This window comes from Streptomyces sp. NPDC104226 (genome assembly GCF_055584085.1).
Map to the genome: position 1 here is coordinate 229,962 of NZ_JBVJMS010000009.1, position 115,343 is coordinate 345,304.

A 115,343-nucleotide genomic window follows, 5' to 3' on the forward strand; every position below is an offset into this window, starting at 1 on the left:
CGGCTGGACGCCGCCCGGGGCCCAGTACGCCGACTACACGCTGTGGCAGCGCACGGTCCTGGGCGACGCCGACGACGAGTCCAGCCTCGCGGCCCGGCAGCTCGGCTACTGGCGGGAGGCCCTGCAGGACCTGCCCGACCGGCTCGAACTGCCCACGGACCGGCCCCGGCCGGCGGTGGCGAGCCACCGCGGAGCGATGGTCGCCTTCGACCTGCCGGAGACCTTGCACCGGTCGCTCCACGAGCTGGCACGGGACAGCGGGACCAGCTTCTTCATGGTGCTCCAGGCCGGCCTGGCCGCCCTGCTCACCCGGCTGGGAGCAGGTGTCGACCTGCCGATCGGAACCCCGGTCGCCGGCCGCGGTGACGAGGCGCTCGACGACGCGGTGGGCTTCTTCGTCAACACGCTCGTGCTGCGCACCGACACCTCGGGCGACCCGACCTTCAGCGAACTCCTGGACCGGGTCCGCGCGACGGACCTGGCGGCCTTCTCCCACCAGGAACTGCCCTTCGAACACCTGGTGGACGCGCTCAAGCCGGACCGTTCGCTCTCGGTCCAGCCGCTCGTCCAGGTCATGCTCGCGCTGCAGAACGTGCCTGCGTACGACCTCGGCCTCCCCGGTATCGCGGTCACTCCGGAACCGGTGGAGCTGGAAGTCGCCAAGTTCGACCTGTCCTTCGGCATGGCCGAGCGCCAAGACGGAGCCGGTGCGCCCGCCGGCGCCAGTGGCTTCGTCGAGTTCAGCACGGACCTCTACGACCGTTCCAGCGTCGAGCGGCTCGCGGAACGCTGGATACGGGTCCTGGAGGCCATGGCGGCCGACCCCCTCGCCCGGCTGAGCCAGGCGCCCGTGCTCTCCCCAGCCGAGCAGGAGGAACTCCTGGGGTACGGGAACACCGGCACGCCGCCGGTCCCGCACGGCTGCGTGGGGGAGTTGTTCGAGCTCCAGGCCGCACGGACCCCCGGAGCCACGGCCGTCGTCTTCGAGGGCACCGAGCTCTCGTACGCCGAGGTCGAGGAGCGGGCCAACCGGATCGCCCACGCGCTGATCCGGCGCGGGGTGGGACCGGAGGCTCTCGTGGCCCTGGCCCTGCCCCGGAGCACCGATCTGGCCGTAGCCGTCCTCGGCGTGCTCAAGGCCGGTGCCGCCTACATGCTGATCGACCCGGAACACCCCGCGGACCGGATCGCATTCATGCTGTCCGACGCCGATCCGGCCGTGATCCTGACCACGCAGGAGGCCGCCGCTCTGCTCGCGCCGGCTCCCGCCCCACGGATGCTGGCACTGGACGCGCACGAGGTCTCGGCGGAGCTGGCCGAGGGCCCCGGTCACGCCCCGGCCCAGACCGACCGGGTGGCCCCACTGACGACGCGGAACACCGCCTACGCCATCTACACCTCGGGCTCCACCGGGCGTCCCAAGGCGGTCCTCGTACCGCACTCGGGGATCCCGAACCTCGTCCACGCCCTGAACGCCTCGGCGGACGTCGGTCCCGGCAGCAGGTTCCTCCAGTTCGCCTCGCTGAGTTTCGACGCCTCGGTCATGGAGCTGTTCATGCCGCTGCTGTCGGGCGGCGCGGTGGTCCTCGCACCGGCCGCCAGGCTGGCACCCGGACGACCGCTGGCGGAGCTGGCCCGAGAGGCCGGCATCACCCACGCGCTGCTGCCCCCGTCGGCGCTCGCGGTTCTGCCCGAGGACGCCTTCGGGCCGGGGACCACGATCTTCACCGGTGGCGAAGCCTGCCCGCCGGACGTCGTCCGTCGCTGGTCCCACCGGGTGCGCCTGCTCAACGCGTATGGGCCCACCGAGGCCACGGTCTGCGCCACGGTGAGCACCGCCCTGACCGAGGACGGCACCCCGCCGATCGGCCGGCCCCTGCCCAACGTGCGGGCGTACGTGCTCGACGAGCACCTGCGCCTGGTGCCCGTCGGGGTGACGGGGGAGCTCTACGTAGGCGGCGCAGGCCCCGCCCGCGGCTACCTGAACCGTCCCGGCCTGACGGCGGAGCGCTTCCTGCCCGATCCCTTCGGGGCGCCGGGAGCGCGCATGTACCGCACCGGCGACCTGGTCCGCTGGAGGCCGGACGGGCGGATGGACTACGTCGGCCGGGCTGACGGCCAGGTCAAGATCCGGGGCTTCCGCATCGAACTGGAGGAGGTGGCCGCCGCGCTGTCGGACCATCCCGACGTCGCGCGGGCGGTCGCCACGGTCCGTGAGGACCGGCCGGGCGACCGGCGCCTGGTGGCCTACGCGGAACTGGTGGACGGCGGTTCCGCGTCCGCTGCAGACCTCCGGAGCCACCTCGCGGGCCGCCTTCCGCACTACATGGTGCCCGCCGCGGTCGTCCTCCTCGACGCCTTCCCCCTGGCGTCCAGCGGCAAGATCGACCGAGGTGCCCTGCCCGCCCCCGACTACAGGGCGGAGGCAGCCGGGCAGGCGCCCCGGACACCGCTCGAAGAGAGCCTGTGCGAGCTGTTCGCAGAGGTGCTGGGAGTGCCCTCGGTCGGCGTGCACAACGGCTTCTTCGACCTCGGCGGCGACAGCATCATGTCCATCCAGCTCGTCGGGCGAGCCCGCAGGGCCGGTCTGGAGGTCACCCCGCGGGACGTGTTCCAGAACCCGACGGTCGCCGAACTGGCCTCCGTCGTACGGCCTCTGGAGTCCGCACCCGAGCGGGCCCCCGACGTCGGCACGGGGGAGGTCGGCCTGCTGCCCATCGTGCACTGGCTGCGCGAGCGGGGCGGCCCGGTCGACGGCTTCCATCAGTCGGTGGTGGTGAAGGTCCCCGCGGGCATCGACGAGGCACACCTCGGCCGTACCCTGCAGACCCTCATCGACCACCATGACGCCCTGCGCCTGCGGACGGACCGCTCGGGAGAGCGGTGGACGCTCGAAGTGCCGCCGCCGGGAACCGCGGACGCGCGGCGCTGCCTGACACGGGTCGACGTCGCGGGACTCTCCGACGAGGAGGTGCGAGCCACGCTGGCCGCCGAGAACGCGGCCGCCCAGCTCCGGCTGAGCCCCGAAGACGGCGTCATGGTCCAGGCCGTCTGGCTGGACGCCGGACCGGAGCGACCCGGACGGCTGCTGCTGATGGTCCACCACCTCGCGGTGGACGGGGTCTCCTGGCGCATCCTGCTGCCCGACCTGGCCACCGCCGGGCAGGACCGGGGGGCCGAACTGCCCCCGGTCACCACCACCCTGCGGACCTGGGCGCAGACCCTGCTCGACGAGGCCCGCGAGCCGCATCGGCTGGCGGAACTGCCCCTGTGGACCGAGGTGCTCGCCACTCCCGACCCCGAACTGGGTGAGCGCTCCCTGGACGCGCGGCGGGACACGCACGCCACGTCTCGCAGCCTCACCCGGGTGATGCCGGTGGCGAGCACCGAACCGCTGCTGACGACCCTGCCGTCGACCTTCCGGGGCACGGTCAACGACATCCTGCTTGCCGCCTTCACGCTCGCCGTCGCCGAATGGCGGCGCACCACCGGGCGCAGCGGGAACAGCGCGGTCCTGATCGACCTGGAGGATCACGGCCGGGAGCCCTTCACGGAGGGCCCGGACCTCTCCCGCACGGTCGGCTGGTTCACCAGCATGCACCCCGCGCGACTCGACCCCGGCGCCGTCGCCTGGAGCGAGGTACTCGCCGGCGGCCCCGCGGTGGGCGGCGCGGTCAAGCGGGTCAAGGAGCAACTGAGGGCCCTGCCCGACCGCGGCATCGGCTACGGACTGCTGCGTCACCTCAACCCCGGCACCGCCGGCCTGCCGGCCCTGGCAACGCGCCCGCAGATCGCCTTCAACTACCTGGGGCGCTTCAACGGGGCGGCGGACACCGACTGGGCGCCCGTGGCCGAGGACGGGGCGTTCGGCGGCGGTACGGACGCCGCCACCCCTGCGGCCCACGTCCTCGAACTCAACGCACTCACCCGGGACGACGGCCAAGGACCCCGCCTCATCTGCACCTGGTCGTGGCCCGACGGGCTGCTGACCGAGGCCGAGGTGCACGAACTCGCCGATCTCTGGGCCGCCGCACTCGACGGGCTCGTCGCCCACGGCACGGCCCCCGAAGCGGGCGGTCTGACCACATCGGACCTCTCCCTGGTCTCCCTCGACCAGACCAACATCGACCTGCTTGAAGCCGTATGGAGGAATAGGAAGTGAAGCGTTCCGGGCTGGCCGACATCCTGCCGCTGACGTCGTTGCAGGAAGGCATGTACTTCCACTCCTCGTACGACACGGATGCCCCCGACCTCTACAACACCCAGCTCGTCCTGGACCTCCAGGGCCCGCTGGACGCCCCCGCCCTGCGGGCCGGGGTGGAAGCCCTGCTGCGCCGGCACCCCAACCTGCGCGCGATGTTCTGGCACGAGGGCCTGGACCGCACCATGCAGGTCATCCCGCACGAGGTGGAGCTCCCCTGGCGGGAGACCGACCTCGGCGGGCGGTCCGAGAGTGAGCAGGACCGCGCATTCGAGGACCTGCTCACGCGGGACCGGGCGCAGCGGTTCGACCTCGGTGACGCCCCGCTGCTGCGCTGCACCCTGGTGCGGCTGGGGGCCGAGCGCCACCGCCTGGTCCTGACCAACCACCACATCCTGCTCGACGGCTGGTCCCTGCCGGTGCTGCTCGGCGAGCTGTTCCGGCTCTACGAGGGCGGCACCCTGCCGCGGGCGGTCCCGTACAAGAACTACCTGGCCTGGCTGGCGGGACGCGAACGCGAGCCCGCCCTCGCAGCCTGGCGCGTGGCGCTGGCCGGGCTCGAGGCGCCCACCCTGCTGGTCCCGGGCGGGCACGAGCGGGCCACCGCTATGCCCCACACGGTCGAACTGGAGCTGTCCGAAGAGCTCTCGTCGGAGCTGGAGGCCACCGCGCGCCGCCACGGCCTGACCCTGAACACCCTCATCCAGTCCGCTTGGGGCCTGCTCCTGGGCAGTCTCGCGGGCAGTCACGACGTGGTCTTCGGTACGACCGTCTCGGGAAGGCCGCCCGAGATCGACGGCGTCGAGTCGATGGTCGGCCTCTTCATCAACACCGTCCCGGTGCGCTTCTCCTACCGGCGCACCGACTCCCTGCTGGACGCCTGCCGCGCCCTCCAGGGCCGCCAGGCCCTGCTGATGGAGCACCAGCACATCGGGCTGGCCGACATCCAGCGACAGGCCGGCGCCGGGGACCTGTTCGACACGCTCCTGGTCTTCGAGAACTACCCCTTCGAACCGGACGCGCTGCCCGCCGCCGGCGGACTGCGGGTGACCCGGGCCAAGAGCTACGACGCCACTCACTACCCGCTCACCGTGGCGGCCATGCCCGGCCCGCGTCTGCGCTTCCGTCTGGACCACCGGCCCGATCTGCTCGACCGGGAGACCGTAACGGCGATCGGGGCCCGGCTGGAGCGACTGCTCGTCACCATGACGGAGAACCCGCTGACGCCGGTAGAAGAGGCCGCAGCGCTCACGCCGCTCCCGTCCCCGGCCACGGCGGCGGAACAGCCCGGCAGCGGCGCTTCCACGGCCCTGCCCGAGCGCGGTCTGACAGCACTGTTCGAGGCGCAGGCCCGGCGGACGCCCACCGCCGTCGCCCTGGTGTCCGGCGAGGTCCAGCTCATGTACACGGAGCTGAACGTCCTCGCCAACCGGCTGGCACGGCGCCTGGTCGCCCAGGGCGTCGGTCCGGAGAGCTGCGTCCTGCTGCTGGCGGACCGCTCGCCCGACCTCGTCGTGGCGATCCTGGCGATCCTCAAGGCCGGCGGCGCGTACGTTCCGCTGCACGCGGACTCGCCGAGCAGCCGGTGGCAGAGCGTGGCCGCCGAGACCGGAGCCCTGGTCGTCCTGGTGGACCGGGCCGGCCGGGGGCGGGAGTGCGGCCCCGGGATCAACGAGATCGTCATCGGCGACGCGGCGCACGAGGGGCCGTACGCGGATCTCGGACTGCCGTGCACCCCCGACCGGCTGGCGTACGTCATGTACACCTCCGGCTCCACCGGTGAGCCCAAGGGAGTGGCCGCCACGCACAGCGATGTGGTGAGCCTGGCCTACGACCGCGCCTGGGACGTCACCGGACCCGCCAGGACCCTGGTCTACGCACCGCACGCCTTCGATGCCTCCACGGCCGAGCTGTGGGTGCCGCTGCTCTTCGGCGGCCGGCTCGTGCTGGCCCCGGCGGGCGACCTCGACATCGACGCCCTGGCCCGCGTCGTCACCGACGAGCGCGTGGAACGCCTGTGGCTGACCGCCGGCCTCTTCGACCTGGCCGCCGAGCAGCGACCGCAGCTCTTCGCCGGTGTGCGGGAGGTCTGGACCGGCGGTGACGTCGTTCCCGCAGAGGCCGTCCGCCGGGTCCTCGAGCACTGCCCGGGCACCGCCGTGGTCAACGGCTACGGGCCGACCGAGACGACCACGTTCGCCACCCACCACCGGATGGTGGCCGGCGCCGCGCCCGCGGCGTCGGTCCCGATCGGCCGTCCGCTCGACAACCACCAGGTCCACGTCCTGGACGAGCGGCTGCGCCCCGTACCGCACGGAAGCGTCGGTGAACTGCACGTCGCGGGAGCGGGCCTGGCCCGGGGCTACCTGGGGCGGTCCGCGGCCACCTCCGAGCGGTTCGTCGCCAACCCCTTCGGGGTACCGGGCTCGCGGATGTACCGTACGGGCGACCTCGTTCGCTGGGGCTCGGCAGGGGCGCTGGAGTTCGTCGGCCGCGCAGACGATCAGGTCAAGATCCGCGGCTTCCGCATCGAGCCGGGCGAGGTCGGAGCCGTCCTCGGCCGCCACTCGGCCGTCGCCCGCGCCGCCGTCGTCGTCCGCGAGGACCGGCCCGGCGACAAGCGGCTCACCGCCTACGTCGTACCCGTCGAGGGAACGGCCGTCGACGCCGGGGAACTGCGCCGGCACGCGGCCGACGCCCTTCCCCCGTACATGGTCCCGGTGGCGTTCGTCCTCCTCGGCGAACTGCCGCTGACCCGCAACGGCAAGGTGGACCGGGCTGCCCTGCCACGGCCCGAGATCGAGCACGCCCCGGTCGGCCGACTGCACCGCACGCCCCGCGAGGAGGCGCTGTGCGCCCTCTTCACGGACGTGCTCGGCGTGCCGGAAGTCGGGGTCGGCGACAGCTTCTTCGACCTTGGCGGGGACAGCATCATGTCCATCCAGCTCGTCGGGCGGGCCCGCAAGGCCGGACTCGTCCTCAGCCCGCGGCAGGTGTTCGAGCTCAAGACCGTCGAGGCCCTGGCCGCCGCCGCCCGCAGCGTGGACGCGGCCCCGGACGCCGTCGCCGACGAGCCCGTCGGTGAACTGCGGCCCACGCCGGTCATGGAATGGCTGCGCGGGCTCGGCGGGCCGATCGACGGCTTCCACCAGTCGATGACCGTCCAGGTGCCCGCCGGGCTCGACGGAGAGCTGCTGCGCGACGCCCTGCAGGTCCTCCTCGACCGTCACGACGCGCTCCGCACGATCCTGCACCGCACCCCCGAGCGCTGGACGCTGGAGATCCCGCCGAAGGGTGCCGTCCGGGCCGCCGACTGCCTGCACCGTGTCGAGCTGGCCGCCGAAGGTGATGCCTGGCCCGGCCGCCACGCGGAGGCCGCCCGAGCCCGGCTCGCTCCTGAGGAAGGCAAGATCCTGCAGGCCGTCTGGTTCGACGCCGGCGCCGAGCGCCCGGGGCGCCTGCTGCTGGTCATCCACCACATCGCCGTGGACGGCGTGTCCTGGAGGATCCTGCTACCCGACCTGGCGGCGGCCGCGCAGGCCCTGGCGGCCGGCCGGCAGCCCGAGCCCGCCGACGGTGCCACGTCCGTCCGCCGCTGGTCGCAGCTGCTCCACGCACAGGCGCAGGCACCGATCCGGGAGGCGGAACTGCCCGTCTGGCGGCGTGTGCTGGCCGACCCCGAACCGCTGCTGACGGACCGGCCGGTCGACCCGGCCCGGGACCTCGCGCGCACCGTGCGCTACGTCCACCGCGAGCTGCCGGCCGACCTCACCGAGAGCCTTCTGACCAAGGTCCCCGCGGCCGTCAACGGCGGCGTCGACGACGTCCTGCTCACGGCCCTCGCGCTCGCGACCGCCGACTGGCGCCGCCGCCGGGGCGCCGGCGACGGCACCGCCGTGCTCGTCGACGTCGAGGGGCACGGGCGGGAGGAACTGGGCGAAGGCGTCGACCTCTCCCGGACCGTCGGCTGGTTCACCAGCATGCATCCGGTGCGCGTGGACCCCAAGGTGGCGAACTGGCGCACCAGTCCTTCCCTCGTCGAAGGCCTCAAGCGGGTCAAGGAGCAGCGCCGGGCCCTGCCAGACCACGGCATCGGCTACGGACTGCTGCGCTATCTCAACCCGCGGTCGGCGCAGGAGCTCAAGACGCCGGCCGCGCCGCAGATCGGCTTCAACTACCTGGGGCGCTTCTCGGCCCCGACCGCCGGCGACTGGGCCCCCGCTCCGGCCGAGGACCTGCTCGGCAGTGGCTCGGACGAGGACATGCCGGTGGCCCACGCGCTGGAAGTCGCCATGCTCACCCGCGACGAGGCGGACGGCCCCCGTCTCGACATCAGCCTCATGTGGCCCGCGGCCCTCCTCGAGGAGAGTGCCGTGGACGACCTGGCCGACACCCTTGTCGCCACGCTCCGGGCCCTGCCCGGGCGCGTCGACACCTACCGGGCGGGTGGCCACACCCCGTCCGACCTGCCTCTGGTCTCGCTGAGCCAGGCAGACATCGACGACCTCGACGATCTCGACTCCGAGTGGGAGCTTTAACGTGAAGCAGTCAGGGCTGAAGGACGTTCTCCCGCTGTCACCCATGCAGGAGGGCTTCCTCTTCCACGCCCTCTACGACGACCAGGCCGCGGACCTGTACCTCGTACAGTTCGCGTTCGAACTGCACGGACGGCTCGACGCGTCCACGCTGCGGGCCTCGGCCGAGGCGCTCCTGCGCCGGCACCCCAACCTGAGTGCCGGCTTCCGGATCACCGGCCGCGGCCAGGCCGTCCAGGTGATCCCCCGCCGGTGCGAGCTGCCGTGGGCCGAGGTCGACCTGCGCGACACGCCCGAGGACGCCCGCCCCGAGGCCCTCGCTGCCGTACGGGCGGCCGACCGGGCCCGCCGGTTCGACCTCGCCCGTCCGCCGCTGATGCGCTGCACCCTGGTCCGCCTCGACGAGGAGAAGTACAGCCTCGTCCTGAGCGTCCACCACATCCTCATCGACGGCTGGTCTGTGCCGCTGCTCATGGCCGACCTGCTGGCCCTGTACGGCAACGGCGGCGACGAGAGGGCCCTGCGCCCGGCAGCCCCCTACCGGGACTTCGTGAGCTGGCTGGCCGCGCGGGACCGGGACGGCGCCGAGACCGCCTGGCGCGAGGCCTTCAGCGGGCTCACGGGTCCGACGCTGGTCGCCCCGCAGGCCCGGGACGCGGTGCCCGTGGCCGCGGAGCGCGTCACGCTGGAGGTGCCCACGGCGCTCGCCTCCGCCCTGACGGCCATGACGCGGAGGAACGGCCTGACGCTGAACACGGTCTTCCAGGGGGCCTGGGGCCTCCTGATCGGCCGCATGACCGGCCGGGAGGACGTGGTCTTCGGAGCCACCGTCTCGGGCCGTCCGCCGGAGGTCCCCGACGTCGAGAGCATGGTCGGCCTCTTCGTCAACACTCTGCCGGTGCGCGTCGGTTTCAGCGCGCACGAGACGGTGCTGAGCGCGCTGTCCCGCCTCCAGGAGCGGCAGAGCGCCCTCATGGACCACCAGCACGTCGGGCTCGCGGAGATCCAGCAACTGGCGGGCCACGGGGAGCTCTTCGATACGCTCGTCGCCTTCGAGAGCTACCCCAGCGACCCCGACGCGCTACAGGCCGACACCGGCGGGGTGCGCATCGCGGGTGTGCAGACCCACGACGGGACCCACTACCCGCTCACCCTTCTCGTGGTCCCGGCCGAGAGCCTCCTCGTACGCCTGGACTTCCAGCCCCACCTCATCGACCGGGACACGGCGGAGCAACTCGCCCACCGTCTGCTGGAGATGCTGGAATGCATGGCCCACGATCCGCACCAGGCCATAGGCCGGGTCGGCCGGCCCGCTCCCCGGGAAGCCGCCACGGCGCCCGGCGGGGACGAGGACACGGCGCGCGAGACCGAGCCGGTCACCCTTCCCGCGATGTTCGAGACGCAGGCCGGGCTCACGTCGGAGGCGGTGGCCATCGCCGGCGGTGACACACGGATCGACTTCGACGAGCTGAACGTACGGGCCAACCGGCTCGCCCGCCTCCTCGTCCGGCGCGGCACCGGCCCGGAGGACGTCGTGGCCCTCGCCCTGCCGAAGACCGCCGACACCGTCGTGGCCCTGCTGGCCGTGCTGAAGGCGGGAGCCGCGTGCCTTCCCCTGGCGGCGGACACCCCGCAGGACCGGCTCGCCCGGATCCTCGCCGAGGCCCGGCCCGTCTGCGCCCTCGTCGACTCCACCACCACGCTCGCGCTCCCCGCGGAGCTGGCGACCGTGGCGCTGGACTCCCCGGAGAACGCCGCGGCGCTGCGCACCGGCCCGGAAACGGACCTCGCGGACGCCGATCGCCGCCGGCCGCTCCTGCCCTCGAACACCGCCTGCATCCTGCCCTCCGCCGACGGCTCCTGCGTCATGCTGACCCACGCCAACGTCGTGGACCTCGTACAGGACGCGCCCCGCCGGTCCGGCGTCGGCGTCCCCGACCTCGTCACCTCCGGCGTCTCGCCGCTGACGCTCTTCCCCGCGCTGATGAGCGGCGGAACGATCGAGGCCCGGCCCGGCCTGTCGGCACCGGAGCTCGGGGGGCGGCCGGAGGCCACCGGGGCCGCCCCGACCGCACGGCGCACCCCGAACATCCGGACGCACGTGCTGGACCACGCCCTCCAGCCGGTGCCGCCCGGCGCGGTGGGCGAGGTGTACCTGAGCGGAACCCGGCTCGCACGGGGCTACGCGCACCGGGCCGGTCTGACGGCCGAACGCTTCGTCTGCGCCCCCTTCGGAGCTCCCGGCGAGCGGATGTACCGGACCGGCGAGCTCGTTCGCCGCACGTCCGCGGGAGCCCTGGAGCCCGTACGCCGCTCCGTCGTGGGTCCGGCGGCCCGCCCCACGACGGACGCGGCGGACACGAAGGCGCCCGCATCACCGGATCCCGCCGTCCCCCGGGAGAGCCGCGCGCCTCGGACCCCCCAGGAGGAGGTCCTGTGCGGCCTGTTCGCCGAGGTCCTCGGCCTGCCGCGGGTCGGTGTCGACCAGGACTTCTTCGACCTCGGCGGCCACTCCCTGCTGGCCACCCGGCTCACCAGCCGCATCCGTTCCACCCTCGGCGTGGACCTCAACGTCCGGGCGCTGTTCGACGCACCGACGGTGGCGGCCCTCGCGCAGGTGCTCCGCACCGGCCGGTCGGCCGTCGACCCCCTCACGGCGTCGACGAGGCCCGAACGCGTACCGCTGTCCTTCGCCCAGCGCCGCCTGTGGTTCCTCAACCACTTCGACGGGGCCAACCCCGCCCTCAACATCGCGCCGGCCCTCAGGGTGTCCGGACACCTGGACCCGGAGGCGCTGGAACTGGCGCTCCTCGATGTCATGGAGCGCCACGAGAGCCTGCGCACGGTCTTCCCCGAGACGGCCGACGGACCCCATCAGGTCGTCCTGGGCCGTGAGGAGCTGCCCGGGCGCCTGCGCGTCACCGACGTCCCGGAAGCCGAACTGTCCCGGGCTCTCGCCGAGGCCGCACGGCACACCTTCGACCTTGCCACCGAGCCTCCGGTGCTGCCCACCCTCTTCCGGACCGGCCCGCAGGAGCACGTCCTGCTCTTCCTCCTGCACCACATCGCCGGCGACGGATGGTCCCTCGCGCCCCTCGCGCACGACCTCGCCGAGGCGTACTCCGCCCGGTGTGACGGCCACGCGCCGTCCTGGTCGCCCCTGCCGGTCCAGTACGCCGACTACGCCCTGTGGCAGCGCCGGACGCTCGGGGACGAGACGGACCCGGACAGCCAACTCGCCCGCCAACTGGACTTCTGGACCACGACCCTGGACGGCCTCCCGGAGAACCTGGACCTGCCCGCCGACCGGCCGCGCCCCGCCGTGGCGAGCTTCCGGGCGGATGCGGTGCCCTTCCGGCTCGATGCCGGACTCCACCAGAAGCTGTGGGACCTGGCGCGCAGCAACCGGGCCAGCCTCTTCATGGTGGTCCAGGCCGGTCTCGCGGCGCTGCTGACCCGGCTGGGGGCGGGTACGGACATCCCCGTCGGCAGCCCGATCGCCGGCCGGACCGACGACGCCCTGGACGATCTGGTGGGGCTCTTCGTCAACACGCTCGTCCTGCGTACGGACACCTCCGGCGACCCCGGCTTCCGTGAGCTGATCAAGCGGGTCCGGGCTGCCGACCTGGCCGCCTACGCGCACCAGGACCTGCCCTTCGAGCGGCTCGTGGAAGCGCTCAACCCGGCACGCACGTCCTCGTACCAGCCCCTCGTCCAGGTCATGCTGGCGTTCCAGAACAACACCCGGCCGGTCTTCCGACTGCCCGGTGCCGACGCCCGCCTGGAACCGGTCGACCTGGGACTCTCCCAGTTCGAGCTCTCGGTGCACCTCAGCGAGAACCGGACCGAGGAGGGCAAGGCCGCAGGCGTCGAGGGCTGGATCCAGTACAGCACCGACCTGTTCGACGAGGAGACCGCGCGGCGCATCGGCGAGCGTTTCGTGCGACTGCTCACCGCCGTCACGGACGAGCCGGACCTGCCCCTCAGCCAGGTCGAGGTGGTCGCCCCGGCCGAACGTCTGCAGATCCTGGGGGAGTGGAACGAAACCGGCGAGCCGGCGCCGGCCACCCGCCTGCACACGATCTTCGAACGGCACGTCGCCGCAACGCCCACCGCGACCGCTCTGGTGTGCGGCGAGGACGCGTACACCTACGCGGAACTGAACGCCGCCGCCAACCGCATGGCCCACCTGCTGCTCGCCCGGGGCGTGGGTCCGGAGCGGATCGTCGCCCTCGCGCTGCCCCGCTCCGCCGAGCTCATCGTGGCCGTACTGGCCGTGCTCAAGACCGGAGCGTCGTACCTGCCCGTCGACCCCGACTACCCGGACGACCGGATCGCCTTCATGCTGTCCGACGCCGCCCCCGCCCATGTCGTCGCGGACACCGGCATCGGACACGTGCCCCCGGCCGTGCTCGGGTTCCCGGGGCTGCTCGACCTCGCCGAGTGCCGTCAGGCCCTGGCCGGTTACCCGGCGCAGGACCCGGCCGTGGAGTCCGGGCCGGCCAGCCCGGCCTACGTGATCTACACCTCGGGCTCCACGGGCCGGCCGAAGGGGGTCCTCGTCACCCACTCGGGCATCGCCGCCTTCGCCGCCGCCGAGGTGGAACGGTTCCGCGTCGAGCCGGCGAGCCGGGTCCTCCAGCTCGCGTCGCCCAGTTTCGACGCGTCGGTCCTGGAGATCTGCATGGCCTTCGCCGCGGGGGCGACCCTCGTCGTGGCGCCGCACGGTCCGCTGGCGGGCCGCGAACTGGCCGAACTGCTGGCCGGACAGGCCGTCAGTCACGCGTTCATCTCCCCGGCCGCGCTGGCGAGCATGCCGGAGTACGAACTTCCCTCCCTCGCCACCCTCGTGGTCGGCGGCGACGCCTGCTCCCCGGCCCTCGTGGCGAGGTGGTCGCGGGGCCGCAGGATGATCAACGCCTACGGACCCACCGAGTCCACCGTGGCCGCCACGATGAGCGAGCCGTTGGACGGCGCCGGAGCGCCCCCGATCGGCCGCCCCGTTCCGGGCAGCCGCGTCTACGTCCTGGACTCCGCGCTCCAGCCGGTGCCCGCCAACGTGGTGGGCGAGCTGTACATCGCCGGCGCCGGTCTCGCCCGCGGCTACCTGCACCGCTCCGCACTGACCGCCGAACGCTTCGTCGCCGACCCCTTCGGCCCGGCCGGCTCCCGCATGTACCGCACGGGAGACATGGCGCGCTGGACGGCCGGCGGACAACTGGAGTTCGCCGGGCGCGCCGACCACCAGCTGAAGCTCAGGGGATTCCGCGTCGAGCCCGGCGAGATCGAAGCCGTGCTGGAGGAGGACTCGAGGGTGGCCCAGGCCGTGGTGGTCCTCCGCGAGGACCAGCCGGGCGACCAGCGTCTCGTGGCGTACGTGGCCCGCCGCTCCGCGTCGCAGGCGCTCGACCCGGCGGAACTGCGAGCCCGGGCGGCCGCGGGCCTTCCCGGCCACATGGTGCCTGCGGCGTTCGTCGTCCTGGACGTTCTCCCGTCGACCGCGAGCGGCAAACTCGACCGCAAGGCCCTTCCGGTCCCCGCCCCGCAGGAGCGCCCGGCCGGCCGCCAGGCCCGCACACCTCGCGAAGAGATCCTCTGCGCCCTGTTCGCCGAGGTCCTCGGCCGGGAGGGCGTCGGCGTCGACGACGACTTCTTCCTCCTGGGCGGGCACTCACTGCTCGCGACCCGTCTGATGGCACGGATCCGCGCGACCTTCGGCGTGGACCTCCCGATCCGGCTCCTCTTCGACGCCCCCACCGTCGCCGGACTGGTGGCGCGGCTGGACGAGGCGGAGGAAGCACCGCCCGCGCTGCGTCCCGTACGGCGCCCGGAGACCGTTCCGCTCTCCTTCGCGCAGCGCCGCATGTGGCTGCTGCACCGGATCGAAGGCCCCAGCCCCACCTACAACATCCCGCTGGTGCTACGGCTGTCCGGGGCGCTGGACCGCGAGGCCCTGGAAGCCGCCCTGCGCGGTGTGACCGAGAGGCACGAGAGCCTGCGCACCGTCTTCCCCGAGACCGACGGCGTCCCCTTCCAGCAGGTCCTGCACGTCTCCGACGCCTGGGACGGACTGCACACGGTGCACACGACCGCCGACGCCCTGCCGGGCCTGCTCGCGGAGGCGGTGTCCCACTCCTTCGACCTCGCCTCCGCCCCGCCAGTGCGGACCTGCCTGTTCGCGCTCGCGCCGGACGACCACGTCCTGACCGTCCTCATCCACCACATCGCCGGCGACGGGTCCTCGCTCGCGCCGCTCGCCCGCGACCTGGCCGAGGCCTACCGGGCCCGGACGGCCGGCGAGGCGCCGCTCTGGGATCCGCTCCCCGTGCAGTACGCGGACTACACGCTCTGGCAGGACGAGTTCCTCGGCGATGAGAGCGACCCCGGCAGCCGTGCCGCGCGGCAGCTCGCGTACTGGAGGGATGCGCTGGCAGGTGCTCCCGAAACTCTGCGGCTACCGTCGGCACGCCCCAGGCCCCCCGTGGCGAGCTACCGGGGCGACATGCTGGACCTGCGCCTGTCGCCCGAACTGCACGCGGGGCTGCTCGGGCTGGCCCGGGAGACCGGCACGAGCCTGTTCATGATCCTGCAGGCCGCACTCGCCGCACTGCTGACCCGGATGGGGGCAGGAACCGACATCCCGATCGGCACCCCCGTCGCCGGCCGGACCGACGAGGCGCTCCACTACCTGGTGGGGTTCTTCGCGAACACCCTGGTGCTGCGTACGGACACCTCGGGTGATCCCGGGTTCCTGGAGCTGCTGGAGCGGGTCCGCGACACGGATCTGGCTGCGCACGCACATCAGGACGTGCCCTTCGAGCGCCTCGTCGAATCGCTCAACCCGACCCGGTCGCAGGCCCATCAGCCGCTTTTCCAGGTGCTGTTGGTGCTGCAGAACATGGCCACCCCCGACTTCGAGCTCGCCGGCCTTGGTATGGCGGTAGAGCCCATGGGGACGCACACAGCCAAGTTCGACCTCTCCTTCTTCTTCCGGGAGCAGCTCTCCGCCGACGGAACCCTCGAAGGAGTTGCCGGATTCGTCGAGTTCGCCACGGACCTCTTCGACCGTGAGGACGTGGCCACGTTGGCCGTACGCCTGGAGCGGCTGCTGCTGGCGGCGGTGGCGGACCCGAAGCTGCCGATCGGACGGTACGAGGTACTGGTACCGGGCGAGCGCGAGGAACTCCTCACGGCCGGCACGGGCAGTGCCGCGCAGGCCCCGGCCGCCGGCCTGGCCGCGCTCTTCGAGCGACAAGTGTCGCTGACCCCCACGGCCGTGGCAGTGGAGGCCGACGGCACGACCCTGACGTACGCGGAGCTGAACGCACGGGCCAACCGCCTGGCCCACAGGCTCGTCGAGGCCGGGGTGACGGCGGAATCCCGGGTTGCCCTGCGCCTGGAGCGAACCCTGGACCTGATGGCGGCCGCGGTGGCGGTGGCCAAGGCGGGGGGCGCGTACGTGACCCTGGCCGGGGCTGCACCGACGCCCCGGTGGCAGGCCGTCCTCGCGGCGGCGCAGGCCCGGCTGGTCCTCACCGACCGGGCCGGGACCGACGCGGAGGGTACGGCGGGCACGCCGGAGCTGCTCATCGGCGGTGAGCCGGACGGCGGCCGTACGGACGACCTCGGGCTCGTGGTCGAGCCGGACCGGCTCGCCTGTCTGTGGTACGTGTCGGGGACGGCGGGGCCCCGGGGCATCGCCTTCACCCACCGCGACGTGGCGGGCCCCGTCACGGACGGGGGCCCGGGGACCGGCCGGGGCCGGACGGTCCTCCTCCCCGCACACGTGCAGGCGGGACCGACGGCGCACTGGTGGGCACCCCTGCTCTCCGGCGGACGGCTGACGCTGGCCCCCGCCGGTGACACGGCCGTCGATGCGCTGGTGGGCCTGCCGGCCGGCGACCCGGTCGAGCGGATGGTGATGTCGGCGGAGGAGTTCGAGCTCGTCGCGGAGCGGCGGCCCGGTCTGCTCGCGGACGTCCCGTACGTCCATGCGGGCGGCGACGTGCTCTCGGAGGAAGCCGTGGAGCGGGTCGCGGCTGCCTGCCCGGGGACGACGGTCGTCCACGGCTACGGCCTGGCCGAGGTCGCGGGCCCCGTCACGCACCACGCCCCGAACGGCGGGCCGGTGTCCGGCGACGGTCCGGTGTCCGGCCGTGCCGTGCCCATCGGCCGTCCGATCGCCGGCCGCCGGGTGCACGTGCTCGATGCGCGGCTGCGCCCCGTCCCGCGGGGCGTTCCCGGAGAGCTCTACGTGGCGGGCCCCGGGGTGGCCCGCGGCTATCACGGCTTGCCGGGCGAGACCGCCGAGCGCTTCGTGGCCGATCCCTCGGGCCCCCCGGGCGCGCGGATGCACCGCACCGGTGACCTGGTCCGCTGGGGGAGCGGGAACGTGCTCGAGTTCATCGGGCGTACGGACGACCGGACGCGCGTCCGGGGCCTGCGGGTCGAGCCCGCAGAGGTCGAATCGGTACTCGCCCGGATCCCGGGGGTCGCCGGTGCGGCAGCGGCCGTACGGAAGGACGCGGCCGGAGCCCGCCGTCTCGTCGGGTACGTGGTCCCGCAGGACGGCGCGGGCGGACGGGACGCTCTCGTGATCTCCGTCCGGGAAGCGGCGCGCGGTCTCCTGCCGGGGCACCTCGTGCCGGAGCTCCTCATGGTCGTGGACCGCCTTCCGGTCGACGGTGAAGGTGTCCTGGACCGGGCGGCGTTGCCGGTACCCGACTCCGGTGGCGGCCGGAGCGACGGCGCACCCCGCACGGCGCGGGAGCAAATCCTGTGCGAGCTGTTCGCCGAGGTGCTCGGAGTGGACCGGGTGGGTCTGGAGGACGACTTCTTCGAACTCGGAGGCCATTCCTTCGCCGCGACCCGCCTCATGGGCAAGGTACGTGTGGCGCTCGGTGCGGACCTCTCGCTGCGCCACCTCTTCGAGAACCCCACGCCCGCAGCTCTGGCCGGACAGCTGGACGAGGCCGTGCATCACGATGCCTTCGACGTTCTTCTTCCTTTGCGGGGCAGCGGCGAACTCCCGCCCCTTTTCTGCATGCATCCGGCCGGTGGTTTGAGCTGGTGCTATTCTGGGCTCGTTCCGCATGTGGGAAAGGATCGACCGATATACGGTCTCCAGTCCCCGCGGCTGACCGATGACGGCCGGCTTCCCGAGTACATTGCGGAATCCGCCATCGCGTACGTGGACCGGATTCGAAAGGTCCAGCCGAACGGCCCCTATCATCTGCTGGGTTGGTCATTCGGCGGGCACCTGGCCTACGCCATGGCCACCGAATTGCAGCGGCAGGGCGAAGAAGTCGCACTCCTGGCCCTCATGGACGCATTCCCGGTCCAGGACGAGGCGATGTTCCAGGTTCCCGAGGATGAAGTCCTTCCGGCGCTCTTCCAGGTTGTGCTGCGGGAAATCGACCACACCAAGGGTGAATTGCTCCAGGGTAATCTGCTGATGGAGACGATTCGCCGGGAAGGTGGCGTCCTGGGTGAGCTGCAGGAATCCCATCTGGAAGCGGTCAAGGAAATCTGCCTGAACAGCATGAGGCAGCTCCGGATATTCGAACCCGACCGTTTCCGTGGTGACATGCTCTTCTTCACCGCACTGCAAGGGCGAACCGAGAAGTCATTCGGACACGACGCTTGGGGCCCGCACGTCGACGGCCGCATCGACAACCACGATCTCGACTGCGATCACGGTGGAATGACCCAGCCGCGCATGATCGCGCGCATCGGAAAGATTGTCGCCGCCGCCCTGCGCGGCGAAACGAACTGACGAGAACGACCAGAAGGTGAGAACACCATGAGCAACCCGTTCGAGAAGGAAGACGGCGTGTACGTCGTACTGACCAACGACGAGGGCCAGCACTCCCTCTGGCCGGTCTTCGCCGACATCCCGGCCGGCTGGACGACCGTCTTCGGCGAGGCCGACCGGGCTGCGTGCCTGGACTACGTCGACGAACACTGGACCGATCTGCGCCCCACGTCGCTGATCCGCGCCATGGCCCTCCAGGAGAAGTAACAGAAACATGGCAGCGAGTCGTGAGAGTGCGGTCCGTGAATACTACGAACGCGTGGACGCGGCCGACTACGAGGCGGTCTTCGACATGTTCTGCGAGGACCTGGTCTACGAGCGTGGCGGCACCGAAGCGATCGTCGGAATGGACGAGTTCAGACGCTTCTACCTGGCCGGCAGAATCATCGACTCCGGCCGGCACGAGGTGGCCTCGATCGTGGAGAGCGGAGACTGGGTGGCCGCCCGCGGAGTTTTCACCGGCCGGCTGAAGAGTTCCGAGGAAGTCTCCGTCAACTGGGCTGACTTCCACCTCTTCCGCGGCGGGAAGATATGGCGCCGGTACACCTACTTCGCCGATCGGGCGATATGAACACGGGAAGGAAGTCCACAGCATGACTGCACGGTCGGCACCGCACACGGAGGATCTGGTCGGGATCGGGTTCGGCCCCTCGAACCTCGCCCTCGCGATCGCCCTGGAAGAATCGGTCGGACCGGATTCGGGGGGCCCCGGATTCGGCATGCACTTCTTCGAGCGGCAGCAGGAGTTCGGCTGGCACCGGGGCATGCTGATGGAAGGTGCGACCATGCAGGTCTCCTTCCTGAAGGACCTTGCGACGATGCGCAATCCCGTCAGCGCCTACACCTTCGTCTCCTACCTCAAGGCGAAGGACCGGATGGCCGAATTCATCAACGGGAAGACGCTGTTCCCGCTGCGGGTCGAGTTCCACGACTACCTGGAATGGGTCGCCGAACAGTTCACCTCGGTGGTGTCGTACGGATCCGACATCGTCGGCATCCGCCCGGTGGTCGAGAACGGTGCGGTGGAGTACCTCGACATCCTCGCCCGTACGTCTCCCGATGCCGCTCCGAACGTCGTGAGCCGCGCCCGCAATGTGGTGATCGGCGCGGGGCTGTCGCCCAGGATGCCGGCGGGAGTGGTGGAGAGCGACCGCATCTGGCACAGCTCCCGGCTGCTGCACCGCGCGGCCGCCCTGACCCGTGCGCCCCGCACCGTCGTGGTCGTCGGCTCCGGGCAGAGCGCTGCCGAAGCCGCCGACTACCTGCACCGCACCTTCCCCGACGCCGAGGTCAACGCCGTGCTCTCGCGCTACGGGTACAGCGTCGCCGACGACAGCCCGTTCGTGAACGGCATCTTCGACCCGGACGCCGTGGGCCAGTTCTACTCCGCGCCCCGGGACGTGAAACAGACGCTGATCGACTACCACGGCAACACCAACTACTCGGTGGTCGACCTCGACCTGTCGCACGAGCTCTACCGCCGCGTCTACCAGGAGAAGGTCCTGGGAACCCGCCGGTTCAACATGATCAACACCGCGCGGGCCACCGCCGCGGAGGAACACCCGGGCGGCGTGCGCGTGACCGTCGACTCGCTCGCGGGCGACGCCTCGCAGGTCATCGACGCGGACGTGGTCGTCTACGCCACCGGCTACCGCCCGAGCGACCCGCTGCCCCTCCTCGGCGAGCTGCTCGCCGACTGCAAGCGGGACGGTGAGGGCCGGCTCGTGGTGGGGCGGGACTACCGGGTCACGACGTCGGACGCGGTCCGCTGCGGGATCTACCTCCAGGGCGCGAGCACGGAGCACTCCCACGGTCTCGCCGCGGGCCTTCTGTCCAACACCGCGGTCCGGTCCGGAGAGATCGCCGCTTCCATCCTCAAGGGATAGTCATGTACGTACCGTCCATCTATCAGCCCGAAGACCGCGGCTGGCTCCGCCGCATCATCCGGCGCTACCCCCTGGCCACCCTGATCACCAACGGGGACCAGGTGCCGTACGCCACGCACCTGCCGGTGATCTTCTCGCCCGAGGACGCCTCGGGAACCGGGGGCCCCGAGGGCGCCACGCTGCTGGGGCACATGAACAAGGCCAACTCCCACTGGGACTCGCTGAGCGACGGCGCCAGCGCCCAGCTCATCTTCACCGGGCCGCACGGATACATCACCCCCACCCTCTACCGGACCACGCCGGCGGCGCCCACCTGGAACTTCGTCTCGGTCCACGTGCAGGGCAGGCTGCGGCTGCTTCAGAGCATGGAGGAGACCCTCGATGTCGTGCAGCTGACGGTCGAGGCCTACGAGTCGGCCCACGGTGACGGCTGGCAGATGGACGGCTCGCTCGACTACTTCGCCCGGATCGGAACAGCCGTCGGTGGCTTCCGCTTCGAGGTGGAATCCGCCGACGGCATGTTCAAACTCAGCCAGGAGAAGGAGCCGGAGGTCCGCAGCCGGGTCTCCGACCGGTTCAGCACGGCCGACGCCGGGCCCAGCCGCGACCTCGGACAGCTGATGCGCGAGTTCTACCTCGACGGCGACCATGCCGCTTGATACCCCGAAAGGCTCCGTGACCTCCGTGCCCTTGAACCTGTGGGGTGGACCTGCCACCCCGAACTGCCTGCTCGATTCGTTCCTGGAGGTCGTGTCCGAACGGCCCGACGCGGTGGCGGTCGTCGAGGGTGAAACCGAGTACACCTACACCCGGATCCGGGACTGGGCGGGAGCGGTGGCCGAACTCCTCGCCGCCCAGGGGATCGGCCCGGAGGACCGTGTGGCCGTGACCGGCCCGCGGGGGGCCGCGGTGGTCGCCGCCTTCCTCGGCACGGTCGCGCTCGGTGCCACCTACGTCCCTCTCGACCCGGAATACCCGGAGCAGCGCCTCGCCCACATGCTGAGCGACAGCGCCGCCAAGGTGCTGCTGTACACCGGGGACGAGCCCGCGTTCGAGACCTCGGCGACCCTGGTCAGGATCCCGGAGCCGGGATCGGTGCCGGCGGACCCGCAGTGGCGACCGGTCGCGTGCCGCCCCGATCTCCCCGTCTACGTCATCTACACCTCCGGCACCACGGGCTGGCCGAAGGGCGTGAGCATCCCGCACAGCTGCCTGGACGGCATGGCCGCCTGGCAGACGGAGCACTCGGTCCGGCGCGACCTGCGCACCGGCCAGTTCGCACCCCTCAACTTCGACGTCTGCTTCCAGGAGGTGCTCGGCACGCTCTGCGGGGGAGGCACCCTCGTCATCGTGCCCGAGAAGCTGCGACGGGACGCCTTCTCGCTGCTCGACTGGCTGGGTGAGAACCGGATCGAGCGGCTCTTCCTGCCCTACCTCGCACTCAACATGCTCGCCGTCGCGGCCTCGGCTGAGGACTCCCTGGACCACATGGCCCTCACGGAGATCAACACGGCCGGCGAGCAGTTCGTCTGCACCGGCCCAATCCGCGAGTTCTTCGAGCGGCTGCCGGCCTGCCGGCTCAACAACCACTACGGCCAGAGCGAGTCGGCCATGGTCACGGCCCACACCCTCACCGGTGCCCCCTCGACCTGGCCGGCCCTGCCTCCGATCGGCACCCCCCTGCCGGGGTGCGAGCTCCTGATCGACCCCGTGGACCCGGCCGAGCCCGAAGTGGGCGAACTGCTGGTGGCGGGCCTGCCGCTGTCGCTCGGCTACCTGAACCAGGATCAGCTCAACACGGAGCGCTTCGTCACCATCGACCCGTCCCCGCAGAGCCACACCCGGGCGTTCCGCACCGGCGACCTGGTCCGGCTCGACGACGGCGTGCTGCAGTTCCTGAGCAGGCGCGACCACGACGTCAAGATCCGCGGCTTCCGCGTCAACCTGCTGGAGGTCGACGTCTGGCTGCTCGAACAGGCCGGCGTGGTCGAAGCCGCCTGTGTCGCCGTCGAAACGGCCGAAGGATCCCGCACCCTCCGAGCCGTGATCACCGTAGAAGAGGACGCACCGCCGGCCGACGTAGGCGAGCTGCTGCGCCGGCTCGGCGAGGTACTGCCCGCCCCGGCCGTGCCGGTGTCGATCACCGTGGTGGAGGCCCTGCCGCGCACCGCGAGCGGCAAGATCGACCGGCAGCGGATCGGCAAAGACCTCCTGGCGAGCAGTCTGTAGTCCTCAGCCCTCCTCGCCCCTTCCGCCCTCATCCGCTCATTTCACTCCCCGTAGGAGCAAGTCCGTGCCCAACACCGATGCGAACCTCCCGGCTGCCGAGCAGCGCACCAGCAGTCGCGCGTCCACCCCCCGCCGCCTGCTGATGTGCCGCCCCGAGCACTTCGACGTCGTGTACTCCATCAACCCGTGGATGCACCCGGACAAGCCGTGCGACGCAGGCCTGGCGCTCGCCCAGTGGGAAAGGCTGTACGAGCTCTACCGTTCGCTCGGCCACACCGTGGACGTCATCGACCCGATTCCCGGGCTGCCCGACATGGTGTTCGCCGCCAACGGCGCGACCGTGGTGGACGGCAAGGTCCTCGGTGCCCGCTTCCGTCACGCCGAGCGGACCGCCGAGGGTCCCGCCTACCTCTCCTGGCTCCATGACCAGGGCTTCGACCAGGTGATGTGGCCGGAGTTCATCAACGAGGGCGAGGGCGACTACCTCCTGGTCGGCCGTCGCCTCCTGGCGGGAACCGGCTTCCGCACCGACCCGCGTTCACACGCGGAGGCCCAGGAGTTCTTCGGTGTTCCCGTCACGGGCCTGACCCTGGTCAATCCCAACCACTACCACCTGGACACTGCCCTCGCGGTGCTCTCGGACACCGAGATCATGTACTACCCGGAGGCCTTCTCGCCCGGCAGCCGGGCCGTCCTGGAAGAGCTCTTCCCCGACGCCATCCTGGCCTCTCCCGAGGATGCGGCGGTCTTCGGCCTCAACGCCTTCAGTGACGGCCTCAACGTGATCATGCCCGAGGCCGCCACCGGCCTCGCCGAGCAGCTCAGGCAGCGGGGGTTCAATCCGATCGGGGTCGACCTCTCCGAGCTGCTCAAGGCCGGTGGCAGCGCGAAGTGCTGCACGCTGGAGCTCCGTTCCCGCCGTGCGCCGGGCGGCTCCTCGGAGGCGCGCTCTCGCGCACCGTGGACCGCGACGGAGCGCGCACTGGCCGCCATCTGGGAGGAGATCCTCAACTCAACCCAGGAGGACCGGGAGCAGAACTTCTTCAACGCCGGCGGGGATTCGCTGCTCGTGACCCGGGTCGTCCTGCGCGCCCGCAAGACGTGGGGCATCGGCCTGAACGTCCAGGACGTGCTCGACCACCCCGTGCTGAAGGACCTCGCCGAACAGATCGATCTCCTCGTGCGGTCCGCACAGGCCCCCGCGAAGCCCTGACCCGGAAGGACACTGACGTGGTACGAACACTGCTGGCCCTGGACTACCCGGGGCGCCGCGCAGAGGCGAAGATCGCCGACCTCGGTCTCGAAGCTCACGGATACGAAGTGGCACATCTGCTGACCACTCCCCTCCCCGCCGAACTGACCGGACGCGACTACGCCGAGAAGCTCTTCTCCACGCATGGTGTCGCCAAGCGGGAGGTCGCCGGAATACTTGCCTACTGCGCCTCGGCTCCGCTGGCGCAGGAACTCGCCCGGCACATGGTGGAGGCCGGGAGCGAAGCGCCCCCGCTCGTCTTCTTCGACGCGGCGCCGCTGACCGCACAGGACATCACCGACGACTATGCGACCGTTCTCCAGCAGATCGACGCCTCGGGGTTCGAGGAGAGCGGTTCACAGACGGACGTCGCCTCCCTCATCGACACTCCCGAAGAGCTCGTGCGGGCCATGCGGGAGGAGATGACCCGGTATGCGGGGAAGTCCCTCGCGGAAGACCTCTTCGACGACGACGAGGTCGCCCTGGCCAGTGAGCAGATCGTGCGGGTGTATCTGGACCTGCTGACGCATCAGATCGCCGCCTACCACGGGGCGGCCCCGGTTTGGGGCGGGGATGTGGTGAACATCGTGTCCGCCGGCAGCCCGTTCCAGGGGGACTGGCCGGGGGCCCGTACCACGCGGGTCGTGCGCACGGTGCATGAGCGCGCGAGACTCCTGGCGGAGCCGGCCACCCGTGATGCGGTGCTCTCCCTGCTGGCGTGAGCCTCCGCCGGGCGCCGTCGCGGGGCCGTGGGTGCCCCCTTGCGGGGGCACCCACGGCTGGGGGTCAGGTGGGGAGGTTTTCCGTGAGTAGGGACCAGCCCTCCGGCCAGTCGGCCAGGGACGAGGAGGCGTTGATGTGGCCCTTCGGGCCGACGTTGATCAGGTGGGCGCCTAGGCGGTCGGCGGTTGCCGTGGCGGATTGCAGGGTGCTGTAGGGGTCGTCCTCGCTTGCGAGCACGAGCGTCGGGAAGGGGAGCGGGGTCAATGCTGGGGTGGACCAACCCACCGCCGCCGTCGGGAAGTTGCTGCCGTGTACGTCCGGCATGGCGACCAGGAAGGCGCCGGTGACGGCGTGGTCCTCGTGCTGTGAGGCCCATTCGGCGACCAGTGTGCAGCCGAGGCTGTGGGCGATGAGGACCTTGGGGCCCTCGATGGCCCGCAGGGTGTCGTCCAACTCCTCTACCCAGAGGTCCCGTTGGGGGGCGTCCCAGGAGGAGTGCTCCACCCAGACGCTGCCGGGCACCCGGGCGTGCCACAGAGCCTGCCAGTGTTCCGGACCGGAGTTGCCGATGCCGGCGATGAAGACGTGCGTAGCGGATTCCATGGGCAGACCTCGTGTTCGTCATCGTCTTTCGGCGCTGTCGCAGACAGCGGCTGCAAGCCGGCGTCGGCGGCGATGGCGACACGGCGGTCGGGTCGGGGTGGGGCTCGACCGGTTCCCTCAAAGATGACACATGCCGGGGCAACCATCGCCCGGCGTCGTGAGTCGAACGGTTGGCAGTGGCTCAGCCGTACGTAGGACGGTGCCGCTGACGCTTCCCGTTCCTGCATGCTTCGGAGGGCTTTATCCGTGTCAGCTAGACGATTCATCACGGCACTTGGCGTGACTCTCGGTATCACCGCGTCCACGTTCCTCGCCGCCCCGGCAGCCCATGCCGCGGGCGGGAGTCTGGAGTACGTGTACGGCGTGGACGCCGCGGTCGGGTCCGACGGGGCGTTTCGCGTCAGGTTCTGGTCCGACTACGGCTGGCAGGTCGGCGACGCCCTCGCCGTCCGGGTGCGGGAGAAGGGCACGAGTACGGTCGTCGCGCGGGTCGGCGGCTTCGTCGCCGGCGGGTGTACGGATGAGGACTGCAGCCTTCGAGCCTTCCAGTCCGCGCCCGCCAAGCTGGACAAGATGGCCGTCTACGACCTCGAGGTGGTCCGCAACGACGGCCAGAGCAACGAGCAGGTCGCCGCCAACAAGGGGGTGCTGAACTACGCCCTCAACCCGAAGATCGACGGCTTCGCGTCCTCACTGCCCTCGCTGTCCTACGACAGTCGTTCGGGGCAGTCCTCGGGCAGGGTCGTGGCGGAGGATCCGAAGACGCGTGAGATCAAGCCGTTCACGGGCGCCGGGGTCAAGGTCTACGCCTACAGCGGAGAGACCGTGCAGTTGACCACCGATGGGGCGGGACGGTTCGCCAGCGCCTTCGCCTTCCGCGGCAACGAGAGCGAGGCCTCGCTGCGGGCTTCGCTCGTGGGCAGCGAGTCCGTGACGAACCAGCTGTCGCTGCCGATCCGCAAGCAGGCCACGAAGCTGAACGTGACCTCGCCCGGCGCTACGGTGACCGCGCGGTTCGGCACCGAGGTCCCCGTGCGCGGCACTCTCACGCGCACGGCTGACGACGGCACGCAGAAGCCTCTGAACGAGGGCCTCGCGGTGACCAAGGACGGTTGCGTCGCCGTGTACCGGGATGACTGCGGCAACGGAGTGGGTGGCTTCCGCGTCACGGGTGACGCGAAGATGACCGTCGGGTTCTCCAGTGCCTGGTTCGAGGCCTCGTCCTCTTCCTTCGCCGTGCACGCCACCCACATGAGCGCCTTCGAGGGCCTTGTGGGACACGTGGACCAGTACCGGAACATCACCTACACCGGCAAGCTGATCGTCAAGGACGGCACCGTCCCGGCCGGCGCCGCCCCCCGGGTCCACTTCGACTTCTCGGGCGACAACGGCAAGACCTGGACCTACGTCGGCTCCACCACCACGACCTACAACACGCCCTTCACCCTGAAGAGCCCGTACTCCTCTGCCAAGCCCGGTGTGTGGCGCCTGCGCCACGGCACCGCGAACGTGGGCCCGACCACCAGCCAGACCTTCCAGTTCATCCGCCGGCCCACGCAGCTCACGGCTGACGACGTCACCCCCGAGGGCGTCGCCCGCGGTACGACGATCACCGCGAAGGGGCTGCTGAGTCACAGGTACAGCACCACCTGGAAGCCGTTCGCCGGTCAGACCGTCCGGATCTACTTCAAGCCGGCGACGCCGGGTGGCGCGTGGAAGCAGCTGGGCACCGCCAAGACCCTGGCCAACGGCACCTTCAGCAGGAAGTTCACCGCGGACCAGGACGGCACCTGGCAGATGCGCTACGACGACGCCCCCTCGACGCACTACGCGTCCAAGGGGCGCGAGGACTACGTGGACGTGCGCTGAGCCTGCCGGTGGGCGTATCTGTGGTGAGGGGCCGGCCCGCCCGGGGACCGTCCGGGGCGGGCCGGGGTTTTGGGGTGACCCGGGTCAGGGGCGGGTCGTGAGGTAGCCGCCCATGGACTTGAAGTAGGCCGACGCGGGGAGTTCCGTGCCGTCCTCCGTGCGGACGCTCGTGATGGCCAGGCCGTGGTTGCGGCCCGTGCGGGCGTCGGCGCCGGCGACGATGACCACGCCTTCGCCCTCGCGGTAGAAGATGCGGCCCGGGGTGCCGCCGTAGACGCCCTCGGAGACGACGGCCGTGAGGATCTCCAGGCGCTTGCCCTTGTGGAAGGTGAAGGCGGCCGGGTACGGGGCGGACTGGGCGCGGACCAGGCGCTCCAGGGTTTCGGCGGGCCAGGACCAGTCGATGCGGATGTCCTCCTCGGCCCTCTTGTGGAAGAAGGTCGCCTGGGAGCGGTCCTGCTTGGTGAACTCGGTCTGGCCGGAGGCGATGAGGTCGAGGGCGGCGATCGTCACCGGGGCGATCAGGTCGACCGTCTTGTGGAACAGGTCCGTGGTCGTGTCCGTCGGGCCGACGGGGATCGCCTGCTGCATGACGATGTCGCCGGCGTCGAGCACCTCGTCCATCATGTGCGCCGTGACGCCGACTTCGGACTCGCCGTTGATGAGGGCCCAGATGAGGGGGGAGAAGCCCGCGTACTTCGGGAGCAGGGAGTCGTGGATGTTGAGGGTGCCGTGGCGGGGGAGCGTGTAGATGCGCGGCGGGATCCAGGTGCGCCAGTTGTTCGCGACGAGGATGTCCGCGTCGGCTTCCTTAAGCTGCTGGAACAGTTCCTCGTCGTCGGGGCGGTTGCGGATGACGACCGGGACGCCGTGCTCCTCGGCGAGGTCGGCGACCGAGTCGCTCCAGATCTTCTCGTAGGCGTGCTCGCTCTTGGGGTGGGTCACAACCATCACGACGTCGTGCTCGGAGTCCAGGAGCGCCTTGAGGGTGCGGTGGCCCCAGGTCTGATAACCGAACATAACGACCCGCATCGGGTTTCCTCCTCAGAAGAGCGAATGAGCAAAGGTAAGTAAAGCAAGGCTTACCTAAGGGCGCAACAGCCCCGATTCTGGGCTCGATTGACCCAAGTGCAGGGGATTTGTCTGGTTTGTCAGGTCGACAGGCTGTCCAGATCAGGTTAGCTTTACCTAAGTTCCACTCGGCTGCCGGTCACCGGTGTGCCTGGACACCCCTTTCCCCCACCCCTGACACGACGCCTGGCAGGCGGCTGTCCCGCACCAATGGGAGTGACATGTCACAGGCTCTTCCTGGCGACGCACCACTGATCCACGACCTGATCGGTATCGGCTTCGGGCCGTCGAACGTCGCCATGGCGATCGCGCTCAGCGAGCACAACGTGCGCGTCGGAAGGCAAGAGGCGGTCACCGCTCACTTCTTCGAGCAGCAGCCCCGCTTCGGGTGGCACCGCGGCATGCTCATCGATGACGCGACGATGCAAGTGTCCTTCATGAAGGACCTGGTGACGCTCCGGAACCCGACCAGCGAGTACTCCTTCCTCTGCTACCTGCAGGAGAAGGGGCGGCTGATCGACTTCGTCAACCACAAGAACCTGTTCCCGCTGCGCGTCGAGTTCCACGACTACCTCGAGTGGGCCGCGGCCAAGGTCGACGACATGGTCTCGTACGGCCACCAGGTCGTCTCCGTCGAGCCCGTGCTGCAGGACGGCGTCGTGGAGTACCTCGACGTGACGGCGCGCTCCGGCGACGAGGTCGTCGTCCACCGTGCCCGCAACCTCGTCATCGCCACCGGTCTGCGCCCGGTCATGCCCGAGGGCATCGAGCGGACCGACCACGTCTGGCACAACACCGACCTGCTGAAGAAGATCGACGGCCTGGAGGGCAGCGAGCCCACCCGCTTCGTCGTGGTCGGCGCCGGCCAGAGCGCCGCCGAGAACGTGGCCTACCTGCACCGCCGCTTCCCGCAGGCCGAGGTCTGCGCGGTCTTCTCCCGCTACGGCTACAGCCCCGCGGACGACAGCAGCTTCGCCAACCGCATCTTCGACCCCGAGGCGGTGGGCGAGTACTTCTCCGCCCCGGAGGACGTCAAGCAGCGGCTGATGGGCTACCACGGCAACACCAACTACTCCGTGGTCGACATCGACCTCATCGACGACCTGTACCGGCAGTCGTACCAGGAGAAGGTGCTCGGCACCGAGCGGCTGCGCTTCCTGAACGTCTCGCGCCTGACGGGCGTGGAGGAGACGGCCGACGGGGTCCGCGCCAGCATCACGTCCCTGGTCACCGGCGAGGAGAGCGTGCTCGACGCCGACGTCGTGGTGTGCGCCACCGGGTACCAGCAGGCCGACGGCCTGGGCCTGCTCGGCGAGGTCGCGGACCGCTGCCACCGCGACGAGCACGGCCGGGTCCGCGTCGAGCGCGACTACCGGGTGGAGACCGACCTCGAGCTGAGCTGCGGCATCTACCTCCAGGGCGGAACCGAGCACACGCACGGCATCACCTCCTCCCTGCTCTCCAACACCGCGGTGCGCGTCGGCGAGATACTCGACTCGATCCTCGACCGGAACCTCAAGTCCGTGCCCGACCAGGCCCGTCCGGTCGAGCACGGGGGAGCGGGCGCCGGAGCCCGCCAGCCGGCCGTCTGACCGGACCGCCGGCCGGCTCGTCCGACCGGACCCGCCAGCGCGGACCCACCCGCGCACACCCACCCACTGCCGTGCCTCCCGGGCGTACTCGCCCCCGAGGTGCGGCAGTAGTGTGAAGTCACCCCGTCCCATATCGAAGGAACGTCCGTGCCCACTGGTACTCGCCTCCCCGCCGGCGGCCCGCCCGCGGTCGGGCGTCCGGCGCCCTCCGGGGCCGTCGCGCAGGCCCGGCGCCGGCGGATCACGGGTCTGGTCGCCCTCCTCGTGCTGCTCGTGGCCGCGGCGCTGGTCTCCCTCGCCGTCGGCGCGCGGGCGCTCAGCCCCGCCGAGGCGTGGCACGGGCTCTTCGCGGATCCGGATCCCGATCAGAAGCTTTCCGAGGCCCGGCTCATCATGAGGACCCTACGGTTGCCCCGTACGGTCCTCGCGATCGTGGCGGGCATCGCGCTGGGCGTGGGCGGAGCGCTGATCCAGGGGTACACGCGCAACCCCATCGCGGACACCGGCCTGCTCGGGGTGAACACCGGCGCCTCGTTCGCCGTGGTGTCGGCGATCGCCCTGTTCGGGTTCACGGACCCGTTCGAGTACGTCTGGTTCGCCTTCCTGGGCGCCGCGCTCGCCGGTGTCGTCGTGTTCGGGCTGTCGAGCATCGGCCGGGGCGCGGGCAATCCGCTGACGCTCGCTCTGGCCGGGCAGGGGGTCACGGTGTTCCTGATGGCCATGACCACGGCGATCGCGCTGACGGACAAGGCGGCGCTGAACGCCCTGCGGTTCTGGAACGCCGGGTCGGTGGCCGGCGTCGGCTTCGACGTCATCTGGCCGGTGACGGCCTTCATCGTGGTCGGGCTGGTCCTGGCCCTGGCCACCCTGCCCTCCGTCAACCTGCTGAACCTGGGCGACGACGTGGCGCGCGGACTGGGCGTGAACATCACGCTGGTCCGGACCGTCGGCATCATCGCCATCACGCTGCTGGCGGGCGCGGCGACGGCCGCGTGCGGCCCCATCGCCTTCCTCGGCCTCATGGTGGCGCACGTGGCCCGCTACCTGGCCGGGCCCGACTACCGCTGGCTGGTGCCGTACGCGGGCCTGCTCGGCGCGGTCGTCCTTCTGGTCTGCGACATCGTGGGCCGCGTCGTGGTGTCGCCGGGAGAGCTGGACGCGGGCATCCTCGTCGCTCTGCTCGGCGCCCCGTTCTTCGCGGTCCTCGTGTGGCGGGGAAAGTTCAAGAGCGCATGAACGAGACACTGCTGACGTCCGCCCCGAAGCCCGACCGGAAGCCTTCCGTGGCGCCGGGCGTGCGCCTCGGCGGCATGTCCTTCGTCTGGCGGCCCAGGATCGTGCTGGTCACGCTGCTGCTGGCGGCGGCGGCCTTCCTGCTGTTCTGCCTGTCCATCGCCGTGGGGGACTTCCCCCTCGGTCTCTCGCAGGTGGTCTCCACCCTCTTCGGCGGGGGAGAGCAGGTCGACCAGTTCGTGATCATGGACCTGCGCATGCCGCGGGCCCTGGCCGGGCTCGTCGTGGGCATCGCGCTCGGCATGTCCGGGGCGATCACCCAGTCCATCGCCCGCAATCCGCTGGCCAGTCCGGACATCCTGGGCATCACTGGAGGCGCCAGCGCGGTCGCGGTGTGCCTGGTGACCGTGTCGGGCGGGGCCACGGCCGCCGTCGTCGGTTCCGTCGGGCTGTCCGGGGCGGCGCTCGCCGGCGGTCTCGGCACGGGCCTGCTGGTGTACTTCATGGCGTGGCGGCGCGGGGTCGACGGCTTCCGGCTCATCCTCATCGGCCTCTCCGTGAGCGCCGTGATGGAGGCGCTCACGACCTGGCTGCTGGTCACCGCCGACATCAGGGACGTGGCGCGAGCCCAGGCGTGGCTGGTCGGCTCCCTGGACAACCGGTCGTGGGACGAGGTGTCGGTGGCCCTCTGGGGCACGCTCGTCCTCGCGGTGGTCGTGGCGTGCGCGGCCTTCCAGTTCAAGCCGCTGCACTTCGGCGACGACGTGGCCGCGGGTCTCGGCGTCCGGTACGCGCTGGTACGGGCCGTCCTGCTGCTGTGCGCGGTGCTCCTGGCGGGCTTCGCGGTGAGTGCGGCGGGGCCGGTCCCGTTCGTCGCCATGGTGGCGCCGCAGGTGGCGATCCGTCTGACGAAGTCCCCCACGCCGCCTTTGGTGGCCTCCGCCGTGGTGGGTGCGCTGCTGCTGATCGGCTCGGACCTGGTCGCCCGTACGGCGCTGCCGGTCACCCTGCCGGTCGGCGTGGTCACCGCCGCGATCGGCGGCCCCTTCCTCATCTACCTCCTGGTGCGGGCGAACCGCCGCTAGGTGATAGAAAGGTTAGGCAAGCCTAAATAAAAGGGGGAGCCGTGGCCGCTCAGTCCATCACCGAGGCCCAGTCCGAGACCGTGACCGAGGGCGTTCCGCGACTGGCGGCCAAGGGGGTCACGGTCGGGTACGGCGACCGGACCGTCATCGACGCGCTCGACGTGTCGATCCCGCCGGGTGTGGTGACCACGATCATCGGCCCCAACGGGTGCGGCAAGTCGACCCTGTTGCGGACCCTGTCGCGGCTGCTCAAGCCGACCAGCGGATCCGTGGTCCTGGACGGCGAGGACATCGCCCGGCTGCGGACCAGGGATGTGGCGAAGAAGCTCGGCCTGCTGCCCCAGGCGCCGGTCGCGCCGGAAGGCCTGACCGTGGCCGACCTGGTCGCCAGGGGCCGGCACCCGCACCAGAGCTGGCTGCGCCAGTGGTCCTCGGACGACGCCTCCGTCGTGGAGCGCGCGCTGGCCATGACGGGCGTGGCCGATCTGGCCGACCGGCCCGTGGACGCGCTCTCCGGAGGCCAGCGTCAACGCGTCTGGATATCCATGACCCTCGCTCAGGGCACCGATCTGCTGCTGCTCGACGAGCCCACCACCTACCTGGATCTGGCGCACGCAGTCGACGTGCTCGATCTCGTCGACGACCTGCACGAGTCGGGGTGCACCGTGGTCATGGTGCTGCACGACCTCAATCTCGCCGCGCGCTACAGCGACAACCTCATTGTGATGAAGGCCGGTTCGGTCCTGGCGCAGGGTCATCCGCGCGAGGTGCTGACCGCCGAGCTGTTGCAGGAGGCGTTCGGCCTGCGTGCCATGGTGATTGACGATCCGGTGGGTGACCGGCCGCTCGTCGTGCCGATCGGCCGGACCCATGTCCACAGTGCGGGCAGCTGAAACCAGAGCGTTACCACTTAGGCTAGGCTTACCTCACTTCCCCGGGGTACGGTTTGCCTGCCCTAAGTGGGGCCGCAGTGGACAGTACGAAAGCAAGGGATTCCGCATGCTCCTCGACCGAACGACACGTACCAAGCCCTGGCTGAAGCTGGCGGCCACCGTGTCCGCCGCGGCCCTCGGTGTAGGCGTCCTTGCCGGCTGCGGTTCCGAGACGGCCGACAAGGACAAGAAGAAGGACGACGCCGCCAACGCCCCGGCCGCTACCGGTGCGTTCCCGGTGACCGTCGAGCACTTCTTCGGCTCCACCGAGGTCAAGAAGGCCCCCCAGCGCGTCGTCACCGTCGGCTACACCGACGACCAGACCGTCCTCGCGTTCGGCATCAAGCCGGTCGGCATGACCGACCAGTACCCGAACCCGGCGGGTCAGAGCCCCGACATCAACACCCAGTGGCCCTGGGTGAAGGACAAGTGGGGCGAGACCAAGCCCGAGGTCATCATGAGCAACGGTGACGCCGGCCCCAACTTCGAGAAGATCGCGGCCCTGCGCCCCGACCTGATCATCGCGGTCTACTCCGAGGTCGACCAGGCCGCCTACGACAAGCTGTCGAAGATCGCCCCGACGGTCGGCCGCACCAAGGCCGAGAAGGAGCCCTTCAGTGCTCCGTGGTCGGACAACGCCCTCCAGATCTCCAAGGCGGTCGGCAAGGAGGCCGAGGGCAAGGCGATGATCCAGGGCATCCAGGACAAGCTCGCCGCGGTCAAGAAGGCGCACCCCGAGTTCGCCACCCAGACGGCCGTCGCGGTCTCCTGGTACAAGGACGCGGTCAACCCCTTCACCTCCACCGACGTCCGCGGCCAGCTCCTGACCGGCATGGGCTTCAAGCCCCAGACCGAGCTCGACAAGATCTCGGAGGGCAAGTTCTCCTTCGCGCTCTCCCCGGAGCGCATGAACCTCATCGACGTCGACCGCGTCTTCGTCATCAACGACAAGGCCGACACGGACGCGATGAAGAAGTCCGAGCTCTTCGCCAACCTGAAGGTCACCAAGGCCAACAAGGTGTCCTACCTGCTGGACAGCGAGGGCCCGGCGGCCGGCGCGGCCATGTCCCAGGCCACCCTGCCCGCCCTGCCGTTCGCCATCGACGAGCTCGTCAAGTCGGTCGGCTAGGTTTGTGAGCACCACGGACATTCGGGTCGCCCCGGCAGCCCTGCGTACGACGTCCGGACGTGAAGCAGCACGATGGGTCGCGGCGAACTGCCGCACGATGCCCTGGCTGACGTCCGGCGCCGTACTCAGCACGGTCGCCGGGGCGGCTCTCCAGATGCTCCCCGTCCTGCTGCTCGGCCGGGTGGTCGACGCGGTGACCGGGGGCGAACCGCGTTCGGTCCTGGTCACGATCGGGGCATGGATGGTGGCCGCCGCGCTGCTCGGCGCGGCGGCCACCGCCCTGTCCGCCTACCTGATCGGGCGGCTCGGTGCCGACCTGCTCGCGCACCTGCGCGAAGGCGCCGTACGGGCCGTGCTGGGCATGCCCAGCGCCCGCGTCGAGCAGGTGGGCCGCGGAGACGTGCTCTCCCGGGTCGGCGACGACGTCGCCGTCCTGTCCAAGGGCATCCGCTCGGCCATCCCCACGGTGTTCTCCGCCGGGGTCCTGGTGACCATCGCCACGATCGGCATGTTCGGACTCGACTGGCGGCTCGGCCTGGCCGGCGCGTGCGCGCTCCCGGCCTACGCGCTGGCCCTGCGCTGGTACCTGCCCCGGTCCGCCCCGCTCTACCGCAAGCGTGCGGTGGCCCAGGCCGAGCGGGCGCAGGCGCTGATCAGCGGCCTGAACGGCATCGAGACGGTACGGGCGCACCGCCTGGAGGAGGCCTTCCGCGAGAAGGTCTCGGAGGATTCGCGGCGGGTGCGGGACCTCGGCATCGAGGTGTTCCACTTCTTCGGCCGGTTCGTCGGCCGGGAGAACCGCGCCGAGTTCATCGGCCTGGTCCTGATCCTCGTGGTGGGCTACGCCCTGCTGGAGACCGGCTCGGCCAGCCTCGGTGAAGTGGCGGCGGCGCCGCTGGTGTTCCACCGCCTGTTCACCCCGCTCGGCGCGATCATGTTCACCTTCGACGAGGCCCAGAAGTCGGGCGCGAGCCTGACCCGGCTCGTCGGGGTGCTGGGGGAGTCCACGCAGGACCGGCTGGTCGGCGATGCGACCGCCGCACCGGCGGGCGAGGAGCCGTACGCGGTGACGGTGAAGGGGCTGACGTTCCGTTACCCCGGAGCCGAGGAACCGGTCCTGAGCGAGGTGAGCCTGACGATCCCGGCGGGCGGTTCGCTGGCCCTGGTGGGCGCGACGGGCGCCGGCAAGACGACCCTGGCCGCACTCGTCGCCGGCATCGGGACCCCCGAGGCCGGGTCCGTGCGGATCGGGCCGACCGACCTCGCCGATCTGGACGAGGCCGCCGCGCGGGCGCTGGTGAGCATCCTGACCCAGGAGACGCACGTGTTCTCCGGGCCGCTCGCCGACGACCTGCGACTGGCCGCGCCGGAGGCGACCGACGCCGAGCTGCTGGCCGCACTGGCCACCGTAGGGGCGGCCGAGTGGGTCGATGCGCTGCCCGAGGGGCTGAACACGGCGGTCGGCGAAGGTGGTTCGCGGCTGGACGGCACGAAGGTGGCCCAGGTGGCCCTGGCCCGGCTGGTGCTGGGCCGGGCGCCCGTGGTGGTGCTCGACGAGTCGACCGCGGAGGCGGGCAGCGAGGGCGCCGCCGAGCTGGAGCGGGCCGTGCTGGCCGCTTGCGCCGGGCGGACCACGCTGTTCGTGGCCCACCGGCTGACCCAGGCGGTGGCCGCCGACCGGATCGCCGTGCTGGATGCGGGACGCGTCGTGGAGCAGGGCACGCACGAGGAGCTGGTGGCCCTGGGCGGCCGTTACGCGCGACTCTGGCGGGCCTGGAGAGACGCTAGTTAGGCCACCCTAATTTAGGTTAGGCTAGCCTTCGTACCTTGGAAGGGTGTTGAGTCTTCAATGATGGAACCGAGCGCTCGTCTCGTGCTGATCTCTCCCACGCGCCTGGCAGACGTGCGCCGGCGGACCGGCGGATACTCCGACCGGACCATCGCCGAGGCCTGTGCCATCGGACTGTCGTACTGGGCGACGGGCGTCAGCCCCGACGGAATCGACCTGACCCCCGGCACGCTCTTCGCGGACGTCCTCGCGTGGGCCGACAACGGGGGTACGGCTCCCAGCGGTTGGGAAACCGGCGAGGCGGCCCCGGACGGCTGGGCCATCGCGGTCCCCGCTGGCGCCCTGCCGGCCGGCGTCCCGCAGTCCGGCGCCCAGCTCGCGCTGGACGACCTGGCGGACTTCCCCGACCGGACCCTCGGCACCATCAGCCCGTCCACCATGGCGGAGCGGCTCACCACCCTGGCCGAGTGGAACGACAACGCGGCGGACCGGGTCCGGCCGACCATCGTGGAGATGTTCCGCGAGCAGGCGCGCCTGCGGCCGGACGCGGTCGCCATCGTCGACGAACACCGCTCGCTGACCTACCGCCAGGCGGCGGAGCTGTCCGCGCAGCTGGCCCACCACCTGATCGGACGCGGACTCGGCTCCGAGCAGGTCGTGGGCATCTCGCTGGGCCGCTCCGCCGACATGGTCATCGGCCTCCTCGGCGTGCTCCAGGCCGGCTGCGCGTTCGTCCCGCTCGACCCGCAGTGGCCCGCCGCCCGCCGCGCCGTCGTCATCGAAGACGCCCGCGTCGTCCTGCAGCTGAGCGGCTCCGACGAGCACGACCCCGCGGAACCGGCCGCCGCCGTCGTCGACCTCGACGACTGGCGGTACGCCGACCAGCCCGCCGGAGACACCGGCATCACCGCGCACGGCAACGCCCTGGCCTACGTGATCTTCACGTCCGGTTCCACCGGCCGCCCCAAGGGCGCGATGATCCGCCACGAGGCGATCAGCGAACGCCTGCTGTGGCAGGTCAACGAGATCCTGGGCTTCGGCCACGACGACGCCTCGCTGTTCAAGGCGCCGCTGTCCTTCGACATATCCATCAACGAGATCTTCCTCCCGCTGGTCTGCGGCGGCCGCCTCGTCGTCCTGCGGCCCGGCGGCGAACGCGACCCGCACCACCTGCTCGCCGTGATCGCCGAGCACCGCGTCACCTTCACCTACCTCGTCTCCTCCATGCTGGACGTCCTGCTGGAGATCGCCGGGGACTCCGACCGCCTCGACAGCATGCGCCACGTGTGGTGCGGCGGCGAGGTGCTCACCCCCGAGCTGTACGAGCGCTACCGCACCCGGCTCGACATCCCCATGTACCACGGCTACGGCCCGGCCGAGACGACCATCGGCGTCTCCCACGTCATCTACCGCGGCGAAGCGGAACGCCTGTCCACCTCGATCGGCAAGGCCAACCCCAACACCCAGCTCTACGTCCTCGACGACGAGCTGCGCCCCGTCCCGACCGGCGTCGGCGGCGAACTCTACGTCGGCGGCTTCCTCCTGGGCCGCGGCTACGTGAACGCACCCGCACTGACCGCCTCCCGGTTCGTGGCGAACCCCTTCGCCACCGACGGCTCCCGCCTCTACCGCACCGGCGACCTCGCCCGCTTCGCCCCCGACGGCTCCCTGGACTTCCTCGGCCGCGCCGACAACCAGATCAAGATCCGCGGCATGCGCCTCGAACTGGAGGACGTGGAGGTCGGCCTCGCCGAGCACCCCGCGGTACGGCACACCTGCGTCATCGCCAAGAAGAACAGCGCGGGCGGCACCTACCTGGTCGGCTACGTCATCCCGGCCGCCGGCCACGAGGAGCTGCGGGCCGACGAGGTCAAGGCCTGGGCCACCGAGCACATGGTCGAGTACATGGTGCCCGCCCACGTCGTCGTCATGACCGAGTTCCCGCTCACCGCGAACGGCAAGCTCGACCGGCGCGCCCTGCCCGAACCCGAGATCACGACCGGCACCTTCCTGCGGCCCTCCACCGACGAGGAGCGCGCCGTCTGCGCGGCCGTCGCCTCGGTGCTGCGCCTGGAGGAAGTCGGCGTCGACCAGGACTTCTTCCAGCTCGGCGGAGACAGCATCCTCGCCATCTCGCTGCTGAGCGCCCTGCGCGAGAAGGGCCTCTACGTCACCGCCGGGCAGATCTTCGCCAACAGCGTCCTGGGCGCCCTGGCAGCGGTGGCCGGCCGCGAGGACGTGTCCCGGGCGGACCACGCCGACGTGGCGACCGGTCCCGTGGAGGGATCGCCCATCGTCCAGTGGCTGGGCCGGACCACGGACGCCGTCGACGGATTCGTCCAGGCGGTCGTACTGAACACCCCGGCGGACCTCACCGCCGACGCGCTGGGCCCGATCCTCGACTCCGTAGTCGCCCGGCACGACATGCTGCGCGCCCGGCTGGTCCGCGGGGACCGCTGGAGCTTCGACATCCCGCAGGCCGACGGAGCCGCGGCCGACTGGCAGGAGAGCGACGGCACGCTCGACGCGTGCGTGGCCCTCGCCACCGAAGGACTGGACCCGGACGGCGGCGTGATGCTGCGGGCCGTCTGGCGCCGCGAGGCACGCCAGCTGGTCCTGGTCGCCCACCACGTGGTCGTCGACGGCGTGTCCTGGCGGGTGCTGATGGAGGACCTGGCCACGGCATGGCGCCAGTTCTCCGCGGGCACGGACATCGAACTGCCCCCCGTCGGCACCTCGTTCCGGCGCTGGACCCAGCTCCTGGGCAGCGCCGACTTCGACGCGGACCGCGCCCACTTCGAGCGTCCCCTGCCGGGCCCCGACGCCCCGCTGGGCCGGCGCGCCCCCTCCGAAGCCGACACCGTCGAACGGGAACGGCACCGGATCTTCACCGTAGGCTCCGATGCCACGGCCGCGCTGCTCGGCGACATACCCGCGAAGTTCCACGCGGGCGTCAACGACGTCCTGCTGACCGCGCTCGCCGTCACCCTCGCCCGGTGGCGCCGCGGCCGCGGCCAGGAGCAGACCTTCGCGCACATCGAGCTGGAGGGCCACGGCCGCGAAGGCCGCCACGTCGCGGGCGCCGCCGGCATCGAGCCGGAACTGTTTCGCACCGTCGGCTGGTTCACCACGCTGTTCCCGGTGACCGTGGACCCCGGCACGACCGGCGACTTCACCGACCCCCGGTACCTCGCCGCCGCCCTCAAGGCGGTCAAGGAAGACCTCGCCCGCGTCCCGAGCAACGGCGTCTCCTACGGCGCCCTGCGCTACCTGGCCGACACCCCCTTCACGGCCCCGGCACCCCAGGTCCTCTTCAACTACCTGGGCCGCTTCGACGCGGGCGCGTCGGGGGACTGGCAGCTCTCCGGCACCACCGGCCAGCTCGGCGAGAAGCGCGACCCGAAGATGCGCCTGCCGCGCGCCCTGGAGTTCAACGCGATCGCCGAACCCTCCGCGACCGGCGCCTACGAACTCGTCACCACCGTCTCCTGGCCCGACGGGATGTTCACCGACGAGGACATCGAGGCGATCGGCGGCTACTTCCAGGCCGCCCTCACCGCCCTGGCCGCGCTCGACGAGGGCGGCCACTCGCCCAGCGACTTCCCGCTGGTGCGCCTCACCCAGGCCGACGTCGACGCCCTGGACGGGCCCGCGCTGCGCGCCGTCCTGCCGCTGACCCCGCTCCAGGAAGGCCTGTACTTCCACTCCGTCTTCGACGACGACTCCGCGGGCAGCTACGTCGAACAGCAGCTGCTGACGCTGGAGGGCGAGCTCGACCCCGAGCGCCTCCGGACCGCGGCCACCCGCCTGCTCACCCTGTACCCGAACCTGGCCGCACGGTTCACGGCCCTCGCCGACGGCCGCGTGGTCTCCGTACTGGATAGCGGCGCCGAGGCGCCCTTCACCACCCTGGAGCGGCCCGGCATCACGGACGCGGAACTCCACGAACTCGCCGAGCGGGACCGCCGCGCCGGATTCGACCTGGCCACCGGCCCGCTGATGCGGTTCACCCTGGTCCGCGACCCGCAGTCCGGCCGCAACGTCCTCGTGCAGACCGTCCACCACATCATCGCCGACGGCTGGTCGGTGCCCCCGATGCTGCGCGCGCTGCTCGCCGAGTACCACGCGCCGGGAAGCACCTACCCGCTGAGCGGCTTCCCCGACTACGTCGGCTGGCTCGCGGAGCGCGACGCCGACGAGAGCGACCGCGTGTGGGGCGCCGAACTCGCCGAGCTGCCCGGCCCCTCGCTGGTGGCCCGGGACCACACCCCCTCCGACCGGTTCGCCGACACCTCCGTCGAGCCGGCGCTCGATGTCGACGCCGCCGTCCGTTCCGCCGGCGTACCGCTGAGCGTGGCCGTGCACAGCGCCTGGGCGGTGACCCTGGGCGGGATCCTGCACTCCGAGGACGTGGTCTTCGGATCCACGGTCTCCGGCCGCGACGCGGACGTCCCCGGCATCGAGGACATGGTCGGCCTGTTCATCAACACCGTCCCGCTGCGCGCCCGCTGGGCCGCCGGCACCACGGCGCGCGAACTGCTCGGCTCCGTGCGCGAGCACCAGGGCGCGGTCCTGCCGCACCAGCACGTCTCGCTGGCACGGATCGGCCGGCTGGCCGGCGTCGGCTCCCTCTTCGACACCCTCGTGGTGTTCGACGTGGCCACCGACGTGGCCGCCCTGCGCCGCACCGGCGACACCCTCGCCGTCACCGGCCTCGTCAACGAGGGAGCCCCGCACTACCCGCTGACCCTGGTCGTGGAGCGGGCCCTCGACGGACGCCCCCGCTTCAACCTGATCTACGACGGCCAACTGCTCGGCGAGAGCAGTGCCCAGGACATCCTGGCCCGGTTCACGCACACCCTCACCGGCCTGCTCACCCGGCCGGACGCCCCGGTCGGCGACCTGGCGCCCGAGGCCGGCAGGAGCCCCGCACGGATCGCCCCGACCACGCTCGGCGCACTCTTCGACGCCGCCGCGGACCGGAACCCGGCGGCCACCGCCGTCACCCAGTGCGCGCTCGACGGCACCACCCGCTCCCTGACCTACGGCGAACTCGCCGCAGCCAAGGACGAACTGGCCGCCGCCCTGCGCGCGGCCGGAGTCCGGCCGGGCCGGCGCGTGGCCGTGGCCGTCCCGCGCACCATCGAGCAGGTCGTCGCCCTCGTCGCGATCGTCAGCGCGGGCGGCGCCTACGTCCCGCTCGACATGGCCTACCCCGACGACCGGCTGGAGTACGTCCTCGGCGACTCCGCCCCGCAGGCCGTCCTCGTGGACCCCGGCCAGCGCGAACGCTTCACCGCCCTGCTGGAGCGGGCGGGAGTCGACGCCAAGGTCCTCGTGCAGGGCGACGAACTGCCGCAGGACGCCGCCGAGTCCGACGTGGCCGAGGTCAGCTGGCACGACCCCGCCTACGTCATCTACACCTCCGGCTCCACCGGCAGGCCCAAGGGCGTCGTCGTCCCGCACTCCAGCGTGGTGGCGCTGCTCGCCAACACCCAGCCGGACATGGACTTCGGCCCCGAGGACGTGTGGGTCCAGTTCCACTCCTACTCCTTCGACTTCGCCGTCTGGGAGCTGTGGGGCGCCCTGGCGCACGGCGGCGAGCTGCTCGTCCCCGACTACGGCCTGACCCGTTCCCCGGTCGACTTCCACCGGCTGGTGCGCGAGCGCGGAGTGACCGTGCTCAACCAGACGCCGTCGGCCTTCTACCAGTTCGTCGAGGCCGACCGGCACGCCGGTGAGCCCCTTCCCGCCCTGCGCCGCGTCATCTTCGGCGGCGAGGCACTGGACCTGGGACGGCTGCGCGGCTGGGTCGAGCGGCACGGCGCCGCCTCGCCCGAGCTCGTCAACATGTACGGGATCACCGAGACCACGGTCCACGTGACCCACCGGGTGCTGACCGACGGGGACTTCGCCTTCGGCGACGACGTCAGCCCGATCGGCGGACCCATCCCGGGCCTGGTCACCCACCTGCTCGACGACCGGCTCCGGCCGGTGCCGCCGGGCCAGGTGGGCGCCATCTACGTGGCCGGCGACCAGGTCTCCCTCGGCTACCTCGGGCGGCCGGGCCTCACCGCGGGCCGCTTCGTGGCGAACCCGTTCGCGAACGACGGCTCCCGGATGTACCACACGGGCGACCTGGCCGTCCGGACCCTCGACGGCGAGCTGGAGTTCACCGGCCGCGCCGACGACCAGGTCCAGCTCAAGGGCTTCCGCATCGAGCTCGGCGAGGTCGAGTCCGCGCTGCGCGACCTCGACGGCGTCGTCGACGTGGCCGTCACCGTGGCCGACAGCGGCGACCACCTGGTCGCGCACGTCGTGGGCCGGGTCCCCGGCGACCTGTCCGCCCTCCTCGCGGAGAAGCTGCCCGTGCACATGGTGCCGGGCCGGGTCCTGCCCGTGGCCGCCCTGCCGCTGACCGTCAACGGCAAGCTGGACCGCAAGGCCCTGATCGCGGCGGCCGCGCAGGACGACACCGCGCCGGCCGGCGGCCCGCTCACCGGGCCCCTCGACGGCTCCGCCGCCGGGTCCGCCGCAGGCTCCGTACTCGCCTCGCTGGTCGGCATCTTCGCCGACACCCTGTCCGACCCGGCCGCCAACGCGGACACCGACTTCTTCGGCGCGGGCGGCGACAGCATCGTCGCCATCACCGTGGTCAACCGCGCCAGGGCGCTCGGCCTGCCGATCGCACCCCGCGACGTGTTCCTCCTGAAGACGCCGCGCGCCCTCGCGGAGCTCCTGGGCACCCGCGCGCCGCAGACCCCTGCCACCACCGCGGCCCCCGCGCGCCGCGAGGACGGCCCGCTGGCACCCACGCCGATCATCCTGCGCCAGCGCGAATTGGGCGGCTCCCTCGCCCGGTTCGCCCAGGCCCGGACCGTCGAGGTGCCCGAAGGCACCGCGTTCGCCGCCATCGAGCGCGCCGCCGGCGCCGTACTGGCCGCCCACCCGGCCCTGCGGATGCGCCTGAACACCGAGCACGGGGTGTGGACCCTGCGCACCGAACCCGCCCGCGAGGCCACCGTCGTCCGCACGGACTCGGCCGACGCCACGGCCGCCGCCAACGAGGCCGCCGGACGGCTCGACCCCGAGACCGGGGAGGTCGCCGCCTTCACCTGGCTCGCACGGACCGGCACACTGGTGGTCACCGTGCACCACATCGCGGTCGACGCGGTGTCCTGGCTGATCCTGCTGGACGACTTCGCCGCCGCCCTGCGCGGGGAGACCCTCGCACCGGCGACCACCTCGTACGCCGAGTACGCCGACGCGCTCACCCTGCGGTCCGCCGCCGGCGCCGAGGACCTCGGGCACTGGGTGGACACCCTGCGGGCCCCCGCGCTGCTGCCCGCGACCGGGACGCTGCGCGACACCACCGTGGTCCTCGGCCCCGAGGCCAGCGACCTGGTGACGCGCACCGCCCCCGCGGCGCTCGGCGTCGCGCTCACCGAGCTGCTGTGCGGCGCCCTGCGCACCGCCCTGACGCGGATCCAGCCGGCGCCCACCGATCTCGCGATCGAACTGGAGCGGCACGGCCGGGTGTCCGTACTGGAGCACCACGACTACACCCGTACGGTCGGCTGGTTCACCGCCATCGCACCCGTCCGGCTCACCGCGCACACCGACCCGGTCGCGGCGGCCCGCGAGCTCGCGGCGCGCCAGCCGGACGAGTCCGGGCACCTCGCCTACGGCAGCCTGCGCTACCTCAACCCGCAGACGGCCCCGCTCCTGACCGCCCGCCCGCAGGTGCTCTTCAACTACCTCGGCCGGGGCAGCGAGTCCAGCGCCCTGCACATCAGCGGCGGCGACCAGGGCAGCCCGTACGCCGTGGAGGTCAACGCCTGGACCGACGCGGCCACCGGCAGCCTGCACGCGACCTTCACCCTCGCCGAGGAGATCCCCGACGAGATCACCGCGCACTGGCTGCACGCCCTGGAATCCCTCGCGGAAGCCTCCGCGACGGCCGAGCGCACGGCGCCCGTCACCGCCCTGCAGCGGGGCCTGTTCTTCCAGGCCCAGCTGGCGGGCACGGCCGGCCACTACGTCGCACAGAGCTACTTCGCCCTCGACCACCACCTCGACACCGACGCACTGACCGAGGCCATGGCCGTCGTCATGGCCCGGCACCCGGTGGTCGGCGCCGGCTTCACCACCGACGACGACGGCAACCCGGTCCAGATCCTCAAGGCGGGCCGCCGCGTCGGCGTCCACACGGTCGAGCTGGAGACCGAGGCGGACGTCGAAGCCCTGCGCGTCCGCGACCGCAACACCGGCTTCGACCCGGCCGAGCCGCCGCTGATCCGGCTGACCGTGATCCGGCTGCCCGACGGCCGCGACGGCCTGCTCCTCAGCTACCACCTGCTGCTGTGGGACGGCTGGTCCCGCGCGATCGTGCTCCGCGACCTGTTCGAGGCCTACCGGGCCCTGCTCGCCGGCGAGCAGCCGGACGCGACCCCGGCCGTGCCGTCCTTCGAGGAGCACGCCCGATCGCTCGCCGCCAAGGACCCGGCCGTCTCGGAGCGGTTCTGGGCCGAGCACCTGACCGGGCTCTCCGGCCCGACGCTGCTCGCCGGACCGGCGCCGTCCCTCTCGGACGACCTGCCGCCCGCGCTCCTGCACACCCTGACCGCCGAACAGTCGCAGCTGCTGCGGGAGACGGCCAGGACGCACGGAGTCACCCTCAACTCGGTCCTCACCGGCGCCTTCGGCCTGCTCCTCGGCGCCCATACCGGCCGCAGCGACGCCGTGTTCGGCGTGACCGTCTCCGGCCGCGAGGGCGAGGGCCTGTCCGACATCGTCGGCGTGCTGCTCAACACCGTGCCCATGTGGACGCGGGCCCGGCCGCAGGACACGGTCGGGGAGTACCTGGCAGCCGTACAGGCGGCCCGGGTCGACGCGATGGAGCACGAGCACCTGGGGCTCGGCGAGATCCAGCGGGCCAGCGGCCACGACACCCTCTTCGACAACCTGTTCGTGCTCCAGAACTTCCTGGACCTGGACGGGCTCGCCGAGATGAACGCCCGCCACGGCATCACCGAGGTCAAGTCGGACGACTCCACCCACTACCCCTTCACCTGGGTCGTCACCCCCGGCGACCGGCTCACGGTCAAGCTGGAGCACCGCCACGGCGACTCCGACGCCGCCCGCCGGCTCCTCGACGACTACGTCGGCCTGCTCCAGGACCTGGCCCGCTCCACCGGACCGGTGGGCGCGCTGCCCGGCCTCGGGCCGGTGCCCGGCCCGGCCGACCGCACCGACATCGGCACCGACACGGTGGTCGACCGTTTCGACCGGGCGGCGGACCGCGCACCCGAGCGGGTCGCGCTCGTCGCACACGGCCGCAGCATGACCTTCGCCGAACTCCGCGACCGCAGCCGCCTGCTGGCGGGCGTGCTCGCCGGACGCGGCATCGGCCCGGAGAAGACGGTGGGCCTGGCGATCCCGCGCACGCCGGAGTGGATCGTCGCGCTGTTCGCCGTCCTGCGCACCGGAGCCGCGTACGTCCCCCTGGAGCTGGACCACCCGGACGAGCGGATCGCCACGATCGTCGCGGACGCCCGGCCCGAGGTGATCCTCACCGTCAGCGCCGTCGCACCCAGGCTGACCGGCGACCTGATCGAACTGGACCGGCCCCTTCCGGAGGCCGAGCCGCTCGTGACGTTCGCGCCGGACGACCCGGACCGGCTGCGGTACCCGGCCTACACGATCTACACCTCCGGTTCGACGGGCAAGCCCAAGGGCGTCGTGACGGAGTACGCCGGCCTCACCAACATGCTGATCAACCACCAGCGCCGCATCTTCGAACCGGTGCTGGCGGAGCACGGCAACCGGATCTTCAAGATCGCGCACACCGTCTCCTTCGCCTTCGACATGTCGTGGGAGGAGCTCCTGTGGCTCGCCGACGGCCACGAGGTGCACATCTGCGACGAGGAACTGCGCCGCGACGCACCCGGACTGGTCGACTACTGCCGTGAGCACGGGATCGACGTCATCAACGTGACCCCGACCTACGCGCAGCAGCTGGCGGCCGAAGGCCTCCTCGACAACCCGGAGCGGCGCCCCGCGCTGGTGCTCCTGGGCGGCGAGGCGGTCACCCCGACCCTGTGGCAGCGGCTCGCCGAGACCGAGGGGACGGTCGGCTACAACCTGTACGGACCCACGGAGTACACGATCAACACCCTGGGCGTGGGCACCTTCGAGTGCCAGGACCCGGTGGTGGGCGTGGCCATCGACAACACCGAGGTGTTCGTCCTGGACCCGTGGCTGCGGCCGCTGCCGGACGGGGTTCCCGGTGAGCTCTACGTCTCCGGCATCGGCATCGCCCGCGGGTACCTCGGCCAGCCGGCCCAGACCGCGCACCGGTTCGTCGCCTCGCCGTTCGGCGCCCCCGGCGAGCGCATGTACCGCACCGGCGACCTCGTGGTCCGTCGGCCGGACGGGAACCTGATGTACCTCGGCCGCACCGACCAGCAGGTCAAGATCCGCGGTCACCGCGTCGAACTGGGCGAGGTGGAGGCCGCGTTCGCCGCCCACCCGGCGGTCCGGTTCACCGCAGCCGTCGCCCAGCCCGACCCGCAGGTCGACGGCGCCTACCGGCTGGCCGCGTACCTCGTCCTGGACCCCGGAGCCGACCTGGCGGCGATCGCCGCCGAGGCGGGTACCGGACTGCCGGACTACATGCGCCCGACGCACTACGCTCAGGTCGACGCCATCCCGCTCACGGTGAACGGGAAGGCCGACACCAAGGCCCTGCCGGAGCCCAGGCCGCTGGGCGCGCTGACCACTTCGGGCGAGCGCGGCCCGGAGACCGAGACCGAGGAACTGGTCTGCGAGTTCTTCGCCGAAGCCCTGGACCTGGACGACGACGAGGTGAGCGCCGTGAGCGATTTCGTGTCCCTCGGCGGACACTCCATGCTGGCCGTACGCCTGGTCGGACTCCTGCGCCGGGAATTCGGCCCCACGATCACCATCCGCGACCTGCTCACCCTGCGAACCCCCGAAGCGATTGCCCGGCACCTTGATGACAACTCCTGACGTCCAGAGATCCCGCCGCGCGGGATCCGACATCCTGCGGACCGCCATACGGCGCAACGTCGGCGCCATGGTCTGGGGCACCGTCCTCATGGGCCTGTACCAGGCGGGCGAGACGGCCTTCCCGATCGCGCTCGGCATGATCGTCGACCACACGATGCGCGACCGGAGCCTGGGGGCACTGGGCCTCTCGATCGCCGCACTGGCCGTGATCATCACGACCGTGTCGCTGTCGTGGCGGTACGGGATGCGCATCCTGCAGAAGGCCAACACGACCGAGGCCCACCACTGGAGGGTGCGGGTCGCGTCCTGCGGCCTCCAGCCGGTGGCCCGGGACGTGGACCTCAAGTCCGGCGAGGTGCTCACCATCGCCACCGAGGACGCCGACCAGACCTCCGACATCGTCGAGGTCGTGCCGATGCTGATCAGCTCCTCGGTCGCGGTGCTGGTCGCGGCGGTCGCGCTGGGCCTGGCGGACCTGCGCCTCGGCCTGCTCGTCATGGTCGGAACGGTCGCCATCCTCTCGACCCTCAGCGTCATGTCGAAGCGGATCGGCAGCAGCACCCAGGAGCAGCAGGCCCGGGTGGCGCGGGCGGGTGCCAAGGTCGCCGACCTGATCACCGGGCTGCGCCCGCTGCACGGTTTCGGCGGCAACCACGCGGCCTTCCGGTCCTACCGGAAGGTCAGCACGGAGGCCAAGGAGCAGGCGATCACGGTCGCCAAGGTGAACGGCGCCTACACGGGCACCGCGCTGGCCCTGAACTCGACCCTGGCCGCCGCGGTGACCCTGACCGCCGGCTGGCTGGCCTTCGACCGGCAGATCAGCATCGGTGAGCTCGTCATGGCCGTGGGCCTGGCGCAGTTCATCATGGAGCCGCTCCGGCTGTTCTCGGACATGCCCAAGTACGTGATGATGGCGCGCGCTTCGGCGGAGCGGATGGCGCTGGTGCTGTCCGCCCCGCCGGTGGCGGCCCCGGGGACGGCCCGCCCGGCACCCGGTGGGGACCTGGAGATCGACTGCGTCCGGTACGAGTCCCTCCAGGGCCTGAAGTTCCACGTCCCGGCGGGCCAGTTCACGGCGATCGCGGTCTACCAGGCGCGGGCGGCGGCCGAACTCGCCTCGATCCTGGCGGTGAACGTGCCGCCGGCCGCGTACGAGGGCACCGTGCGGCTCGGCGGGCAGGACCTCGTGGAGCTGTCGGTCGAGGCGGTCCGCGAACTGATGCTGGTGAACCCGTACGACGGGGAGATCTTCGCGGGAACCCTCCGTACGAACATCGACCCGTCGGGCACCAGCCGGACGGTGCCCGAGGCCGTCGAGGCGTCCATGCTGACCGACGTCGTCGCCCTGCACCGCCAGGGGCTCGACTACGAGGTCCGCGACCGCGGTTCGAACCTCTCCGGCGGGCAGCGCCAGCGGCTCTCGCTGGCCCGGGCGCTGGCAGCGGACTCCGACGTACTGGTGCTGCGGGACCCGACCACGGCCGTGGACGCGGTCACCGAGCAGCTCGTCGCACGGAAGATCGCCGAGCTGCGCCGGGGCCGCACCACCGTGGTCATCACCAGCAGCCCGGCCCTGCTGGACGCGGCCGACCGGGTCCTCGTCCTGGACGACGGGGTGGTCACGGCCGAAGGAACGCACCGTCAGCTGATGGCCGGCGACCCGGCGTACTGTGCGGCGGTCACCCGGTGACCTCGTGAGCCGGTGAACAGAAGGGGGCCCGGTGCCCGGCGGATCGCCGGGCACCGGGCCCCCTTCGTCGTGGCGGGGATCAGGCCAGCGCCCAGGCGACGTCCCTGAGCAGGGCCTGGCGCCAGCCCGCCCGGTCGTGGCCGGACGCCGACCGGCTCACCCGTACGGTCGCGCCGCCCTGTTCCGTCAGGGCCTCGACCAGTTCGCAGTGGGGCTGCATGCGCGCCTCGTGCTCGCCCAGGTCGTACGCGATCCGCAGCCCGGCCGGGGCGGGGCGCTCGCGCAGCCGGGCGGCGATGGTGCCGCCGCGCGGACCGCCCAGCGGGTCCGGCAGTTCCGCGGCCTGCGGGGTCCACCAGAACGACCCCGACTGGCAGGCGACCCGGGACACCAGCTCCGGGAACTCCAGGGCCGCGTACACCGCGCTCAGACCGGCGAGGCTCTGCCCGGCGACCACCAGCCGCCCGGGCTCCGCGGGCACCCCGCTGTCCGCGATCAGCGGCAGCAGTTCGTCCCGTACGGCCTCCCACAGCTCGGGCCGGCAGCCGAACTCCGCCTGCCGGTCCTTGGCGGGCAGGAACACCAGCGTGGCCGGGGGCATGTCGCCGGCCTCGAAGGCCGCGTCGAAGGCCGTCATGGCCGGGTGCAGGTACAGCCAGTCGTCCCCGTCGAGCAGCAGGACCACCGGTCCGCCGCCGCCCACCGGGTGGACCCGTACGGTGCGCTTCCCGCCGAGCCGCTCGCTCGCCCAGCGGATCCGGGTGCGGGGCAGCGGCAGTACGTCGTCGGCGCCCACGGCCGGCCAGTACGGCTGGGGCGGAGCGTCCGGAGTGGCCACGACGGAGCGTTCGCCGCCCGCCCGGACCGGGTTGAGGGGATCGGCGTACGACGATCCGTCATCGGCGAGGAAGCGGTAGGTCACTCGGAGCCGTGCGGGCATGCGCACCTCGGCGTACCAGCAGTCCGTGTCGCGCCACCGGAGCAGCGCCACCGGATCCGACCAGCTCTCGAAATCGAGGACCGCCGGGCTGCCGCGCCACAGGAACAGGGTGACCCAACCGCCGTCGCCGGAAGGCGCGGACGCGGGAGCCGCGGCCGCCCAGAACTCATCGGTGCCGGGCGTGCCGGGCAGGTCGAACGCGGCGAAGGGGCTCTCCGAGCCGTCCTCGGCCAGGATCCGTTCGAGTGCACGCATCGGTGCCTCCTTGTGAGGGGGAAGGGGAAACGTTAAGCTCTCTATAATTAGGGGAGCCTAACCTAAGTGGATGGCTCTCTTCATTCCCGATCGACCTTCCCCACGGGCTCGGCGCCCGCTGTCGGACTGCGCGCGCCGCACACCGACGCCATTCGCCGGTCCCATCGGGCTCCTGGAGGAACCCCAGCATGAGCACCAACCCGTTCGACGATGCCGACGGCCGCTTCCTGGTCCTGGTGAACGACGAGGGTCAGCACTCCCTCTGGCCCTCCTTCGCCGAGGCTCCCGGCGGATGGACGGTCGCCCTCGCCGAGACCACCCGTGAGGCGTGCCTGGAGTTCATCGAGTCGAGCTGGACCGACCTCCGCCCCCGGTCCCTCGCGACGGCCGTCGAGGCCTGACCGGGACGGCCCCGGACGTGCTGCGCTCGCCGCCGCGTCCGGGGCCGCCCTGTGTCCGCGGGCCGGGCGGGTTCACCCCGACCCGGCGGCCGTCGGCGCAACGGGTCTGCGTGTGTGGCCGGTTGTCGACGGGTCGGACGGGTCATGTGAGTGGGGTGCGGAGAGTTAGGTTAGGCTAAGCTAACCATCAAGGGCTCCGGGTGGAGCCGCACGTACGGCATCAGGGGGAGGGGATCGTCATGGGCCTGCCGGCCATCGGCTCCTATCCCATGCCCGACCGCGCCGCCCTGCCCCGCTCCTGCGCGACCTGGGCGATCGACCCCGGCCGCGCCGCCCTGCTGGTCCACGACATGCAGAACCACTTCGTCGGGGAGCTCCCGACGGACAGGTCCCCGGTCGTGGAACTCGTGGAGAACATCGCCGCCCTCCGCGCCCTCGCCACGGCACTCGGCATCCCCGTCGTCTTCACCGCCGAGCCGGCCGCCCAGCCGCCGGGCCAGCGAGGGCTCGCCGCGGACGTCTGGGGGCCGGGCATCGGCGACAGCGGCGACGCCGCCGCGATCATCCCGCCGCTCACCCCGCGGCCGGGCGAGCGCGTACTGGCCAACGTCCGCCAGAACGCCTTCCTCCGCAGCCACTTGGGCAGCCTGCTGCGTGCGGACGGGCGCGACCAGCTGATCGTCTGCGGGGTCCACGCCCACCTCGGCGTCCTGCTCACCGCCGCGGACGCCTTCATGAACGACATCCAGCCCTTCGTGGTCGCCGACGCCGTCGCCGACTTCTCCGCCGAGGAGCACGCGATGGCCCTGCGCTGGGCGGCCCGCAGCGCGGTGGTGTGCACCACCGAGACCCTGCTCCGCGAGCTGCTGCTCGGCGGCGGCTCCCGAGACGTGCGCAAGGACGCCTGAGCGCACCCGCCCGGCGCCCCGGCCGCGGTACGCCCGCCTGCGGCCGGTCGGCCGGATGCGGACGGGCCGCCCAACGAACCGAGAGAGAGCGGAAGAACATGACCCTACGGGTCGCGGTGGCCGGTGCCAGCGGCTACGCGGGCGGGGAGCTGCTCCGCCTGCTGAGCTCCCACCCCGAGGTGGAGATCGGCGCGCTGACCGCGCACAGCAGTGCGGGACGCCCGCTGGGGACCGTACAGCCACAGCTTCCGGAGTTCGCCGACCGGATCCTCCTGGACACCTCCGCCGCCTCCCTGCGCGGCCACGACGTGGTCTTCCTCGCCCTGCCCCACGGCCAATCGGCCGCCTTGGCGGCCGAGTTGGAACCCGGCACCCTGGTCGTGGACTGCGGAGCCGACTTCCGGCTGCGGGACCCGGCGGCCTGGGAACGGTTCTACGGCAGCACCCACGCCGGCACCTGGCCCTACGGCCTACCGGAACTGTCCGGAGCCCGGGAGGAACTGAAGGGGGCCACCCGGATCGCCGTTCCCGGCTGCTACCCCACCGCGGTCACCCTGGCCCTGTTCCCCGCCTACGCGGCGCAGCTGGTCGAGCCCGAAGCCGTCATCGTCGCCGCCAGCGGAACCTCCGGCGCCGGACGCGCCCTCAGGACGCACCTGCTCGGCACCGAGGTGATGGGCTCCATGAGCCCGTACGGAGTCGGCGGCGGCCACCGGCACACCCCGGAGATCGCCCAGAACCTCTCCCGCACCGCGGGCACGGACGTCACGGTCTCCTTCACGCCCACCCTGGCGCCCATGCCGCGCGGCATCCTCGCCACCTGCTCGGCCCGGCTGAGCCCGGCCGCGGAGGCGCTCGCGGAGGACGACGTGCGCGCCGTGTTCGAAGCCGCCTACGCCGACAGGCCGTTCGTACGCCTGCTGCCGCCCGGCCAGTGGCCCACCACCGCGGCCGTCCTCGGCTCGAACACCGCCCAGGTGCAGATCGCCGTGGACACCGACGCCCGCAGGCTGATCTGCGTGAGTGCCATCGACAACCTGACGAAGGGCACCGCCGGTGGCGCGGTGCAGAGCATGAACATAGCCCTCGGCCTGCCGGAACGGCTGGGCCTGCCCACGAATGGAGTGGCTCCGTGAGTGTGACCGCCGCCCGGGGATTCCTTGCCGGCGCCGTGCGCGCCGGCATCAAGGAGTCCGGTGACCCGGACCTGGCCCTGGTGGTGAACCGCGGGCCGTCCCGCGCCGCCGCCGGTGTCTTCACCTCGAACCGCGTGCAGGCCGCGCCCGTCCGCTGGTCCCGCCGCGCACTCTCCGACGGGCGGATCTCCGCCGTCGTTCTCAACTCCGGTGGCGCGAACGCCTGTACGGGCCCTGGTGGCGCGGACGACACCCGCGCGATGGCGGAGCGCACCGCGCTGGCCGTGGAGGTCACCGCCGACGAGGTCGCGGTGTGCTCCACCGGCCTCATCGGCGTCCGGCTGCCGATGGACCGGGTGACGGCAGGCATCACCGCCGCCGCCGGCCGGCTGTCGCCCGAGGGCGGCGAGGAGGCGGCCGTCGCGATCAAGACCACGGACTCCGTCCACAAGACGGCGGTGGCCTCCGGCCCCGGCTGGACGGTGGGGGGCATGGCCAAGGGCGCCGGGATGCTCGCACCCGGCCTCGCCACCATGCTGGTCGTGCTGACCACGGACGCCGACGCGAGCGCCGAGGTGCTCGACGCGGCGCTGCGCGATGCGGTGCGCACCACCTTCGACCGGGTGGACTCGGACGGCTGCATGTCCACCAACGACACCGTGCTGCTGCTCGCCTCGGGCAGCTCCGGCATCACGCCGGAGCCCGCCGAGCTCACCGCGGCCGTGCACGCCGTCTGCCGGGACCTGGCGCTCCAGCTGGTGGCGGACGCCGAGGGCGCGTCCAAGGAGATCGAGGTGGCCGTCGTCGGTGCGGCCACGGAAGCCGACGCCGTGGAGGTGGGCCGCTCGGTGGCCCGCAACAACCTCCTCAAGTGCGCGCTGCACGGCGAGGACCCCAACTGGGGCCGGGTGCTGTCCGCGATCGGCACCACGTCGGCCGTCTTCGACGCGGACCGGCTCGACGTCGCGATCAACGACGTCTGGGTGTGCCGGGACGGTGCCGCGGGAGAGTCCCGGGACAAGGTCGACCTGTCCGGCCGCCGGATCGGCATCACCGTGGACCTGCGCTCCGGTGATTCCTCGGCCGTCATCTGGACCAACGACCTGACGGCCGAGTACGTGCACGAGAACAGCGCCTACAGCTCGTGAACGGGGTCGGGATGACGGCGGAGACGACGACACGCATGCAGACGCAGACGCAGACGCAGACGCAGTCGCCTGCGCGGGCCCAGGCGCCGGCCACCGTGCCGGCCCCCCGGGACCTGCCCTGGCTGGAGCAGCTCCAAGGCCGGACGGTCGTCGTCAAGTTCGGCGGCAACGCCATGGCGGACCCGTCCGCACACCGGACGTTCGCCCAGGACGTCGTGGAGCTCTGGCACGCGGGCCTGCGGCCCGTCGTCGTCCACGGCGGCGGCCCCCAGATCAGCGCACTGCTCGACCGGCTCGGCCTGGAGGTGCGCTTCGAGGCGGGGCTGCGGGTGACCACGCCGGAGACCATGGACGTGGTACGCATGGTGCTCACCGGCCAGGTCCAGCGCGAACTGGTCGGCGCCATCAACGCCCACGGGCCGTTCGCCGTGGGCCTGTCGGGCGAGGACGCCCACACGATGACCGCCGTCCGGCGCCCGGCCTGGGTGGACGGGCTGCCGGTGGACATCGGTCAGGTCGGCGACATCGTGGACGTGGACGGCAGCGCCATCGCCGCACTCCTGGAACAGGGCCGCATCCCCGTGGTCTCGCCCGTCGCGCGCGGTGAGGACGGCCAGGTCTACAACGTCAACGCCGACCTCGCGGCCTCGGCCCTGGCCGTGGCCCTCGGGGCCGACCGGCTCGTGGTGATGACCGACGTCGAGGGGCTGTACGCGGACTGGCCGCACAGCACCGAGGTGATCGACCGCCTGACGGCCGGTGAGCTGGACGCCCTGCTCCCGGAGCTCGCCAGCGGCATGCTCCCCAAGATGGAGGGCTGCCTGCGCGCCGTACGCGCCGGCGTCACCCGGGCGCAGGTCATCGACGGCCGGGTGCCGCACGCGCTGCTGCGCGGAGTCTTCACCGAGGACGGACCCGGCACCACGGTGGTGCCGGACGAGGAGCCCGGCCCGCAGGGGCCCGGCGGCGACGAGGGGGACGGCGCATGACCGCCGAAGTGACGGCTGACGTGAGGGCTGACGTGGCCGCCGACGGAACGACAGCACCGCTCGCCGACCGCTGGCGCGCGGTGATGATGGACACGTACGGCACGCCCGCGCTCGCCCTGGTCAGGGGCGAGGGCAGCACGGTCTGGGACGAGGACGGCCGCGCGTACACGGACTTCACCGGCGGGATCGCCGTCAACGCCCTCGGGCACGCCCACCCGGCCCTGGTCTCGGCCGTCCAGGAGCAGGTGGCCCGGCTCGGCCACGTGTCGAACCTGTTCGTCTCGGAACCGGCCGTCGCGCTGGCGGAACGGCTGCTGGCCCTGCTGGAGCGGCCGGGCCGGGTGTTCTTCGCCAACTCGGGCGCGGAGGCGGTCGAGGCCGCCTTCAAGATCGCCCGCCGGACCGGGCGCCCGCACCTGGTCGCGACCGAGGGCGGGTTCCACGGGCGCACCATGGGGGCGCTGGCCCTCACCGGGCAGCCGCCCAAGCGCGCCCCCTTCCTGCCGCTGCCCGGAGAGGTCACGCACGTCCCCTACGGCGACGCGGAGGCGCTGCGCGCGGCGGTCACCGAGCACACGGCCGCGGTCCTCCTCGAACCCCTGCAGGGCGAGGCCGGGGTCGTCCCCGCGCCCCCGGGCTACCTGCGGGCGGCTCGCGAGATCACCCGCGCCACGGGCACCCTGCTCGTCCTGGACGAGGTGCAGACCGGAATCGGCCGCACCGGCCACTGGTTCGCGCACCAGGCGGAGCCGGGAGTGGAGCCGGACGTGATCACCCTGGCCAAGGGGCTGGGCGGCGGCCTGCCGATCGGAGCCACGGTCGCCTTCGGCGCCGCCGCCGCACTGCTGACCCCCGGTCAGCACGGATCCACCTTCGGGGGCAACCCGGTCGCGTGCGCGGCCGGACTCGCCGTCCTGGAGACCATCGAGAAGGAAGGGCTGCTCGCACACGCCACGCGGGTGGGGGAGCGGCTGGGGCGCGGCATCGAGGCACTGGAACACCCCCTGGTCCGCGAAGTGCGGGGCGCCGGACTGCTCCTGGGTATCGTCCTCGCCGAGCCGGTCGCCGCCCGGGTCCAGCGGGCCGCGCAGGACGCCGGGTTCCTCGTGAACGCGGCGGGCGCGGGTGTCGTACGGCTGGCTCCCGCGCTGACGCTGCCGCAGGAGCGGGCCGACGCCCTGGTGGCGGCGCTGCCCGCGATCCTCGACGCCGCGTAGGACAGGCGGTCGGCGGACGGCGGCATGACGAAGGGGCGGGCCCTTGGGGCCCGCCCCTTCGTCATGGCGGTTCCCGCCGCCTACAGGGCGCGGGACAGGACGCGCGCGCCCCGGCCGGGGTCCAGGGACCGCGCCCAGTCGGCCGGCGCCAGGCTCGGGCAGGACGGGAGGAACCCGTGGCGGAGGAAGAGGCGGCCGCTGCCGGTGGTCGCCGTGAACAGCTCCGGCAGGGAACGGGTACGGGCCCGGGCGAACGCCGCGTGCAGCAGGCGGGCGCCCATGCCCGTGCCCTGCCGGTGGGCGGCGACGCAGAAGTTGTACAGCACGCCGGCGGCGGGGTGTTCGCGCAGACCGAGGCAGCCTTCGAGGGTTCCGTCGGGCGCCTGGGCGACGAGGAAGTCGGACGCCCGGGAGAGGTAGAGGGAGAAGGGGCGTTCGCGCAGCGCCCCCGCGTGGACGAACGGCCGGGAAAGGGCGGCGAGCGCGGGGCCGTCGTCCCGGCGGGCCGGGCGCACCGAGAACTCGGGGACCCCGTGCCACCGGGGCGCGGGGGTGCGGGGCAGCAGGGTGGCGTGCGCGGCGGCAGGGTGCAGCGTGGCCGTGGTCAAGGTGTTCCTTCCTCGGTTCCGCCGTGTGCGGGTGCGGGGGCAGGACCTCCCGGCGGAACGCTCTAGGTAAGGTTAGCCTTACCTAGTCGAAGGAGCCAAGTCGGCGCGTACGGACGGCTCGTGCGGCCACGTAGCCGGGAAAGACGGGCACGTCCGCGACGGTCCAGCCCGGCGGGGCCGAGGCGGTGGCGCCGGTGCCCACGTAGGTCAGGGTCGGGTTCCCGCCGAGGCCGATGCCGACTCCCTTGAGGTAGGCCTCCTTCCGGGACCAGCAGCGGGCCACCGCGGCGGGGCGCTCGCCGGCCGGCAGCGCCGACAGCTCGGCGCGCTCGGCGGGGTGGAGGACCTCCGCCAGTTCGGAGGACACCTGGGCCGCCAGCTCGGGGGCCGGCCGCCGCTCGACGTCGACGCCGACCGGACCGTCCGCGAAGGCCACCAGGACGGCGTCCCCCGCGTGGGACAGCGAGAAGTGCAGCGGTGCGTCGGTCACGGCCGGCCGTCCGTGCGGTCCGCCGCAGCCGGGGCAGGGCTCGCGGAAGAAGCGCACCCGCGCCGGGTCCCGGCCGAGCCGGTCGCCCAGCAACTGCCGCAGCACGACGTGCGCGACCCGGTACTGGTCACGGTCGGCGGCTCGCCTGTACCCCTGGAGCCGGACCCGCTCGGCATCGTCGAGCATCCCCTCCAGCTCCCGCGCGCGTTCCGCGTACAGGCTCACGCGCACCGCCCACAGCCCCGGTACGGGTGAGCTCGGCCAGGGCCGTGCAGGAGCCGGGGCAGCCGTCATCCGCACGGGCGGCCGGGGTAGTCGGCGCCCTCGGGGGCCCCGGCTTCGCGCATCCGGCACAGGACTTCCCCGAGCAGCGCGTCGTCCACGTCGACGGGCATGTTGAACTCCCGGTCGAAGACGAAGGAGTCGCCCGCGCCCGCGTGCCAGATCACCCAGCGCGGCGGCATCTCAGGTGCCTCCCACAGCGGCGAGAGCCGCTCCAGAACGCTGCCCGCACCACTCGCACGACCGACACCACTCACACCACTCACTCCATTCACAGCTTTCCCGCATCCTTGTCCGCATCCGTCGTGCGGTGTCCGTCGACGAAGGTCTCCACGACCTCGATGGCGCCGATCCGGGAGGGATCGACGTACCGCGGGTCGTCGCCCAGGACGACCAGGTCGGCGCGCTTCCCCGGGGCGAGGCTGCCGGCGCTGTCCTCCCACCGGCAGGCGTACGCACCGGCGACCGTGTAGGCGCGCAGCGCCTCCTCGACGGTGATCGCCTCGTCCGGCCCGATCGGCCGCCCGGAGGCGGACGTGCGCTCGACCATGAACTGGATCGCCCGCAGCGGTGCCCCGTCGGTGACGGGCCGGTCCGAACTCCCCACGAGGGTCGCCCCGTGGTCCAGGAACCCGCGCCCCCGGTACATCCAGGGGGCCCGCTCCTCACCCATCACGTCCGCGTAGTCGTCCCCGAAGGAGTGGAGGAAGGTCGGCTGGACGACCGCACTGACGCCCAGGCGCGCGAAGCGCGGGAGCTGGTCGGGGCGGATCAGCCCGGCGTGCTCGATCCGGTGCCGCGCGTCCGGGCGGGGCAGCAGCCGCTGCGCCTGCTCCAGCGCGTCGAGCGCGAGGTCGGCGGCGCGGTCCCCGATGGCGTGGACGGCGAGCTGCCACCCGGCGAGGTGACCGTCCACGATCAGCCGGGTGAGGACCTCGGGGTCGTCCTGGAGCTGGCCGGTGTGGTCGGTACCCGCGTACGGGGCCGTGAGCGCGGCGGTACGGGCCATCATGCCGCCGTCGGTATAGATCTTGAGCGCGCCCAGCGACAGCCAGTCGTCACCGAATCCGGTGCGCATGCCCAGGTCCAGGGAGCGGGGGAAGCCGTCCTCCCGGTGCGCCTCGCGAGGCCGCAGCGTATCGCCGGCCGGCATGAGCTGGACCCGCAGCGGCAGCCTTCCCCGGTCCCGCAGCAGCTGGTAGGCGCCGAGTTCCACCGGGCTGTGGCCGAGCAGTCCGCCCCCGATGCCCGCCTCGGCGACGGCGGTCACGCCTTCGGCGAGGCAGGTCCGGGCCGCACGCTCGACGGCGTCGGCGATCTCGGCCTGCCCGTACGGCAGCCGCAGCCGCCGCGCGGCGGTCATGGCCGCCTCGGCGAGGAAGCCGTCCTGGTGCGGGACTTCGGCGGGCAGCAGCCCCAGGACGGCACTGTTCACGACGCACCCGTGGCCGGAGTCGTGCATGAGGAACACCTTGCGCCCACGGCTGACCGTATCCAGCTCGCCGGCGGTCAGGTGCCGCCCCAGGGCCCGCTGGTCATAGCCCATGACATCGACCCAGGCCCCGTCCCCGCCCGCCGAGCGGGAGACCGCCTCCGCCACCACCGCCAGCACGTCCTCGACCCGCTCGCACGGGGCGACGCTCGGGGTGCTCTGCTTCAGCCCGGTCCAGGCGAGGTGTACGTGACTGTCGATGAACCCGGGCAGCACGGTGGCCCCCTGCAGATCGACGACCTCCCGGGCGGGCAGCGAGGCCACGTCCTCGTCGAGCCCCACGATCCGCCCCCGCCAGATCCCCAGCTCACGGGCGAAGGGACGGTCCGGGTCCATGGTGACGATGTTCGCGTTGATCAACTTCGAACACAGCATGGGCAGTCCGTCCGTCACAGGGCCGGTCGGACCGCCACGGCGGGGGTACGGGCCGCGCACGGTCGACAGCCATCCGACTTAGGTAAGCCTAACCGAATGCTCGTGGCATGGTCAACGTGCGGAGCGCGGCCGGAGTCGCGTTCCGCTGCGCGATGCGACGTGGTGGGTGTGCCGATCTCCAACTGCGGGTAGATGGACAGGATTTGCTTCACTTCCATTCGGCTGCATGGGTATCGTTGATTACAGCGTGGTGCGAGGCACCGCTGTGACGTGTGGCTCCGGGAATGGTCCTGGAGGCCCTGAGGGCCTGGTGGTTGACAGGTGCCGGGGGCGGCGGCTAGTCCGGGTGGCACCTCCCATGAGGTCTGATCCCGGACCGTGCGGCAACCAGCGCCGGCGGAGTCGGCCGGCCCGTCGCGCGGTAGAGCACCCCGCGCCCGTACCCCTTCCCGGAGGTGGTGCGGACAGGCCCCGGCAATGGCGTCCGGACCAGCCCGCACGTGCCTGCGGAGTTGATTTCCCATGTCTCCTGAGAACGGCGCGACGCCGCACCGCGACTACGAGGTCGACGACGGCGGTGACGGCAGTACGAGCATCCACTTCGCGGCCTTAGGGGTCGACCGCCCCTGCCGCGCCGCCGCCGAGCGGCTCTGGCAGGAGTTCCGCGAGGAGCTCGCAGCGGACCCTCGGCTCCTGATCCCGGTCTCGGTTCCCCTGCACGCCGTCGAACTCGCCGGACCCCGCGGCCAGTTCCGTCGCTCGCGAAGCAGCAGCCCCGACTTCCACCGGCGGCACACCCAGGAGGTCATCCTCCGGGGGCTCCGCTGCATCGCCCGGTTTCCCGGCGTCCGGATCCACGCCGTCCACCGCGAGACGACCGACTATGCGCGGGACCGCCCCGCGCTCTTCGAGGCCCTCGTGCACGACCTGAACGCCGAGCTGGCCGAGGACGGCACGTACGGCCGGCTGATCGTGGACGGCGACGGGAGGGAGGCCGCGCTCCGGGGGGCCCACCGGACGCTCCCCCCGGAGGGCCGGTACCTCGTCGGCGATCCGGTGTTCGAGCCCGCTCCCACCCGCGCCCTCCTGCAGGCCGCCGACTTCCTCGCGTACGCGGCCTACCAGGCCGTCGCCAGGAGGAAGTCCCGCAGGTTCATGTGGGACTGGTTCGCCGAGACGTTCCCCGACGCGGACGGGCCTCGCGTCCGCTGAGCGGCGCGAAAACGAAAGGGACTGGGCCCCGGACGAATCCGGGGCCCAGCCGGGCAGGACCTGGGAGCCCGCACGAGGCGGGGCCAGAACCGCAATTCCAGTCTCCCATACCGACCTGACAAGAGGAGTGGCTCCATGCCGGCATCCCCACCCACCCCCCCGGCCTCGCCGATCATCGTCGACTGGGGCAAAGAGCAGGTCGAGGTGTCCACCGTCGACCGGGAACTCCCCGAACCCTCAGCCACGGACGACCGGAGCAAGCTGGTCAAGGCGGGCCTGAACAGCTCGGTGGTCTCCCTGCCCGAGGACGCCTGGCACGCCGTGGCCCGGGGGGCCGTCACTCCGGAGTCGGTGGCCCTGCAACTGCGCGAGTCGCCGGACGCCCGAGCCGGCCTGCTCCTCGAGGAGCACGTGGACGGGGCGACCCTGATGTCCGTGCACTCCAGGCTCTGGCTGTCGGAGATCTTCCCGGCCATCCAGCCGCGCACCGGGCAGGAACTGCTCGGGGTCGAGGACCCGCGGGTCGAAGGGGTCGCCGAGGACGGGAAGCCGCAGGCGATCCTCCGCTACCGGTACGAGAGCCCCGCGCACCTCAGGCGGCACGTGAAGCAGACCATCTCCGCCACCCTCTACAAGAACTCCTACACCGAATCGATCCTTGCCCGCCGGGTCACCCGCGCGCTGATCGTGCACCCGGTCGTCTACGAGTTCGACGACGGCTCCGAACCGGTCTACGGCCTGATCGCGCGGGACGGGATCACCCGGCTGGCCAGCGCGTGGAACGTGTTCGCGGGACCGGACAAGGACCCCGAGGAGGTCGGGACGCTGGCGGCCGGAGTGCTCGTGGACGAGCAGCGGCCCTCCGCGAACGACCCGGTCAAGCCACTGACCCAGCGGATGGCGCTGGCCCGGGAGAACTGGCGCAAGATCCAGCGGACGGTGTTCACCAAGACCATCGCCTCCTTGGCCGTGGGCGAGGCGCCGCCCCTGCCGGCGATCCGGATCGCGCAGTCCTACGTCGTGCCCGCACACGTCACGGTCGGCGTCCGGGCGCACGACCGGGAGGGCTCGCTCAACGCCGAGGAGGTGTTCGACGACGCGCTGCGCTCGATCCTGGCCTCCGTGCATGTGGAGTTCAAGCCGTGGGACAGCTCCGCCCAGAACGTCGAGGTCGTCAGCCGGGCCCTCAAGCGCGTCCTTCTGGGCCGGAAGCCGGACGGACTCGAAGCGGTCTACGAACTGGCCGTCGGACGGCGGAAGGCCTCGGCGGTCTCCGTGGTGTACGAGGATCCGCAGATCCCGGGCACCGGCCTGTGGCGTGCCGTGCGGCTGCTGCACACCCTGACGCGTCCGGCCATCTCCGACGAACTGCGCAACCGGGCCAAGGAGATCAAGGGCGACCGCCGGATGACGGACAAGGGGTACGCGAGCCTGCTCGGCCCCATCGTCGACCATCCGTGGCGGTCCACGAAGATGTCCGTTGCCCAGCAGGCCCGCAACGCGTGGTCCAACGGGGGTGTCCTCTTCAAGGAGGTCCTTTCCGACGGTTGGGTCCCCATAGTGACCGATGACTTCACGGCCCTCGTCGAGCCCGCGCTCGGGGGGAGCCGGGACGCCCGTCTCACTCTGGCCCTGGCCGGCGGCACCGCTCTGATCGCCGACAAGATGCTCACCCGGAACGTGGGGTCGGGGGTCGGTGCGTACAGGGCGCCCGGAAAGGTCCCCTTCCGTTCCGACGTGCACAAGGTCATCGAGGGGCTGGCGCAGGAGGGAAACGAGCTCGGTCTCTGGACGCTGGCCCTGGCTGCCCAGCGCTTCGAGGACGGCCGGCTGCCCCGTAACTCGGGGACCAGGCAGACGCTGGGTCTGCCCGGCGATCCGGCGTCAGTGTCCGGCCCCGAGTACCAGCATCTGGCCGTCGACCTGGGCGCGGAGGACCGTGTCCTGCGGGAGGACGGGGAGCCGGTCCTGCTGCTGGAGTGGGACGTGCTCGTGGCCTCCGACCCGAAGAAGGCGGCACTGCTCCTCGACCCGCCGCAGGACGAGGAGGGCGATGACGACGAGGGCGACGACCAGGATGACGGCGATGGGATGGACGGCCACGGGGCGGGCGGTTCGGGAGGTGGCGCGGGTGGATCCGGGGTGACGGGGTCCCTGAGGGACATCGCCGATGTGCGCCGTGAGTTCAAGGACTTCCTGTCCACCGCCAGGGTCCGGCTCGACGAGCTGCAAGGGCTGGCGGAGGGTGTGACGCTCCCGTTGATGTTCGGTATGAAGGAGAACTGGATCGAGCTGCGCGAAATGGTCCTCCACGTCCAGAACGTGATCGAGAACCGCAAGGGCGACTACACCCAGGACGAGCCCGAAGAAGACTGACCGCACGCAACGGCCGGGACGGAGGATCCGCAGGAATCCCTCCCGGCCGTCGGGCGGGCGGCCGGACCGGCTACACCGGCAGGCCCGTCGGTTCCTTGATGCGTTTCATGATGATCTGGGAGTTGACCTCCGTGACGCCCGAGAGGGCCGTCAGCTGCTCGATCCAGAGGCGTTCGTACGCGCGGAGGTCCGCCACCGCGATGCGCAGGAGGCAGCCGGGGCTGCCGAAGAGGCGGTAGGCCTCGATGACGTCGGGGATGTCCTGGAGGGCCGCTTCGAAGGCTTCGACGGCCTCGCGGTCGCGGCGGACCTCCACGGAGACCAGGACCTCGAAGCCCCGGCCCACGGCTTCTGGGGAGATCACCGCGCGGTAGCCCTGGATGATCCCTTCCTCTTCGAGCTGGCGGACCCGGCGCATGCAGGGGGAGGGGGTGAGGCCCACGCGCTGGGCGAGCTCCTGGTTGCTGAGCCGGCCGTCGGCCTGGAGCTCGCGCAAGATTTCTTTGTCGATCGCGTCCATTGCGCAATTATCACTCAGGTTTTATTGCGGGGCGGGGCTAAATCGCAATCGCATTGCGCGTAGATCGGCCTACCATTGCCGTTTGTAGAAAATCTGTGCGGGCCGTTTCGGGCTGTGTGAGGGAAGGGTCGGGGTCATGGGACGCATCGTCGTGATCAGTACGGGCGGGACGATAGCCAGCCGCTGGCAGGGTTCCGGTTTCGCGGCCGATGCGGACGGGGCCGAGGTCATGGCCACCGCGCCGCTGCCGGAGGGCGTGAGCGTCGAGGTCGTCGACCTGTTCAGCGTCAACAGCCCCCGGCTGACCACCGCGCACCAGCTGACGCTGCTGCGGACCGTGCACGAGGTGCTCGCCGACCCGGGCGTGGACGGGGTCGTGGTCACGCACGGCACCGACACGCTGGAGGAGTCGGCGTTCCTGCTGGACCTGCACCACCACGACGCGCGTTCCGTGGTGTTCACCGGTTCGCAGCGGCCTATGGGGGCGGCGGACGGGGACGGTCCCGGGAATCTCTACGACGCCCTGCTGACCGCGTCGAAGACGCGCGGGCTCGGCGTCCTGATCACGTTCGCGGGCCGGGTGCACGCGGCCCGCGGGACCGTGAAGGCGCAGGCGGTGGCGCTCGACGCGTTCGCCGACCCGTCGAAGGAACTGCTGGGGAAGGTCGGCTTCGGCAAGGTCACCGTGCTGCGGACGCCGGTGCGGCCGGAGCCGCTGCCGCTGCCCGCGATGCCGGAGGCGCCGGAAGGGCCGCCGCGGGTGGACGTCGTCGTGCACCACGTGAGCGGTGACGCGGTACTGCTGAACGCCGCGGTGGCGGCGGGGGCGCGCGGGATCGTGCTGGTCGGGACGGGCGCGGGGAACGCGACGCCGGAGGTTGTCGACGCGGTGAAGGCGGCCGTCGCGGACGGCGTGCTGGTGGCGTTGACCACGCGGGTTGCTGCCGGGCCGGTGACGGAGATCTACACCCACGGGGGTGCGGTGGACCTGGTCGCGGCCGGGGCCGTGCCGACGGGGACGCTGCGGGCTCCGCAGGCGCGGGTTGCCGTGCTGGCGGCGTTGCTCTCCGAGGGGGATGCGGAGGAGCGGGTGCGGGTGCTGCGGCGGATGCTGACCCCGGGTGGGTCCGTGCTGGTCGCCGCCTGAGGCTGACGCCGGGGCGGGGTCGGGGAGCCGCTGCGCGGGCTTGCTCCCCGCCCCGCCCTTTCGCCGTTTCCCGGGGCTCCGCCCCGGACCCCGCGCCTCAAACGCCGGCGGGGCTGGGGTGGGGGCTCCGCCCTGGACCCCGCGCCTCAAGTGCCGGCGGGGCTGGGGGCTCGCCCCGGACCCCGTGCCTCATGTGCCGGCGGGGCTGCAAGCGGCCGCGGGGCTGGGGTGTGAACGCCGGCGGGGCTGGATCGCCCCGCCGGTGTCAGGAGTCGGTGAAGGCCGTCAGGATGTGGTCCGCCGCCAGGGTGGGGGTCAGGGTGCCTGCGCGGACCTGGGACTCCAGGGCCGGGGCCAGGTCCCGTACCGCCGGGTTCGAGCGGAGGCGTTCCAGCAGTTCGTCGCGGACCATCGACCAGGTCCACTCCACCTGCTGGGCCGCGCGCTTCGACGCCAGGCGGCCGCCCGCCTCCAGGAGCCGGCGGTGCTGTTCGAGGCGGTTCCAGACCTCCTCCAGGCCCGTCGACTCCCGGGCGCTGCACGTCAGGACGGGCGGGGTCCACGCGGAGTCGGCCGGGTGCATCAGGCGCAGCGCGCTGGACAGTTCGCGCGCCGCGGACTTCGCGTCGCGCTCGTGCGGGCCGTCCGCCTTGTTGACGGCGAGGACGTCGGCCAGCTCCAGGACGCCCTTCTTGATGCCCTGGAGCCCGTCGCCGGTGCGGGCGAGGGAGAGGAGCAGGAAGGAGTCGACCATCCCGGCGACCGTCGTCTCCGACTGGCCCACGCCCACCGTTTCGACGAGGACCACGTCGTAGCCCGCCGCCTCCATCACGATGATCGATTCCCGGGTGGCCTTCGCCACCCCGCCCAGCGTCCCCGCCGACGGGGACGGCCGGACGAAGGCCGCGGGGTCCACGGAGAGGCGTTCCATCCGGGTCTTGTCGCCCAGGATGGAGCCGCCCGTACGGGTGGAGGACGGGTCGACGGCCAGGACCGCGACCCGGTGGCCCAGCCCCGTCAGCAGGGTGCCGAAGGCGTCGATGAAGGTGGACTTCCCGACGCCCGGCACCCCGCTGATGCCGATGCGGCGCGCCCGCCCCGCGTGCGGGAGCAGGTCCGTCAACAGCTGCTGCGCCAGGGCCCGGTGCGCGGGCAGGGTGGACTCGACGAGGGTGATCGCGCGCGCGACGAACGCGCGCTTCCCGTCGAGTACGCCCTTCGTGTAGGCGGGGATGTCGATCCGGGGTGGCACGGCGGCCCCTACAGCTCGTGGCCCAGGTCCGCGGCGAGCCGCGTCACCAGGTCGTGCGCCGCGTCCGGGATGACGGTGCCGGGCGGGAACACCGCCGTCGCCCCCATCTCCAGGAGCGTCGGGACGTCCGCGGGAGGGATGACCCCGCCCACGACGATCATGATGTCCTCGCGGCCCTCCGCGGCGAGGGCCGCGCGCAGCGCCGGTACCAGGGTCAGGTGCCCGGCGGCCAGCGAGGATACGCCGACCACGTGCACGTCGGCCTCCACGGCCTGACGGGCCACTTCCTCCGGCGTCTGGAACAGCGGGCCGACGTCCACGTCGAAGCCCAGGTCGGCGAAGGCGGTCGCGATCACCTTCTGGCCGCGGTCGTGCCCGTCCTGGCCCATCTTGCAGACCAGGATGCGCGGCCGGCGGCCCTCCGCCTCCTCGAACCGGTCGACGAGCGCGCGGGTGCGCTCCAGGGACGGGGACTCGCCTGCTTCGGTTCGGTACACACCCGAGATCGTACGGATCTGGCTCGCATGCCGCCCGTACACCTTCTCCAGGGCGTCCGAGATCTCGCCCACCGTGGCCTTCGCGCGCGCCGCGTCCACCGCCAGGGCGAGGAGGTTGCCCTCCCCGCGCTCGGCCGCGTTGGTCAGCGCCCGCAGGGTGTCCTGGGTGACCGCCTCGTCGCGCTCCTCGCGCAGCCGCCGGAGCTTGGCGATCTGCTGGGCACGGACGGAGGAGTTGTCGACCTTGAGGACGTCGATCTGCTCGTCCGTCGCCACCCGGTACTTGTTGACGCCGATCACCGGCTGGCGGCCCGAGTCGATACGGGCCTGCGTGCGGGCCGCGGCCTCCTCCACGCGGAGCTTGGGGATGCCCGCGTCGATGGCCTGCGCCATGCCGCCGGCCGCCTCGACCTCCTGGATGTGCTGCCAGGCGCGCCGGGCGAGGTCGTAGGTGAGCTTCTCGACGTACGCGCTGCCGCCCCACGGGTCGATGGACCGGCAGGTGCCCGACTCCTGCTGGAGCAGGAGCTGGGTGTTGCGGGCGATGCGCGCCGAGAAGTCGGTGGGCAGGGCCAGGGCCTCGTCCAGGGCGTTGGTGTGCAGCGACTGGGTGTGGCCCTGGGTCGCGGCCATCGCCTCGATGCAGGTGCGGGTGACGTTGTTGAAGACGTCCTGCGCCGTGAGGGACCAGCCCGAGGTCTGCGAATGGGTGCGCAGGGAAAGGGACTTGGCGTTCTTCGGGTCGAACTGCTTGACCAGGCGCGCCCACAGGAGGCGGGCCGCGCGCAGCTTCGCCACCTCCATGAAGAAGTTCATGCCGATCGCCCAGAAGAAGGACAGGCGCGGCGCGAAGGCGTCCACGTCCAGGCCGACGGCCTGGCCCGCCCGCAGGTACTCCACGCCGTCCGCGAGGGTGTAGGCCAGCTCCAGGTCGGCCGTGGCTCCGGCCTCCTGGATGTGGTAGCCCGAGATCGAGATGGAGTTGTAGCGGGGCATCTTCTGCGAGGTGAAGGCGAAGATGTCGGAGATGATCCGCATCGAGGGCTTCGGCGGATAGATGTAGGTGTTGCGGACCATGAACTCTTTGAGGATGTCGTTCTGGATGGTCCCGGCGAGCTTGTCGGGCGAGACGCCCTGCTCCTCCGCCGCCACGATGTAGAGGGCGAGGACCGGCAGCACGGCGCCGTTCATCGTCATCGACACCGTCATCTTGTCCAGCGGGATGCCGTCGAAGAGCTGGCGCATGTCGTAGATCGAGTCGATCGCCACGCCCGCCATGCCGACGTCGCCCGTCACCCGCGGGTGGTCGCTGTCGTAGCCGCGGTGCGTGGGCAGGTCGAAGGCGATCGACAGCCCCTTCTGGCCGGACGCGAGGTTGCGCCGGTAGAAGGCGTTGGACTCCTCCGCCGTGGAGAAGCCCGCGTACTGCCGGATCGTCCAGGGCTGGTTGACGTACATCGTCGGGTACGGGCCGCGCAGGTACGGGGCCACGCCCGGGTAGGTGTGGAGGAAGTCCAGGCCCTCCAGGTCGCGGCCCGTGTACAGGGGCTGTACGCCGATCCCCTCGGGGGTCTCCCACAGCAGGTCGGCGGGGGTGGTCCCGGTGGACTCCTTGACCGCGGTGCGCCACTGGTCCTCGGAACCGGCCGCCGGGGTCGCGCCGTCCAGCGGGAGTTCGGAGAAATCGGGGATGCGGGGGGTGCTCACTGCGCGACTCCCATCCGGTCGAGTACGGAGGACAGCACGGCGACCGCGTCGCAGCCGGCGAAGACGTACTCGTCCACGGCCGCCGCGGCGGTACCGGGCTTGCCCGCGAGGAACACGGTCGTCGCGCCGGCCGAGCGCAGGGCCGCGGCCACCGCCTCGGCCTGCTCCTCGTACAGCGCGTCGCTGGAGCACAGCACGGCCATGCCGTCGGCGCCGCTCGCCGCGTAGGCCGCCGCCGCCGTCTCCGGGGTCACCGACACCGGGTCGTGGACCGGGGTGATGCCGCCCGCCTGGAACAGGTTCGAGGCGAAGGTGGCGCGGCCGGTGTGCGCGGCCGCGGGGCCCAGGGCCGCCAGGAAGACGGTGGGCCGGGCCCCCGTCGCCGCCAGGTGTACGTCGCTGCGGGCGCGCAGGGCCTCGTACGCCTCGTCCCGCCGCACGCGCGGCAGTCCGCCGGTGAGCGGGGCCGGCGCGGGTTCCCGTACGACCGGCTTCTCCGAGAGCAGCGGGAACTCGCTGACTCCGGTGACGGGTTCGCGGCGGGTGGCCAGCTTCTTCGAGCGCGCGGCCCAGGTGGCGGCGAGGCGGTCGGCGACCAGGCCGGACCGCAGGGCGGCGGCCTGGCCGCCCGCCTTCTCGACGGTCTGGAAGAACTCCCAGGCGGCGTGCGCGAGTTCGTCGGTGAGCTGCTCGACGTAGTACGAGCCGCCGGCCGGGTCGATCACGCGGGCCAGGTGGGACTCCTCCAGCAGGATGGTGGAGGTGTTGCGGGAGATGCGCCGGGCGAACGCGTCGGGCAGGCCGAGCTCCTGGTCGAACGGGAGCACGGTGACCGCGTCGGCGCCGCCCACGCCCGCCGCCATGCAGGCGACGGTGGTGCGCAGCATGTTCACCCACGGGTCGCGGCGGGTCATCATCACCGGCGAGGTCACGGCGTGCTGGCGCTGGGCGCCGGCCTCCGGGGTCCCGCAGGCTTCGGCGATCCGCGCCCACAGCCGGCGGGCGGCCCGCAGCTTGGCGATGGTGAGGAACTGGTCGGCGGTGGCGGCGTAGCGGAACTCCAGCTCGCCGAAGGCCGCTTCGGCCGTCAGCCCCGCTTCGGTGAGGGCGCGCAGGTAGGCGACCCCGGTGGCCAGGGAGAGCCCCAGCTCCTCGGCGGCGCTGCCGCCGGCCTCGTGGTAGGGCAGGGCGTCGACGGTCAGGGCGCGCACGTGGGGCCAGGCGGCGGTGTCCGCGGCGAGCGCGGCGGCCTCCGCCAGGTCCAGTGCCTCACCCGTCCGGGCCTCGTGGCCGAGCGGGTCGGCGCCCAGGGAAGCGTGGGCGGCCTCGGGGGCCACCGCTCGCTCGGCGTACAGCGCGAGCAAGGCCCGCGCGGCTTCGGCGAATTGGGCTCCGGGTTCCAGGGAGACGGGCGCCAGGTCGAGGTAGACCCCCTCCAGCGCGCGGCCCAGGCCCTCCGCGGGGAGGCCGGCGTCGCCGACGGCCAGCCACAGAGAGGTGGTGCCGTTCTCCAGGTCGGCCAGGGCCGCGTCGTTCACCCGTACGGGGTCGCTGCCCGCGATGCGCTGGCGCACGTCCCAGCCCGAGGCGGCGCCGCCCTCGGGGCGGCCGCCCCGTACGAAGGGGGCGAACCCGGGGAAACCGGCGAGCCCGGTCGGACCGGTGTCGGGCGCGGCTTCGGGCGCGGTGTACAGCGGGCGGGTGGTGAGCCCGTCCTCGAGCTTCGTGGACAACGCGTCTTCCGCGGCCTCGCCGGAAACTTCCTTGCCCGACTTGCGCAGCACGCCCTCTACCAGGCGCTGCCACTGCTCATGCGTCGCGTCAGGGAATTCGGCGGCCAAGGAGAGCCCGTCATCAGGCAGGACCGTCATGGCTCGAATGTTAGGGGGGTACCTGTGAACGACCTATAACCACCGGATGTGATCTCGCCCTCTCATGTGAGTCGGGAGGGGTCACGAAAGAGCGGGGCGAGCAGGACGGTCGCGGAGGCTACCGGGAGTACGGCGGGACCCGCCTGCGGGGCGACGATCCGCCGCCCGTAGCGGTCCTGGTCGCCGGCCGCGTCGCGGATCTCGTCGAGGTAGCCGTCGTGGAGGATGCTGGCCAGCTCGGCGACCACCATGACGGCCGGGTCGAACACGTCGAGGAGCAGTGCGGCGGCCCGGCCCACGGTACGGGCGCGTTCGCGCAGCAGCCGGTCGGCGCGGGGGTCGCCGGTGGCGGCGGCGTCGACCAGGAGGTTGACTGCGTTGTCGGCAGGACCCGGGACGATGCCGCGGCGCACGGCCTCGGCGCCGAGGACCCCGTCGGAGGCGGCCGCCTGGAGGCAGCCCGTACGACCGCACGCGCAGGGGGTCCGCGACCCGGGCACCGGGAGGTGCGCGACGTCCCCGGCGGCGGCTTCCGGGCCCTGGTGCACGGTGCCCCCGATGCCGAAGGCGGCGTCGACGACGTTGCCGACGAAGAGGTGGAGGAGGCTGGAGCGGGCCTCCGGGCGGCCGAAGAGGATCTCGGCGTGCGCGACGGCGCGGGCGTGGTTGTCCACGGAGACGGGCAGGCCGAGTCGGCCGGAGAGCTCGGCGGCGAGCGGGAGGTCGCGCCAGCCGAGGGCGTCGTGGCGGACCACGGTGCCGTCGGCGGGGCGGACCCAGCCCCCGAGGGCCGCACCGACGCCGAGCACGGGGCGCCCGGCGGGGTTGGCGGCCCGGAGGAACCGGCCGAGTCCGGCGGCGATGTCGGCGGGGAGGCTGCCGGGGGAGCGGCCCGCGTGCGGGAGGGACCGGCGGGCCAGGACGCGGCCGCGCAGGTCCACGAGGCTGAAGGTGGAGGCGGGCACGCCGATGTGCAGACCGGCGGCGAGGGGGCCGCCGAGGGGACCGGTGTGCAGGTCGAGGGGGATGCGGGGGCGGCCGGGGCCGGCCGCCGCGGGGTGCGGCTCCGTCTCGGGGCGCTCGTGCAGCAGCCCGGCCCGGAGCAGGGCCGTGGTCTGCCGCGACACGGCCGCCGGACTCAGACCGCAGAGCTTCGGGATGTCGCTCCGCGCGACGGGGCCGTGGTCCAGGACGGCGCGGAGCACGGAGGCGGCGTTGGCGGCGGCCCGGCCGTCACCGGGGGTGGGAGGCACGGGCGGGCTCCTCGGCGGGGTGGGGGTGTGGTGCCGATCATGCCAGCCGGCGGTCGCGCCCGGCCCCGATGCCGAACAGGGCCATGGGGACGCAGAGCCCGGCCAGGAGGAGCAGCGGGAGGGTCCACTGCCCGGTGGCGTCGTGCAGGACGCCGACGAGGAACGGGCCGACGGCGGCGAGGAGGTACCCGACTCCCTGCGCCATGCCGGACAACTCCGCGGCGCGGGTGCTGTCGGGGCTGCGCAGCACGATCACCGCGAGGGCCGTACTGATCAGCAGGCCGCCACCGAGTCCCTGCAGGGCCATCCACAGGTAGGCGCCGGAGACCGGGGCGACGGCGAGCCCGACCAGGGAGACGGTGAACAGCACGGACCCGCAGACGGCGAAGGCCACTTGGCTGCGGGAGCGGTGTGCCAGGGCGGTGAAGCCGAGGGAGCCGGCGATGCCCAGGAGGTTCATGAGGGAGAGCAGGAGACCGGCCTCGGAATCGGCCATGCCGTGGCTGGTCAGCACGGCGGGGATCCAGGCGACGCAGGCGTAGTAGACGAGCGACTGCATGCCCATGAACAGGGTGATCTGCCAGGCGAGCCGAGAGTGCCGCAGTCCCCGGCGATCGGCGCGAGCCGCCCGCCGGTGTGCCGCGACGACGTCCGGAGCCGTCGGGCCCGGGACGGGGTCGGCGGCTCCGCCGCGCATCCGCGGCAGCCACAGGGCGAAGGCCAGGCCGGAGAAGAGGGCCCACAGGCCGACGGCTCCGCGCCAGCCCAGGCCCAGGGCCTCGCCCAGGGGCAGGGTGACGCCCGCGGCGAGTGCGGCGCCGGAGAACAGGGCGACCGAGTACAGGCCCATCATCAGGCCGACGCGTCCGCCGAAGTGGTGCTTGATGACGCTGGGCACCAGCACGTTGGACAGGGCCAGGGCCGCGCTGAGCACGACCGTCCCGGTGAAGAGTGCGAACAGGCCGGGCAGCATCCGGATCACGATGCCGACGGTGAGCAGCGCCATCATCGCGCCCAGCGCCCGGTCGCGTCCGATGCGCCGGGCGAGGCGCGAGGCCAGCGGGGCGAGGAGCCCGAAGCACAGGATCGGGAGGGTGGTCAGGAGACCGGCGGCCGATCCGCTCAGCCCGGTGCCGGCCCGGATGGCGGCCAGCTCCGGTGAGATCGCGACGACGCCCGGCCGGAGGTTGGCGCCGATCAGGAGCACGCCGACGGCCAGGAGCAGCACATCCCTCCGCCCGCCGGACGGCCCCTCGTCGGCCGGTGCCTCCTGCCGTGACTCACGGACCACTGTCTGCACGCTGCTCACGGTCACCACGCTCCACTTCAACGACTTCAACGACTTCAACGACTTCAACGCCACGATGAAAGATCCCATATTTGAAATCGCCGGAATGAGGCAATCTCAAGGAGAAGTAGGGGGATCTCGGGGAATCTCGTTCCAGAGTAGGCGCAAATGTCGGATTCCGCGACCCAAACATGGGATGTTTCTGGAGTGGGATCCTGGGTGTACGCCCCGTAGACGCGAAAGAGGCCGTGCGTGACGACGCTAGTGCAGCAGACCATCGAGCGGATTGAGCAGGCCATCGAGAGCGGCCGCTGGCCGCTGGACGAGAAGATCCCGGCCGAGGGCGCCCTGGTCGAGTCCTTCGGCGTCGGCCGCAACACGGTGCGCGAGGCGGTGCGCGCGCTGTGCCATACGGGCCTGCTCGAGGCCCGCCGCGGCGACGGGACGTACGTACGGGCCACCAGCGACCTGAACGCGGCGCTCCAGCGCCGCCTGCGCCACGCCGGCCTGCCGCACATCCTCCAGGTGAGGCTCTCCCTGGAGCGGGAGGCGGCCGGAGTGGCCGCGGTGCACCGCGGGGAGGAGGACCTGGCCCGCATCCTGTCCGCCCTGCTGGCCCGCCGCAGGGCGCTCGAAGCGGACCCGGAGGGCGTCGGCCCCGACTTCGTCGACCGGGACCTCGACTTCCACCGGGCCGTGGTCGCCGCCAGCGGCAACCCCCTCCTGGTCGACCTCTACGAGAGCATCTCCCAGGCCGTCCGGCAGAGCATCGCGGCCCTGGCCTCGCGGTGGCCGGGGGAGGTCCTCGGCTCCGGCACCCACGACGACCTCGCCGACGCGATCGCCCGCCGCGACCCGGAAGCCGCGGAACGCGCCGCCCGCGCCCACGCCCGCACCGTGCAGGAGGCGCACGACCGGGCGCTGTGAACACGGGCCGGGGTCCCCGGTCCGGCGGCGCGGGCCGAGGCCCGGATCCGGCGGTGCGTGGCGGGTGCGTTGCGGGGGCGTGAAATGAAGCCATGGTTTTCGGCCGTTCGGGGGGTGGCGGAAAGCGGTGAAACAGCAGGTCGCGCGGGGTGCGAGGGGGGTCCCGAGGGTGCTGGGCGGGCGCCCCGGACGGGATTGACCGGGGGGCGGGGGCGCTGGCAGGCTCCGGGACATGACCGCGACCGAGTTCCTCGCCCCGCGGCTCCACACCCCCGGCCCCTGTACCGCGCCGGGCGAGTGTCAGGGCCGTCGCTGTACGGCCCCGCGCTGTTCCTGAGCGTCCGAGGCCCTGAGCCCGCCGGGCCCTTGAGCCCGCCGGGCCCCTGAATCGCCGAGCTGCCGAGCGGCCGGGCGTTCGTACCCCGCCGTCCCCGGCGGTCGTACGGGTTCGCGCCGTGTCACCGGTGGGCCGGTGGTGGCCGACTCCGGGTCCAGGCCGTCCGATCCGAGCACCGCCCGCTCACTCCGCCGACGGCCGACGGCCGCCCGTCGATCCCCGCGCCGGTGCCGACGACCGAACGCCGCCGTTCCGTCGCAGGTCCTGCCGGTCCACTCGCTCTCCGCCGGTCCCCGCCGTCCCGACCCTGCCGCCCCGCCGAACTCCGCCGGGCGGTCACCGCCCGCCCTCACCCTCCTCGCTTCCCTTCATTTCTTCCTCTGCGGAAATAAACAAGGAGTCCCTCATGTCCACTGCCACCCGCACCGACCTCACCGTCACCAAGATCGGCGGCCGCATAGGCGCCGAGATCGGCGGAGTCAGGCTCGGCGGCGAACTCGAAGCCGAGGCCGTCGCCGGGATCCGGGCCGCGCTGCTCGCCCACAAGGTCGTCTTCTTCCGCGGTCAGGACCACCTCGACGAGGACGGCCACGAGGCCTTCGCCGAACTGCTCGGCGCGCCCGTCGCACACCCCACCGTGCCCTCCGCCGACGGGCGTTACGCGCTCGGCATCGACTCCCACCACGGAGCCCGCGCCAACCAGTGGCACACGGACGTCACCTTCGTCCCCGCCTACCCCGCCTTCTCCATCCTGCGCGCCGTCACCATCCCGCCGTACGGCGGCAACACCCTGTGGGCCAACACCGCGACCGCCTACGCCGGCCTGCCCGAGCCGCTGCGCGTCCTCGCCGACAGCCTGCGCGCCGTGCACTCCAACGAGTACGACTACGCCGCCCTGAAGCCCGACGCCCTGCCCGAGGCACTCGCCCAGTACCGCGAGGTGTTCACCTCGACCAAGTTCCTCACCGAGCACCCGGTGGTCCGGGTCCACCCCGAGACCGGCGAACGCACCCTGCTGCTCGGCAACTTCGTCCAGCGGATCAACGGGCTCACCGGCCGCGACTCGCGCCTCCTCCAGGACCTGTTCCAGGCCCACATCGAGCTCCCCGAGAACACCGTCCGCTGGCAGTGGCGGGCCGGTGACGTCGCGATCTGGGACAACCGCGCCACCCAGCACTACGGCGTCGACGACTCCGACGACCACGAGCGCACCCTGCGCCGCGTGACCGTCGACGGCGACGTCCCCGTCGGGCCCGACGGGGTCCCGTCCCGGCTGATCAGCCCGGAGTCCGTGCCGGACCCGGCCTTCGGCATCGCCTCCGGGGCCTCCGCTTCCGAAGCCTCCGCCTCCGGAGCCTGAGCCGGCGGGCACGGCCCCCGCGCCGCCCGGCACCGACCGGACCCGAACGACCCGTTCCGCCCCACCTCCCCGTCAGCCAAGGAGCGTTCCGTGCCCAAGCTGCTCGCCCTCACCGGCAGTCCGTCCGTCCACTCCCGTACCGACGTGGTCGCCGACCACGTGCTGCGCCGCCTGAACCACGCCGGGTTCGAGACCGCGCAGCTCGCCGTCCGGGAGCTCCCCGCCGCCGATCTCCTCGCCGCCCGCCGCGGCGAGCCGGAGATCCGCCGGGCCCTGGAGGCCGTCGCCGAAGCCGACGGGATCGTCATCGCGACGCCCGTCTACAAGGCCTCGTACACCGGTCTCCTCAAGGCCTTCCTCGACCTGCTCCCGCAGGACGGGCTGGCCGGCAAGACGGTCTTCCCGCTGGTCACGGGCGGCAGCCTCGCCCACGTCCTGACCATCGACTACGCCCTGCGCCCGGTCCTCGCCGCGCTCGGCGCCCGGCACGTCACCGCCGGCCGCTTCGTCCTGGACTCCACCGTCGAGCGCGGGGCCGGCCCGGACCGGCTGAGGCCGGAGGCGGAGCTGGACCTGTACCAGGCCGTCGACGAGTTCGCCGACGCCCTGCGCGCCGCCCGGGCCGCCGCGCTCGCCACCGCGCGCTGACCCTCGTACGGAATCACCCGCCCGACCCGCCCGACCTGCCCGCCCCGTTCGCCCGACCCGCTTGACCCGGATCGACAAGGAATCGAATCGCCATGTCCGCAGCCTTCACCACCACCCGCACCTCCCGACGCCAGTTCCTCACCCTGCTCGGCATCTCGGCGGCCGCGGTGAGCTGCGGGACGGCGACCGCCACCGGCGCCCGCGGCGGCCAGATCACCTCCCTGAAGTACCAGGGCAACGTCGGTGCGGTGAGCCTGCCCGAACTCGCCGCCGACCTCGGCTTCCTCGGCGACGTGACCCTGGACTGGGTCGGCAACACCATCAGCGGCCCCCAGGACATCCAGTCCGCGGCCACGGGCCAGACCCACTTCGGCGGAGCCTTCAACGGCGCGATCGTCAAACTCGCGTCGAGCAAGGCCCAGATCAAGGCCGTCACCTCCTACTACGGCTCCGACAAGGACACCTACCTCGGCTACTACGTCCTGGAGGACAGCCCGATCCGCTCCCCCCGGGACCTGATCGGCAAGAAGGTCGGCATGAACACCCTGGGCGCCCACGCCCAGGCCCTGCTCGACATCTACCTGGAACGCAACGGCCTCTCCAAGGCCGACGCGGCCAAGGTCGAATCGCTCGTCGTGCCCCCCGTCAACACCGAACAGGCCCTGAGACAGAAGCAGATCGAGGTCGGCGTCCTCAGCGGCGTGCTGCGCGACAAGGCCCTGGCCGCGGGCGGCATCCGGCCGCTGTTCAAGGACTTCGAACTGCTCGGCGCGTTCAGCGCGGGCTCGTACGTGATGACGCAGAAGTTCATCAAGGAGAACCCGGACACCGTCCGCACCTTCACCACGGGCGTGGCCAAGGCCATCGACTGGTCCCGCGCCACCCCGCGCGAGGAGGTCATCGCGCGGATGACGGAGATCGTCAAGAAGCGCGGCCGCAACGAGGACACCTCGACCCTGCAGTACTGGCGCTCGTACGGGGTCGCCGAGGCCGGCGGCCGGATCGCCGACAAGGAGTTCCAGCTGTGGATCGACTGGCTGGGCGAGCGCGGCGAGGTCAAGAAGGGCCAGCTCAAGGCGGCCGACCTCTACACCAACGAGTTCAACGCGTCCGGGAAGGGCTGAGGGCACCACCATGGCGAAGATCGTGTTCGACTCCGTGACGAAGACCTTCCCGACGAAGGACAAGAAGAAGGAGTTCACCGCCCTCGACGGCATCGACCTGGAGATCGGCTCGGGGGAGTTCGTGGTCGTCGTGGGCCCGAGCGGCTGCGGCAAGTCCACCCTCCTGGACCTCCTCGGCGGCCTGACCCCGCCCAGCTCCGGCCGGATCCTGCTCGACGGCAAGCCGGTCACCGGGCCGGGGCTCGACCGGGGCATCGTCTTCCAGCAGTACGCGCTGCTGCCGTGGCGCACCGCGCTGGGCAACATCGAGTTCGGACTGGAGGCCACCGGCGTCCCGCGCCGCCAACGAGCCGCGAAGGCGCGTGAGTTCCTGGACCTCGTCGGTCTCTCCGGGTTCGAGGACCGGCACCCGCACGAACTGTCCGGCGGCATGCGCCAGCGGGTCGCCATCGCGCGCTCGCTCGCGTACGACCCGGACGTGCTGCTGATGGACGAGCCGTTCGCGGCGCTCGACGCGCAGACCCGCGAGTCCCTCCAGGACGAACTGCGGCGGATCTGGCAGAGCACCGGCAAGACGATCGTGTTCATCACGCACGGCATCGAAGAGGCCGTCTACCTCGGGCAGCGGGTGGCCGTCATCACCTCCCGCCCCGGCCGGGTCAAGCAGGTCGTCCCGGTGTCCTTCGGCGACCGGGCCACCGGGGCCACCGGTGAAGACCTGCGCTCCAGCCCGGAGTTCGCCCGCTACCGCCACGAGATCTGGACCCTGCTCCACGACGAGGTGGCCCGAGCCCAGCAACTGGAGAAGGAAGAGGTCGCCGTATGAGCACCACGGTGGAAGCGTCGGTGCAGGAGGCGGTGGAGGCGCCGGCGGTACGGACCCTCACACCCGCGGCGGTACGCACCCCCGCGCCGGCCCCCGTCAAGGCACCGGCCACGGCCCTGGCCCTGCGCATCCTGCGGGGGCTGCGCGCGGTGGCGCTGCGCTCGGCGGCGATCCTCGCGCTGCTGGCCCTGTGGGAGGCGGCGCCCCGGCTCGGGCTGGTCGACGCGACGTTCCTGCCGCCGGTGAGCGAGGTCGCCAAGGCCTGGTGGGAGCTGCTCGGCAACGGGCAGCTCGCCGAGCACAGCAAGGCGAGCCTCGCCCGCTCCTTCGGCGGATTCGGCATCGCGGTGGTCGTCGCGGTCCCGCTGGGACTGCTGATCGGCTGGTACCGGCCGGTGGCGGCGCTGCTCGGTCCCCTGCTGGAGGTGTTCCGCAACACGGCGGCGCTCGCGCTGCTGCCGGTGTTCGTCCTGCTGCTGGGCATCGGCGAGACCTCGAAGGTCTCGATCGTCGTCTACGCCTGCGTCTGGCCGATCCTCCTCAACACCATCAGTGCCGTGGGCAACGCCGACCCGACCCTGGTGAAACTGGCGCGCTCGATGGACCTGTCCACGCCCAAGCTGTTCCAGAAGGTGATCCTGCCGGCATCGGTGCCGGTCATCTTCACCGGCATCCGGCTCGCTGGGGCCGTCTCCATCCTGGTCCTGGTCGCGGCCGAGATGATCGGCGCGAAGGCGGGCCTCGGCTACCTGATCAACGCCTCGCAGTTCAACTTCGCGATCCCGCAGATGTACGCGGGCATCGTCACGATCTCCGCGATCGGCCTCGCCTTCAACCAGATCCTCATCACGATCGAACGCCGCCTGAGCACCTGGCGCGTCCCGTCCTGACACCCACCCCGGACCCAGCCTGGCCCTACGCAACCCGACCTGGCCGGACCCCAACCCGGCCCGGCCCAACCCAACCCGGCCCGGCCGGCCCGGCCCAAACCGGCCCAACCCGGCCCGGCCCAACCCGGCCCAACCCGGCCCAACCCGGCCCGGCCCGAGCCGATCCGGCTCGGCCAGGTCCGGCTCGGCCAGGTCCGGCTCGTCCCGGCCCTTTCCGGCCTGGTCCGACCAGACCCGACCCAGCTCGGCCTGGTTTGGTCTGGTCCGGGCCAACCTGTCCGGCCTGGTCCGGCTCGACCCAGCCCATGCCGGACCCAGCCCAGGCCGGACCCAGCCCGGCCCAGGCCGGACCCAGCCCGGCCCACGCCGGACCCAGCCCAGGCCGGACCCAACCCAGGCCGGGCTCGGCCCAACCAGGCCTCGGCCCCGGGCCCGGCCTCGGCCCCGGCTCCGGCCTCGGCGCCGGCCCCGGGCCCGGTCCGGCCCCCGCCCCGCGGGCCCGCGCTCCCCCCGTTCCCGGCCCCCGCCCCGCGGGGCCCCCGCTTCGTACCCGTACCGAGGACACGACATGACCGCACCCACGCCCCGGACCCTCCACCTCAACGCCTTCCTCATGAACGCCGGTCACCACGACGCCGCCTGGCGCCACCCGGCCAGCAGCCCCGAGCGGATCACCGATCTGCGCTACTTCCAGGAACTGGCCCGTACCGCCGAGCGCGGCCTGCTCGACTCGATCTTCTTCGCCGACGGGGTCGCCCTCTGGGGCAAGGCCCGCTACAACGCCGTCGGCGGCTTCGAGCCGCTCACCCTGCTCTCCGCGATCGCCGCCGTCACCGAGCACATCGGGCTCATCGCCACTGTCTCCACCACCTTCAACGAGCCCTACAACCTGGCCCGGAAGTTCGCCTCCCTCGACCACATCAGCGGCGGCCGCGCCGGCTGGAACATCGTCACCTCCGGCAGCGTCGACGAGGCCCGCAACTTCAACCGCGACGAGCACCTGGAGCACAACCTCCGCTACGAACGCGCCCGCGAGTTCCTCGACGTGGCCACCAAGCTCTGGGACAGCTGGGAGGACGACGCGATCGTCCTCGACAAGGAGCGCGGGATCTACGCCGACACCGACAAGCTCCACCCCGCCGCGCACCGCGGCGAGTACTTCGGCGTCGCCGGACCGCTCAACGTCCCCCGCACCCCGCAGGGACACCCGCTCCTGGTCCAGGCGGGATCCTCGGAGGACGGCAAGGAGTTCGCCGCCCAGTACGCCGAGGCCGTCTTCACCGCCCAGCAGACCCTCGCCGACGGCCAGACCTTCTACAAGGACCTCAAGTCCCGCCTCGCCAAGTACGGCCGCTCGGAGGACGACCTCCTCGTCCTGCCCGGCATCGCCCCCGTCATCGGTTCCACCGAGGCGGAGGCCAGGGCCCTGGAGCAGGAACTCACCGACCTCCAGGTGCCGGAGTACGGGCTCGCCCAGCTCTCCAACATGCTGGGCGTGGACCTCAGCGGGCTGCCGCTCGACGGCGGACTGCCCGAGCTGCCCGAGGAGCGGGACATCAACGGCAACAAGAGCCGCTTCACGCTCGTCGCGGAGCTCGCCCGCCGCGAGGGCGGCCTGACCCTGCGCGAGCTGATCGCCCGCCTGGGCGCGGGCCGCGGCCACCGCGTCTTCGCGGGGACGCCCGAGCAGATCGCCGACCAGCTGGAGGAGTGGTTCACGCAGGGCGCGGCCGACGGCTTCAACATCATGGCGCCGGTGCTCCCGACCGGCCTCACCGACTTCGTCGACCAGGTCGTCCCGATCCTCCAGCGCCGCGGCCTCTTCCGCACCGAGTACACGGGCCGAACCCTCCGCGAGAACTACGGCCTCGCCCGACCCGCGAACCGCTACACCACTGCCTCCGTCTGATCGATCGCCATCGATCGCCGCGGCCTACTGGAGATCGCGGTACATGTCCCAGCCGTTGCCGATGAGGGCTCGGGGGCGGAAGGCTCCCGTCCCCGAGCCCGTACCCGTAGAGGAATAGCGGTACAGGTTTCCGGCGCGGTCGGCCGCGAGGATGTCTCCCCTGCCGTCGCCGTCCATGTCCGCGATCGCTGCGAGCTTGCCGTAGACCTGCCAGCCGGTGCCCACCTTGACGGGGGGCCCGAAGGGGGCGGAGGCCTTGCCCGTCCCGGGGTACAGGTACACGTCCCCGGAGGGCGTACGGGCGATGATGTCGGCCCGGCCGTCGTTGGTGTGGTCGCCCGCTCCGAGGATCCGGTCGTACATGTTCCAACCCCAGCCGAGCTTGACCGAGGTGGAGAAGTACGGGCCGTACGCGATCTCGCCGGAGGAGTTCCGGTACAGGTGGAGGTTGCCGGACCCGTCGCGCGCAAGCAGGTCGGACTTGCCGTCACCGGTGAGGTCGCCGGGGGCCACCAGAGCGTCGTAGGCGCCCCACCCCAGATGCCCGCCGATCCGCTGCCCGCCTGTGGGGCCGCTCGTCAGACTGCCCTCGTTGCACACCGCTAGAAGGTCGGGCTTGGCGTCGATGGAGAGGTCGGAGGCGAATGCGGTCAACCTCGTCCCGGATACGCTGGCGTTGCCGCAGATGTAGGGGGAGGCAGCCGCACGGCGCGGTCCCAGCAGGCCGTTGCCGAGCGTCGGATAGATGAAGCGCTTGCCGTCGGGGGCCACGGCCTGGATGCCGGACTTGCCGTAGGCGGGAATTCCGCCCGCGCCGAAGAGCACGTCCGCCTTCTGCCAGTCGTTCCGCCAGGTGGCTTCGGTCCGCGGAGCGAAACGGCCGTTGCCGAGGCCCTTGTAGATGTAGAGCGAACCGTTGACCGTCCGGGCCGCGAGATCGCCGCGGCCGTCACCGTCCATGTCGTCACCGCCGGCGATCTGGTTGTACGCGCCCCAACCGCGGCCGAGGTCGACGGGCGGCTTGAACGAGGGGGACTTGCCCGCGATCCCGGAACGCATGTACAGCTGTCCGGCGGGCGTACGGGTCACGACGTCGCCGACCCCGTCGCCGTCGTTGTCGGTGACACCGACCAACTGGTCGTAGACCTGCCATCCGCCTGCGATCTTGACGCGCGGCCCGAACGGCGCGCCCTTCTTTCCGGTGGAGCCGTAGAAGTACACGTCACCGCTCGGGGTCCGGGCAAGGACATCCGGGCGGGTGTCACCGTTGAGGTCGCCGGTCGACAGCACCTTGTTGTAGATCTGCCAGCCGGACGCCACGCGCAGGGTGTCCGTCACCCAGTCCGCGGTGCCGTCCGCGAAGGTGCTCACCATGTAGAGCATTCCGTCGGCCGTGAGCGTGAGGATCTCAGGGGAACCATCGCCGTTCTGGTCTCCGACGGGTATGTAGTCCTTGAAGGAAACCACGCCCAGGAGGTCCTCTTCGAGGGTCATCTCGCTGCCCATGTAACCCTTCACAGGGTTCGCCGACCAGATCCGGCCGGTGTACGGCCGGTACATGATCTCGCCCAGTCCGTCCCCTGTGAAATCCGCGCGGGGCGAGGCCTTGTGCGGCTTCGGCGGAAGCGTTCCGGCGACTGCGGGTGACGACAGCAGCATGCCGGTCGCGGCGGCCAGGCCCGTGCAGGCCGCGATGAGACGACCCCGCGCGGCATGCGGACGCCTGCGTGAAGACATGAACATGATCCCCCCAGTGGAACGTGAGGAGCACATGCTAGACGTGTGTGCGTCCGCGAACGCATCCACCCCCTGAGGCCCCTCCGGGTGCCGGGCCCGGAGCGCCGGGCCCGCCTCGGCCCGGCGTCCCGGCGGATGGGGGCGGACCGGCGGGGAGGTCAGACCGTGAGGACGATCTTGCCGCGGGTGCGGCTCGTGGCGCTCAGTTCCCAGGCCTTCGCCGCCTCGGCGAGCGGCAGGGCGTGTTCCACGTGGACGGCGAGCCGGCCCTCGTCCGCGAGCCGGCCCAGGAAGGTCAGGTCGGCGGTGTCCGGGCGGACCCACAGCTGGTGCGCGCCCTGGGCGGCCGCGGTGTAGTCGGCGATGGAGACGATCCGGTGCTCCTCCTTGACCAGGGACCGGAGCACCGGGATGACGTCGTCGCCGAAGAAGTCCAGGGCGGCGTCGACCCCTTCGGGCGCCAGCTCGCGGACCCGGTCGGCGAAGCCCTCGCCGTACAGGACCGGCTCGGCGCCGAGCGAGCGCAGGTAGTCGTGGTTGTGCGCGCCGGCCGTGCCGATGACGCGCAGGCCGAGCGCGACGGCGATCTGCACGCCGAAGGAGCCGGTGCCGCCGGCGGCGGAGTGGATGAGCACGGTCTCGCCGGCCTCGAGCCCCACGCGGGTGAGCGACTGGTAGGCGGTGAGCCCGGCCAGCGGCAGGCCGGCGGCCTGCTCGAAGGTGAGCTCGCGCGGCTTGCGGGCGAGGGTGCGGACGGGAGCGGAGACCAGCTCGGCGTAAGTGCCCAGCTCCACCCACTCCTTGCGGACGTAGCCGTACACCTCGTCGCCGACGGCGTAGTCGAAGGTGTCCTCGCCGACCGCCTCCACGACCCCCGCGACGTCCCAGCCGGGTATGACCGGGTAGCGGACCTCGAGGATCGGATCGAGGTATCCGGCGGCGAGCTTCCAGTCCACCGGGTTCACGCCGGCGGCCTTGACGCGGACGAGGACCTCGCCCGGACCGACCTTGGGCTCCGGAACCTCGGTGAGGGCGAGGGCGTCGGGCGTTCCGTATGCGGTGTATGTGATGGCCTTCATGATCCTCCCAACGGGCCGCCGGGGGAACGTTGTTCCGGCTTCGGTCCCTTTTCTTCCGGAACGGCCCGTTCCCTGGTGGGGCCGCTCAGGCGGGCAGGGTGTTGCGGTGCGAGCTGCGCCGGGCCGCGCTGAACAGGGCCTGGATCTGCGCCCCGGACTGCTCCACGTCGTCGAGCGGGGAGGGGAAGGGGATCCGTACGTCGCGGTGGCCGCGCCGTTCCTCCAGGCGCAGGGTGATCCCGTACCGGTCCATGGCGAGCGGCAGTGCCCGCAGGACGGCGGACCCGGTGTCCGCCTTCGACCGTGCCTCCGTCCCGGGCTGGGGCCGGACCAGGCGCAGCAGGAGGGTGACGAGTTCGGCGTGGTCGTCGAGGAGATGGGTGAGCATCCCGGCCTCGTAGGGGGCGAGCGGGTCGACGCGGGCCGCGTCCAGCTCGTCGAGGCCGACGTACGAGCGGGCGCCGTCGGCGGTTTCGAGGACGGCCCGGCCGAACTCCATGCAGGTGGATCCGGAGCCCTCGTCCCCGGATGCGGCGAAGGGAGTGAGCAGGCGCCCGACGAGGGTGACCCGGGCGCGCACGCGGTCCCGTACGGGAGTGGGCGCGACGTCCGTGAACTCCAGCCGGATCGAGGGCCGGTGCTCGGCGCCGCCGCCCGGTTCGGCGGGGTGCAGGTGCAGTCGGCCGAGCGGATCGGTGCCGTCGAGGTGGCGGATCTCCGTGCGCTGCCCGTCGGTGACGACGGTCATGGAGTGGGCGGCGGCCAGGACGGACCGGACCCGCTCGGCGTCGGTGGGCAGCAGCAGGGGCAGGTGCATGTGGATCTCCGTCGTCCCGAGTGGCGAGAGGGCGCTTACTTAGGTATGCCTAACCTAACCTACTGAGCGGGTGGAGGGTAGTCGAAAGGGCTCTTCGGCTGCCTCGTGTCGGTGTTGGGCTGAACGGGTGAAACGCGAGAGGATGGGGGGATGCACATGAAGCGCAAGGCCGAGGCGGCCTGGTGAGCAGGTACGACGTCACCGACGAACAGTGGGAGGGGCTCGCGCAGGTGGTCCCCCTGCGGAGTCGCAACGAGTGGCCCTCCCGGGTCGATCACCGCACGATCCCCACGGTTCCCGGAGCGTCCGCGGCGGAGCAGCGGCGCTTCGTGGTGATCCGGGTCCAGGTCTTCGCGGACGCGCGGGAGGTGGCCGAGTACCTGATCGCGCAGATCCCGGTACTGCTGGACCTCACGGGCGCGGACGGCGAAGTCGCCAAGCGGATCCTGGACTTCAGCAGTGGCGTGGTCTTCGGCCTGGGCAGCGGGATGCACCGGGTCGACCGCAACGTCTTCCTGCTGGCGCCCGTCGGGACCGAGGTGGAGGGGATCGCGGCCGCGGCCGTCCCCCGATCGTAGGAAGGTCCCGCGGGCGGAACGGTTCGCCGGACCCACGGGGGGTCCGGCGGCCCGTACCGTCCCGCGCATGACCTCGCGCCTCGCTCCCGCCACCACACCGGCCGCATCCTCGGCCGCATCCTCGGCCGTGCCCTCGGCCGCGCCCGCCCCGGGTTCGGCCGCGCCTGCCGCCGTGGCGGTTTGCTCTGTCGATTCCGTTGCCTCCGCAGGGCCTGATGGCCCCTCGGCTACCGGGACGGCCGCCGCGCCCGGTGGTTCCGCCGTGCTCGCCGATCCGTCGGGGTTAGGCGTGAGCCGGTGCGCGGCTCCGGCCGGGGCCCGGGCCGCGGTCCCCGCCCGGGCCGTGGCTCCGGCCCGGGCCGTGGCTCCGGCCCGGGCTCCGGGCGCGGCCCCGGCGCGGGTTCCGGCCCAGGCTCCGCCCGCCGCGGGCGCCCCGCACCTGCGGCCGGCCGTGACCGAGCTGCGGCTCTCCGCCTACGGGGTGCACCGCGGGGCCCGGTTCGCGCTCGGGCCCGTCACCGTCTTCGCCGGGCCGAGCGGGAGCGGCAAGTCCCAGGTGCTGGAGGCCTACGGGGCGCTGGCCGCCCTGGGCGCCGGGGCCACCCTGGAGGAGGTGTTCCCCGATCCGCGGGCCCGGATCCCCGACCGTGCGACGCCCGACGCTGAGCGGCGGCGGGGGTTCAGGATCGGCTGCACGGTCGACGGCCCCGCCGGGCCGGTCCGGCTCGACCTCGCCGTCCAGGCGGAGCCCGCGCTGCGGATCGTCGGCGAACGGCTCTCGGTGGACGGGCAGATCCTCCTCGCCACCGCCCTGCGCGACCCCGGGCGGCGGTCCGTCCAGGCGGCCTGGCTGACCGGGGGATCCACCGGGGTCACCCGGGCCCCGCTGCCCGACGACCGGCTCGGGACCGCACTGCTCCCGCTGCGCGTGGCCGGGGCCACCGAGGGGCAGCGGCAGGTGCTGGCCGCCGCCGAACAAGTGGTGGTCGCGCTGCGCTCGGTGTTCCCCTGCGACCCCCGCCCGGAGCGGATGCGGGAGCCCGTCGCACCGGGGGAGGGGCGGCTGCTGGCCGACTGCGCCAACCTGGCCGACGTACTGCGCCGGACCCGCCTGGAGTGCGGCACCCGGTACGGGCTGCTCACCGAGGCCGCGCGGACCGGGTGTGCGGGGTGGGTGGCCGGACTGGACGTACGGGCTCCCGAGGGCGGCCCGGTCACCGGCCTGCTGGACCGGGGCCCGTCGAGGCCCGCCACCGAGCTGGCCCGGTTGGGCGCCGGTGAGCTGCGTTTCCTCGCGCTCGCGCTGGTGCTGCTGACCGGGCCCGGAGTCCTGGACGTGGATCCGGCGGCCGAAATGCCCTCCGCGCGGCAGGCGCTGGCCGTGCTCGCGGACGGCTTCGACCGGGACCTGGACGGCCGGCAGACCGCCGAACTGCTGCGGCTCGCCGTACTGGCCTGCGGGCGCGGGCAGGTCAGGCTGGCCGCCTCCGCGGGCGAAGCCTGCGCGACGGCCGCCCGGGGGGTCGCGGGGGTCTCGGTGGTAGACCTGGGTGCATGAGCGAAGAACGTGGAGCGACCGGGGAAGAGAAGGGGGCCGGCGAGCGGATCGACCGGCTCCAGCGGCGGCTGGCCGAGTTCGCGGCGGCGCGCGGATGGGAACCCTTCCACACGCCCAAGAACCTGGCGGTTGCGCTGAGCGTCGAGGCGTCCGAACTGGTGGAGATCTTCCAGTGGCTGACGCCCGAACAGTCCGCCGCGGTCATGGAGGAGCCGGAGACCGCGCACCGAGTGGCCGATGAGGTGGCGGACGTACTCGCCTACCTGCTGCAGTTCTGTGAGGTTCTCGGGGTCGATGTGCTGGATGCGCTGGCCGCGAAGATCGACCGGAACGAGCTGAGGTTCCCCGTCCCGGGTACTCCGGGGGTGGACCGTCACTCTTCGGAGTGATGGCGATATCCACAACCATCTTTGGTGTCCACAATTTCCGAATACCCCTGGCTTTACCGGCCCGTTGCCCTCACTCTGGGTAGTGGAGAGAACGGCAAGATGTCGTGCGGACGGGGGACGGCATATGGACGCGGTACGGCTCATCGCAGCCGGCCGGCACGCGCTGGCGCAGAGCGGGGCGGCTTGGGACATCGTGGGCGAGGCCTGGCAGGCGCAGGCCCTCGCGCAGGGCATCGGCAGTTGGCTGGCGGTCACCGGGCCGCCGGAGCTGAGATCGGAGGCACGGGGGCTGGGTGAAGCCGGGGGCAGAGGCTGCGGGGTGCTCGACCGGGCGGCTCTGCGCGGAGAGGGCTATGCGCCCGATCTGCCGCCCCGGGCAGCGCAGTTGACCGAGGTGACGGACGCCCGGCAGGCGCTGCTCGGGCTCCAGGCGCTGCTCGGCGAAGTGGGCATAGCGCTGGTCGGGGTGGCCTGCGGGACGGACGAAGAGGGTCTGTACTGGCAGTGCATAGAGTCGATAGACGCGGCCGACGAGTCGAGCGACCGCGTCCGGGCGATCCTGCGCCGGATGACCGTCCGGGAGCGTGGTTCCGCCTCCGGCGTGGCCTGAGGCGGGGTGCTTCGGTGGGGTCCCGTCGCGGGCGACGGGACCCGGGCGGTCAGGAGGAGCGGTAGGACGGGAGGTCTCCGGTCTCCGGGGTGCGGCCGTCCTGGTGCAGAGCAGTGCCGGGGCTGCGATCGGTGGAGGACTGGAGGTCGGCGTCGAGCTGCGAGAGATCGGCGTTCAGCGCCGCCATCAGCTCTTCCATCTGCTGCAGCAGGCCCTTCGGTGCGCCGCCCTGGGCGGGTACCGCGGACTCCTGGCGTGTGTGGTCGTGCGCTGCCTGTCCGGTCTGGCAGTCCTGACGGGATTGCCGGAGGGTCTCCGGCGCGGACTCCTGGGACATGGCGGCCTCCTCGGCCCTGGCCCTTCCGGGGCGGAAGGGGGCGGTGGACGCACCGGCGAAGGCCGCCGGCGCGCGGGCCGGGCGGTCCGGCTCCGTCCGAGCCAACGATCCCCATCCGGGCTGGTCACTGGCGCGGGCGGCGGGGACCGCGCGGTTGACGCAGATTCACCCGGCCGGGGTCGAAGGGGCAGGATGGAGCCATGGATCTCCGTATCTTCACCGAGCCCCAGCAGGGCGCGAGCTACGACACCCTCCTGAGCGTCGCCAAGGCCACCGAGGACCTCGGCTTCGACGCCTTCTTCCGCTCGGACCACTACCTGCGCATGGGTGCGGCCGACGGTCTGCCCGGTCCCACCGACGCCTGGATCACCCTGGCCGGCCTGGCCCGCGAGACCAAGCGGATCCGGCTGGGCACCCTGATGACGGCCGGCACCTTCCGGCTGCCCGGCGTGCTCGCCATCCAGGTCGCACAGGTGGACCAGATGTCGGGCGGCCGGATCGAACTCGGCCTGGGCGCAGGCTGGTTCGAGGAGGAGCACAAGGCGTACGGCATCCCCTTCCCGGCCGAGCGCCTCGCCCGGCTGGAGGAGCAGCTGGAGATCGTCACCGGCCTGTGGGCCACCGAGCCCGGCGCCACCTTCGACTTCGCGGGCGTCCACTACCAGGTGGAGAACTCCCCGGCGCTCCCCAAGCCGGCCCAGGACAGGATCCCGGTCCTGATCGGAGGCCACGGCGCGAAGCGCACCCCGCGCCTCGCCGCCCGGTACGCGGACGAGTTCAACATGCCGTTCGCCTCGATCTCGGACAGCGAGCGGCAGTTCGGCCGGGTCCGGGCGGCCCTCGAGGAGGCCGGCCGCAAGCCCGGCGACCTCGTCTACTCCAACGCGCTCGTCGTGTGCGTGGGCAAGGACGACGCCGAGGTGGCCCGACGGGCCGCCGCCATCGGCCGGGACGTGGCGGAACTCAAGGCCAACGGACTGGCCGGCTCCCCGGCCGAGGTGGTGGACCGGATCGGAGCCTACGCGGCGGTTGGCTCCTCCCGCCTCTACCTCCAGGTGCTCGACCTCGCCGATCTGGACCACCTGGAGCTGATCTCCTCCCGGGTCCAGTCCCAGCTCGGCTGACGAGGAGACCACCGTGCCCCGCGCATCCCGGCCGCTCGCCGAGGCCCTGACCGGCCCCGGCGGGCGGACCGTGCTCCTGGACGGCGGGCTGAGCAACCAGCTCGCCGACCAGGGCTGCGACCTGTCCGGCGGCCTGTGGACGGGCCGGGTCCTCGCCGAGCGGCCGGAGCAGGTGACGGCCGCCCACACCGCCTACGCCCGGGCCGGCGCCGAGGTGCTGATCACCGCGAGCTACCAGGTGGGGTACGCCGCCTTCGCCCGTCGCGGTTACGGCCCGGAGCGCACCACCGCCCTGCTGCGGCGCAGCGTACGGCTGGCCGGCGAGGCGGCCCGGGACGCGGAGCACCGGGTGTGGGTCGCCGCCTCCGTGGGCCCGTACGGGGCGGTGCTGGCGGACGGCTCCGAGTACCGCGGCCGGTACGGCCTGAGCGTGCGGGAGCTGGCCGACTTCCACCGGCCCCGGATCGCGGCGCTGCTGGCCGAGGGCCCCGACCTGCTGGCCCTGGAGACCGTCCCGGACGCCACCGAGGCCGAAGCCCTGCTCACCGTGCTCGCGGAGAGCGGAGCCCGCGCCTGGCTGAGCTACACGGTGGCGGACGGCCGCACCCGGGCCGGGCAGCCCCTGGCCGAGGCCTTCGCCCTCGCCGCCGGGTCCCCGCAGGTCATCGCCGTCGGCGTGAACTGCTGCGACCCGGTGGAGGTCCTCCCCGCCCTCGAAGCGGCCGCCGCAGTCACCGCGAAACCCCTGCTGGCCTATCCCAACGACGGCTCGGTCTGGGAGCCCGCCACCGCCACCTGGCGGGCCCCGGCCACCCCCGTCCCCTGGCCCACGGCCGCCTGGCGGCGCACCGGAGCCCGCCTCATCGGCGGCTGCTGCCGCATCGGCCCCGACCGCATCGCGGAACTGGCCGCTACGCTCCGCTGAGGTCCCAGCGCACACGCGGAGATCCGCCGCCCGAGGCCACGAGCCTCTCCATCTCCGCCTCCACGGCGGCCAGTTCCTTCGGACGCTCCGTCAGGAGCAGCTGCTCGCGGTAGTGCACCAGGGCGGTGAGCAGCAGTTGGGTCTCCTCGGGTTCCAGCGCGCACATCCGGCGCGCGGCGGCGACGGACTCGGCGCGCAGGGCGAGCGCTATCCCGGGCCGGTGGGCGAACTCCTGACGGCTGTACGCGAACAACGCGCCGGCCAGAAGCGGCAGATAGGCCAACGGACTCACCTGGACGAGGACGCGATAGGCGGCCACCCGCTCCCGGACGGGCAGCGTGCCCGATCCGAGGAGCGCCACCCGGGCTCGCAGCACGGCGTCGTGATTGATGTTCTCCGTGGGATTCATGAGGGAGATCCTGCGTTCCGCACAGGCCCCCGGACAAGGCTGATCGGCTGTGCCGTCCGTCCTACGAAAACCGCCTCTGACCTGTCATGATGGATACGTCATCACCCATCTCCCCCTCGTAGGGATGCCTCGCGCGGCGAAGCCGCTTGCGGAGCCACGGGGCTCGAACTGCCGCTGACGGCACGACGACGGCGAGTACCACGGCATCGCGGCCCTCTCGCCGGACGGCCTGCGCCTTGCCGTTCGGGCGGTCACGGACGCCGGCCGACCACCACCCGGCCGCACCCGGCCGCCCGTGTCCCGGCAGTCGGCGCCGCGGGAAAATGGGGCGCGAGTGACACCGCTGACCAGCAACAATCGCTCGCATGTTCCTGACGATCTCCACGACCGGCACGGCCGAGCGTCCCGCCACCGACCTGGGCTTCCTGCTGCACAAGCACCCCGGCAGAACGCAGGCGTTCTCCACCTCCCACGGCACCGCCCACGTCTTCTACCCCGAAGCCACGGACGAGCGGTGCACGGCGGGTCTGCTGCTGGAAGTGGACCCCGTCGCGCTCGTGCGGCGCGGTCAGGGCAAGGGGCAGGGCGGCACGCCGGACGCCGCGCTCGCGCAGTACGTCAACGACCGCCCGTACGCCGCCTCCTCGCTGCTGGCCGTCGCCCTGAGCGGGGTGTTCCGCAGCGCACTGAAGGGGCAGTGCACGGCCCGCCCCGAGCTGCCCGACGCGGTGCGCCCGCTGCGCATCGAGATCCCGGTGCTGCCCGCCCGGGGCGGCGCCGAGCTCGTGCGCCGGCTGTTCGGCCCGCTCGGCTGGGAGTCGGTGACCGCCACCCCCGTCGCGCTCGACGAGACCTTCCCGGAGTGGGGCGACTCCCGGTACGTACGCCTCGTCCTGGAGGGTGAGCTGCGGCTTTCCGACGCGCTGCGCGGCCTGTACGTCCTGCTGCCCGTCCTCGACGACTCCAAGCACTACTGGATCGCCCCCGACGAGGTGGACAAGCTGCTGCGCGCCGGAGACGGCTGGCTCGCCGAACACCCGGAGAGCGGGCTGATCACCTCCCGCTACCTCGCCCGCCACAAGCGGCTGACCCAGGACGCCCTGGCACGACTGGAACTGGTCCGGCTCGCCGAGGCCGACGGCAGCGAGGTGGAGGAGCTCGACAACGCGGTCGACGAGGCGAGCGACACGGAGGAACGGCCCGTACCGCTCGCCGTGCTGCGCCGCGAGGCGATCCTCGCCGCGCTGGGAGCAGCGGGTGCGGCCCGCGTCCTCGATCTGGGCTGCGGCCAGGGCCAGTTGCTGCAGGCGCTGCTCAAGGACCCGGCGTACACCGAGATCGTCGGCGTGGACGTGTCCGTCCGGGCGCTGAACATCGCCGCGAAGCGGCTGCGGCTGGAGCGGATGGGGGAGCGGCAGAGCTCCCGCGTCCGCCTGACGCAGGGCTCGCTCGCGTACACCGACAAGCGGCTCGTGGGTTACGACGCGGCCGTGCTCAGCGAGGTCATCGAGCACCTGGACCTCGAACGGCTGCCCGCTCTGGAGTACGCGGTGTTCGGCTCGGCGCGCCCCCGCACGGTCCTGGTGACCACGCCGAACGTCGAGTACAACGTCCGCTGGGAGACCCTGCCCGCCGGGCACGTCCGGCACGGCGACCACCGCTTCGAGTGGAACCGCGCGGAGTTCCGGGCCTGGGCCGGGGACGTCGCCTCCCGGCACGGCTACTCCGTCGCTTACCTGCCCGTCGGGGACGACGACCCCGAGGTGGGACCGCCGACCCAGATGGCCGTCTTCACCCTGAACACCGCCACCACCAGCACCGATACCACCCCCGACACCACTGCCACCCCCGGCACCGACATCCCGAAGGAGGGCGAGGCGGCATGACCACCGACATCACCGACACCACCGACACCCCGGCCGCGGGCGATGCGACCGCCGGCCGCAAGCGCGTGCTTCCCGTCACCGACCTGTCCCTCGTCGTCCTGATCGGCGCCACCGGTTCGGGCAAGTCCACCTTCGCCCGGACCCACTTCAAGCCCACCGAGGTCATCTCCTCCGACTACTGCCGGGGCCTGGTCGCCGACGACGAGAACGACCAGAGCGCCAGCAAGGACGCCTTCGAGGTCCTGCACTACATCGCGGGCAAGCGGCTCGCCGCCGGCCGGCTCACCGTGGTCGACGCCACCAGCGTCCAGGCCGAGTCCCGCCGGCAGCTGGTCCAGCTGGCCCGTGAGTACGACGTCCTGCCCATCGCGATCGTCCTCGACCTGCCCGAGGAGGTGTGCGCCGAGCGCAACGCGGCCCGCCCCGAGCGGGCGAAGCTGCCGCGCGCCGTCATCCAGCGCCACCGCCGCGACCTGCGGCGTTCGCTGCGCGGGCTGGAACGCGAGGGCTTCCGCAAGGTGCACGTGCTGCGCACGCCCGAGGAGGTGGAGTCGGCCGAGGTGGTCCTGGAGAAGCGCTTCAACGACCTCACCCACCTCACCGGCCCCTTCGACATCATCGGCGACATCCACGGCTGTGCCTCCGAGCTGGAGACCCTGCTCGGCGAGCTCGGCTACCGGGACGGCGCCCACCCCGAGGGCCGCACCGCCGTGTTCGTCGGCGACCTCGTCGACCGCGGCCCGGACAGCCCGGGCGTGCTGCGCCGCGTGATGGGCATGGTCGGCTCCGGCAACGCCCTGTGCGTGCCCGGGAACCACGAGAACAAGCTCGGCCGCTACCTCAAGGGCTCCAAGGTCCAGCTGACCCACGGCCTCGCCGAGACCGTGGAGCAGCTCGCCGCGGAGCCGCCGGAGTTCGTCGAGGAGGTCCGCACCTTCATCCGGGGCCTGGTCAGCCACTACGTCCTCGACGGCGGCCGGCTCGTGGTGTGTCACGCCGGGCTGCCCGAGAAATACCACGGCCGCACCTCCGGCCGGGTGCGTTCGCACGCCCTGTACGGGGAGACCACGGGCGAGACCGACGAGTTCGGGCTGCCCGTGCGCTACCCGTGGGCCGAGGACTACCGGGGCAAGGCCGCCGTGGTCTACGGACACACCCCGGTCCCGAACACCGCCTGGATCAACAACACCATCTGCCTCGATACCGGAGCCGTCTTCGGCGGGAGGATGACCGCGCTGCGCTGGCCCGAGCGCGAACTGGTCGACGTACCGGCCGAGAAGGTCTGGTACGAGCCGGTCAAGCCTCTCGTCACCGAGGTGCCCGGCGGCCACGATGGCCGTCCCCTCGACCTCGCCGACGTCCAGGGCCGCCGGATCGTCGAGACCCGGCACCTGGGCAACGTCACCGTCCGCGAGGAGAACGCGGCCGCCGCCCTGGAGGTGATGAGCCGCTTCGCCGTGGACCCGCGCCTGGTGCCGTACCTGCCGCCGACCATGGCCCCGACCGCCACCTCGCACGAGGAAGGGCACTTGGAGCACCCCGCCGAAGCCTTCGCGCAGTACCGCAAGGACGGCGTCGCCCAGGTCGTCTGCGAGGAGAAGCACATGGGCTCCCGGGCCACCGTGCTGCTCTGCAAGGACGCCGGCACGGCCCGCGAGCGGTTCGGGGTCGACGGCCCCACCGGCTCCGTGTACACCCGCACCGGACGGCCCTTCTTCAAGGACCCCGAGGTCACCGAGGAGGTCCTCGCCCGGCTGCGGGCGGCCGTCACCGACGCCGGACTGTGGGAGGAGCTCGACACGGACTGGCTGCTCCTCGACGGCGAACTGCTGCCCTGGTCGCTGAAGTCCGGCGGCCTGCTGCGCAACCAGTACGCTGCCGTGGGCGCGGCCTCCCGCGCCGTCTTCCCGGACGCCCTCGCCGCCCTGGAGGCGGCCGCGGCCCGGGGCGTCGACACCGGGGAGCTCCTGGAGCGCCAGCGCGGGCGGGCCGCGGACGCGGCCGGGTTCACCGAGGCGTACCGGCGCTACTGCTGGAGCACCGACGGGCTGGACGGCGTACGGTTCGCCCCGTTCCAGCTGCTGGCGGCGGCCGGGCGCTCGCTGGCGGCCGTGCCCCACGACGAGCAGCTGTTCTGGCTGGACCGGCTCGTCGCCGCCGACGAGGCCGCCGGGACCGGACTGCTGCGGCGCACCGGCCGGATCCTGGTGGACACCGCCGACGAGGCCTCGGTACGGGCGGCCACCGACTGGTGGCTGGAGCTGACGGCCGCCGGCGGCGAGGGCATGGTCGTCAAACCGCTCCAGGCGTACGCCAGGGACGGCAAGGGCCGGCTCGTGCAGCCGGGGGTGAAGGTGCGCGGGCGCGAGTACCTGCGGATCATCTACGGTCCCGAGTACACGCGTCCGGACCACCTGGATCGGCTGCGCGGGCGCCACCTCGGGCACAAGCGCTCGCTCGCCCTGCGCGAGTACGCGCTCGGTCTGGAGGCCCTGGACCGGCTGGCGGCCGGGGAGCCGCTGTGGCGGGTCCACGAGGCGGTCTTCGCCGTCCTCGCGCTGGAGTCGGAGCCGGTGGACCCGCGGCTCTGAAGCCGCCCTCCGGGTGCCGGATGCGTCGAGGCGTCGAGGCGTCGAGGCGTCAAGGGAAGTCCCCCGTACGGCCGCTCGTTAGGTCGTATGGGGGAACTTTCGCGGAGAACTCCGGGAAAACCACCGGCGGGATCGTTCATCCAGGGCAGCGGAATGTCCGCGACCCTGGAAGGACGGAACGTCACCTATGAAGATGACCGCGCGCGGAAGCATTGCGGCACTCATGACCTGTATGGCCGCGGCAGGCGCGGCCACCCCGGCCATGGCCGACGCGGTGCCGGTGGGAGTCCCCCTGGACGCGGTGCGGACCACGCTCGGCGTGGACGTCCCGCACCTGGCCACCGGAGTGCCGGTGCCGGTGGTCGGAGCGCCCGAGGCGCCCCGGTTCCACAAGGGCGACATGCTGCCGACCCCGCTGCTGCCGGCGGTGCCGATCGGCACCGAGCTCGGGGACACCCTCCTCACCTCCCCGGTGCCGAACCTGGCCGGCAAGCCCGAGACGGACGGCGAGGGCTCGCTGGACGCACCCGCGACCACCGTGCGCACCCGTACCCCGGGACTGCTCGTCGGCTCCCCGCTGACCATGCCCGACGGGTCCAACTACGGGCTGCCGAACGTGACCGCCCCCGCGCTGGGCGTCGTCGCCCCGGACCTCACCGGCACCCCGGAAGCCCTGCTCGGGCTGCGCTGAACCGGCGGGCCCCGGACCGCCGCCGGATCCGGCGGTCCGAACCCGCTGAGCCGACGCCACGTCAAAAAGCCGCCCGGTCTGCGAACGTGTACGGCATGGGATTCCATGTCGATTCCGAGACCGGGCGGCTTCGCCGCGTCATCCTCCACCGGCCCGACCTGGAGCTGAAGAGGCTCACGCCGAGCAACAAGGACGCGCTGCTCTTCGACGACGTGCTCTGGGTGCGCCGGGCCCGCCAGGAGCACGACGGCTTCGCCGACATCCTGCGCGACCGCGGAGTGGAGGTCCACCTCTTCGGCGACCTGCTGGTGGAGGCCCTGGACATCCCCGAGGCGAGACACCTCGTCCTGGACCGGGTCTTCGACGAGAAGGAGTACGGTCCGCTCGCCGCCGACCACCTGCGGGCGGTCTTCGACGGACTCCCCTCGGGGGACCTGGCCGAGGCGCTGATCGGCGGGATGACCAAGCGGGAGTTCCTGGCGCGGCACGCGGAGCCGGTGTCGGTCCGCTTCCACGCCCTGGACCTCGACGGCTTCCTGCTGGGGCCGCTGCCCAACCACCTCTTCACCCGGGACACGTCCGCCTGGATCTACGACGGGGTGTCCATCAACGCGATGCGCTGGCCGGCCCGGCAGCGCGAGACCGTGCACTTCGAGGCCATCTACAGGCACCACCCGCTCTTCACCGGCTCCGGGCCCTTCCACACCTGGTCGCAGGGGCAGGCCGACTACCCCTCGACCATCGAGGGCGGCGACGTCCTGGTGATCGGCAACGGCGCCGTGCTGATCGGCATGAGCGAGCGGACCACGCCGCAGGCGGTGGAGATGCTGGCGCGCGGGCTGTTCGCCGCCGGGTCGGCGACGACGATCGTGGCGCTGGACATGCCCAAGCGGCGTGCGTTCATGCACCTGGACACGGTGATGACGATGGTCGACGCGGACACGTTCACGCAGTACGCGGGCCTGGGCATGCTGCGCTCCTACACGATCGAGCCCGGCGGCGGGCCGAGCGAGCTGAAGGTGACCGACCATCCGCCGGAGCACATGCACCGGGCCATCGCCGCCGCCCTGGGGCTGGACGCGATCCGGGTGCTCACGGCGACCCAGGACGTGCACGCCGCCGAGCGCGAGCAGTGGGACGACGGCTGCAACGTGCTGGCCGTGGAGCCGGGCGTGGTCGTCGCGTACGAGCGGAACGTCACGACCAACACCCACCTGCGCAAGCAGGGCATCGAGGTGATCGAGATCCCGGGCAGCGAGCTGGGGCGGGGGCGGGGCGGGCCGCGCTGCATGAGCTGCCCGGTGGAGCGGGACGCGGTGGCCTAGAGGGGGCTTGGAGGGGGCCTGGACGGGGCGTGGGCGGGGCGGGGGACGCCGGAGTCGGTCCGCATGCGAGGGTCTGTATATCAATACAGTCCGTCGTATAGACTTCCAGCATCCCCTGTCACCGTGACTCTGGAGCGCCCCCATGGCCACCGATCTTGTCGGCCGCAGTTTCCTCAAGGAGCTCGACTTCACCGCCGCCGAGTTCCGCGGCCTGGTCGAGCTCGCCGCCGAACTCAAGGCGGCCAAGAAGGCCGGGACCGAGGAGCGCCGCCTCCAGGGCAAGAACATCGCCCTGATCTTCGAGAAGACCTCCACGCGCACCCGTTGCGCCTTCGAGGTCGCCGCCGCCGACCAGGGCGCCCACACCACGTACCTCGACCCCTCCGGCTCCCAGATGGGGCACAAGGAATCGGTCAAGGACACGGCGCGGGTGCTGGGCCGGATGTTCGACGGCATCCAGTACCGCGGTGACGCGCAGGACGCCGTCGAGCAGCTCGCCGCACACGCCGGCGTGCCCGTCTTCAACGGCCTCACCGACGACTGGCACCCCACCCAGATGCTGGCCGACGTGCTCACGATGACCGAGCACTGCACCAAGCCGCTGGAGCGGATCGCCTTCGCCTACCTCGGCGACGCCCGCTTCAACATGGGCAACTCGTACCTGGTGACCGGCGCGCTGCTGGGCATGGACGTACGGATCGTGGCGCCGGAGCAGTACTGGCCGGCCGCGCCCGTGGTGGCCGCGGCGCGCGAGCTGGCGGCCGCCAGCGGCGCCCGGATCACCCTCACCGAGGACCTCGCGGAGGGCGTCGGGCAGGCCGATTTCGTGGTCACCGACATCTGGGTGTCCATGGGGGAGCCCAAGGAGGTCTGGGACGAGCGGATCGCGGCGCTGAGCCCGTACGCCGTCACCATGGACGTGCTGCGCGCCACCGGGAACCCGGACGTGAAGTTCATGCACTGCCTGCCGGCGTTCCACGATCTCGGCACCAAGGTGTCCCGGGAGATCCACGAGCGGCACGGGCTGGAGTCGCTGGAGGTGACGGACGAGGTGTTCGAGTCCGGGCACTCCGTCGTCTTCGACGAAGCGGAGAACCGGCTGCACACCATCAAGGCCGTTCTCGTCGCGACCCTCGGGAAGCCGGCCGCATAGTCATGCGCCGGGGTGGGGGTGCCGGGGCCCAGGCGCCCTAGAGGGCCGCCCGGGACGGCAGGGTGAACCACACGGCCTTGCCGTGCGGGGTGGCGCGGTGCCCGCAGGCCGAGCTCAGGGTCCGGATCAGCAGCAGGCCGCGGCCGTGCTCCTGCCAGGGGTCGGGATGGGCCTCGCCCGGGCCGGGGGCGGTCAGGTCGGCGGGGGGCTGCGGATCCCCGTCGTGGACCTCGACCTGGCAGCCGTTCGCCAGCAGTTCCACGACGAGCTCGATGGGGGCGTCGCCGGGGGTGTGCTCCACGGCGTTGGCGACCAGTTCGGCGGTGAGCAGTTCGGCGGTGTCGCTGTCGGCGGGTGCGTCGATGTCGGCGAGGGCCGTACGGACCAGGGCGCGGGCGATGGGTACGGCCGCCGTCGTGTGCGGCAGGGCTATCCGCCAGGCGGAGGCGTCGGGCAAGGCGGGATCGTCCGTTCCGTGGGGTCGAAGGGGTGTGGTGGGCGGTGTGGGCGTAGGGAGTACGCCGGGGGAAATCCTGCTTTCAACGATACGAAGTGGAAATGTCCTGCCGTAGGGCACCCCGACGTGACCGCAAGGGACGTCGGGCACACCGGCTCGGGCCTTTCGGTTCGTGTGGGGTCCCCGCCGGGGCACGGACCCACAGTTATCGCGCTTCCCTGACGACGGTCATGGACCGGTGATACCTTCGGGAGGGTGAGTCCCTTCCTCGGTTCCACGCCCGCGACCGAACGCTGGAACCACCTCCGGGTGGACCGGCGGGACGGAGTCGCCACCGTCACCCTCGACCGCCCCGAGAAGCTCAACGCGCTCACCTTCGGGGCCTACGCCGACCTGCGCGACCTGCTCGCCGAACTGTCCCGGGAGCGCTCCGTACGCGCCCTCGTGCTCGGCGGCGAAGGGCGCGGCTTCTGCTCCGGAGGCGACGTCGAGGAGATCATCGGCGCCACCCTCGCGATGGACACGGCCCAGCTCCTCGACTTCAACCGGATGACCGGACAGGTCGTGCGCGCCCTGCGCGAATGCCCCTTCCCGGTCATCGCCGCCGTCCACGGGGTCGCCGCCGGCGCCGGGGCCGTCATCGCGCTCGCCGCGGACTTCCGCATCGCCGACCCCACCGCCCGCTTCGCCTTCCTCTTCACCCGGGTCGGCCTCTCCGGCGGCGACATGGGCGCCGCGTACCTGCTGCCCCGCGTCGTCGGACTCGGGCACGCCACCCGGCTGCTGATGCTGGGGGAGCAGGTCAGGGCGCCCGAGGCCGAGCGGATCGGGCTGCTCAGCGAGATCACCGAGGAGGGCAAGGCCTCCGTCCGGGCGGCGGAGCTCGCCGCGCACCTCGCCGCCGGTCCGGCCCTCGCGTACGCGCAGACCAAGGCGCTGCTCACCGCAGAGCTGGACATGCCGCTCGCCGCCTCGGTGGAACTCGACGCGAACACCCAGGCCCTGCTGATGAACGGAGAGGACTACCGGGAGTTCCACGCGGCCTTCACCGGGAAGCGGCCGCCCCAGTGGAAGGGCAGGTAGTGCGATGAGCACCGGCGCGATGGGAACCGGCCGGGAGAGCGCCACGCGGTGGACCACTCAGCGGACCGCCCCGCGGACCGCCCTGCGGGTCGCCGTCGTCGGCGGGGGCCCGGGCGGGCTGTACGCCGCCGCGCTGCTCGCCCGGCAGGGGCACGCGGTGGAGGTGTGGGAGAAGAACGCCCCCGACGACACCTTCGGCTTCGGGGTGGTCCTCTCCGACGAGACGCTCGGCGGGATCGAAGCGGCCGACGCCGTGGTCTACGCGGCCCTCGGCGCCGAGTTCGTCCGCTGGGACGACATCGACATCGTGCACCGGGGCCGCCTGCTGACCTCCGGCGGCCACGGGTTCGCCGCGCTCGGGCGGCGCCGGCTCCTGGAGATCCTGCACGAGCGCTGCGCGGGCCTCGGGGTCCGGCTCCGCTTCCGCACCCCGGCGCCCGGGCCGCAGGCGCTCGCAGCCTCGTACGACCTGGTCGTCGCGGCCGACGGGGTGCACAGCCGGACCCGGGAGGCCGCGGCGGAGCACTACGGGCCCACGCTGACGGGCGGGCGGTGCCGGTACATCTGGCTGGCCGCCGACTTCCCCTTCGAGGCCTTCCGCTTCGAGATCGCGGAGACCGAGCACGGGGTGATGCAACTGCACGCCTACCCGTACTCGGCCGACTCCTCCACCGTGATCGTCGAGATGCGCGAGGAGGTCTGGCACCGGGCCGGCTTCGACCTCTGCGACGAGGCGGAATCGGCGGCGCGCTGCGCGAAGATCTTCGGCGAGGCGCTCCGGGGACGGCCGCTGCGCGGGAACGGCTCCACGTGGACGCAGTTCCGTACCGTGGTCAACGCCCGCTGGTCGCACGGCAACACGGTGCTCATCGGCGACGCCGCGCACACCGCGCACTTCTCGATCGGCTCCGGCACCAAACTGGCGGTGGAGGACGCGCTCGCACTGGCCCGGGCGGTGGAGGCCGAGCCGGACGTCCCGGCCGCACTGGCCGCCTACGAGGCCGCACGCCGGCCGGCCGTGGCGTCCACCCAGCGGGCGGCGGCCGCGAGCATGCGGTGGTTCGAGGAGCTCGCCGGCTACGTGGAGCAGCCCGCCCGGCAGTTCGCCTTCAACCTCCTCACCCGCAGCCTGCGGGTCACCCACGGCAATCTGGCGCTGCGCGATCCGCGCTTCACCCGGGCGGTGGAGCGGGACTTCGGCTGCCCGCAGGGCGCCGGCGAAGGCCCGGGCGAAGCGGGAACCCCGCCGATGTTCACCCCGTTCACCCTGCGGGGCCTGACCCTGCGCAACCGGGTCGTGGTCTCCCCGATGGACATGTACTCGGCTTCGGCTCCGGGCGCGGACGGCGACGGCGGCGACGGCGACGGTGTGCCGGGCGACTTCCACCTGGTGCACCTCGGTGCGCGGGCGCTGGGCGGGGCCGCCCTGGTGATGACCGAGATGGTCTGCGTCAGCCCCGAGGGCCGGATCACCCCGGGCTGCACGGGCCTCTACACCGCCGCCCAGGCGGCCGCCTGGGCGCGGATCGCCGACTTCGTGCACACCTCGGCGCCCGGCACCGCGCTGGGCGTCCAGCTGGGCCACTCGGGCCGCAAGGGATCGACCCGGGTGATGTGGGAGGGCATGGACGCCCCGCTCCCCGAGGGGAACTGGCCCCTGGTGGCGGCCTCCGCCCTGCCCTACCGCCCCGGAGTCTCGGCCGTGCCCCGGGCTCTGAGCACCGCGGACCTCGGCGCCGTCCGGTCCGACTTCGCGGCCGCCGCCGTCCGGGCCGCCGACAGCGGCTTCGACCTGCTGGAACTGCACTGCGCGCACGGCTACCTGCTGTCGGGCTTCCTCTCCCCGCTGACCAACCACCGCACCGACGCCTACGGCGGCCCGCTGGAGAACCGGCTCCGCTTCCCGCTGGAGGTGTTCGACGCCGTCCGTGCGGTGTGGCCCGCGGACCGGCCCATGACGGTCCGCCTCTCGGCCACCGACTGGGCGCCGGGCGGCACCTCGCCCGAGGAGGCGGTGGCCATCGCCCGAGCCTTCGCGGAGCACGGAGCCGACGCGATCGACGTCTCCACGGGACAGGTGGTGGCGGAGGAGACCCCCGAGTACGGGCGTGCGTACCAGACCCCGTACGCCGACCGGATCCGCAACGCCCTGAACGTCCCGGTGATCGCGGTGGGCGCGATCTCCTCCTGGGACGACGTCAACTCCCTGCTGCTGGCGGGCCGGGCGGACCTCTGCGCGCTCGGCCGCCCCCACCTCTACGACCCGCACTGGACCCTGCACGCGGCCGCCGACCAGTCCTACACCGGCCCGGCCGCACCCTGGCCCGCCCCCTACCTCGCGGGTAGCCGGAAGCCGCCCACGGGGCGTGGGTAGCGGGTAGCGGTCACGTCAGTGCCAGCTCCACCCGGTCCTCGACCGGGGTGTAGCCCAGGCGCTGGTAGACGCGGTTGCTGGTGGGGTTGGCCAGGTCGGTGAAGAGCAGCACCTCCGAGGCCCCGGCCGCGTGCGCCGCCTCGGTCGCGGCGTACGTCACCCCGGCCGCATAGCCCCGGCCCCGCAGCTCCGGCGGGGTGTAGACCGGGCCGATCCGGGTCACCGCGTCGATCGGGCGGAAGAACCCGGCCAGCGAGACCGGGATCCCGGCGTCCTCCCAGAGCAGCATGCCCCCGTACGAGAGCCGGTCGCGCAGGGCCGCCTCCGAGGCGGCCCCGCCCTCGCCGGACTCCTGCTTGAAGGCGGTGACCCACTCCAGGAGCAGCGGGAGGTCGGCCGCCGCGGCCGGCCGGGCCCGCCCGGCCGGGGCGGGGTCGGGGGCGATGAGGCCGGCGAGCCGGTAGAGGCGGTTCTCCTCCACGACCTCGTTCGGCTTCCCCCAGGAGGCGGCCAGCGCCCGTGCGTCCTCGCGGCGGGCGTTGAGCGCGTCGACCCCGGCGAGGAGCGGCTCGGAGGTGAGGGCGGCCCCCAGCTCCCGGACGGCCTCGGCGGGCAGCGTGCCGATCAGCAGCGGGTGCGGCGGGCACTGGACGACGGCGCCCGCGACCAGTCCGTCGGGCCGGGTCCACCAGCCGAAGAGGGGCGGCTCGGATCCGAAGGCGTCCAGGCCCTGCCGCTCCAGCGCGTCGACGACCGTGACCATCTGGGTGTGGGACACGGGCTCGGCGGCCACGGCGGGACGCGCGGCGGCCGCCCAGGCCGCCAGATCAGGGGTGAAGGTCCACGTCATGGCACATGATCACCCGTGCCGGGCGGGTGGTGCAGCCCCTTTTCGGGCTGCCGGGCTCACAGGTCCACGAAGCCGGCCCCGAGGTCCCGCAGCCGCTCGTGGAGCTCCGCGAAGACCGCCGCCGAGCGGTCCCCCGGCCAGTCCGCCGGGAGCAGGGCGCGCGGCAGGCCCGGGTCCGCGTACGGGAGCCGGCGCCAGGTGTCCAGGGCGAGCAGGTAGCCGCGGTAGGCGGCCTCCGGGGTGGGGTCGGCCGTGCCCGTCTGCAGGGCGCGCAGGGCGGGCTCGTGGAGGTCGAGGAACTCCTCGTGCTGCTTGGCCAGCGCCGCCAGGTCCCACCAGCGGGAGACCGACTCCGCCGTCGGGGCGAATCCCAGGTGGGCGCCCCGGAAGAGCTCCACGTACGGGGTCAGGTGCAGCCGTTCCAGGGTGTGCCGGGTCTCCCCGTCCCACTGCGCCGGGGCGATCCACACGCCGGGCGCCACCGCGCCGAAGCCGAGCCCGGCCAGCCGGGAGCGCAGCAGGTGCCGCTTCGCCCGCTCCTGCTCCGGGACGGAGAAGACGGCCAGCAGCCACTCCTGGGACTCGGGCGGGCGGGTGGTCGCGTAGATCCGGCGGTCCCCGTCCTCCAGGAGCCGGCGCGCCTCCGCGGAGAGCTCGTACCCCGCCGCCCGGTCCCCGGTGCGGGCGGGCAGCAGGAAGCCGCGCCGCTTCAGCCGGGACACCGACGAGCGGACGGACGGCGCGTCCACGCCGGCCGCGCCCAGCAGGCGCACCAGCGCGGACACCGGGACCGGGCCCGGGAAGGCCCGCCCGTAGGCGCCGTAGAACGTGACGATCAGGGATCGCGGAGTGTGCTGCTCGACCACGGCTTCACTGTAATTCGTGGATCTGACCGGGGCCGTCCTGGTCGCGCAGCCGGAAGCGCTGCAGCTTGCCCGTCGCCGTCCGGGGCAGCGCGGGCAGGAAGACGAAGGTGCGCGGGCATTTGTGCGGGGCGAGCTCGCTGCGCATGAAGGTGCGCAGGGCGTCCTCGGTGAGGACCGCGCCCTCCCGGGGGACCGCGTAGGCGACCACGATCTGCCCGCGCCGCTCGTCGGGGCGGCCGACCACGGCCGCCTCCAGCACGTCCGGGTGGCGCAGCAGGGCCTCCTCGACCTCGGGGCCCGCGATGTTGTACCCCGCCGAGATGATCATGTCGTCGGCCCGGGCCACGTAGCGGAAGTAGCCCTCCGCGTCGCGGACGTAGGTGTCACCCGTGAGGTTCCAGCCGTCCCGTACGTACTCGCCCTGCCGCGGGTCCGCCAGGTAGCGGCAGCCCACCGGCCCCCGTACGGCCAGCAGCCCGGGCACCTCGTCCGCGACCGGCATCCCCGCCCGGTCCACCACCCGGGCCTCCCAGCCCGGCACCACGCGGCCCGTCGTACCGGGCCTGATGTCCTCGTCGGCCGCCGAGATGAAGATGTGCAGCAGCTCGGTGGCGCCGATCCCGTTGATGATCCGCAGGCCCGTGCGCTCGTACCAGGCCTGCCAGGTGGCGGCCGGCAGGTTCTCGCCCGCCGAGACGCAGCGGCGCAGCGCGGAGAGGTCGTAGGCGCCCGTGTCGTACGGGCCCAGCGTGTCCAGCATCGACCGGTACGCGGTGGGCGCGGTGAACAGCACCGACACCCGGTGCTCGGCCAGCGCGGGCAGCAGCCGGCGCGGGGAGCCGTCCGGGAGCAGCAGCGTCGAGGCGCCCGCACGCAGCGGGAATACCACCAGTCCGCCGAGGCCGAAGGTGAAGCCGAGCGGCGGACTGCCCGCGAAGACGTCCTCGGGGCGGGGGCGCAGCACCTCCCGGGAGAAGGTGTCGGCCACTGCGAGGAGATCGCGGTGGAAGTGCATACAGCCCTTGGGGCGCCCGGTGGTGCCCGAGGTGAACGCGATCAGCGCCACGTCGTCGGCGGAGGTGTCCACCGCGGGGTAGGGCGCTGCGTGGCGCTCGGCCTCGGCCAGGCGCAGCAGGTCGTCCGGTTCCGCGCCGCCGTACGTGGTGACGCGCAGGCCCGGGACCCCCGCCTTCACCAGGTCGTCCACCACGTCCGCATGGCACAGGGCGTGGCCGACCCGGGCCATCGAGCACACCGTGGCCAGCTCCTGCGCACGCTGCTGGGCGAGGACCGTCACGGCCACCGCGCCCGCCTTCATCACCGCCAGCCAGCACGCCGCGAGCCAGGGGCCGGTCGGGCCGCGCAGGAGCACGCGGTTGCCGGGGACCACGCCGAGGTCGGTGGTGAGCACGTGCGCGAGCCGGTCCACGCGGGCGTGCAGCTCCCCGTACGTCCACACCGTGCCGTCCGCGCCGCGGAAGGCGGGGCGGCCCGGGCCCTGCCGGGCGATGGTGGCGTCGAGCAACTCCACACCGCAGTTGAGCCGGTCGGGGTAGGCCAGGGCGGGGAGTTCGAAGAGGAGCTGCGGCCAGGCGTGCGCGGGCGGCAGGTGGTCGCGCGCGAAGGTGTCTCGGTGAGCGGAAGGCTTGAGCTCCAAGGCGGGTTCGCCCCCTTGCGACGGCCCGCGCCCCGGGTGGGGGCCGGACCCTGCGTATGGACTGTGGACCGAAGTGGAAGAGCCGGGCCGTGCGAACGCACCACGAGCGTATCGTCATGGTGACGGGAGTCAACAGGACGCGATAGAGGCTGGGGCATACGGATGACCCGATTCACGGGATTCGCGCTCGGGACGGACCAGGAGGACTGGTGCGCGCGGCTGCGCGCACTGGCGGCTGAGCGGCTGCGGCCGCTGGCGGAGAAGGGGGAGCCGGGCCGGGTCAACCGGCCGCTGCTGGCCGCACTGGGAGAAGAGGGGCTGCTGGGACGGGTGTTCACCTCGGGCGCACTGGACCTGTGCCTGCTGCGCGAATCCCTCGCCTACGGCTGCACGGAGGCGGAGACGGCCCTCGCCCTCCAGGGACTGGGCGCGTACCCGGTGCTGCGCTCGGGCAGCGACGCGCAGCGCGAACGATGGCTGCCCGGCGTACGGGCCGGGCGCACGGTGGCGGCCTTCGCGCTGAGCGAGCCGGGGGCCGGATCGGACGCCGGGGCGCTGGCGCTCGAAGCGGTGGCGGAGAGCGGGGGCGGCGGCGGGAGCTCCGGCCGGAGCGGCGGGGGCTGGCGGCTCAGCGGGGAGAAGTGCTGGATCTCCAACGCGCCCGAGGCGGACTTCTACACCGTCTTCGCCCGCACCGGCGAAGGCCCGGGGGCCAAGGGGGTCAGCGCCTTCCTGGTCCCGGCCGACCGGCCCGGGCTCTCGGGGCAGCCCCTCGACATGCTCTCCCCGCACCCCATCGGCGCGCTCGCCTTCGACGGGGTCCCGGTGGGCCCGGCCGACCTGCTGGGGGAGCCGGGCCGGGGCTTCCGGGTGGCCATGGACACCCTGAACCTCTTCCGCCCCAGCGTGGGCGCCTTCGCCGTCGGCATGGCCAGGGCCGCCCTGGACGCGACGGTGGCGCACACGGCCGCCCGTACCGCCTTCGGCGGGGTGCTGGGCGACCTGCAGGCCGTGGCGCACCGGGTGGCCGAGATGGCCACCCGGACCGAGGCGGCCCGGCTCCTCGTCTACGCGGCGGCGCAGGCCTACGACGCCGACGCCCGCTCCCCGCAGGTGCCGAGGCGGGCGGCCATGGCGAAGCTGCTGGCCACCGAGACGGCCCAGTACGTCGTCGACCACGCGGTACAGCTGCACGGGGCGGCCGCCCTGCGCCGGGGCCACCTGCTGGAACACCTGTACCGGGAGGTGCGGGCACCGAGGATCTACGAGGGGGCGAGCGAGGTGCAGCGCACGATCATCGCCAAGGAGCTCTACCGGGAAGCGCGGGAGATGCAGGAAGAACGGGAGATGCGGGAGGCGCAGGAGGCGCAGGAGGTGGGGGAGGCGTGAGCCTGGAGCGGATCAACCCGGGGGAGCTGTCGCCGGCGAAGGGCTTCTCGCACGCCGTCGTCGCGAGCGGGGGCCGGCTGGTGTTCCTGGCCGGGCAGACGGCGCTCGACGGCGCGGGGAAGGTGGTGGGCGGGACGCTGCCGCAGCAGTTCGAGCAGGCGCTGGCGAACCTGCTGGCCGCACTGGCGGGGGCGGGCGGCGCACCGGCCGATCTGGCCAGGGTCACCGTCTACGCCGTGGACGTGGCCGACTACCGGGACTGCGCCCCCGAACTGGGCCGCATCTGGCGGCGGTTGGCGGGCCGGGACTATCCGGCGATGGCCGTCGTGGGCGTGGTCCGGCTGTGGGACCGGGAGGCGCTCGTCGAGCTGGACGGGCTGGCGGTGCTCCCGTAGGTCTTTTCGCTGGTGAGCGCGGGTACGGCGGGGGCGCCGGGCGGGTGGCTTTGACAGTGGGCAGGGGAGGGGGGAGGGTGGAAATGCCTCAAAACGGAGAAATCCGGAGTAATCCGGCAATTCACCCTTCACTCTCGGAGGTGTATGGCCATGCGCCGTGGCTTCATTGCGGCAGCCGTGACAGGGGCCGCCGGGATCACGCTCGGCCTGATGCCCGCCAGCAGTGCATTCGCCTCGAGTCTTCCGCAGACCTACCGGTGTTCCGACTGGCGCGGCAGTGAATGGCGCGGGGACGACTGGTGGCGCTACTGCTGCGACACCTCGCGCTCGGACCGCCCCAGTTGGTGCTGGGACAACGACAGCTGGAACAACGACAACTGGAACAACAACTGGCACAACAGCAACTGGAGCAACGACAACTGGAACGACCACGGCAACTGGAACGACAACGACAGCTGGAACCACGACAACGGGAACAACTGGCGCGACGGCGGCTGGAACAACGGCGGCCACGACGGCGGCTACCGCAACTGGAACGACTGACTGACCGCCCGGTCCCCGGCGTACCGGGGACCGGGGCGGGCGTACGGGGGTCTACCTGCTGCCGTCCTCCAGCAGGTTCCCCATCCATTCCTCGATGCCCGCCACCGTGCGCGGCAGGGCGCCCGACATCAGCCGGGCGCCCTCGGCCGTGATCACCAGGTCGTCCTCGATGCGGACGCCGATGCCGCGCAGCTCCGGCGGGAGGGTCTCGTCGTCGGGCTGGAGGTAGAGCCCCGGCTCCACGGTGAGGACCTGGCCCTCTTCCAGGACCCCGTCCAGGTACGTGTCCGCGCGCGCCTGCGCGCAGTCGTGCACGTCGAGCCCGAGCATGTGCCCGCTGCTGCACAGGGTGTAGCGCCGGTGCAGGTCGCCCTCGGCGTGCTTGAGCACCCCCCACTCCGCGAGCCCCTCCGCGATCACCCGCATTCCGGCCCGGTGGAAGTCGCGGAAGCTCGCGCCCGGCCGCAGCGCCGCCATGCCCGCGTCCTGGGCGGCCAGGACCAGTTCGTAGACCTGGCGCTGGACGGGGGAGAACCGGCCCGACAGCGGCAGGGTGCGGGTGACGTCCGCCGTGTAGAGACCGTCGGTCTCCACGCCCGCGTCGAGCAGGAGCAGGTCGCTCGCGTTCAGCCGGCCGTCGTTGCGGATCCAGTGCAGCACGCAGGCGTGCGCGCCCGACGCGGCGATCGTCTCGTAGCCGGTGCCGTTGCCCTCGGCCCGGGCGCGGCGGTTGAAGACCCCCTCGATCCAGCGCTCGCCGCGCGGGTGGGCCAGGGCGCGCGGGAGGTCCCGTACGACGTCCTCGAACCCGGCGGTCGTGTGGTCGACGGCGAGCTGCAGCTCCGCCACCTCCCAGGCGTCCTTGACCAGGCGCAGTTCGGAGAGGGTGGTGGCGAGCTCCGGGTCCGCGGCCGCGTTGCGTCCCGTGGGGGAGCCCAGTGCGTCCAGGTGGGCGCAGCGGATGCCGGAGAGCCGCTCGGCCTCCGCGAGGTCGGGGCGGCGGCCGACCCAGAACTCCCCGTAGCGGCGGTCGCGGTAGAACTCCTCGTTGCCGCCGCTGCGCTGTGAGCGCGGGCGCAGGTAGAGGACGGCCTCGTGGCCGTGCGGGCCGGCCGGCTCCAGGACCAGGACGTGGCCGACCTGGTCCTCGCCGGTGAGTCCGGTCAGCCAGGCGTACGCGCTGTGCGGGCGGAAGCGGTAGTCGCAGTCGTGGCTGCGGACCTTCAGCTCGCCCGCGGGGATGATCAGCCGCTCGCCGGGGAAGCGGGCGGAGAGTCGTGCGCGGCGGGCGGGGGTGACGGCGTACGCGGGGACGCGCGCGGCGTCCGGCAGGGGGGAGGCCGCCCAGTCCGACGCCATGAAGCGGGACAACTCGGCTGATACGGGCAGGTCGTGGCTGCCGATGTTGAGCCCGGTGGTGGGGCGGGAGGGGGTGTCGGTCACGGGGGCTCCCTCAGGAAGATCCGAACTGATGGGCGCACAGGTCTTGTCAGTGCAATTTCACATTACTATGTTACAGCTCACATCGCGCCGTGTCAGTTCCCTTAATCCCCGCCAAACGCCGCGTGAAGCAGGGCAGTTCCGCACCTTCCCCTCACCGCCCCCCTCAGCCAGGAGTCCTTGGTGTCCCAGCACAGAGTCGTGCGCACGTCCCTCCTCTCCGCCGCCGTCACGGTCACCCTCCTCGTCACCGCCGGCCAGGCCGTGACCCAGGCCGCCGAGACCGGTACCCGCGCCGGCGCGGCGGGTCCCTCCGCGCCCGGCACCTTCACCGGGGGCGCCGGCGCTGCGGGAGCCCAGGCCGCGCCGAACCCGTTCGACGAGGTCGAGCACCTCGCCGACGCGCAGCAGGCCGCCCCCGCGCCCGCACCGGCCCCCGGCGGCGGCCAGGTCCCCGGCGGTCAGATCCCGGACGGCCGGGCCATCGCCGAGGGCAAGGTGCCCGGCGCCGTCACCGCGCCCGCCGCCGTGACCGCCACGAAGAGCGGCAGGCTCGCGGCCGCAGCCGCCCAGGGCACCGCCGCGGGCGTCCCCTGCACCCTCGACGGGATCACCGGGCTCACCCCGGAGCAGTTCGCCGACTTCCTCGCCGACCCGGCCGTGACCGCCGCCAAGGGCGGCTGCCTCTCGGGCCTCATCTGGACCTGGGACGCCCGGCTGGCCCCCGTGATGTCGGACGCCCACGTGCAGGCCGTCTCCCGCCGGATATCCGGCCTGGCCGCCGCCCACGACGGCCTGAACTCCTCCCACCTGGAGGAGATGTTCACCTACCTGCACGCCGTGGCCTACCACGACCACTCCCGCACCGAGATCGACGTCACCGACGCCCCGACCGTCGACGCGATGCGCCAGGCCATCGCCGCCTTCGCGGGCGCCGCCCGCACCTTCGACGTCACCGGCTCCAACGCCCGCACCCTGCGCGAGGCCCTCTACGCCGGCAGCGCGCCCGGCCTGCGCCACCACCAACTCGGCCTGATCCGAAGCGTCCTGGCCACCATGGACCCGTCGCACACCGCGACGCACCTGGACACCGCCTGGGCGGGTGCCGCCCTCGCCGCCCTCTCCGTCAACTACCTCGGCGTGTACAACAACGACACCGCGTTCCACGCGGCGGCCGCCGCCGACGCCCCGTACCGGGCCGCCTTCAAGAGCTTCGCCACGTACGCCCACCTCAAGGGCACGGCGAACGCCTGGGTGGCGCGCGACGCCATCGCCGAGTTCGGCCGCTTCGGCCAGATCGCGGGCCTGAAGGACGCGACCATCGCCGACCTCGGCGCGCTCCTCGCCCCGGTCAGGGCCGCCTTCGGCGACGGCAGCGAGCCGTGGGCGAAGGCCGTGTCCTGGCTCAACTTCTACCAGGCGTGCAAGCCGTACGGGGTGTGCAAGGAGGACATCGAGCGGGAGCTCTTCCCGAACACCTTCACCTACGACGGCGGCGCCATCAAGGTCCGCACCGCCCTCGACCGGGCCACCGTCGACCAGCTCTACTACGCGAGCAAGCAGGTCAAGACCCAGTACCACCGGGTGCTGGGCACCGACCAGCCGATCGCCGGGGACGTCAACGCCACCCTGAACATCGTGCTCTACGCCTCCCGCGCGGACTACGTGAACTACCACCCGGTCCTCACCGGCTACGGCACCGACAACGGCGGCATCTACATCGAGAACGGCGCCACCTTCTACACCTATCAGCGCCGCGTCCCGCAGGACTCCCAGCTCACCCTGGAAGAGCTCTTCCGCCACGAGTACACGCACTACCTCAACGGCCGCTTCGCCGTCCCCGGCACCTTCGGCCAGGGCGCCTGGTACGCGGGCGACCGTACGACCGCCATGGACGAGGGCACCGCCGAGTTCTTCGACGGCGCGACCCGCGACAACGGCATCGCCGTGAGGAAGTCCCTGATCAAGAGCATCATCGCCGACACGGCCGGCGGCGGCCCGCGCATGTCCGTGGACCAGCTCCTGCACGCCACGTACGCCAACGACGGCTTCCGCTTCTACGGGTACTCGGGCGCCTTCTTCGAGTTCCTGTGGAACGAGCGGCCCTCGGAGCTGCGGGCGATGTACGGCCACCTGCGCGCCGACGACCCGGCGGGCTTCGACGCCTGGCGCAACAGGATGGGCCGCGACGCGGCCGTCCAGACCGGCTACGACCGGTTCCTGGACGCCCAGATCGCCAAGGTCGACCAGCTGTTCGTGCCGAACACCGTCTTCACCCCGAACGCGCAGCTGCGCGACGCGGCGCTCGCGGACGTGAAGTCCACCTTCGCGACGGCCACGTACAACACGCCCGACTGCGTGGAGAACGGCGAGCCGGGCAAGCGCCGGTTCACCTGTACCGGCAGGATCACGGCGAACCTGAAGGACTGGCGCAGCGAGGACCAGAACTTCAAGGACATGTCCGAGACGGTCGACTACTTCATCCTCGACCGGGCGGGCGCGGCCTCGAACAACCTGGCGGACATGAACTGCTCCTTCGGTGCGCTGGACGTCTGGAGCAATCGTGTGGCGGGAACGTCGAGCTACAGCTGCGAGGGTCCGCTGCGCGGCTGACCTCGCACGGCCGCGTTTCGGTCCTGTTTCAGCCCTGTCCCCCCTCAGAGATATGTGACATATTACTGTCGTGGCCAAGAGACACCCCCTGGACCTCGTGATCATCGGCGCAGGCGTCGTCGGAGCCGCGTGCGCGTACTACGCGGCGCGGGCCGGACTCCGCGTGGCCGTCGTCGACCGCGGCCCGGTCGCCGGCGGCACGACCGGCGCCGGTGAAGGCAACCTGCTCGTCTCCGACAAGGAGGCGGGCCCCGAGCTGGACCTCGCGCTGCTCTCGGCGCGGCTCTGGCGGGAACTCGCGCTCGAACTCCCCGGGGAGATCGAGTACGAGGCCAAGGGCGGACTGGTCGTCGCCGCCGACGAGGCCACCGTGAAGGCCCTGCGGGGCTTCGCGGACGGCCAGCGCGCGGTCGGGGTCGACGCGGTCGAGGTGGGACCGGGGGAGCTGCGCGAACTGGAGCCCCACCTGGCCCCGGACCTGGCGGGCGGATTCCACTACCCGCAGGACGCCCAGGTCCAGCCGGCCCAGGCGGCGGCGCAGCTGCTGGCTGCGGCGCGGGGTGTGGAGGTGCACCTCGGGGAGGAGGTCACGGAGCTGGTGCGGGGGCCGGCGGGCGAGATCCGCGGAGTCCGTACGCCTCGCCGGGACCTCCTCGCCCCGGCCGTGCTCAACGCGGCCGGCACCTGGGGCGGGGCGGTGGCCGAGCTGGCCGGGGTCGGCCTTCCGGTGCTGCCCAGGCGGGGGTTCGTCCTGGTGACGGAGCCGCTGCCGAGGGTGGTGCGGCACAAGGTCTATGCCGCGGACTACATCGCGGACGTCGCGAGCGGGTCGGCGGCGCTGCAGTCCTCCGCGGTGGTGGAGGGGACTCCGGCGGGGCCGGTGCTGATCGGTGCCACCCGGGAGCGGGTCGGGTTCGACCGCTCGCTGTCGACGGAGGCGTTGCGGCGGCTGGCGGTGCAGGCTGCGGAGCTCTTTCCGGTGCTGGCGGACGTGCGGGTGCTGCGGACCTACCACGGGTTCCGGCCCTATCTGCCGGACCATCTCCCGGCGATCGGGCCGGACCCGCGGGTCCCGGGGCTGTTCCACGCGTGCGGCCACGAGGGCGCGGGCATCGGGCTCGCCCCGGCGACGGGGGCTCTGATCGCGGCGGCCCTGACGTCGGGGGAGGCCGGGGTGGACCCCGGGCCCTTTGCGCCGGGGCGGTTCGCCGGGTGAGGGGGCTGCGGGTGGGGGTCGGTGCCGGGGGCGGGGTGGGGTGTCGTCCGGGACTGCATGATTTGGGCGCCCTGACCCCGACATTCGACAGCCGGGCCCTACCTCGCGCCACAAATCACGCTCTACGTCCCGGACAACACCCCACCCCGCCCCGGCACGCCATCACTGACCCCGGCCGGGGTGTGTCTTCTCAGCCGTCCGGCGTTTGAGGACCGGGGTCTGGGGCGGAGCCCCAGGGGGTCCGGGCGCAGCCCGGGACCCCTCCTAGCCCCGCCGGCGTTTGAGGCGCGGGTCCGGGCCGGCCCGGGGAACGGTGGAAGGGTGGGTAGGGGAGCTCCGCCCCGCGCAGCGGCAACCGTCGCGGCGGGGAGGGTGCGGGCAGCCGTGGTGCGGGACACGCGCCGTGTCAGAGCGATCGAGGAGAGGACGGAAGTGATGGGCGAGGCGAACAGGGGGCGGCGAAGGTCGCCCCGCGACCTGGTGGGCGGAGCCCCCGCGGAGACGTGGAGCCTGCGCTTCGACGACCGCGAACTCCCGGCCCAGTCCGGGCAGAGCATCGCCGCCGTCCTCTGGTCCGCCGGCATCCTCGCCTGGCGCACCACCCGCACGACCGCCGCCCCCCGCGGAGCGTTCTGCGGGATCGGCAGCTGCTACGACTGCCTCGTCACCGTCAACGGCCGCCCGAACCAGCGCGCGTGCCTCGTGCCCGCCCGCCCGGGCGACCACGTCACCACCCAGGAAGGGACCGGCCATGACGACCTCGCCGTCTGACGTCCCGGTGAGGGACCTCGCCGTCGTCGGCGCCGGCCCCGCCGGCCTCGCCGCCGCGGTCGCGGCCGCCGGCCTCGGACTGAGCGTCGCGCTGCTGGACGCGGGGGAGCAGCCCGGCGGGCAGTACTTCCGCCACCCCGCGCCCGGCCTCGGCGCGGCCCGCCCCGAGGCCCTGCACCACGGTTGGTCCGCCTTCGCCTCGCGCGAAGCCGCCCTGCGGGCCCACACGTCGGCGGGCCGGGTCGCGTACCTTCCCCGGCACCACGTCTGGACGGTGACCCCGGATCCCGGCGAGGCCCCCGCCTGGACCCTGCACGCCGTCGCCGGCCCCGACGAGGCCCCGGCGACCGTCCGGGCCCGTACCGTCCTGCTGGCCACGGGCGCCTACGAGCGCCAGCTCCCCTTCCCGGGCTGGACCCTGCCCGGGGTCGTCGGGGCGGGCGGGGCGCAGGCCATGCTCAAGGCCGGGCTCGTGCTGCCGGGGAGCCGGGTCGTGGTGGCCGGGAGCGGGCCGCTGCTGCTCGCCGTGGCCGGCTCGCTCGCCGCCGCCGGAGCCCGGGTGCCCGCCGTCGTGGAGGCCGCCGCGTACACCGGGTACGCCGCCCACGCCCCCGCACTGCTCCGCAACCCCGGCAAGCTCGCCGAAGGCGCCACGTACGGCGGGGCCCTGCTCCGCCACGGGGTCCGTCTCCTCACCCGGCACGCCGTCACCGAGGCCCACGGCACCGACCGGGTCGAGGCCGTCACGGTGGCCCGCCTCGACCGCGACTGGCGGCCGGTCCCCGGCACCGCCCGCCGCATCCCCTGCGACGCGGTGGCCGTCGGTCACGGGCTCGTGCCGCAGCTGGAGCTGGCCACCGGTCTCGGCTGCGCCACCCGCCCGAGCCCGGACGCCACGGTCGCCCTGGAACTGGACGCCGGGCAGCGCACCTCCGTCGCCGGGATCTGGTCCGCCGGGGAGACCGGCGGCATCGGCGGCGCCCAACTGGCTCTGGTCGAAGGTGAGATCGCCGCCCACTCGGTGGCGGGCCGGCCGGTTCCGGCGCGCCTGGTCCGGACCCGTACGAGGCTGCGCGCCTTCGCCGCCGCGATGGCCGGGGCGCACCGGCCGGGCTCCGGCTGGACCGGCTGGCTGCGCGAGGACACCGACGTGTGCCGCTGCGAGGAGGTTCCGGCGGGCCGGATCCGGGAGGCCGTCGAAGAGCTGGGCGCGCGGGACGCCCGTACGGTCAAACTCCTCACCCGGGCCGGGATGGGCTGGTGCCAGGGCCGGATGTGCGGGCCGGCCGTCGCCGTCCTCGCGGGGAGCGACCCGGCCCCGGACCGCAGGCCGCTGTCCTGCCCGGTCCCGCTCCGCCACCTCGCCGCACTCCCCGCCGAACCGCCTGGCTGAGGCGCTTTCGGGCGAACTTCCCTGTCGGGACTGCCGACAGGGCGGCCGCACCTCTTGTGGCCATGTCATACCCACTAGTAAAATGTCACACATCACCCTAGGGAGCATCCTCATGACCCACGCGCACACCCCCGCGCCCGCCGGTACGGACACCCGCACCCGCCCCTGGCACGGCATCATGGTCGCCACCACCCTGCCCCTGCGGGAGGACCTGAGCGTCGACCACGACGCCTACGCCGAACACGTGGCCTGGCTGATCGCCAACGGCTGCGACGGCGTCGTCCCCAACGGCTCCCTCGGCGAGTACCAGACCCTCACCGACGAGGAGCGCGCCCGCGTCGTCCGTACCGCCGTAGAGGCCGCCGGCGACGGGGCCCGCGTCATGCCCGGAGTCGCCGCCTACGGCAGCGCCGAGTCCCGCCGCTGGGCCGAGCAGGCCGCCGAGGCCGGCGCCGGCTCCGTGCTCCTGCTGCCGCCGAACGCCTTCCGGGCCGACGCGGACGCCGTACGCGCCCACTACGCCGAGGTCGCCCGCGCAGGCGTGCCCGTGGTCGCGTACAACAACCCCATCGACACCAAGGTCGACCTCGTCCCGTCCCTGCTCGCCCGGCTGCACGCCGACGGCTCCATCGTCGCCGTCAAGGAGTTCAGCGGGGACGTGCGGCGGGCCTACGAGATCGCCGAACTGGCCCCCGGACTCGACCTGCTGATCGGCGCCGACGACGTACTGCTCGAACTGGCCCTGGCCGGTGCGGTCGGTTGGATCGCCGGGTACCCCAACGCGCTCCCGCAGGCCTGCGCCACCCTCTACCGCGCCGCCGTGGCAGGGGACCTCGACACCGCCCTGCCGCTCTACAAGTCCCTGCACTCCCTGCTGCGCTGGGACTCCAAGACCGAGTTCGTCCAGGCCATCAAGCTCTCCATGGACCTGGCCGGCCGCCCCGGCGGCCCCACCCGCCCGCCCCGCTTCCCGCTCACCGGGGAGATCGAGGCCGGCGTCCGCGCCGCCACCGAGAAGGCGCTCGCCGAGGGCCTCAG

General features: G+C 72.5%; 79 protein-coding genes and 1 pseudogene (2 of these 80 cut by a window edge). 57 read left to right on the forward strand and 23 right to left on the reverse strand.

Annotated features, from left to right (window positions below; translation table 11 throughout):
- The 11 genes and pseudogenes from ACZ60J_RS27550 to ACZ60J_RS27600 all read left to right on the forward strand — a co-directional run.
- Positions 1–4,162, forward strand: partial view of an amino acid adenylation domain-containing protein gene (locus ACZ60J_RS27550; protein ID WP_469685868.1) — the final stretch only. Its footprint begins 6,902 nt before the window's first position; the window shows 4,162 of its 11,064 coding nt (coding positions 6,903–11,064); its start codon lies off the left edge, out of view; its stop codon occupies positions 4,160–4,162.
- Complete coding sequence (locus ACZ60J_RS27555; protein ID WP_469685869.1) at positions 4,159–8,739, forward strand: amino acid adenylation domain-containing protein; 4,581 nt, start codon at positions 4,159–4,161, stop codon at positions 8,737–8,739. Before ACZ60J_RS27550 ends, ACZ60J_RS27555 begins: the two co-directional genes overlap by 4 nt.
- Before the next feature lies 1 nt (position 8,740).
- On the forward strand, positions 8,741–18,511 hold the full coding sequence (locus ACZ60J_RS27560) for an amino acid adenylation domain-containing protein (RefSeq protein WP_469685871.1): 9,771 nt from the start codon (positions 8,741–8,743) through the stop codon (positions 18,509–18,511).
- Between the two features lie 27 nt (positions 18,512–18,538).
- Positions 18,539–18,757 (forward strand): MbtH family protein, encoded by a 219-nt coding sequence (locus ACZ60J_RS27565; protein WP_469685873.1) that lies wholly within the window; start codon positions 18,539–18,541, stop codon positions 18,755–18,757.
- Positions 18,758–18,764: 7 nt separating this feature from the next.
- Positions 18,765–19,121 carry a nuclear transport factor 2 family protein gene (locus ACZ60J_RS27570; RefSeq protein ID WP_469685875.1) on the forward strand — a complete coding sequence of 119 codons (357 nt, stop codon included), beginning with the start codon at positions 18,765–18,767 and terminating at the stop codon, positions 19,119–19,121.
- 22 nt (positions 19,122–19,143) lie between these two features.
- Positions 19,144–20,436, forward strand: coding sequence for a lysine N(6)-hydroxylase/L-ornithine N(5)-oxygenase family protein (locus ACZ60J_RS27575; protein ID WP_469685876.1), 1,293 nt, complete (start codon positions 19,144–19,146; stop codon positions 20,434–20,436).
- A gap of 2 nt (positions 20,437–20,438) precedes the next feature.
- Entirely contained in the window at positions 20,439–21,095 is a 657-nt protein-coding gene (locus ACZ60J_RS27580) for an FMN-binding negative transcriptional regulator (RefSeq protein ID WP_469685877.1), read from the forward strand.
- A 25-nt stretch (positions 21,096–21,120) separates the two neighbouring features.
- Positions 21,121–22,665 carry an AMP-binding protein gene (locus tag ACZ60J_RS27585; protein WP_469685879.1) on the forward strand — a complete coding sequence of 515 codons (1,545 nt, stop codon included), beginning with the start codon at positions 21,121–21,123 and terminating at the stop codon, positions 22,663–22,665.
- A 64-nt stretch (positions 22,666–22,729) separates the two neighbouring features.
- A pseudogene (gene ddaH, locus ACZ60J_RS27590) lies at positions 22,730–23,578 on the forward strand (dimethylargininase); the annotation flags it as partial.
- Positions 23,579–23,656: 78 nt separating this feature from the next.
- Entirely contained in the window at positions 23,657–23,878 is a 222-nt protein-coding gene (locus tag ACZ60J_RS27595) for a phosphopantetheine-binding protein (RefSeq protein ID WP_469686175.1), read from the forward strand.
- 17 nt (positions 23,879–23,895) lie between these two features.
- Positions 23,896–24,639 (forward strand): hypothetical protein, encoded by a 744-nt coding sequence (locus tag ACZ60J_RS27600; RefSeq protein WP_469685880.1) that lies wholly within the window; start codon positions 23,896–23,898, stop codon positions 24,637–24,639.
- Positions 24,640–24,703: 64 nt separating this feature from the next.
- On the opposite strand, the gene ACZ60J_RS27605 is transcribed toward ACZ60J_RS27600, so the two are convergent.
- On the reverse strand, positions 24,704–25,243 hold the full coding sequence (locus tag ACZ60J_RS27605) for an RBBP9/YdeN family alpha/beta hydrolase (RefSeq protein ID WP_469685882.1): 540 nt from the start codon (positions 25,241–25,243) through the stop codon (positions 24,704–24,706).
- Positions 25,244–25,522: 279 nt separating this feature from the next.
- On the opposite strand from ACZ60J_RS27605, the gene ACZ60J_RS27610 reads away from it, so the two are divergent.
- Positions 25,523–27,112 (forward strand): hypothetical protein, encoded by a 1,590-nt coding sequence (locus tag ACZ60J_RS27610; protein ID WP_469685884.1) that lies wholly within the window; start codon positions 25,523–25,525, stop codon positions 27,110–27,112.
- 84 nt (positions 27,113–27,196) lie between these two features.
- Here the strand turns inward: ACZ60J_RS27610 and ACZ60J_RS27615 are convergent, their stop codons facing one another.
- Complete coding sequence (locus ACZ60J_RS27615) at positions 27,197–28,144, reverse strand: methionyl-tRNA formyltransferase (RefSeq protein WP_469685885.1); 948 nt, start codon at positions 28,142–28,144, stop codon at positions 27,197–27,199.
- Positions 28,145–28,404: 260 nt separating this feature from the next.
- Between ACZ60J_RS27615 and ACZ60J_RS27620 the strand changes: the two genes are divergently transcribed.
- The 8 genes from ACZ60J_RS27620 (at position 28,405) to ACZ60J_RS27655 (ending at position 48,664) form a co-directional block, all read left to right on the forward strand.
- Positions 28,405–29,775, forward strand: coding sequence for a lysine N(6)-hydroxylase/L-ornithine N(5)-oxygenase family protein (locus ACZ60J_RS27620; protein WP_469685887.1), 1,371 nt, complete (start codon positions 28,405–28,407; stop codon positions 29,773–29,775).
- A gap of 147 nt (positions 29,776–29,922) precedes the next feature.
- Positions 29,923–31,011 carry a FecCD family ABC transporter permease gene (locus tag ACZ60J_RS27625; RefSeq protein WP_469685889.1) on the forward strand — a complete coding sequence of 363 codons (1,089 nt, stop codon included), beginning with the start codon at positions 29,923–29,925 and terminating at the stop codon, positions 31,009–31,011.
- A complete protein-coding gene (locus tag ACZ60J_RS27630; protein ID WP_469685891.1) occupies positions 31,008–32,093 on the forward strand; it encodes a FecCD family ABC transporter permease in 1,086 nt (361 codons plus the stop codon). Before ACZ60J_RS27625 ends, ACZ60J_RS27630 begins: the two co-directional genes overlap by 4 nt.
- A gap of 41 nt (positions 32,094–32,134) precedes the next feature.
- Positions 32,135–32,986 carry an ABC transporter ATP-binding protein gene (locus ACZ60J_RS27635; protein WP_469685893.1) on the forward strand — a complete coding sequence of 284 codons (852 nt, stop codon included), beginning with the start codon at positions 32,135–32,137 and terminating at the stop codon, positions 32,984–32,986.
- A 106-nt stretch (positions 32,987–33,092) separates the two neighbouring features.
- Positions 33,093–34,154: an iron-siderophore ABC transporter substrate-binding protein gene (locus ACZ60J_RS27640; protein WP_469685895.1), complete on the forward strand. Its 1,062-nt coding sequence runs from the start codon at positions 33,093–33,095 to the stop codon at positions 34,152–34,154.
- Between the two features lie 4 nt (positions 34,155–34,158).
- On the forward strand, positions 34,159–35,946 hold the full coding sequence (locus ACZ60J_RS27645) for an ABC transporter ATP-binding protein (RefSeq protein WP_469685897.1): 1,788 nt from the start codon (positions 34,159–34,161) through the stop codon (positions 35,944–35,946).
- Between the two features lie 57 nt (positions 35,947–36,003).
- Entirely contained in the window at positions 36,004–46,974 is a 10,971-nt protein-coding gene (locus ACZ60J_RS27650; RefSeq protein WP_469685898.1) for a non-ribosomal peptide synthetase, read from the forward strand.
- Complete coding sequence (locus tag ACZ60J_RS27655; RefSeq protein ID WP_469685900.1) at positions 46,961–48,664, forward strand: ABC transporter ATP-binding protein; 1,704 nt, start codon at positions 46,961–46,963, stop codon at positions 48,662–48,664. Before ACZ60J_RS27650 ends, ACZ60J_RS27655 begins: the two co-directional genes overlap by 14 nt.
- A 79-nt stretch (positions 48,665–48,743) precedes the next feature.
- Here the strand turns inward: ACZ60J_RS27655 and ACZ60J_RS27660 are convergent, their stop codons facing one another.
- Positions 48,744–49,859, reverse strand: a complete 1,116-nt coding sequence (locus tag ACZ60J_RS27660; protein WP_469685901.1) for an alpha/beta hydrolase-fold protein — start codon at positions 49,857–49,859, stop codon at positions 48,744–48,746.
- Between the two features lie 188 nt (positions 49,860–50,047).
- Between ACZ60J_RS27660 and ACZ60J_RS27665 the strand changes: the two genes are divergently transcribed.
- The 6 genes from ACZ60J_RS27665 to ACZ60J_RS27690 all read left to right on the forward strand — a co-directional run bounded on the left by ACZ60J_RS27665 (position 50,048) and on the right by ACZ60J_RS27690 (position 55,658).
- On the forward strand, positions 50,048–50,260 hold the full coding sequence (locus tag ACZ60J_RS27665; protein WP_382973712.1) for an MbtH family protein: 213 nt from the start codon (positions 50,048–50,050) through the stop codon (positions 50,258–50,260).
- Positions 50,261–50,499: 239 nt separating this feature from the next.
- The gene (locus tag ACZ60J_RS27670) at positions 50,500–51,168 is read left to right on the forward strand and encodes an isochorismatase family protein (RefSeq protein ID WP_469685902.1); all 669 of its coding nucleotides are present in this window, start codon (positions 50,500–50,502) and stop codon (positions 51,166–51,168) included.
- Positions 51,169–51,266: 98 nt separating this feature from the next.
- Positions 51,267–52,304, forward strand: coding sequence for an N-acetyl-gamma-glutamyl-phosphate reductase (gene argC, locus ACZ60J_RS27675; protein WP_469685904.1), 1,038 nt, complete (start codon positions 51,267–51,269; stop codon positions 52,302–52,304).
- The gene (gene argJ / locus ACZ60J_RS27680) at positions 52,301–53,452 is read left to right on the forward strand and encodes a bifunctional glutamate N-acetyltransferase/amino-acid acetyltransferase ArgJ (RefSeq protein ID WP_469685906.1); all 1,152 of its coding nucleotides are present in this window, start codon (positions 52,301–52,303) and stop codon (positions 53,450–53,452) included. Before argC ends, argJ begins: the two co-directional genes overlap by 4 nt.
- A gap of 173 nt (positions 53,453–53,625) precedes the next feature.
- Positions 53,626–54,441 (forward strand): acetylglutamate kinase, encoded by an 816-nt coding sequence (gene argB / locus ACZ60J_RS27685; protein WP_469686177.1) that lies wholly within the window; start codon positions 53,626–53,628, stop codon positions 54,439–54,441.
- Between the two features lie 8 nt (positions 54,442–54,449).
- On the forward strand, positions 54,450–55,658 hold the full coding sequence (locus ACZ60J_RS27690) for an acetylornithine transaminase (RefSeq protein WP_469686179.1): 1,209 nt from the start codon (positions 54,450–54,452) through the stop codon (positions 55,656–55,658).
- 80 nt (positions 55,659–55,738) lie between these two features.
- On the opposite strand, the gene ACZ60J_RS27695 is transcribed toward ACZ60J_RS27690, so the two are convergent.
- The 4 genes from ACZ60J_RS27695 to ACZ60J_RS27710 form a co-directional block, all read right to left on the reverse strand.
- Positions 55,739–56,266, reverse strand: coding sequence for a GNAT family N-acetyltransferase (locus ACZ60J_RS27695; RefSeq protein ID WP_469685908.1), 528 nt, complete (start codon positions 56,264–56,266; stop codon positions 55,739–55,741).
- A gap of 82 nt (positions 56,267–56,348) precedes the next feature.
- Positions 56,349–56,981 carry a 4'-phosphopantetheinyl transferase family protein gene (locus ACZ60J_RS27700; RefSeq protein WP_469685910.1) on the reverse strand — a complete coding sequence of 211 codons (633 nt, stop codon included), beginning with the start codon at positions 56,979–56,981 and terminating at the stop codon, positions 56,349–56,351.
- A 65-nt stretch (positions 56,982–57,046) separates the two neighbouring features.
- On the reverse strand, positions 57,047–57,295 hold the full coding sequence (locus tag ACZ60J_RS27705; RefSeq protein WP_469685911.1) for a hypothetical protein: 249 nt from the start codon (positions 57,293–57,295) through the stop codon (positions 57,047–57,049).
- 14 nt (positions 57,296–57,309) lie between these two features.
- The gene (locus ACZ60J_RS27710) at positions 57,310–58,905 is read right to left on the reverse strand and encodes an amidohydrolase (protein WP_469685913.1); all 1,596 of its coding nucleotides are present in this window, start codon (positions 58,903–58,905) and stop codon (positions 57,310–57,312) included.
- Positions 58,906–59,427: 522 nt separating this feature from the next.
- Between ACZ60J_RS27710 and ACZ60J_RS27715 the strand changes: the two genes are divergently transcribed.
- Positions 59,428–60,117 carry a hypothetical protein gene (locus ACZ60J_RS27715; protein WP_469685914.1) on the forward strand — a complete coding sequence of 230 codons (690 nt, stop codon included), beginning with the start codon at positions 59,428–59,430 and terminating at the stop codon, positions 60,115–60,117.
- Positions 60,118–60,252: 135 nt separating this feature from the next.
- Positions 60,253–62,493, forward strand: coding sequence for a hypothetical protein (locus ACZ60J_RS27720; RefSeq protein ID WP_469685916.1), 2,241 nt, complete (start codon positions 60,253–60,255; stop codon positions 62,491–62,493).
- A gap of 70 nt (positions 62,494–62,563) precedes the next feature.
- Here the strand turns inward: ACZ60J_RS27720 and ACZ60J_RS27725 are convergent, their stop codons facing one another.
- Entirely contained in the window at positions 62,564–63,013 is a 450-nt protein-coding gene (locus tag ACZ60J_RS27725) for an Lrp/AsnC family transcriptional regulator (protein WP_250742902.1), read from the reverse strand.
- Between the two features lie 136 nt (positions 63,014–63,149).
- Here ACZ60J_RS27725 and ACZ60J_RS27730 point away from each other — a divergent pair, with 136 nt between their 5' ends.
- Positions 63,150–64,160: an asparaginase gene (locus ACZ60J_RS27730; RefSeq protein ID WP_469685918.1), complete on the forward strand. Its 1,011-nt coding sequence runs from the start codon at positions 63,150–63,152 to the stop codon at positions 64,158–64,160.
- Positions 64,161–64,425: 265 nt separating this feature from the next.
- On the opposite strand, the gene meaB is transcribed toward ACZ60J_RS27730, so the two are convergent.
- The 5 genes from meaB to ACZ60J_RS27755 form a co-directional block, all read right to left on the reverse strand.
- On the reverse strand, positions 64,426–65,412 hold the full coding sequence (gene meaB, locus ACZ60J_RS27735) for a methylmalonyl Co-A mutase-associated GTPase MeaB (protein ID WP_469685920.1): 987 nt from the start codon (positions 65,410–65,412) through the stop codon (positions 64,426–64,428).
- 8 nt (positions 65,413–65,420) lie between these two features.
- The gene (gene scpA, locus ACZ60J_RS27740) at positions 65,421–67,616 is read right to left on the reverse strand and encodes a methylmalonyl-CoA mutase (RefSeq protein ID WP_469685922.1); all 2,196 of its coding nucleotides are present in this window, start codon (positions 67,614–67,616) and stop codon (positions 65,421–65,423) included.
- Positions 67,613–69,487 (reverse strand): methylmalonyl-CoA mutase family protein, encoded by a 1,875-nt coding sequence (locus tag ACZ60J_RS27745; protein WP_469685924.1) that lies wholly within the window; start codon positions 69,485–69,487, stop codon positions 67,613–67,615. The genes scpA and ACZ60J_RS27745 overlap by 4 nt, the downstream gene beginning before the upstream one ends.
- A gap of 62 nt (positions 69,488–69,549) precedes the next feature.
- A complete protein-coding gene (locus ACZ60J_RS27750) occupies positions 69,550–70,740 on the reverse strand; it encodes an ROK family protein (protein ID WP_469685926.1) in 1,191 nt (396 codons plus the stop codon).
- A gap of 37 nt (positions 70,741–70,777) precedes the next feature.
- Positions 70,778–72,118: a CynX/NimT family MFS transporter gene (locus tag ACZ60J_RS27755; protein WP_469685928.1), complete on the reverse strand. Its 1,341-nt coding sequence runs from the start codon at positions 72,116–72,118 to the stop codon at positions 70,778–70,780.
- A 162-nt stretch (positions 72,119–72,280) separates the two neighbouring features.
- On the opposite strand from ACZ60J_RS27755, the gene ACZ60J_RS27760 reads away from it, so the two are divergent.
- From ACZ60J_RS27760 to ACZ60J_RS27790, 7 genes are all read left to right on the forward strand, one after another.
- Entirely contained in the window at positions 72,281–72,955 is a 675-nt protein-coding gene (locus ACZ60J_RS27760; protein ID WP_469685930.1) for a FadR/GntR family transcriptional regulator, read from the forward strand.
- 743 nt (positions 72,956–73,698) lie between these two features.
- Positions 73,699–74,652 carry a TauD/TfdA dioxygenase family protein gene (locus ACZ60J_RS27765; protein WP_469685931.1) on the forward strand — a complete coding sequence of 318 codons (954 nt, stop codon included), beginning with the start codon at positions 73,699–73,701 and terminating at the stop codon, positions 74,650–74,652.
- A gap of 90 nt (positions 74,653–74,742) precedes the next feature.
- The gene (gene ssuE / locus ACZ60J_RS27770) at positions 74,743–75,300 is read left to right on the forward strand and encodes an NADPH-dependent FMN reductase (RefSeq protein ID WP_469685933.1); all 558 of its coding nucleotides are present in this window, start codon (positions 74,743–74,745) and stop codon (positions 75,298–75,300) included.
- A 92-nt stretch (positions 75,301–75,392) separates the two neighbouring features.
- Positions 75,393–76,424 carry an ABC transporter substrate-binding protein gene (locus tag ACZ60J_RS27775; RefSeq protein WP_469685935.1) on the forward strand — a complete coding sequence of 344 codons (1,032 nt, stop codon included), beginning with the start codon at positions 75,393–75,395 and terminating at the stop codon, positions 76,422–76,424.
- Between the two features lie 10 nt (positions 76,425–76,434).
- The gene (locus ACZ60J_RS27780; protein WP_469685937.1) at positions 76,435–77,250 is read left to right on the forward strand and encodes an ABC transporter ATP-binding protein; all 816 of its coding nucleotides are present in this window, start codon (positions 76,435–76,437) and stop codon (positions 77,248–77,250) included.
- Positions 77,247–78,140: an ABC transporter permease gene (locus ACZ60J_RS27785; RefSeq protein ID WP_469685939.1), complete on the forward strand. Its 894-nt coding sequence runs from the start codon at positions 77,247–77,249 to the stop codon at positions 78,138–78,140. The genes ACZ60J_RS27780 and ACZ60J_RS27785 overlap by 4 nt, the downstream gene beginning before the upstream one ends.
- 568 nt (positions 78,141–78,708) lie before the next feature.
- Positions 78,709–80,049, forward strand: coding sequence for an LLM class flavin-dependent oxidoreductase (locus ACZ60J_RS27790; protein ID WP_469685941.1), 1,341 nt, complete (start codon positions 78,709–78,711; stop codon positions 80,047–80,049).
- 24 nt (positions 80,050–80,073) lie between these two features.
- Here the strand turns inward: ACZ60J_RS27790 and ACZ60J_RS27795 are convergent, their stop codons facing one another.
- The 3 genes from ACZ60J_RS27795 to ACZ60J_RS27805 form a co-directional block, all read right to left on the reverse strand.
- Positions 80,074–81,786 carry an FG-GAP repeat domain-containing protein gene (locus tag ACZ60J_RS27795; protein WP_469685943.1) on the reverse strand — a complete coding sequence of 571 codons (1,713 nt, stop codon included), beginning with the start codon at positions 81,784–81,786 and terminating at the stop codon, positions 80,074–80,076.
- A gap of 158 nt (positions 81,787–81,944) precedes the next feature.
- The gene (locus tag ACZ60J_RS27800) at positions 81,945–82,865 is read right to left on the reverse strand and encodes an NADP-dependent oxidoreductase (RefSeq protein ID WP_469685945.1); all 921 of its coding nucleotides are present in this window, start codon (positions 82,863–82,865) and stop codon (positions 81,945–81,947) included.
- 85 nt (positions 82,866–82,950) lie between these two features.
- A complete protein-coding gene (locus ACZ60J_RS27805; RefSeq protein WP_469685946.1) occupies positions 82,951–83,682 on the reverse strand; it encodes a DUF2470 domain-containing protein in 732 nt (243 codons plus the stop codon).
- Positions 83,683–83,864: 182 nt separating this feature from the next.
- Here ACZ60J_RS27805 and ACZ60J_RS27810 point away from each other — a divergent pair, with 182 nt between their 5' ends.
- The 4 genes from ACZ60J_RS27810 to ACZ60J_RS27825 all read left to right on the forward strand — a co-directional run bounded on the left by ACZ60J_RS27810 (position 83,865) and on the right by ACZ60J_RS27825 (position 86,817).
- A complete protein-coding gene (locus ACZ60J_RS27810; RefSeq protein ID WP_250742110.1) occupies positions 83,865–84,260 on the forward strand; it encodes a cell division protein SepF in 396 nt (131 codons plus the stop codon).
- 289 nt (positions 84,261–84,549) lie between these two features.
- Positions 84,550–85,818 (forward strand): AAA family ATPase, encoded by a 1,269-nt coding sequence (locus tag ACZ60J_RS27815; RefSeq protein ID WP_469685947.1) that lies wholly within the window; start codon positions 84,550–84,552, stop codon positions 85,816–85,818.
- Positions 85,815–86,207: a nucleotide pyrophosphohydrolase gene (locus ACZ60J_RS27820; RefSeq protein WP_469685948.1), complete on the forward strand. Its 393-nt coding sequence runs from the start codon at positions 85,815–85,817 to the stop codon at positions 86,205–86,207. The genes ACZ60J_RS27815 and ACZ60J_RS27820 overlap by 4 nt, the downstream gene beginning before the upstream one ends.
- A 124-nt stretch (positions 86,208–86,331) precedes the next feature.
- Positions 86,332–86,817: a DUF6099 family protein gene (locus ACZ60J_RS27825; RefSeq protein WP_469685949.1), complete on the forward strand. Its 486-nt coding sequence runs from the start codon at positions 86,332–86,334 to the stop codon at positions 86,815–86,817.
- Between the two features lie 49 nt (positions 86,818–86,866).
- On the opposite strand, the gene ACZ60J_RS27830 is transcribed toward ACZ60J_RS27825, so the two are convergent.
- On the reverse strand, positions 86,867–87,154 hold the full coding sequence (locus tag ACZ60J_RS27830) for a hypothetical protein (RefSeq protein WP_469686183.1): 288 nt from the start codon (positions 87,152–87,154) through the stop codon (positions 86,867–86,869).
- A gap of 200 nt (positions 87,155–87,354) precedes the next feature.
- On the opposite strand from ACZ60J_RS27830, the gene ACZ60J_RS27835 reads away from it, so the two are divergent.
- The gene (locus tag ACZ60J_RS27835) at positions 87,355–88,278 is read left to right on the forward strand and encodes an LLM class F420-dependent oxidoreductase (RefSeq protein WP_469685950.1); all 924 of its coding nucleotides are present in this window, start codon (positions 87,355–87,357) and stop codon (positions 88,276–88,278) included.
- A gap of 13 nt (positions 88,279–88,291) precedes the next feature.
- On the forward strand, positions 88,292–89,203 hold the full coding sequence (gene mmuM, locus ACZ60J_RS27840; RefSeq protein ID WP_469685951.1) for a homocysteine S-methyltransferase: 912 nt from the start codon (positions 88,292–88,294) through the stop codon (positions 89,201–89,203).
- Here mmuM and ACZ60J_RS27845 read toward each other — a convergent pair.
- Positions 89,190–89,612 (reverse strand): hypothetical protein, encoded by a 423-nt coding sequence (locus ACZ60J_RS27845; protein WP_469685952.1) that lies wholly within the window; start codon positions 89,610–89,612, stop codon positions 89,190–89,192. The genes mmuM and ACZ60J_RS27845 overlap by 14 nt on opposite strands.
- Before the next feature lie 365 nt (positions 89,613–89,977).
- Here ACZ60J_RS27845 and ACZ60J_RS27850 point away from each other — a divergent pair, with 365 nt between their 5' ends.
- The 5 genes from ACZ60J_RS27850 (at position 89,978) to argF (ending at position 97,258) form a co-directional block, all read left to right on the forward strand.
- The gene (locus tag ACZ60J_RS27850; RefSeq protein WP_469685953.1) at positions 89,978–91,498 is read left to right on the forward strand and encodes a 3' terminal RNA ribose 2'-O-methyltransferase Hen1; all 1,521 of its coding nucleotides are present in this window, start codon (positions 89,978–89,980) and stop codon (positions 91,496–91,498) included.
- Complete coding sequence (locus ACZ60J_RS27855) at positions 91,495–94,089, forward strand: polynucleotide kinase-phosphatase (RefSeq protein ID WP_469685954.1); 2,595 nt, start codon at positions 91,495–91,497, stop codon at positions 94,087–94,089. The genes ACZ60J_RS27850 and ACZ60J_RS27855 overlap by 4 nt, the downstream gene beginning before the upstream one ends.
- Before the next feature lie 223 nt (positions 94,090–94,312).
- Entirely contained in the window at positions 94,313–94,780 is a 468-nt protein-coding gene (locus ACZ60J_RS27860; protein ID WP_469685955.1) for a hypothetical protein, read from the forward strand.
- 95 nt (positions 94,781–94,875) lie between these two features.
- Complete coding sequence (locus ACZ60J_RS27865) at positions 94,876–96,105, forward strand: arginine deiminase (protein ID WP_469685956.1); 1,230 nt, start codon at positions 94,876–94,878, stop codon at positions 96,103–96,105.
- Between the two features lie 142 nt (positions 96,106–96,247).
- The gene (argF, locus tag ACZ60J_RS27870) at positions 96,248–97,258 is read left to right on the forward strand and encodes an ornithine carbamoyltransferase (RefSeq protein ID WP_469685958.1); all 1,011 of its coding nucleotides are present in this window, start codon (positions 96,248–96,250) and stop codon (positions 97,256–97,258) included.
- A gap of 37 nt (positions 97,259–97,295) precedes the next feature.
- Here the strand turns inward: argF and ACZ60J_RS27875 are convergent, their stop codons facing one another.
- On the reverse strand, positions 97,296–97,715 hold the full coding sequence (locus tag ACZ60J_RS27875; protein WP_469685959.1) for an ATP-binding protein: 420 nt from the start codon (positions 97,713–97,715) through the stop codon (positions 97,296–97,298).
- A gap of 255 nt (positions 97,716–97,970) precedes the next feature.
- On the opposite strand from ACZ60J_RS27875, the gene ACZ60J_RS27880 reads away from it, so the two are divergent.
- Both ACZ60J_RS27880 and ACZ60J_RS27885 read left to right on the forward strand, forming a co-directional pair.
- Positions 97,971–98,798 carry an enoyl-CoA hydratase family protein gene (locus tag ACZ60J_RS27880; protein ID WP_469685961.1) on the forward strand — a complete coding sequence of 276 codons (828 nt, stop codon included), beginning with the start codon at positions 97,971–97,973 and terminating at the stop codon, positions 98,796–98,798.
- A 4-nt stretch (positions 98,799–98,802) separates the two neighbouring features.
- Positions 98,803–101,172: a bifunctional salicylyl-CoA 5-hydroxylase/oxidoreductase gene (locus tag ACZ60J_RS27885; RefSeq protein WP_469685963.1), complete on the forward strand. Its 2,370-nt coding sequence runs from the start codon at positions 98,803–98,805 to the stop codon at positions 101,170–101,172.
- Positions 101,173–101,182: 10 nt separating this feature from the next.
- Here ACZ60J_RS27885 and ACZ60J_RS27890 read toward each other — a convergent pair whose 3' ends face one another.
- The 3 genes from ACZ60J_RS27890 to ACZ60J_RS27900 are packed head-to-tail and all read right to left on the reverse strand — an operon-like array spanning position 101,183 to position 104,545.
- Positions 101,183–102,022 (reverse strand): GNAT family N-acetyltransferase, encoded by an 840-nt coding sequence (locus ACZ60J_RS27890; protein ID WP_469685964.1) that lies wholly within the window; start codon positions 102,020–102,022, stop codon positions 101,183–101,185.
- 56 nt (positions 102,023–102,078) lie between these two features.
- Positions 102,079–102,888, reverse strand: a complete 810-nt coding sequence (locus tag ACZ60J_RS27895; protein ID WP_469685965.1) for a PaaX family transcriptional regulator — start codon at positions 102,886–102,888, stop codon at positions 102,079–102,081.
- 4 nt (positions 102,889–102,892) lie between these two features.
- Positions 102,893–104,545: an AMP-binding protein gene (locus ACZ60J_RS27900; protein WP_469685966.1), complete on the reverse strand. Its 1,653-nt coding sequence runs from the start codon at positions 104,543–104,545 to the stop codon at positions 102,893–102,895.
- Between the two features lie 162 nt (positions 104,546–104,707).
- On the opposite strand from ACZ60J_RS27900, the gene ACZ60J_RS27905 reads away from it, so the two are divergent.
- The 3 genes from ACZ60J_RS27905 (at position 104,708) to ACZ60J_RS27915 (ending at position 106,872) form a co-directional block, all read left to right on the forward strand.
- Positions 104,708–105,934: an acyl-CoA dehydrogenase family protein gene (locus tag ACZ60J_RS27905; protein ID WP_469685967.1), complete on the forward strand. Its 1,227-nt coding sequence runs from the start codon at positions 104,708–104,710 to the stop codon at positions 105,932–105,934.
- Complete coding sequence (locus tag ACZ60J_RS27910; RefSeq protein WP_469685968.1) at positions 105,931–106,329, forward strand: RidA family protein; 399 nt, start codon at positions 105,931–105,933, stop codon at positions 106,327–106,329. The genes ACZ60J_RS27905 and ACZ60J_RS27910 overlap by 4 nt, the downstream gene beginning before the upstream one ends.
- 210 nt (positions 106,330–106,539) lie before the next feature.
- Positions 106,540–106,872, forward strand: coding sequence for a hypothetical protein (locus ACZ60J_RS27915; RefSeq protein WP_469685969.1), 333 nt, complete (start codon positions 106,540–106,542; stop codon positions 106,870–106,872).
- A 51-nt stretch (positions 106,873–106,923) separates the two neighbouring features.
- On the opposite strand, the gene ACZ60J_RS27920 is transcribed toward ACZ60J_RS27915, so the two are convergent.
- Complete coding sequence (locus tag ACZ60J_RS27920; protein ID WP_469685970.1) at positions 106,924–108,315, reverse strand: aminopeptidase P family protein; 1,392 nt, start codon at positions 108,313–108,315, stop codon at positions 106,924–106,926.
- A 180-nt stretch (positions 108,316–108,495) separates the two neighbouring features.
- On the opposite strand from ACZ60J_RS27920, the gene ACZ60J_RS27925 reads away from it, so the two are divergent.
- The 5 genes from ACZ60J_RS27925 to ACZ60J_RS27945 form a co-directional block, all read left to right on the forward strand.
- Positions 108,496–110,925 (forward strand): collagenase, encoded by a 2,430-nt coding sequence (locus ACZ60J_RS27925; protein WP_469685971.1) that lies wholly within the window; start codon positions 108,496–108,498, stop codon positions 110,923–110,925.
- A gap of 70 nt (positions 110,926–110,995) precedes the next feature.
- The gene (locus ACZ60J_RS27930) at positions 110,996–112,141 is read left to right on the forward strand and encodes an NAD(P)/FAD-dependent oxidoreductase (RefSeq protein ID WP_469685972.1); all 1,146 of its coding nucleotides are present in this window, start codon (positions 110,996–110,998) and stop codon (positions 112,139–112,141) included.
- 435 nt (positions 112,142–112,576) lie between these two features.
- A complete protein-coding gene (locus ACZ60J_RS27935; RefSeq protein WP_469685973.1) occupies positions 112,577–112,912 on the forward strand; it encodes a (2Fe-2S)-binding protein in 336 nt (111 codons plus the stop codon).
- Positions 112,893–114,305, forward strand: coding sequence for an FAD/NAD(P)-dependent oxidoreductase (locus tag ACZ60J_RS27940; protein ID WP_469685975.1), 1,413 nt, complete (start codon positions 112,893–112,895; stop codon positions 114,303–114,305). The genes ACZ60J_RS27935 and ACZ60J_RS27940 overlap by 20 nt, the downstream gene beginning before the upstream one ends.
- A 112-nt stretch (positions 114,306–114,417) precedes the next feature.
- A protein-coding gene (locus ACZ60J_RS27945) for a dihydrodipicolinate synthase family protein (RefSeq protein ID WP_469685976.1) crosses the window boundary here: on the forward strand, positions 114,418–115,343 show its 5' portion. 4 nt of this gene lie beyond the right edge of the window; the window shows 926 of its 930 coding nt (coding positions 1–926); it begins with the start codon at positions 114,418–114,420; the stop codon falls past the right edge of the window.

Excerpts from the sequence above, each read along its gene's own strand:
- ACZ60J_RS27825 (WP_469685949.1), top strand. The coding sequence starts at position 86,332 with ATGGACGCGGTACGGCTCATCGCAGCCGGCCGGCACGCGCTGGCGCAG.
- ACZ60J_RS27820 (WP_469685948.1), top strand. The coding sequence starts at position 85,815 with ATGAGCGAAGAACGTGGAGCGACCGGGGAAGAGAAGGGGGCCGGCGAG.
- ACZ60J_RS27660 (WP_469685901.1), bottom strand. The coding sequence starts at position 49,859 with ATGCGTGCACTCGAACGGATCCTGGCCGAGGACGGCTCGGAGAGCCCC.
- ACZ60J_RS27630 (WP_469685891.1), top strand. The coding sequence starts at position 31,008 with ATGAACGAGACACTGCTGACGTCCGCCCCGAAGCCCGACCGGAAGCCT.
- ACZ60J_RS27865 (WP_469685956.1), top strand. The coding sequence starts at position 94,876 with ATGGGATTCCATGTCGATTCCGAGACCGGGCGGCTTCGCCGCGTCATC.
- ACZ60J_RS27775 (WP_469685935.1), top strand. The coding sequence starts at position 75,393 with ATGTCCGCAGCCTTCACCACCACCCGCACCTCCCGACGCCAGTTCCTC.
- ACZ60J_RS27905 (WP_469685967.1), top strand. The coding sequence starts at position 104,708 with ATGACCCGATTCACGGGATTCGCGCTCGGGACGGACCAGGAGGACTGG.
- ACZ60J_RS27890 (WP_469685964.1), bottom strand. The coding sequence starts at position 102,022 with ATGACGTGGACCTTCACCCCTGATCTGGCGGCCTGGGCGGCCGCCGCG.
- ACZ60J_RS27805 (WP_469685946.1), bottom strand. The coding sequence starts at position 83,682 with ATGCACCTGCCCCTGCTGCTGCCCACCGACGCCGAGCGGGTCCGGTCC.
- ACZ60J_RS27935 (WP_469685973.1), top strand. The coding sequence starts at position 112,577 with ATGGGCGAGGCGAACAGGGGGCGGCGAAGGTCGCCCCGCGACCTGGTG.
- ACZ60J_RS27655 (WP_469685900.1), top strand. The coding sequence starts at position 46,961 with ATGACAACTCCTGACGTCCAGAGATCCCGCCGCGCGGGATCCGACATC.
- ACZ60J_RS27790 (WP_469685941.1), top strand. The coding sequence starts at position 78,709 with ATGACCGCACCCACGCCCCGGACCCTCCACCTCAACGCCTTCCTCATG.
- ACZ60J_RS27860 (WP_469685955.1), top strand. The coding sequence starts at position 94,313 with ATGACCTGTATGGCCGCGGCAGGCGCGGCCACCCCGGCCATGGCCGAC.
- argF (WP_469685958.1), top strand. The coding sequence starts at position 96,248 with ATGGCCACCGATCTTGTCGGCCGCAGTTTCCTCAAGGAGCTCGACTTC.
- ACZ60J_RS27570 (WP_469685875.1), top strand. The coding sequence starts at position 18,765 with ATGGCAGCGAGTCGTGAGAGTGCGGTCCGTGAATACTACGAACGCGTG.
- ACZ60J_RS27725 (WP_250742902.1), bottom strand. The coding sequence starts at position 63,013 with ATGGACGCGATCGACAAAGAAATCTTGCGCGAGCTCCAGGCCGACGGC.
- ACZ60J_RS27780 (WP_469685937.1), top strand. The coding sequence starts at position 76,435 with ATGGCGAAGATCGTGTTCGACTCCGTGACGAAGACCTTCCCGACGAAG.
- ACZ60J_RS27800 (WP_469685945.1), bottom strand. The coding sequence starts at position 82,865 with ATGAAGGCCATCACATACACCGCATACGGAACGCCCGACGCCCTCGCC.
- ACZ60J_RS27620 (WP_469685887.1), top strand. The coding sequence starts at position 28,405 with ATGTCACAGGCTCTTCCTGGCGACGCACCACTGATCCACGACCTGATC.
- ACZ60J_RS27845 (WP_469685952.1), bottom strand. The coding sequence starts at position 89,612 with ATGAATCCCACGGAGAACATCAATCACGACGCCGTGCTGCGAGCCCGG.
- ACZ60J_RS27855 (WP_469685954.1), top strand. The coding sequence starts at position 91,495 with ATGACCACCGACATCACCGACACCACCGACACCCCGGCCGCGGGCGAT.
- ACZ60J_RS27830 (WP_469686183.1), bottom strand. The coding sequence starts at position 87,154 with ATGTCCCAGGAGTCCGCGCCGGAGACCCTCCGGCAATCCCGTCAGGAC.
- ACZ60J_RS27715 (WP_469685914.1), top strand. The coding sequence starts at position 59,428 with ATGTCTCCTGAGAACGGCGCGACGCCGCACCGCGACTACGAGGTCGAC.
- ACZ60J_RS27785 (WP_469685939.1), top strand. The coding sequence starts at position 77,247 with ATGAGCACCACGGTGGAAGCGTCGGTGCAGGAGGCGGTGGAGGCGCCG.
- ACZ60J_RS27670 (WP_469685902.1), top strand. The coding sequence starts at position 50,500 with ATGGGCCTGCCGGCCATCGGCTCCTATCCCATGCCCGACCGCGCCGCC.
- ACZ60J_RS27885 (WP_469685963.1), top strand. The coding sequence starts at position 98,803 with ATGAGCACCGGCGCGATGGGAACCGGCCGGGAGAGCGCCACGCGGTGG.
- ACZ60J_RS27640 (WP_469685895.1), top strand. The coding sequence starts at position 33,093 with ATGCTCCTCGACCGAACGACACGTACCAAGCCCTGGCTGAAGCTGGCG.
- ACZ60J_RS27605 (WP_469685882.1), bottom strand. The coding sequence starts at position 25,243 with ATGGAATCCGCTACGCACGTCTTCATCGCCGGCATCGGCAACTCCGGT.
- argB (WP_469686177.1), top strand. The coding sequence starts at position 53,626 with ATGGCGGACCCGTCCGCACACCGGACGTTCGCCCAGGACGTCGTGGAG.
- ACZ60J_RS27710 (WP_469685913.1), bottom strand. The coding sequence starts at position 58,905 with ATGCTGTGTTCGAAGTTGATCAACGCGAACATCGTCACCATGGACCCG.
- ACZ60J_RS27575 (WP_469685876.1), top strand. The coding sequence starts at position 19,144 with ATGACTGCACGGTCGGCACCGCACACGGAGGATCTGGTCGGGATCGGG.
- ACZ60J_RS27850 (WP_469685953.1), top strand. The coding sequence starts at position 89,978 with ATGTTCCTGACGATCTCCACGACCGGCACGGCCGAGCGTCCCGCCACC.
- ACZ60J_RS27665 (WP_382973712.1), top strand. The coding sequence starts at position 50,048 with ATGAGCACCAACCCGTTCGACGATGCCGACGGCCGCTTCCTGGTCCTG.
- ACZ60J_RS27765 (WP_469685931.1), top strand. The coding sequence starts at position 73,699 with ATGTCCACTGCCACCCGCACCGACCTCACCGTCACCAAGATCGGCGGC.
- ACZ60J_RS27730 (WP_469685918.1), top strand. The coding sequence starts at position 63,150 with ATGGGACGCATCGTCGTGATCAGTACGGGCGGGACGATAGCCAGCCGC.
- ACZ60J_RS27615 (WP_469685885.1), bottom strand. The coding sequence starts at position 28,144 with ATGCGGGTCGTTATGTTCGGTTATCAGACCTGGGGCCACCGCACCCTC.
- argC (WP_469685904.1), top strand. The coding sequence starts at position 51,267 with ATGACCCTACGGGTCGCGGTGGCCGGTGCCAGCGGCTACGCGGGCGGG.
- ACZ60J_RS27720 (WP_469685916.1), top strand. The coding sequence starts at position 60,253 with ATGCCGGCATCCCCACCCACCCCCCCGGCCTCGCCGATCATCGTCGAC.
- ACZ60J_RS27795 (WP_469685943.1), bottom strand. The coding sequence starts at position 81,786 with ATGTCTTCACGCAGGCGTCCGCATGCCGCGCGGGGTCGTCTCATCGCG.
- ACZ60J_RS27915 (WP_469685969.1), top strand. The coding sequence starts at position 106,540 with ATGCCCGCCAGCAGTGCATTCGCCTCGAGTCTTCCGCAGACCTACCGG.
- ACZ60J_RS27745 (WP_469685924.1), bottom strand. The coding sequence starts at position 69,487 with ATGACGGTCCTGCCTGATGACGGGCTCTCCTTGGCCGCCGAATTCCCT.
- ACZ60J_RS27650 (WP_469685898.1), top strand. The coding sequence starts at position 36,004 with ATGATGGAACCGAGCGCTCGTCTCGTGCTGATCTCTCCCACGCGCCTG.
- ACZ60J_RS27940 (WP_469685975.1), top strand. The coding sequence starts at position 112,893 with ATGACGACCTCGCCGTCTGACGTCCCGGTGAGGGACCTCGCCGTCGTC.
- ACZ60J_RS27565 (WP_469685873.1), top strand. The coding sequence starts at position 18,539 with ATGAGCAACCCGTTCGAGAAGGAAGACGGCGTGTACGTCGTACTGACC.
- ACZ60J_RS27755 (WP_469685928.1), bottom strand. The coding sequence starts at position 72,118 with ATGGGATCTTTCATCGTGGCGTTGAAGTCGTTGAAGTCGTTGAAGTCG.
- ACZ60J_RS27835 (WP_469685950.1), top strand. The coding sequence starts at position 87,355 with ATGGATCTCCGTATCTTCACCGAGCCCCAGCAGGGCGCGAGCTACGAC.
- ACZ60J_RS27580 (WP_469685877.1), top strand. The coding sequence starts at position 20,439 with ATGTACGTACCGTCCATCTATCAGCCCGAAGACCGCGGCTGGCTCCGC.